Genomic DNA, 115,343 nt, shown 5'->3' on the forward strand with positions numbered 1-115,343 from the left:
CCGGTATGGAAGAAATGGAGAGAGCTTAACGCTGAGTTCTATGGTTTTATTGGAGAGCATCTGGAAGGAACGGAGGATACGAGAGCGAATGGTGCAGCAGGCTATGTGATGAACCGATTCTATGAGTTAACCAGACGTATGCTGCCTGTACGAGTTCGGGCTTTTATTGGTTTCTGTCTAATGTGGAGTACCTCGATCCTTGTATTTGCACTCGGAAACGCTGCAGCTTTTATCGTATGTGCAATCCTATGGGTAAATGGCCAGGGAGTGCTGACGATTGGCTCTGTCTATCTGGTGTTCTATTATACGGAACTTCTGGCAAAGCCTATTGAAAAGATTCGGACACAGCTGGAGGATTTACAGAAAGCGGATGCCAGCTTGACACGTGTCCGTGATTTACTCGCGACCAAGCCGCTGATACAAGACGGTCAAGGTGCACCGCTGCCAAGCGGCCCTTTATCTGTGGAGTTCAGTGATCTTAGCTTCTCATATGAAGAGGATGCAAAGACACTGGAAGATCTTCATTTCCGGCTTGAGCCAGGACAGACGCTTGGACTGCTGGGACGTACAGGCAGCGGTAAGACAACGATCGCACGTCTTTTGCTTCGCTTCTATGATCCAGAGTTCGGGAGCATAAAGCTTGCTGGTACCGACATCCGGGACTGTAAGCTTCATGAGCTTCGAAGGAAAGTAGCAATGGTCACGCAGAATATTGAGATTCTTGAAGGCACAGTCCGTGACAATCTGACCTTATTCGATGACAGCATTGCTGATCAGCGTATTGAAGAGGTATTGATGCAGCTGGGATTAGCAGATTGGCGCGCTTCGCTTCCGGAAGGACTAAATACGATGCTGTCTTCAGGAGGCGGAGGCTTGTCTGCCGGTGAGGCGCAGCTGCTAGCTTTCGCCAGAGTATTTCTGACTGAGCCGGGACTTGTTATTTTGGATGAAGCTTCATCCAGGCTGGACCCGTTGACAGAATACCGGATCGAAGCGGCGATTACCCGTCTTTTACGCGAAAAAACATGTATCATAATTGCTCATCGTCTAGCGACCGTACAGCGGGCAGATCGCATTCTTATTTTGGAGAATGGACGCACGATTGAAAGCGGGTACCGAGAGAAGCTAGCAGCTGATCCGAATTCGCGGTTTAGCCGAATGCTTTCGGTCGGAGCAGAGGAGGTGCTTGCATGAAGACAAGGCATTTTTTCTGGTCGCTTATCAAATATCGGCCTGGTCTATATTTACTAAACTTACTTGCATGGTCACTCATACATATGGCACCACTGGTTCCCGGGCTGCTGACGAAAGCTTATTTTGACTATTTGGAAGGGAATATATCGCTCTCCTATGGAGCATGGGGGATTGCAGCCTTACTGGTAGGCGCTGCTCTGGGAAGAATCGCAATTATCTTCGGTGGTTTCATGACCGATGTACATTTTCGTTTTCGAACCAGCATGTTAGTTAGGCGAAATATGTTGGCTCATATCCTGAAGGAACCTGGGGCACGAGCTATACCATGCTCACCAGGAGAGGCCATTAGCAACTTCCGGGATGATGTTGAACAAACGGAGGAAGCTGTAAGCTGGTCGGTTGACACCTTGGGCTTGATCGGCTTTGTCATTGTGGCAAGCTGGATCCTCGTCTCCATAGATCTTCAGCTAACGGTTCTCGTTTTTGTTCCGTTGATCCTCGTAGTGACTGCAGCTCAGATTGCTACCGCACGGATTCAGAAATACCGGGCAGCGAGCCGTGAATCAACCGCTAAAGTCACAGGGGCTATAAGCGAGATGTTTGCCAATGTTCAGGCTATTCAAGTCGCTGGAGCTGAGAAGCGGGTCGTGGAGCGCTTTGCGAGATTGAGCGAGAACAGACGGGAGTCTATGGTTAAAGATAAATTACTGACGGAAACCCTGTCATCGATATTTACGAATTCCGTCAATCTGGGTACCGGACTAATTCTTGTACTCGCAAGTTACAAAATGCGCAGCGGAAGCTTTACTGTTGGCGACTTGGCCTTATTCGTTTATTACCTGACTTTCGTTACACAGCTCATTTCTAACGCAGGTAATTTTATGACCTTTTATAAACAGATGGGAGTCAGCTTTCAACGTATAAAAATCATGCTGCAGGGCGCACCGGCATCCTTGCTCACCGCAGCAAATTATATTGGTATTGGACGAGGGAAGAGAACAAATGTTCGAGACGGCTCATTTTCGTCTTTAGATGGTGGTGCTGGGACCATGGGACAAGATCATGAGAACCCGTCACCCGGTGGGGTTCAATCGGAAATATCCGAAGCAGAAGGTGAACAACTCGATCCGGCAGTTCAAGCCCCTCCATTAGAGCTGCTTCAAGTGCAAGGGCTTAGTTATCGATATCCGGATACAGGGCGCGGAATTCAGAATATTAATCTTCAAATCAAGCGGGGTTCATTTACGGTTGTGACCGGAATGATCGGCAGTGGGAAAACAACACTGGTCCGCTCCATACTAGGCTTACTACCAGCACAGTCTGGGGAGATCCGGTGGAATAATGAAAAAATTGAGGAGCCGGCTGATTTTTTCATTCCGCCGCAAAGCGCTTATACCGCACAGATTCCACGATTATATAGTGACAAGCTTCGAAATAACATTTTGCTAGGGATAACAGAGAAGCCGGGAAGTTTACAGCGTGCGCTTCATGCCGCGGTGATGGAAGAGGATATCAAGCATCTTCAGCAAGGTTTGGATACGATGGTGGGTCCACGCGGTGTGAAGCTCTCTGGAGGGCAGGCTCAGCGGACAGCTGCGGCAAGAATGCTGGTAAGGGATGCTGAACTGTATGTATTTGATGACCTGTCCAGTGCGCTTGATGTGGAGACCGAACGGCAGCTATGGGAACGTCTGTTCCATGAGCGTGAAGATGTGACCTGTCTGGTCATTTCGCACCGCAAGTCAGCACTTTCTCATGCCGACCATATTGTCGTTTTGTCGGGTGGTCAGATCGAAGCAGAAGGGACCGCCGACGAGCTTCTGGTCAAGAGCGAAAGTTTCCGTCAGCTATGGCACGGTGAAGAAACAGGTTGAAGGAAATGAAACAATAACAATCAAGTGCCAGAATGACAACGAACCACTCCTCAAATTCGAAAAAAATGCGGTAACATCTGGTAATCCTATTAAAGATATATTTAAATCGGCTATAATGAAAGATAAAAGAGCAATAGAATATAACAGCTCTCTTGCTATAATAAGAGATATAAAAACTAACATGTTGGATAAGGAGAAGCTATGGGACATAAAGATTTTCTACCAATCATACTAGGAAGCGATGAAAACGCGTATGGCAACGCCAGACTCATTCATGAGACGTATCAAATTAAGCCACTACTATTGTGTACACGGCTGTTAATACCAACCATGCACAGTAATTTATTTAATCTCGTTCAAGTCGATCGATTTGACCATGATGATGTATTTCCCGGAGCGCTGCTTTCCATATTGGAAAAACATGCGGTTCCGAATAAGAAAATAGTGGTTATTCCGTGTTCGGATTACTATGCTAGTCTGTTGACCAGACACTATTCCAAGTTTAAAGGACTCATTGCGAATCACTTTATTTCCGAGGAATTGCTTAACACGTTTGACACGAAGGATAAATTCTATAAGCTATGTGATCAGCATGGACTGAATTATCCAAAGACGATTGTCTGCGAGCCGCAGGAGCGGGAAAATGCTCTGGAACAAATGGATTTTGACTTTCCTATTGTTGTAAAGCCGGAAAACAGTAATGCCTATGAATACCTGCATAGTGAATTTGAAGGTAAGAAGAAAGTGTTCTTCTTTGATACGAAGGAAGACTATTTAAAGATGGTTAGAAGTATGAATAAGTCCGATTATAGCGGGAAATTAATTATCCAAGAGTTTATTCCCGGCAGTGACAATTCCATGAGGGTCATCAACAGCTATTCCGATGAGAATGGAAAAGTTAAAATGATGTGCCTGGGACAGCCTGTTATTGAGGAATATGCACCGAAAACCCTTGGGAACTATGCTGCGATTATATCTCGTTCTGATATGGAGCTGTACCAGCAGGTAAAGACTTTTCTTGAAGATATCGGTTATGTCGGCTTTTCGAATATCGATATGAAATATGACAATAGAACAGGCAAGTATATGATGTTTGAAATTAATCCGCGATTAGGCAGAAGCAGCCTTTTTGTCAGAGCAGCAGGGCTTAACATGATCAAGGTGCTTATTGACAACGTGGTATACGGCAAAGATGAAGAATGTGTATACGGTGAGAAGAAAGGCCTTTGGACCAATGTTCCGAAAGCCGTATTACAAAAGTATGTCGCTGATCCGAATTTATCTAAAGAAGTAAATGAAATGTATAAACAAAAAAAGGTACTCAGATCACTTTGGTATAAAGAGGACTTAAACCTGAAGCGGATGCTAAGAATTGCTCGATATAACTACGGACATATCAAAAATTTCCGGAATTATTATTTTAAAAAGCAATAAGTGGACCTTAATCAAAATGAGTTCGGTGAATGTACCGGACTCATTTTTTTATTTTTGCAATGTTATTGACTGCGGCTAATAAAGATTGATTAGAGGCCAATTTCATTAAACTAACCGGCAGGTTTGTATGAATTAGTATGTAACTAATCCTTAGTTTTTTCCGTTATTTAAATAAGCGTATAAATGGATTTAGCTAACCGGTTTATTTGAAAAGTAATGGAGGTTGGGTGATTACGTATGCAAAAGATAAAAATGGAGTGTATGAGATTACTTGAATTTATAACTTTTTTTATATCTGGCTTTTTATTTACTTATTACATACTAAGCAGTATGTATAAAGATGTTGGTATTGACGTTTTGGGCAACATTTGGGTGAATTGGTTCGGAGTGTCCTATTTCTTATTTGCACTTTATACAATCATTGCTGGACTACTTATTAAGAAAAATACTATTTATTTTACTCAACGTCTTCAATCTAAAACCTTTTGGTTTCTTTTTGTGATTTCAATTTATACTATATTTATTCCTTTTATAATCGGGGAAAACCCTTTTTAAACCAGGTATCAGCATCCGGTAACGAATTAAAACAAGAAGTTATCGTCAAAAAGGGGGAACCGGATAAAAAAATTCATTTTTTTAATAGTTTGTGCTGCATTGGCTTTCACTGTTTATAGCAGCCTTGAACTATTGGTAGTGGCAGAAGGATCCTCTGTAACATCTCGATTTGTCGAAACTGACTAATAATAGATCCTAAAGATTTGAAAGAATTAGTTACACACTCGACATTAATTGTCAGAGGTAAGCTACACCATTACGGTGTGGAAGATGAAATAAGCTTCCGCTCAGAATTAAGCACGGGTCATGAACTAATCTTTCACTTGGTTTTCAACAAGACAACCGGTAAGTATACTGACGTACATCCTACCGCAAGTTATCTAAAAGTTAATGCGGATAATAAGGTGGAATCGATGTTCAACAGCACAAAAGAATTTTTGACCTTGAAAGATGAATCTTATGATGAAATAAAGAAAAAAATCCAGGTTATCAAATAAATATGAAAGAAGATAGAAAGACATCACGCTCAATTAAAATTTTTTTGGGGTTGATTGAACGAGTTAAACAATCATAGACATATGTACAAAATACGAGTTTTGTGTAAAAGTAATAAAGAAAACCACACAACAGCACGGTTTTAACGATCCATATTATTAACTGCCTTTCTCATTTCTTCATCCGTTAAGTGTGTATAAATCATTGTCGTTTGTATCGATGAATGCCCCAATTGATTCTTTAATCGTGGTACATCGTTATTCTCCTGATGGTATCGTGTTGCAAACGAGTGTCTTAAGGAATGCACCGTCAACGCCGGCTTACCAAAAGCTGCAGCGTATTTTTCAATCAACTTTTCAATCGATCTTGGTGTTAATCTCCGGTTTTTTCCTTTTCGGCCGATTGGCGCTGCTATAAATAAGTAATTTTCGGATTTTTCCGCTTTATAACGCGTTTCTCTGATCTTCAGGTAATTCTCCAGATCAACCGATGCTTGTTGACTAAAATACACATATTGCTCTTTATTGCCTTTACGCAGTACACGAACTAAACCTTTATTCATATCCAAATCCTCAACGTTGATTCCTGCCACTTCAGACAATCGGAGTCCGGACCCCAGGATCAAGGATACAATCGCTGTATCCCGCTCACGATTAAACTCATGGAAACGATATATTCTAGTATTGGATTTATTCTGCACACCGTAATCATAAGCGACAAATTGCCGGAATAACTCAAAATCGTCTTCACGGAGTATTTTGCCTTCAATGCGGTTAGCGATCGTTTCCTGGGTTTCTTTTACGGTATTGAATTCGATTTTGGCCATTACATTACGCTGGATATATGGCTTTAGATCTGAAGTTTCCGCTTTATTTTGCAAATAATCAAACAATGACTTCAACGCAGACAGCTTACGGTTAATCGTGTATTTGGTGTTGCCCAGCTGATACTCCAGAAACGATAAAAAGTTCTCAACCTCACGAACCGTTAAGCTTTCTAATGTGGCTAATGAAATATCTTTACGTGTTGCAGCTGCAAGCTTATCAGAAACAAGCCAATCAAAAAAGATTATGTAATCGTGACAATAATTCAGGAGCGTTGTATGCGACAATTTACGTTTGCGGCTATCTATGTATTCAGTTACGTACCATGGTAACTCGGTTAGTTTATCGTCAATTCGTTTCATGTAATGTGATTTCGTGCTTTTATCCATAACCAGTCGCCTCCTTATGTTACTATGATAATATATCCATTAATTATTCGTCAAATTATTATTTTACGTAATAATGAACTTGCGCAAGACTTCCCATCAGTCGGTGCTTCAACGCCAAAACTACCCTACTATATATATACTGTCATATTCCATAATCCGTGAGAAAACGAAACCTGCAAACCCGCATGGCTTCGTTACTGTTGTTCCACAATCCATTAGAAGACATTTCGTGTATCGACCTGAAAATAGTCTTTATTCCGGAATTCATTAGAAAAAATTCAATGCACTCGTTAATTAAGTATTCACCAGAAGTATATTTATGCACCTTCAGTATCCCTTAAGATTCAATTCAATCTTACAATAAAAAAGCATTTGACTTTGGAAAACAGACCCATTTCCATTGCGTATTCACTCTCTGATACTAAATCAGGGTTATACCCTCGAACTATCGCCAACTTTATCTCATTAGTATATTTAGTCATAAAAACTGCACCTCCAATTGTTAGAGTGTTTCTAACAATCGGGGTGCACTTCAAATCAGCGACTTCTAATGTTACTATCTTTTTTACACACAACAGGTTATGCTGCTGTACCTGTTCCAGTTCCCTTCAGATTCCGCCTTACGGTAGACACCATTGCTATTGGCTAATACTAGGCGCTTGTCAGCCACAACTTCCGGAGTTTTACCGTATAAATGACCCCCCTGCTGGGCGTACCGCAACAAAAACCCGTACTAATTAGTACGGGTTTTTAATTACCAATTAATTTAATGGGAGTGATAGATACATTATTGTAACTGCATATCTACCTGCACATAATCATATTTTTGCTCTTTTGGATAAGTTTAATATACGAATCACTCTTTAAATTTTTGGATGATATCTGCTTCAGTCAAATTCACTTCCTGAAATTCAGCTTTGATTTTCTCATTATTTGTAATAGCAACAACCATATTGTCTCTCAGTTGAAAAATAAATGGTTCAATCATACCAAAGTAACTTGAAGGACTTGATGGTGAAGGAGCTAATGTGAAGATATATTCTTCATTATTTGTTAATGAAGCTTGAAGAGGAGCAGATACCCCTTTGTAGTCTCCACCAGGAACAGCTACTTTAATCTTGCTATTCACTTCCACGTTACCCTTTAAAACCTGCACCACCTCCACATCGTAATCGGTTCCTGGGACACTAACGGTATTGTCTTCTTTTGTCGGATCTACCGAATCTCGTCTAAGGTTACGTGTCGTTCCAGAATCACTAATAATCTTGCCAATAACTACAACCGGTGAAGATTCAAATGCTAGATCTATGTTATTAGTCGTAGCTTCCTTTACCGCACCATGCGACGATTCGTTAATTTCCGTATAAAAAAAGAAAAGCAGAGTAGCAAAAGTAAAAGCGCCCAAAATCGTTATTAAGTAGCTTTTAACTTTATTAGCCATCACATTCCCTCCCTAGATATCGACTCAAGGATACATTGCATTAATACCATTTATGTCATCTTTTAGTGGGATAGTATCGGTGTAAAGACCATATGCGCTCATAACCGTTGGTGGAACTGTTGAGTGCCCGAGACCAATAAAGTGTCCAATTTCATGCAACGCCGTATTAATTTGAAGATTTGTTTTATTTTTAGATCCTGAATAATTATAAAACCAAAGATTATTTAAACCAGCATTACCGCTGCTGGCTTCGGAGGTAAAAGGCTTACAATACAAGAAAGCTCTTCCCATATTGCTTCCTTCCTCGTTATAAATCCCAAAAACATTTGCTGTGGTTAAAGTATAGTCATGTGACAGACCAATTTTGGTTGGTGTATCGTTCCATCCGACTACGGCACGGGCAAATATGTTTTTGTAATCACTTGGTGTATCCCCAATAAACTTGTATTCTATGTTACCAGGAGATTTCCATGTTCCACACATGTTGTTTTCGTTGTTGTAAGCAAGAGCATAAGAACTAAACGTAAAAGATAAAACGATCATAAAAACTAAGATATGCATTAATTTTGTTTTAGATTTCACAATAATTTCCTCCTATCTTTTTTCATTGTGTATCTTACTATACTCCTCCTATTCCTCCTTTCCTTGGGTAGTTACTTAAACATCTGCAAATTATTTATAGAAAATAGATGATGACCAAAACCTGTATGTTTTTCGATTTTTCCCATAATTAATCCGCTTACTTTAGAAACACTTTAATTCAGAAAAAGTTACAGGATAAAATAAAAAACAGGGATATTTTCTGGCCGCAATTACAACTTGCATGAAATTTTACATTGAAGTTTGTTAAAGTTTAGACACTAATTGAGCAACTTCTTCAAACGTTCATTTCTCTCCACTGCCGTCCAGAAATTCTCCTTGACTCGGGACACGAACTTGTACCGATAACATAAAAAGCCGCTAATAGCGACTTTCAATGTGACCATGTTCTTGTCCCCCGACACTTGTTTAATCCGCGTCGCAACTTCTCGCGATCAGCTAAGAAAAGTAGTTAATTTTTTGTCGGGTAAACGTCTTGAATTTTTTCATAAACATCTTTTTATAAATCATAAAAAACAAAACTCCAATCACACCACCAGTTGTATTCAATATGAGATCATCAATATCTACAGCATGTGGCCCTTCATACCCATACTCATAGCCCGAAACACTATAATTCACAAAAAATTGAAATATTTCTATGAACAGCGATGTTAGAAAAGTGACTAAAATCACTTTATACTTTTTACCTATAACCCCCAGTGAAAGTAAAGCGAATGCTAGTGGTGATAACAACAATAGATTTCCTAAAGTCTGCAAGATAGTTACAGGCACCGCTATTACGAATAAATCACTGAAAATGGTTTTAAAGGGAATTAAGTTAATTTGGTCTACATGCACAAAATGGTTTCCTAAATATTTTTGCGTAAAATAATAAGGAATATAGACAGAGGTTACTAACGAATGTAAAACGTATAAATAAAGCACTAAAAAAAATGAAATAAACTGCTCAATCCTATTGGTTACGGTCGATTTACTAATCAACCAAATCGATAATAACAAGATCAAGCCAAAATTCACAATCAAATTCACATAATCTAAGAACCTTACACCTTCAAATAAGACTGTTCTGCATGTATAAATAAAATAAAGAAGAGATGCTGCAAGCAAGCTGTACCATTTATTAATATTCAGCATGTTTTCTAACCCCTTTTCAAATTTGGACTCGTCATCTCATGTAAAAACGATTTGTTGACATTGAAAGTTTCGATTTTGTCTAATCGGTAATCGGAACATGTTCTTGTCCTTTTCGGCAATCGGTACAAGTTCTTGTCTTTGGCCTTGGACAAGAACTTGTACCGATAAAATAAAAAAAAGCCGCTAATAGCGACTTTCAATGGGACCATGTTCTTGTCCCTCGACAATTATTATTATCACCTACCCCAAAGTTGAAATAATTTGCGCAACTTAATCCCCCTTGATGTATCGAGGTTCCATCAAACGACTCAATGATTGATCGGGAAGAGCACGTTTTAATGAATCCAACAGAAGCACTATGGTCGAATTGATCTCCTGTTTCATATGTAGCTAAACTAGGATTAAATAGAGAAAAGTCAGATTTACGTCCAACAATATCAAAACCGCCTGCATATAGCTTGATTCGAACTGTCCCAGAAACAAAACGTTGGGTTGATTCAATATAAGCTAGTAAGTCTTGATGGTAAGCAGAAAACCACAGACCATTGTAAACCATATCTGAGTATTCCCGTGAAATAAAGGACTTTAATCGAGACTGTTCTTTTGACAGAGTTAAAGATTCCAAGGCTGCATGGAAGCATGTAGGAGTACTGCAGCCGGAGCCTCGTAAATTTCTCTCGTTTTTATTCCAACTAATCGATTTTCTACGTGATCAATGCGTCCGACCCCGTAACTTCCCCCAAGTTCGTTTAAATTCTCTATGAGCTGAACCAGATCAATGCGCTCATTATTTAGAGATACTGGCCTACCCGCCTCAAAAGAAATTTCTATGTATGTTGCTTTACTTGGACATTCTTCTGGTGATAAAGTCCATTCGAATGCTTCTCTTGGAGGCTCAACCCAAGGATCTTCAAGCGCACCAGCTTCAACACTTCTTCCCCATAAGTTCGGATCAACACTGAAAAGACTTTTACTATGAGTCACTTCTATAATTTTAAAAAGACCTGGAGTACAGCCAAAATGAGTGATCTTTTCACCAATTAATAAATCAACAAAGGTTTTAGGCTTCATTAGGGTTTGTGTTTGAATGATTAATGTTCCACCCGATAACAAGGTGTACATGATCTGGCATCATGTGACCTTCTATGATCTCCACTCCCTTGTATTTAACCGCTTGAATATTTCGATTAAGTCTTTCCTCACTTGATTATAGATCTCTTTCCGTCTATACTTCGGGGTGAACACGATGTGGTATTTGCACATCCATTTCGTGTGGGCTAGACTATAGCTCTTGTTTGCCATCATTATTGAGCCTGAACATCTCAATTTTATGGGAATGGTCTTGTTGGTCAAACCCTTCCTCCACCCGCATAGCGGGTGGTTTTTTGTTTCGCGCGTTTCACGCACTAACTGGCTGAAGCCGTAACAAAAACAGCCGATCCCGTTAATCGGCTGTTTCTCGTTTTTATTGAACTACCGTTTAGTTTTTTATGAAAAATTGGATAGTATCGTAATACTCCTAGGTACCGTACTCAATAATAAATCTTCTTTGGGTGCTCCTTTAAAAGATTTTCTCCACGTTTTCTTAGTTCGTCGTGTTGATTCCGAGTGAGGCGATTAAAGATATACGCATGTTCAAGCTTTCTTGGGTCATTCTAGCCATCCTACTCGTTGCTTATTTAGCCAGTGAATTTATTCAGGTACCGGTAGTAGTTTGTTATCAATAAAAGTGATATAAGAAGATATGCTCTGTTATTGAATAGTATCTTATAATGCTTATGTAAAGGACAAGAACTTGTACTGATTGCCGGAATGGACTCGGTATTAACAATCAGTAAGTCGCTTCCTCATTAATGCATTTTCTAATTCTATTCCTCTTATTAGCACTTTCTTACGTTCAACAATGTCAAAACCGAATTTTCTATAGAAATTCTGTGCAGTCAAACTGACGTGTGAGGTTAATTGTAAAAGTTTTTTTTCATTCGCTTCTTTTAGAATATGCTTCATCAGCAGCTTTCCAATGCCTTTACCGGAATGTCCACCACGCACAAAGAAATGATCTATATAACCAGTGTCTTGGAGGTCCGCATACCCCAATATTTTACTTCCATCGAGTAATACATATGGATTAATGCTTTTCATTCGATCTATCCATTCTTCTGAATTTATATGATCAGGAGCCCATGCTTCCAATTGCTGTGCACTATAATCATTTTTGGCATTCTCTCTGATTGATGAGACGAATATATCCATCAATTGAGACTCTTCTCCATACTGGTATTTTCTTATTTCCATTCTCACACCTCATTTATTTAGATATTTGTCCTAACCTACTGTGCAGGACTAATTTTTACTCCTTTTAATTTTATGATTCATCATTACTCAGTAGTGGGCTGGTTTCCCCCTCGTCAAACCGTACGAGCTGTTTTCCCGCATATGGCTTTCCGATGTTCATCACCTTGCGCAGTAGAGCTCCCCCAAGCACTCCCTCGGTTCAGTCCTAAATGACCGAGAACCATTGCGAACTTTCTTGGATGCAGATTTCTTGTTCATATCTTCGAGATCTTTCCGACTCGTAACAAGCAAATGTCTTATTGTCAGCAACGATACGGCAAGAACATCTGGTTCAATTTTTATCTTGGGACGCTTACCGATTGCAGTGACCAAAGCGATTTCTCCGTTAGGGGTGGTTAATTTTTTTAAGCCCGAGTAAGCTTATCCGGGTTTCGTACAATGTAGATTCCGGCAATCTTTCCGTGTCTGAGTTGTAAAAATATAGCCGCCACTGTTTCGTCCCCTGAGCGGAGCACTATACTGGTCTCGCCGTTGAGAGGAGCAATCTCGGAGAAAAGACTACCCCGATAGTAGGGTTTTATGCCTTCAAACGCACCTGCAAGGATTCGTGCCACTTGATCGCGCGTTTGTATCGGACGCGTAAAGGCGAGCACTTTTCCGCCTCCGTCAGAGACGAGCATGACGTCTTCAGTCAGCAGTGACAGAATCTGATCGACGTTTCCTTGTTCGAAGGATGTGAGGAAACGGCTAACCCAATCCATTTCGGCCGCTTCAGCCACGACCGGATCCCCCACGGATATTCCAATTTTGCTTCTTGCCCGGCTCATTAGCTTCCGGCAATTCGCCTCTTTCTTATCGAGCAGTTTGGCTATTTCGGGATAATCAAAGCCCAGTGCCTCACGCAGGACGAAAACCACTCTCTCTGTCGGCGTCAGCCTCTCGAGCAAAACGAGCATGGCGTAAGATAGCATATCGCGGCGGACAACCGTCGACTCGAGCGTTTCCTCCTCCGGCGTACGAAAAGGTTCGGGGAGCCACGGACCGACGTATATTTCCCTTTTCCTCCGCGCCGACTTCTGCAGATCGAGGCAGCGATTGGTTACCATTTTGCACAAATACGCCTTAGGCTCCTCCAATCGTTCGGGATGTACATCGTACGCCTTTATAAATACGTCCTGTTATAAATACGTCCTGTACCGCATCTTCCGCTTCCGCCGCAGAACCCGTTATCTGATAAGCCAGCGTGAATAGGAGCGATTTATATTGACAGTATAATTCTTCCAATCGCTGTCCCTCCTTTCATTTCTATCTAAGCATACTGGCAGTATCCTCTACCAGCTTTTTGATTCTCCCCGGAAGCTTTCCCGTCAAGATCACATCGAGTCCCCATGTACGTATCCAGAACACTCCATTTTGCGGAAGGTGTCAATCGTTTGTCACGATAATACATTCACGAACCCTCACTGCCTTAAGTGACCGAAGGGAACGGCCGCGAGTCGGTTAGGCAGTGCAGGGTTGTCCGTCTGACTTCACTTCTTTGAAAATCATCGGCGCGGACCAAGGGGTGGCAGCCCTGCAGCGTGAATCGAGTGTTATTTGATGACATTGCCATCTTCGAACTATCTTTCATACAATCTCTTTATCTCGGAAATTTCTTGACCGATTAGTTGAACCTTATAAATGTCTGGCATTGAAGTTGATTGCCAGAAACCAAAATCAAAGCGTTTATTTAAGGCATTCAACATCAAAGTCATAATGTCACCATGTGTTCCGACCACAACTCTCTGATTGTTGTGCTTATTTATTATCTCTAAAAGCACAGTAACAGCTCTCTCCTGGGCATTAAGACTACTCTCGCCTTGGGGAAAGAAAAAGCTAAAATCATTGTAAACTTGCTGCTTAGCTTCCCAAAAGCTTAAGGGATTGAAATCACCAATCATTCTCTCCCTAAGATCTTCTTCAACTAATACATCCATTCCGTAATGGTCCGCTGCAGGAAGTATAGTCCTTATTGCTCTTTCATATGGACTTGAATAGAACACATTTATTCCTTCAAGTGCTAATATATCTCTCACTTTCAATGCGTCCTTCGCACCTGCTTCAGAGAGGCCACGGGCTCTTTCTTGACCTTCAATATACGGAGAATCTGCATGCCTCACGAAGTAAATAATCGTTCCCATTACCTTGGTTCATCCTCCTGTTTAAGATTGCAATGGTTTCAGATAACGTTGGCGTGTTCACGATGTCCCACCGACTTAAGGCCACAACGTGGCCGGGCGCGATGCGCTTAGTCGGTGCGGATGTGTCTGGCTGCTTCTACTTCCCCGAAATCCCTCTGCCAGACCGAGGGGGCTTGCCCCCGCGATGCGTGAACATTATGTTATCGGTAGGTTAGACTTCTTGAATACTCTTCACGGATTGTGTTTTTCTAAAAAGTCTTTATAAGTTTTTTCGTTTTTTTTGAAATGATCTTCATAAACGGAAAACGTATCAGTATTACTAAGCGAAAGCATTAATTGCGTTGCATCTGAACTAATCAATTGTGAACTCGTAATATCACTAGTTTCATTAATGACTTGCTGCTGTTTCACTCCATTGAATAACAAAAGGTAAAAATAATATGAATTAATGGATATGACTCGATACTGAACATCCCGATAATCTAATGTCGGAAGTTCGAAGCGACCTGATCGCACTCCGGATGGATATACATTTCTAATAATTCCATTTTTTAATACTTTTGTTGGTTTCACTAGATTAACTAGTATCGAGAAATTATTGGGTCTCGAATTCTCAGTTCCAAGTATATATGGAATCATTGGAGAAAATAAGTCAATTGGCTGTTTTGAAGCCCTCGCAGTATTAAAAGATAGCTTTAAGAGTACTCTTGCTAGCAAATCGTAATCATATGCAAAATTCACTGTCTCATATTCGCGAACAAAATCTTTAAAAAAACTATCAAATAGATTACACAAATAGTCATCTAACTTAGACAAAGAACCATTATTACAAAATTGACAAACATCTTTAATGACCAGTTCCCCTGCTTGTACCTTATTTGCACGTTCAGAATATCTACCAATATAAGAAGGAACTCTGTTAATAATACCTTTGGGCCAAATATGTTCTTTAGTCAGTGGATTAGTAGTCCCACAGTAAGCACAGGTTTTCAAGAAATATGTCTCCTTATTTATCTTTTTGAGTAAATTTCCGATAACGTTGTTGTATTCACGACGTCCCACCACCTTAAGCCCCGAAAGGGGCGGCCGCGATGCGGTTAGGTGGTGGGATGTGTCCGGCTGAATCTGCTTCCTTGCTGCTGAGATACTTCCCCGATTCCACAACTGACTGCTGCCGGACCGAGGGCGAATGCCCAATGCGTGATTATGGTGTTATAGGTTGTGAGCGCCTCCTATGAGCTACTTACTTGGATTATTTCTTATCTTGCTATCATTTCTTCCAATTCGATATATTGCCTTTCTAAAATATTTGCCTACTTTCTCTAGCTCATTCATTACGTAATTAATTTTATTCTCATCTTGAAACCAGTTATCTTTTTCAACTCCTGTTTTATCAATTACTGGACTTACATGAAAAATCGTTTCAGGCGGAAAAGTAAATTGATAAGTTAATAGTGCTCTTCGTGCATGGTAGTTTTTACAGACAAGGATAACCCTACTAGGAGTTATCCCTTTTTGCTGTATGATGTCCAACGAGAATCGTGCATTCTCAAATGTATTCGTTGCCTGATCTTCCTTAAGGATTGCTTCTGGTGGGACTCCTAATAATATTCCAATATTCCTCAAGTATTGCCATTCGGTTTCTTCTACATGTGGCGTAGAACCGCCTGAAGGTAGGATAAATGGAGCAAATCCTTGATGATACAACATCGCGGCCCTCTCCATTAGTTGAGGATGGCTAGCACCTGGAACCAAAATAACATCGGAATGTTGTAACTCAGTTTCAAAAAACATGTAATCACTGATGCAGTCAAAGGGATATGGCAAACTGAATCCTCCCTAATCTTTTATTTTTGGTTTTAGTCTTGCACTGAATTCCTATAACGTGTTATTTACGAACTTCGTAAATAACTCTATATGTAGAATATTCGTGAAAATGATTGAACTACCCTGCTTGATAGCTAAATAAATGAGATTGATAAATGCAGTTGAATGCTTACTAATCGGTAATCGGCTCATGTTCTTGTCCTTTTCGGCAATCGGTACAAGTTCTTGTCCTTGGCTCGGGACAAGAACTTGTCCCGATAAAACAAATAAAGCCGCTAATAGCGACTTTCAATGGGACCATGTTCTTGTCCCCCGACATTGTTTATATAACTTTCGTTTTTGTACTTTGATTAACAAATCACTATTTTCCTCAAGTATTATTACATTTCTATACTGCATTAACCCCGTTATTTTATTAGTTGCATCGGTTATGTAACGTTCTTCATTTCTTCTGAATTCGTCTACCATATTCCCAAGTGTTTGACTCAGTGGTCTTATTTTTTCATTGTACTTCGTAATCTCTTCAACGTGATTAATCCAATAAACTTTATCTATTGATTTTCTTGCTTCCTGTACTAGAGTCCCGATATTCTGGACTTCACTTGTAATATGCCTTCTGATTTCTGTCTCAATGATTGCAGGGACTAAAATCTTTACTTGATCAAAATCCAATAACGTCTGTAACAACTCATAGGAATCAGCAGAGTGTGATGAGTTGCGAGAAACAATCATGTCGATATAGATGTTAGTGTCGAGAAACAAATACTTCATAGAGCTAGCTCCTTTTACTTTTCCAACTTGTCTCCTTGAGCGAAAAGTGTGGGTATAGAGAACTATTTCGACAAATACCAATAATATCTTTCTTGTCCAGATGTAATCACAAGTTGAATCAAGCGGGATGAAATACTTCCATTCCACCTTCTGACTGTTGATTAAACAAACCTAATTCCTCCATCAAGTTTTCTTTAGGAGCAGCAATCCGGTTGCTTTCACAAATATTACACTTGGTTGTCCACCAATTACCTTTTAGTTTAACAAAGGCAGCCGATCACAATGATCAGCTGCCTTCTTTTTTTTATTGAGCTATCGTGTCCCGTTAGTTCAATCGAACACTCTATTCTTATAATAATCTTCGTAGTTTGAGAAGTGAATACACTGATAAGACAAGCCCAATAATCAAAAACCATAGACCATCTTCTTCGACACTATAAGACTATTCTATCTGTGTATTAGATAACTCCCTCTTATTTAACACCATCAAATCTTATAGGGCTACAAGCTCCTGATGTAATTGGGCAAATGACATGTCTTCCTCAAAAAATTGATTGTTACGCTTAATGCTTTTACTGTCTCATCCACTCATCATTAAATTTCACTCTAAATTCTTCAAGAACTTCTTCAAAGCGAGCAAAACCCGCATCCTTCATTTGTTTTGAAAAACCTATGCTACGCTCAGTCCCATTACAGCTGACCAAAAATACTGAACCATCTTTTGGGCTTTAAGTTTATTCATTCTAGCTATTGTTAAATTAATACCACTTATCAATTTTTTCGATGCTATATTTGAATTTATAATTGGGTCGAAGACTTTCTCATGTAAATACCCCATAAAGCTCTTCTTCTTTTGTCATTAGTAACTCCTCCTCATACTGAGTTTTTCACCTTCGCTATTTAAGTAATAATTTAGTGATCCTTTCACTCGTTGCAAAAAAGAATTAAACCATTTATCTCCTCGCCGTTGGTTAATATCGCCATAATTATTCGGTATGATGCTTCAACTATCCTGCCCGTTAGCTTAATGAATTACGGGCGAAAACCGATTAGATTCATGCCTAATCGGTAATTGGACAATGTTCTTGTCCTTTACGGTAGTCGGTACAAGTTCTTATCTTTGGATCGGGACAAGAACTTGTACCGTTAAAACAAAAAAAGCCGCTAATAGCGACTTTCAAAGGGAGTATGTTCTTGTCCACCGACAATAAATTTTTTCTTTCTTCCGTTGATTTCATGTTCATCATTTGACCTATGCAATATTTTAGTAATATAAAGACGTTTTATATATCAACAACTCTTAACTAACACATGTCTAATGATCTTTGTAATTCATATACAGCCTGTCTTCGGATTACCTCATAAATAAAAAAACTCTTCTTAATTTGAATAGTTTTAAAATTCTTTTGTAGCAAAGTAAGCTACAGTATTTAAACTTGTACTTTTTAAATGCTATTATATTCATTTACTGATACTCTCCCCGAATATGTTCTGAGATACATGTATGACACTATGCCCCTCCTTTTCCAGATCATACGTATGCCATCGGACTTCATACTGAATATCACCCTTCTTCTTTAACGATATAAGATTGTATTCCTCTCTCATAACAGGAAACGCAAATAAATCCTTTAGTATATCAATAAGCTGCTTTGAGATTTTTCAGGGTTATTTTTCTTCATCATTTAATTACTCTTTTCTGAATAGCTATCTTTGATCATGTAACGATGTCTATCAGTGACTAGATTTTGGAATCAACTTTTATAATTGCTATTAAAAGATAATAAAAACAAGGCTCTCATTAGCAGAGCCTTGTTTTTTCGGATTATCGACGTTAAGGTATAAAGAATGTATGAAGATCGTTGAATTATTAATGGTATTCGAATTCGAAAACAACTTCTTTTTAAGTTTAGTCTCCACCTGACATATCTTTATCAGCGGGGCTGTTAATGACTGGAGCCTCATGTACAGTAAATTCTTAAAATTTGGTTTTAACAACTTGAAGAATTATTGAATAATTCTCTTTGAAAGAGAATTGTTGCTAAAACAAAAGGAATGTTTAGCGGAATTTGTAATATATCTAATGACTTGCAAATGTCTTCTCACTATACAGGCATATAGGTATCCAGATCTTCTACTTAATATGTGCCTTAATTTCATTCCATACTTCCGTGTATTGTTCTTTGTTAGCGCTGTTCGATAGTGCCTCCTGCATTGCGGAATCCATTTCTTCCAATGAATGATTTTCTACCCACGTACTTAGTTCATCAGCGACTTCCTTTTGGTAGATTGCAAGAGAGCCATAGACGTTATCATTGATTCCCTCGTGTGCAGGCAACTGTTTGCTATTGCCTAAATATCTATCCAATAACAAGAGCAACTTCTCTGGAACTAATTTTTCTGTATTTCTTAAGGTTTTATCCATCATATCCTGTAAGTATGGCATAGAATCATAACCGCCTGTTGTATTAGGTGCTACATGACTTCCTTTTGCGCTGATAGGTCCGTCATCAATTACATTGATGGTCAGTAACTTTTCGCTATAAGGCATTTCGCCCTCTACTACGTTGTTCTCAAATACATATTTACTAATGGACACTTCATTCTGGTTTGCTAATTCTTCTAGCGAAGAACTTAATATTCCCGGATAATTATCATCTAAGCTTGCATTAAAACCTTCCGGCAATGTTCCATCATTATCTTCATAGGTGTATTTTTTTGTTATTTGGTCGATAGGTACTAATATGTCGGCTGTGTTATGGTTTATTACAATCGGACTACTGAAGGCTTTCGCCATACTAACTGGAGATAACGCTTCCCATAAAGGGTCATTTTCATTTGTGAGAATGTCATTAATAGGCTGAAACGATTTTGATATCATGCCCTGAACCGGCATTATGAAATCAAATAATCCGGTGTTACGGTTAACCTCATCACTCTTCGGAAAATAAACATGAGCATTAAAGTAAATATTTGCGATTGGTGAATTTGCAATCGAAGCTACCGTTCCCATGTGAAGTTGGCTCAGCATTAAGGTCATGTATCCTCCTGCACTGCCTCCAACCATCGCTATTCTTTGTTTATCAATTCCATTCATATTTCTCAGCGTATATAGCGCAGCATTATTGAAAACCAAATCATCTGTAGCTAATGTACCGTTATATTCATTTTTCACATTATACGGTGAAGATGCTGCCCAGCCATTTTTTATATAAGCTACAAAATCAGCAGTATTTTCATTTACTGCATAATGCGGAACAAATATAACGGGAATATCTCCTTGTGCATTTGCCGGCTTGTATAAAACAATTTGCCTTGTATCTACTTCACCATCAGCTTTGATATATTTAACATCAATAATCTCTTTTTCAAATTCATCGGCTGATAAAGTTTCGGCTGCAGTTGCCCCCTGCAATGTGAACGATGCAACTAAATCTGGGCCTAATATATCTTTAAACTTTGAAACAACAGATGCTCCAAATACAAAACAAAAAACGAATACACAACAAATAACCCATAAGAACTTTTTCATAAAAATCTCCCTTTATAGAAATATGATTTTTAATAATGTTGGAACAGACAATTGACCTAATATCCAAGCTACCGCAATAATAACTGCCAATGTTATTATCGCTTTCTTTCTAGCTTTCAAAAATATTGCAACCTTATTCATCTCCATAATTGGCATCCTCCTTTTTGTGCTTTGTTGTCTTTTTAATTTGTCTGCATATTGGTATCTAGATATTTTTCTACGGTTTCTATAAACTTCGCATACAGATTATTGTCATTTTGAAGGGCTTGACAATCTGATATAGCAGATGTAATCTGACGATGTATCAAATGTACCATCCGTTATCTGCAAGTTCAATATACACAAGAAAAATGGCACAAATAAGGAAGGAATGTACCATCATGAATAACGAAGAAAAAAACACGTTTGTAAAAGAACAAATGACGGAAGCTATCATACAACTATTAATGGAATATGAACTTTCCGAAATATCTATAAGTCAAATAACTACGAAAGCGCAGGTGAGCAGAAATTCTTTCTATCGAAATTATGCCGATAAAGAGGATATCTTACTGAAACACATAAACAATTTAATTTCGAAGTGGGATACGGATTATCAACTAATAAATAATAATTCCAACGCAGAACTATTTGGCAGCTTGTTTAAACACTTAAAAGAACATAGCGATTTTTATCTATTGTTAAAAAAACGAAATTTATTTTATCTGTTTTTAAACAAGTTTATTGAGCTTTATGGTTCCAAAACCGAATATGACAATATAACAGCCTATGTTACATCTTTTATAGCCTATGGAACTTATGGCTGGATTGAGGAATGGATTGGCCGTGGCATGCAAGAATCAGCCGAGAGCATGTCGGCACTCCTTTCAACACACGGTATGAAGTAATCAAACGCTGCGGTCATAGCTTTGGCACGCGGAAATCGTACGCAAAGAAAAAATGATCAAACAAGCCGAAAACACACTACTTGTTTGATCATTTTAATATTTTTTATATATGCCCCTTATTTCTTAACAGGCATATATTTTCCCAAGTATGTCTCTATATTTTGCATATATTCCAAGTACTTTTTATTGTCATTTTGTAATCCATGCCCTGAATGCTCTAAAACCGTGTATTCATGGGGTACATTGTACTGATTGAGTGCAGCATTCAGACGAACGGATCCTTCATACGGCAGGAATTTATCGTGCGCTCCGTATGCCATAACTGTGGGTACCGTATTCTTATTTACCCATAAAAGTGGGGAGATATCCTTCATCGTTTCATCATATTCTGCTGTCCCGAACATGTCCGGTGTGATCTGCTTACCGGAAATAATACTAAACAATTTTGCAGCCCCTTCCTTGTTATGGTCAAAGCCATAGCTCTTCCAGTCTTCCGGATAAAAGCTCGACGGTCCTACAGCCTCAAATACCATACGTACAGGAACCGGCGAAGTATCCGCATCACGATACGCATAAAGCAGAGCCAGAGTACCTCCTGCCGAGCCACCGGAAATGGTCATTTCATCAATATTATATCCGAGCTTCTTCGCTTCTTCAATTACATACGGCATGCCGTCCTTGATCTCCATAGACTGTTTGTAGACGTTAGCATCCGGATTTTTTTCGCTAAATAATGTGTAATTGATACCGGCAGCTACATAGCCTTTTGAAGCAAGCCACTGTAACATCTCTGCATCATCTGCCTTATCGCCGCCGGTAAATCCGCCTGCATGAAGATAAACTACTAGACCATAGCTTTTCCTTGTATTATCTGCCGGTACATAGAGATCAAACTTCTGAGCCTCCCCTTCACCATAGGCTAGGTTCTTATGCACGCTTCCAATTTCTTCACTCCAGACAAACGATTATTTCTTAAAAGATGCTGGCTCATATGTCATCTTAAAAACTACAGATCCTGCGAAAGACACAAAGAACGCCAGCACACACAAAATTACAAACTTCACGGTCTTTTTTCCTCTCTTATCTATCTTATCACTCTTTTTCTTCATAAGAAATTACCTCCAAATAACGTTCCTCCAAGCATAAAGTTCAGTACAGCTCGTACAGACAGCCTTCCCAAAAATAAACCGACAATAATCATAATTGCCAGAATGATCCATCTCTGTTTTGTCATCATCTGTTGTTCCTCCTTGACTTCTCGTTGTAACTTTTGTACCATCCGATGCACTTTAATTCAAGTATTTGTGAAAAAGGGTACAAACAAGGAGGGATTGTTCCATCATGGGAAATAAGTTCAGAAACAGTTTTGTAAAACAACAGATCACAGATACCCTTCTTCAGTTACTGGAGGAAAGGGAATTAACAGAAATAGCGATTCACGAGAAAAAGAGGAATCTGTTATACCTCATTCGGGAAGCATACCTTGAACTCAACGCCCTCCGAGGGATGCAGATAACATAATTGCTTATATTAATCTGCGGAAGTCATGAGCAGTCTTCTAAGTACACATGGAATGAAATAACCGAATAGATGAGTGTACAGCCGAACGGGTTTTCTTTCTGGATTGACTGGCTGCTGAGAAACAACAGCCTGTTCTCGCTCAATTCGCTTTCCTTCAACTAGTGAACCTATAAGTAATGTAATCTTGTCCCTATAGCAAACATTGCGCTAAGCCACGTCTTCACTCTTCCCTTCATGAATCATCCCCTTTAACGGAACGTTATCAAGACGTCTTTCCTGTTGTCCAGTACGCATAGATGCCGAGCTGTGTTTTTGTAACCACTACAGTGCCAGTAAAAATCTTAGATAATTTCGAAGAGAAACCCACCGTAAAAGGCTCCAACCTATTTATACCATGGGTTCTCTCTTAGCTTGACTTCGATAATGCATCAAGTTCCTAGTAAAATATTTATTAAAGCTACACCTCCCTTGAGAAAGTTAACAACTATAGAAAAGTGGTCATTTAGATAACTACCTAATCCAAAATAACACAATGTTTTTGTCCTTAGCTCGGACAAGAACTTGTACCAATAAAACAAATAGCCGTTAAAATAGTGACTTCAATGGGAATATGTTCTTGGCCCTCGGTAGCAATCTACTTGCAATTCTTGCTTCCATTTAATCATTTCATACCATGTGATGATAGCAAGGTCACCATCGTTTCTACTGATTCTTGCATCCCTCTGGCAATCCATTCCTCGATCCAGCCGTAGGTACCCGTATGCGATAAAAGAAGTTGTATATGCCCACATATTCTCGTACTACTGAAAAGCAGATAGAAGTCGTTGTTCTTTTTCAGATGCTCGAATAATGTGCCATACATCAGTGCATTCGGTGAACTGCCTGAGTCTTCATAAAACTCCAACCACAAGTTTAGAAGAGAAGCTATATGCTTCTGAACAATTTCCTTTTATCAGCAAAATTTCTATAAAACGAGTTTCTGCTCACCTGTTCAGCCTTTGTTATCTCACTGATAGAAATATCAGCAAGACCTTTTTCCTCTAACAGTTTCTGTGCGGCTTCTGTAATTTTGTCAGCTACATAGGACGTATTTTCATCTTTTTTCTTTCATGGTACACTTACCCCCGTTTTGTTCCATTTTTGTAAAGTACATTGACTTCTTTTGTTCCCGTTGGTACATTTGTTTCACCACATGGTATATCTGTTGCAGTTAATCGTCAAGTATTGCTTATCGGAATGAGGAGAATGTTTATGAGAAAGGTGTTCAAAATGTTCAAAATTCTTGTTATTCTGCTGCTCGTCACTGTTGTAGGCGTTGTTGTCCTGTATTTCTACGCTGACAATGCTCCCGTCATACATCAGGGGTATAATCAAAAAATCGAGACAGGTGGAGATATTGAATACAAATATCTGCAAAACGGGAGCTATAAAGCGAAGAAGGCCACCGCTAAAGCAGAGAAACCAATCAAAAAATATACTATTTATTATCCAGAAGAATTGAAGTCTACTGGAAGAGTCTATCCGATGATTCTGGTCGTAAACGGAACAGGTTTCAAAGCCACCAAATACAAACCTGAGTTAGAACAAATGGCTTCCTGGGGATTCATTGTTGTCGGCACACAGGATAAAGGTACCGGGACAGGTGAAACGACTATTATGACATTAAATTATATGTTGGAACAGAACGAAGATCCAAATAGCGTTTTTTACCACAAGATTGATGTTGACAACATCGGCATTACCGGATTTTCACAAGGTGGTGCTGCCACAATTAGAGCTTTTACCATGTATGATGAAAGTCATTATTTCAAAACTGCAGTGCCGCTTTCCCCTTTAAACGAAAGAACGGCGGAACAGATGAACGTTTATCCTTATGATAGCGCGAAGATTACCCGCCCTATCTTAATGTTAGCAGGAACTATCGGAGAATTTGAAACAGAGATCGTCATTCCAATAGCCGAAATGAATAGGATGTATGAAAAAATCGATGCCCCTAAGCTCATGGCAAGAAGAATCGGAATGGATCACGATCAGATGATGTATTCGGCTGGTGGTTACGTTACTGCTTGGTTCATGTGGCAACTGCAGGGAGATGAAGAAGCTGCCAAAGCTTTTATCGGTAGTAATCCTGAATTACTGAGTAATCCTTTATATCAGGATCAGAAAATAAACTTAATTTCAGAGGAGTAAAATATATGAAGAAAGTATTTAATGTCTTAGGAATTATATTGGCTATTATCTTGGTTATAGCTTTAGTAATTTATAAGTTTGTTTTGCAATATCCAAATCTGAAGAGTGATCCAACGCTAGACAAATGGTATCGTGTTACCAACAGTGAAATGAAATCATCGGACGGAAGCCAGTATCGTGCTTTCTTCAAAAAAGGCAGCGAGAACAAAGTGCTTGTCTATTTTGCAGGCGGCGGGGTCAGTGTCAACGAAGAGACTGCCAAAGAAGATATGTATAATAAAAAGGTTATTGCCATCGATATGCTTGCAAATATAACCATGAATATGGGCGGTCTTGCTACAGCAGGTGATACAAATCCGTTTAAAGATTGGACCGTTATTGCATTCCCATATGCGACAGGAGATTTTCATACAGGAACGAACCAATTCAAATATGTTGATCAGAATGGCAAGAAAAAAACGCTTTATCATTACGGATACAAGAATTATAGCGCAGTAATGAAAAAGGTCTCGGAACTTGCCGATATAGACAACCCGGAAGCCGTAGTCGTTACAGGCTATAGTGCCGGTGGATTTGGGGCTGCTTTACTTGCTGATGATGTGTTTACCAATTACTTTCCAAATGCCGGAAGCAAAACAGTTCTGGCAGATTCCTCTCTGCTCCTGAATGATGACTGGCATAGCATTGCAACCGATGTGTGGAAAACGCCAACTGAAATATCTGACAGATTAACGACAAATAATATCACGCTTGATAGTTTAACTGCACTACATGAAAAGTTTGGTGATGATGTTCATATTCTCTTTGATTCCTCCACCCGAGATGGAGATCTGGCAAAAGTGCAAAACTACTTTGATACGGGAATTTTGGATGTAGATGAAAGTAAAGCGGACATCTATCAACAAATGTTGAAAGATGCTATTCCACAATTCAAAGAACAGGCAGGAGCATATCTGTTTGTGTGGGATGGGCTGCCGTGGTATGACGATCCACGAAATCTGACTATGCATACAATCATAGCAACGCCGCATTTTTTCGCCAAAATGGAAAATCAAGATGTGTCTATTGCAGATTGGCTAATGAATGCTATTAATGGCAAATTGCAAGATCATGGACTTGATCTAGTCGATAAACAATATTAAAAACAAAATCGGAATACTGATTAGCGGATAACTCCAAAAGATCAGAGAATATACAAACAGTATGCCTGTTGGTAACTGATAGACGGGGAAATGAATATGAAAAAGGTGTTGAAGATTTTTGGCATATTGCTGTTGGTATTGACTGTAATCGATACACTGCAGTCTTTAAGCATTACGTCTCTTGGGGATTCATTGTAGTTGGAAACGAACACGATACAGCCTTTGCTGGCGATTCCTCAAACGCGAGCCTTGAGTATCTTATAAAAGGAAACGATGATCCTAATTCTGCCTCTATCAGAAAGTGGATTTGGACAACGTGGGCATCGTTGGTCATTCTCAGGGCGGCGTAGGCGTTTTCAACGCCATCACAGTGCAGTAACACAGCAAATTGTATAAAGTGGCAGTCTCAATTTCGCCTATTCCGGAAGAATCTGCGGCAGCAATCGACTGGGGTTATGATGCAAGCAAGGTGGTTATTCCAATTCTGGTACTTGCCGGAACCGAAAACGACAGCATTTCGCTTGAACAGCTCTAATCGTGTATAAATTCTAATAAAATAATGGCAAGGAGAAGCAATACGAATCATGCTGAGATGCTATACAGCGCAGATGGCTATGTTTCTAATTCCAATTGGCAGGATATAAAAATAAACCTTTCATTTTCATCTGCATGATTCAGATGCACTCATGTGTATTATTGGACAGCGAAGAACTTTTTTAACTAACTCCAAAAAATTGAAAAAGATGCCGTGGTGTGGTGATTAAATCTCATCATGATACCTTTTCTTTTTCTGCGTTTATTCGTGCATCAATGAACGCAGCACATCAATCATATCTGTTCGTACGATGAGTGATTAAAAAGCGACGGCGTAAAAACTTGTGAATAATCCATTCACATTCACTTCTATTCGTGTCCCGTAACAATGTGAATATTTACATGTATTAAAGTAAATTAATCAGGTATTAAGTGTATTCGATCAATATTTAGATACACATCTAATCGTGAATCTGACTTTGTTCTTTCCATTCCGGAAATCGGTACAATTTTTTGTCCTTAGCTTAATGTTTTACAACATTCAAACTGTCTAGGAAGAATAAAAAAATAGCTTGCATTACTTATACAATCTTGGTTCAGAGATTATTACAGAGCATCTATCCACCCCGAAGTATCATATTGTCAAGGCCATAGGCCTTTTTTTATTCATTTCCAATAGGTGTCGCACTTCATATTACAATCCGTCTTTAGATATACATCTATTCGGTAATAGGAACATGTTCTTGTCAATTCCGGCAATCGGTACAAGTTCTTGTCTTTGGCACGGGACAAGAACTTGTACCGTTAAAACAAAAAAAGCCGCTAATAGCGACTTTCAAAGGGACCATGTTCTTATCCCCCGACAATTTGGTCGACTCCGATCCGTAATTTGTGACCAAATAAATATAACGAATCCAATAAGTAATGAGATTAGCTCGCCCATCCATGCTTCCCCTGTAATAAATACCGCGGATAAACTATTTAAAAATGCATGCGTGATAATACACATGAAAACACTTCTTGTGCGTTGATATACGACAGCCAAAATAAAGGAGAACGCAATTGTGCTTATCGAAAAATTAAAAAAGCTTAGATACAACTCCTGATAAGTCCCCACAATGAAAAACAACGGTAAATGCCACAAACTCCAAACTACTCCCACTATCATTGTGCTAATAAATGGAGACCATTTCTTTTCCAGTTCAGGCTGCATTAGACCGCGCCATCCTATTTCCTCCATCCCGCCAATCAGAATATAAAGTGGGAATTGTAGGACAATCAGGTAAAGTGGTCCGCTGCGTTCCCCTCCGAATAAGACGTAAGGCAGTAACTGAAAGACCACAGTGACCACTAGGATTAAAACATACCAGGTAAACTTTTTTGGAGGCATGAAGCAGTTTCTGCAGAAAGAATGGAAAGCTTCTTTAGAAACCAACTGTTTGTTAATCGTCATTGCAGAAATAGCAGGACTTAGCACGCCTAGAACGTAGAGCACGATTAACGGTATCGAAGATCCAAACGGGACGTTCTTCCACTGTGTATAGATTGCAACTATTCCCCATAAGGTGTAGGTAACCACAAATGTTAAAATACTATAACGGTTCACACTTTTCATCTTTCACCATCCCGCAACTAATTGGTCATCCTCGATGATAGTCACAATACTGTATTCAATTGCATAGTCAATAGCTGTATGTGAATTACCGTAGAGAACCTATCCTCTGTTAATCTTCGACAGCATCTCGTTTATATAATCCTGATTACGTCTCTCTAACCCATTTAAAGTGTCTTTGTGCTTTGTATAAATACACATATACCGTTAGTGCTATCTTATCCTTGTACTTTGACGACAGGTACTCCTGCAAGGTCATCTCTCCTTGTTCCTTCAAAAACCCTACTAGTCGCAAATCAGCAAGATAAGCATACTTAGTTAATACTCGCAACGAAATGTCATCACTGGATTTAAAAACTCTGTAATCCTCCCTATTGAGTCAGCTAAGGCTTGCTTTTGCGTTTGTCGATTCTCCTAAATGGATTTGGTAGATTTTAATTTCTTCTTTTGTTAGCGACTTCAACACATCAGAAACTTGTACGTCATCTCGTACGTTTATTATTTCTTTCCATTGGGCATCTACCAACGTTTGGGCGGCTAGCTCTAACTCAGGATCACTTCCCAGTTTTATATTCGGATTGTGGACGGGCTCTGACAGGTAACAATATTCAATTCCATGTTCACTTTCGCTTTTAAATAATAATCGTATTATTTTGATTTCTAGATTAACTTCTTCCTTCGCCTCCCTGACGGCTGCTTCTTCATAACTCTCTCCTTCCTCCACTCCTCCACCCGGTAATGTCCAAAAATCTCTTTTTTTATCTACTACATGGATCATCACGATCTTTCCATCGTGGATGATTGCTGTAAAAGCTCTTTTTCTTTTCTTCATCTTTAGTTACCACCGTTCATTATTTATTTGTTTTCAAGGTTTTCGTATAACGTTCCCGCATCTATGACGTGACCTGGCCTTAGATAGCTCTTATCTTAGGCCGGGTCGTGTGTTGTCTGAATATTCTTCTATGTGTATAACCCCTGACAACCAAGGGGCGAATGCCGCGCAGCATGGATGTTAAGTGATGTTACTACCTTCTCTGTATTTACATTCTCACATACGATTTAGATGTAAATATTGTTATCAATGTATTCTAGTTATTTATAGTATTTTTAATGGTATTTCATCATGTTTTATATGTTATAATTTTCTAGTACAATATACGGCTATAAGGGCGGTCGGCTAATCTCCCAGAAGGGAGGTGATGCCCATGGAGGTCAAAGATGCACTTTCCTTAATGTTCATGTTCGGCATGTTCATTTTGGCATTGCTTACCTACATGAAAAATAAATAGACCGCCCTCGCTAAGGAAACGGTCTATTTTCGACCTAACTAGTGTGGCCGACTGCTCTTTATGCAGTTATTGTACTTAGGAGTCGTGTTCGCAGCACGGCTCCTTACTTATTCTTACCTCAGTATAACTCATTTTATAACGCTTTTATAGGTTTTGTTGATTATTTTTATTTATATAAGATCTGTAATATTGTATGCAGTAATTTCACTTAACGTTTCCGTGTTCACGACGTCCCACCGACTTAAGGTCACGAAGTGACCGGGCGCGATGCGGTTAGGTGGTGCGGATGTGTCCAGCTGCTCTTACTTCTCCGAAATGCCTCTGCTAGACTGAGGGGGCTTGTCCCCCGATGCGTGAACACGGTGTTAGGCGGTGCCAGTGCCACCTTGAATTTTATATCAAATTTTGTTGTAGTTCTTATGATCCCATAGGCATTCTTTAAAGTAATTAATCGGTTCCTTATAATCTATTGGTTTATGAATCATTTTATTAAGCCACTTCAATCGTTCAATATTGTCCTGGAAATCATCTTCAATAAACCACGTAACTTCTTTCATTGTTCCTAGTACACTTCTATTGTTTGTCTTCGAAATAACTACTTCTTCGCCATTCACTAAATATCTATTGATCAAACTTTCATTTACTCCTTCTCGAAGTAAATATTCACGAAGAGTTTTCATAAATTTTTCTTTCAATCGCTCTAATTGCCCTGTTCTTATACCATCAATAATAATAGCTAATCTAGTTAAATCATTCACAAAGACAATATGCTTTCTTTTGTTCAAGTTATAAATATTTACATGCCAGCTTAAAAAGGGAGCTGCATTGATGTCTTCCGATGAAGTTACTTTCATATCTTTCAATAAGTCTTTAGTAAGTCTTAGTGTAATCATCTTGTTGTTCCTTTCTCGCACTGGTTTCGGATAACGTATCTTATATTCACGACGTCCGACATAGTCGGATGTGTCCGGCTGCATCAGCTACCTTGCTAATTGCATCTGTCCGGACCGAGGGGCGAATGCCCCGGAGCTTGAATATAGTGTTATCGGATGTTGCCATTTCTTTGAATAACTACATGGAATGAAATGATTTTAAGTTTCTATTGTCAGTTAATCTAATCAGTTTATAGTTATACAATTGTAATCTCTCTTCGAAACTTACCCGGTTTCTTTCAAAATCTCTTGTCCATTTATACATCATTTTTAGCATGTTAATATCTGGTTTGTAATGACTTTTTTCAATACCGAGTTTTTGTTTTATGAACCGAATAATAATTCTCAATTTCCTTTTCCATAACGGTGTATCAAGAAATATGATTGTATCGGCCATATCAAATAAGCATCGATAAGATTCTCGATCTGTTCCTTCAAATATCCAAGATCCTGTACAATCAATATTATTTATTATCATTACTTGTTCTTCTGGTGTTCGCTTAAACCTTTCCTTTTCTGTTTGATGGTGAACAATACAATCCAGTTCATACCATGGAATTCCTAATGTTATTGACAAGTTTTTGGCTAATGTCGTTTTACCACTTGCTACTATTCCTATTATTAAGATTTTTTTCGTTTTTTTCATTCGGGTTTAGCTCCTAATGAATTAATGCACTTTGGCAATTTCCGATAACGTTGTTGTATTCACGAACCCGAGAGGCTTAAGGCGCGTCAGCGCCGGGTCGATGACTTAGCCTCGCAGGGTTATTCGCCTGGTCCACTCCTTGGCACTTTACCCTTCGGGCGAATCAAGGAGCGTTAGCGACACAGCGTGAATACGGTGTTAGATGATGGTGACGGCTTCTTCGATAATTGCATTCAGAATTCTTTTGAGATCCTAATAGTATTTCAATAATTCTTTATCAATCTCATTTATATATCCAATCTCTTTATTTCCATCCCAAAAAATAATACTACTAGCTTCATTATTCTTTAGAAATGGTCTTTCGCCATCAATATCAGCACTGAATAATCCACCATATTCGGTTTTTCCATTCTTAAGTTTAAACTTCATAAGTCCTCTGAACTCTATTCGTCCTGGAATCTGGTTTGTTTCTTCCAGCATCTCACGAATTGCACATTCTCTAAGTGTTTCACCTGATTCAAGTATCCCACCTGTCACTTCCCACTGTTGTTTCCAGTCATTAAACAATAACAAATATCCGTCACTGTTTCTTGCAACTACTAACACATGTGTAATTGGATAATCCAACTTCACTTGATCTAACTGCTCCTCATCCATGTAGATAATCTCTTCAAATATGTCTCCATTTAAGTTAGTACAAATAGGCATCTTAGATATTCCCTTCAAAAAATATTTTCGTCACTTTCATCTAACGTATTATCTACGAACTTCGCAAATAACCCCAAAAGTAAAGTATTCGCGGAATCATTGTATTATCCTGTCTGTTACCTTAATGAAAAGCTGTGAAATTCAGTTAGATATTTATCTAATCGGTAATCGGAACATGTTCTTGTCCTCCGACAGACGGATACATCATCTATGAAACACTAACATTTCTATTGCGTAATTTGCGCATCCAGTCTGCGAGTGTACCTGAATGGCCCATATCACACAATGGCACCTTCGTGCAGAATATGTAGTGATACCACCCATTGCTTGATGTCTATAGGTCGTATCCGTAACTGCGGCAAAGAATATTGCTGTGGCGGACCACACCTTCCCCCACCGATTGCAAATATGTCAGATTGTTTTCTTCATTCGAAGTTTCTTTATGGCACCGTGATCATAGCTAATCATTGGTTGCATCGCTGCTTCGATACCAAAGTTTGTATCGGAGAAAAAAGAAAATATGCGTTGATTAATAATCTTCATGGGTACACGTTTCGTTTTTAGAATATCATTTATTGTCGTACGTGTTTGAACATGCGTTTTTGGGTTTATTTGGTTTTAGTGCGTAATAGACTGAGCTTAGGGAGGAGGGGAACCGGATGCAGCTGCGGCCTTACAAATGGCCAATCAAGATTGAACTGGACGCTATGAGCATGCCTGAAGCGGTTAATCGAATCAAACAATACGATAAAGCTTATTTGAGGAGTCACCAACTGAGGGTGAGAATAAAGGAGGATGGCAGCTTACGGGTAAATGGTATGGGGATAGGCCGTAACAATCCACCGATTCTCCAAGGAAGAATTACAGATGACCGCGGGATCGTTATGCTCGAAGGTGTTGTGAAGGAGTCCAAGACAGAAGCATTCTATATTTGGGTCTATCTGTTTTGTGCTGTCTTACTGGCTGTCATCCTGATCTTTCTCGTCCGGAATGAGCCTGTTTACTGGTTAGCGACTCTACTCTGCGGTGGAGGGGCTCTTCTGTTCGGGATCATTGCATTTGTGCTTAGTATACTGCGGCCCGTAAATTTCAAAATGGATAGCTATACACTTATTGACCGGTTTGATCAGGTGCTGATCCCCTTTGTCAATGAGGACGGCGACATTAAGCGTCAGCGAGAGGAAGGAAAAGCATGAGGGTGAGCTTCACATATAGAGACGAGGAATTCATACAAGGGGTTAGGCAATCTTTTGGCAGCAAAAAGCGCTTCCTCTTGGATGTGGTATTGTTTGGTGTTTTTCTGTTATATGGGATATTTCTTCTCGTTACTCGAACCAATCTTTTGGCGGGTGTTGTTATCATACTGGTCCCTGTTGTATATTTCAGTGTTATTGCTTGGAGACACCTTGTCATTCCAAAATTATTGTACGAACAAGACTCCGCATTAAGAGAACAGATTACGATTACTTTTTTAGAGGACGAGGTGATTTATCAGTCTGCAAACCAAGAATATTTGCTTACTTGGGACAACTATATAGCCTTCAAGGAAACAATCGATTACATATATCTTTTCATCTTTAATAGGACACTTACCGTTATTCCGAAAAGAATATTTAGCAATAAGGAGGATCAACTGCAGCTCATAGCGCTTTTGGAAAGTAAATTAGTGAAGAAGAAAAAATAAATTGAAAATTCAGTATCTTGGATAATTCATTTTTATAATGTCTATAAAAATTAGTTATATGTCTAATCGGTAATAGGAACATGTTCTATTCCATTTCGGTAATCGGTACAAGTTCTTGTCCTTGGCTCGGGACACGAACTTGTACCGATAAAATAAAAAAGCCGCTAAAATAGCGACTTTCAATGGGAATATGTTTCTGTCCCGCGACATCACACTACTACTAAAAAATCATTATTCGTGTCGTAATAAATCTGCTTCTTTCTTCTCTCCAAGATCTATAGTTCCTTTTAATTTGTATATTGTCTTTAATATCGCTTCCTTATTATTTTTCAGAAAGATCCTTCTTATAACCTAGTCGCTCATATATTCTTTGAGCCCTTACATTATATTGTTGCCTGTGTTACCAGCAAGGAATTATTCATGTTCTTCAGTTTTTTGTTGTTTTTAAAATTTGTCTTTCGGGGATTTATCTAACGTTTCCGTGTTCACGAACCCGAAAGGCTTAAAGTAGCGCAGCTACCGGGTGGTTTCACCACGTAGCCTTTCAGGGTTGATTGCCTGATTCGGCTTCCTTGCTTCTTCACTTCTGGCAATCCAAGGACCGTATGGTTCACTGCGTGAATGCAAAGTTATCGGAAGTATGTGTCTTCTTTGATATAACTCACATTTCTTCAAATATTTATTGGCTGTAATATCTCATTGATATAAGACTTGACCCGGATCGACTATTAAATGAAGATTCAACACTTCCCCATAAAAAGTTATAGGTTGTCCTATATAAAGGATCTCCAATGTGGTTATCAGGTTCTCTGTTAAAAACTTCGAATAGTAATTTGTCGTGTTTTCTCTTTAATTCGAGTTCATTTGCTTCATCCCAATCGTTCCAGTCTAATTCTTTATTAAAATCGTCTTGAATTCTAAAAGTAATTAGTGATAAGGCATCATTGTAAAAACATAATGAAAATTTAATCGGTAGCCCCTCAAATTTAATACTACTAGTGCGATACCATACATACCCGGTATTCATATCTTCAGCTGGAAATAAATGCTCTTTAAAATACATTGAATTTTCGAACTTTTCTTTTGTTAAATCTTTATTTATTACAAAATCTAAGTAAGAAATATTGATAGAACCTGTTATTAAATCTATCATCTTGAATTCACATCCAATAATAATATTGTACACAGATTTCCGATAACGTAATATCTACGAACTTCGCAAGTAACCCTAAAAGTAAAGTATTCGCGAAATCAATGAACTATCCTGCCCATTAGCTTAATGAATAATCGGTAATCGGAACTTGTTCTTGTCCGCCGACAGGCATCCTTTTGCACTCAGGAATATTCTGCAGATAATGAGAAAAGCTGTCCCACAGTTGGGAGCAGCTTTCTTGCTTTAAATACAAGTAGTTTTCTAAGAACTGCCGTACTTCACAAATTCGTCCACGGTAACAATCTGGCCGGGCCAACACAATGCGGACGCCAGTTGACTTACAGGCGGAGCCTGGATATGGCTCTTCTGCATCAGCGCAGGCTGCCAAAAGATTTCTTTCGCGGTACTGTCCGAAAGGACATGTCCATTCGCCATGACAATAACCCGTTCGAAATGATTCGCAACATAAGTCATATCATGTGTAATCGTAATGACGGTTTTGCCTTCCCCTGTAAGATAATCAATAATGCGGGTCAGCCGCTCTAACGAACGGCCATCCTGCCCTGCGGTCGGTTCGTCCAGAATAAGGACCTTACTCTGCATCGCAATAACCGCTGCAATGGTCACAAACTTCCGCATCGAATAAGGAAGACTGTAAGGATGCAGAGTCGCATACTCAGTGAGTCCAGTCAGCTCCAGTGCCGTGGCGATTATTTTCTTGGCCTCTGAAGGATTGACGTTGAGATGCCGCGTACTGAATGCAACCTCTTCGTAAATGGTCTCATGGAACAGCTGATCATCGGGATTTTGAAAAACATATCCGACCTTCTCAGATATTTGAGCCGTTGTGTGCTTTTTTGTATCCCATCCATCCACGGTGACGGTGCCTGAGGAGGGCTTCAAAAGTCCGTTCATCAGCTTCACGGCGGTTGTCTTGCCGGCTCCGTTTTGTCCAATAATGGCTGCCTTTTCCCCTACCTGGAAGGACATCGAAATATGATCTACCGCGTTTGTACCGTTAGGATAACGGTAAGAAACCTGATCCAAGGTTAATATAGCCATGATTCAGTCCTCCCTTTTTCTTAAATGTGAAAATACATGTTCTGCTTGCTTCCGGGTAATGGGAACCTGATTGATTCCCCCCTTCCCGAGCAGTCTCAGTCCCACCTCGGCATATTGAGGCAGTGAACCCCCGTGCTTCATGACTTCCGGATTGCTAAGGATCGACTGGGTGTCTCCCTGCATAACGACTTGTCCGTCTTCCATAACGATGATCTGATCTGCATATTCTGCAATCCATTCCATCTTATGCTCCACAAGAATGATGGTCTTTCCCCGCTGTTTCATAAGATCGATAATCCGGAAGATTTCCTCGGTACCCTGTGGGTCTAGCTGGGATGTCGGTTCATCGATAATGATCACCTCAGGGTCCATGACGATCACAGAAGCAAATGCCACCCGCTGCTTCTGTCCGCCGGATAGTTCTGATGGATTAGACTCCGCGATCTTCTCCAGCTTCAGCAATGCAATAACGTCTTCAACTTTCTTGCGGATTTCAGCAGGATCCACTCCTAGATTTTCCAACCCGTAGGCTATTTCCTCGAACACGGTTTCCTTGGCGCCACTAATCTGTGTAAATGGATTCTGAAACAGGTAGCCGATCCGGGAGGCAATGTCCGCCAACTCATATTGCAGCAGATTTTTCCCGAAAAGCTGCACTTCCCCTTCAAGCTCTCCATTATAGAAATGGGGAATAAAACCTCTGAACACGCTGCACAGCGTCGTTTTCCCTGCTCCACCTGCGCCGATGACGGCGTAGAAAACGCCAGCTTCAATGTTCAGCGTCACCTGCTTCAAGGATTTCCAATGGTTAATGGGATATCTGTACGATACATTTTTCATGGATAACAGACTCATCCTATAGCCCCCTTCCAGATGATCAATACAAGCAGCAGCAACAGCACGAGCCTTACAATCGTATCCAGCGGCCCTTTGGGCAATACCATCACATTCGTTTTCTTGCGCTGGGTCGTAAACGCACGGGATTCCAGGGTAATTACGCGTTCCTGTGTATTCTCAAAAGACGAGATGATCAAGGTGCCAAGCACGGGGACGATGGCTCTAGTCCGGATCTTCAGGCTGCCTTCCGTCTCCACCCCACGTGAACGCTGGGCATCCATAATGACATTCAGTTGTTTCCTCATCTGCGGAATGATTTGCAGCGTAGACATAATCACGTAAGTGACCTTCTTCGGTATTCCCATTTTTTCCAGGGCAATGATCAAATCTTTCGTCTTGGTGATTTGGAAGAACAAGATAATGGAAGCTGTAATGGCAACGATCTTGGATGTCAACAGCAGACTATAGTTTAAGCCTTCCTGTTTGAGACTAAATATCCAGCCTGACCAGAGGACGGTTTCGCCCGGGTAGAAGAACCCTTGAATAATAAAGATAAAGAGCACGATCAGTGTAACACCCTTAAAAAACAGACTGCTAAAGCTTCGGAAGACACCAGCCATTAAGGCGATGACCATACAGATCGGGAGAATGGCATATTGATATGCATACCCCGGAACGATCAGAATGGAGATGATGACAAAAAGCACACCCAGCAGCTTGGTTGTCGGATAGAGTTCAAGAATGGACTTTTTCACTTCACCTGACCTCCCATCCGGTTCATTTTTTTGGAATGCATATAAATGTCGCCGTAATGCATCTTAGACAGGAACTGTGGAGTCATTTTATATACAATCAAGGAGCTTGCCACGATGGCCAGCACTTTATCAACAACACCGAGCAGCAGCGTTTGTGAAAATACAGCGGTCCAAATCTGCTTGCCTGTGGCCAGCAATGTGGCCATCACGATATCACCACTTTGACCCGTTACTCCACCAAACAAAATGACTTGAATCGGACTGGACGTTGCCGAAGAGACGACGGCAATCAGAAGGCCGGAAATGATGATTCTCCAGGGCTTGACTAGCATCCCATACTTAGACAGGTAACCTGCGGTCAATCCGATCGCCATGGATGTAATGGCAAAAGGGATCGACACCGGATTGAGCATTCCATTCACAACATTACCAAGTCCGCCTGTAACCAATCCCACCCACGGCCCTGCGACCATAGCTACAATACAAGTCCCAATCACATCCAAATAAATAGGCATTTTCAAAATGGTCATCAACTGATAAGCCACAACATTAATCGCAACCCCAATAGGAATCATCGTAATCGCCAGCAAGGTAAAATCTTTTTTCAGACCCCGTTTCATAGTTACCCTTCTTTCTATCGTTTATTGGGATGAATGCGGTAATCGACATAAGCAGTTCGACTGCTGTCCATCGTAATGAATCCAACTTGACCGCTTGTATACGGGTTCTCATGATCGGTATAGTCTAGCAGAAGTTCTCCGTCTACAGAAATGGAATAATGATGGTCATCTGCAACGATCGAAATCCGATAATCGGCACCGTGCTGCCAAGTGAAAGGAGCCTCCTGCAACGTACGCCAATTCGTTCCTTCTTTTTTCATCAGTGTAAGCTGGCCTTGCTTGAGCACCGCTGCATAACTTCGAGCTGCCCCCTGAACCCGGAACAGTATCCCGTGGGACGAGCCGATGACCGGACGAATTGTAACCTCATACGTGTAATCCCTAAAATAATGGGCCCCTGTGTAGGCTTCCGCAGATTCTCCGGCCCCGCTTCCCGTTAGAAGCCCTTCTTCCAGTGTCCATAAGCCGCGGAGATGGGTCAGCTGTCTCACTTCCTGACGTAGTGTCGGCCATACCTCCAGCTCTTCGGAAGCAAAAGAAATATCGATCTCAGGCTCGCCCCATAATTGAACATCATCGATATAAGCCGTTAACGACTTCGGTTGCCCAAAAATTTCAGCCAGTGGAATCCATTCCACGCCAACCTCCGACAATACGGCTCCCGGGATCCGCGGAACCTTCCAGGTTAGCGTCGTCCATTTCTCAACTGACAACTCGGTCCGTTCCCCATATACACGGGTTCCATCCTGAAGGTTGTGCGCATATAGACGTGCAGCGACTTGCTCCTCATCTCCCTGCGAAATGTACACACTCATGGAAATACTTTGTCCCGGATAAAATACCGGTGTAAAGCTTGGGTCATAACGGCTGTCATTAAAATCCTCCGGTGTGTAATACGTCTTGAGATAGGTCCGGTAGCTCTCTCCCCCAGCTAACGAGCTAATCGTCACCTGAAGAGAGCGCTTTCCACTGGAGGCGATTCTGTCCGTATTTTTACATACCATCGTCACAGGCAATCCTTGCGGATAATGATTACGGAAGGCATGTGTGGAGCCAGGAAGTTCGAAATCAAAATCAGCGTGTACCCCCGGCTTGTCCTGCAGTTCCTCCCCTAGAAAATACCTTTTGGAAATCGCAGCCGTCCGTTCGGCAATAGAAGCAATGTCCTGAATGTTTTGGGATCCTATTACACTGGAAGCGCATACAAAGTCATTGATCGGTGCTATCCATCGCTCACCAATACCGGTTAATCCCGTTAAAATTCCCACGATGGCTCCGACATTGCCGACATTGCAATCGGTGTCCCATCCGCACATGTTGGTAATATTGATAGATTTGGAGAAATCTCCATCCCCATATAGAAGCCCCAGCACAACTACCGCTGTATTCGGAATGATGTGACATATGCCCGGATATCGATCATACCCGTAATGGCTTTGAATATAGCGGAAGCATGCCCGCCAGTCCTGAGGTTGTTCATTATGAAAACGTATAATACTCCTGACCACCTCACTGTAACTGCTGTCTTCAGGAATCGTTGTGAGTGCCCGCTGAATGACTTCTTTTATCGAGGAAGACTCAAATGCTGCAGCACAACAGGCTGCCACAAATCGCCCTCCATAAATCCCGTTGCGGTCATGGGACACCGATGACATCTTCTCGGCCAGGTCCGCTGCTGCCTCTGAGTCACCGGGAGCCAGAAAACCCCAGATATCACTAAAAATTTGACCGCCGATCTGCTCCGCCACCGCTAGCGAATTCTGCTCCTGCGAGCCCGATTGCGGGGCCGTCATTCCATGCTTCAAATTAAGGTAAGCGGTATGCTCTGTGGATATACCATAACCTCCCCACCAGAAAAAGCCGTGGCCATCCGCAATGTAGTTTAACCATACCTTGGCCATGTCCTCTGCGGCGACTTTTTGATGAAGAGGCAGATCTGCCAAAGCGTTCATAAAAAAAAGAGGACCATTAATGTCATCGTCAGCCGCGAAATTTTTAAAATTATATATATAATCTGTGATCTCTCCAAAAGCCCGTTCAATCCGTTCATATGTCCAGTTTTCAATATTAGCGCCATGTCGTACGCCAATTACTTTACCAAGCCAGCCTGCATACACCCGTTCTAGATAATCCGCATGGTAAGTAACCATCCCCAAGCCCCCCTTGATCATAAAAGTTTTATATCCAGCTGCTGTTTGGTGAATGGTGATTCCCATCACTATCATCCTGAGAATTGTGATAGTACAGCCTGTGCCCTTATTATAAGTAAGCGTTTTTATTTTGACTTCTCATTAGCGTCCCTTAAATTCTCAAAATCCTCACTTAAGCCGTTCATTTCACGATATTCTTTCGGAGATGTACCCGTATTCGCCTGAAAAGCACGATAAAACGAAGCCATACTCTGGAATCCGCAGTCAAAGCAAATATTCGCGATCAGATCATCGGTGGTGACCAGCCGTTTTTTCACTTCACTCAGCCGAAGCTGCGCGAGATAATCCCGCAAACCTTTTCCTGTGTACTCTCGAAATAAACGGGATGTCCGGGCCTGCGACCAACCTATTGTCTGGGCTACATCAGCAAGTTGAATGTTATTGCCAAAATTCCGGTGCACATATTCGAGCATCTGTCTCAGTTCCCGATACGAATGGTTCATTCGTCTCCACTGCTCGCCTGAAATGGAGCCGATGTAATTTCGAAGCAGCAGCACACTAACATCAATTAATATGCTGCGCGCCCTTGACAGGTAGCCTACATCCTGATGGGAAAGCTCTTCATGGATGGTCATGATGCGGGGCTGCAGCTGATGGGCAAGGCTCGTCTCCGCAGGAATATGATTCTGAAATTTCTCGGACTGATAGCTATAGGGAAGAAGCAGCTTTTCATCTTCAAGGAGCAGTATACTGGGGTCAAAATTAATGAATATAAACGTACTTGGATCCATTTCATCGGATTGCGCAATGTGCAGCTCGGTCTGGTTTACAATGAAAATATCTCCCGGGCGTACGTTATAGCATTTCTGTTCAAAACAAAAAACACCGCTGCCAGAAATGCAGCAGCCGATTTCCAGACTGGTATGCGTATGGAATGGCTCCAGTGTGGTTTCCGGTGTCCATTGGAACGCAACCATCGGAATTTCATGGGGATAATCAATATGTAATTTCAATTTAGTCACCCAAATCATTTAATATTCTATCTACCGAATTATAACGTAGTTCAGATCGTATTTAATAATTGATTATACTCTGAATTTTCTCCAACGTTTTCTTGAACATGTTTAACTCTGTCATATATTTTATTAGCCAATATTTCATTAAAAATAAACTGCCATCATATGAGATGGCCTTTGGCTCGGGACAAGAACTTGTACCGATAAAACAAAAAAAGCCGCTATTTTAGCGACTTTTAAAGGGACTATGTTCTTGTCCCTCGACAATTAACTTAGGAATGGGTGAAGTATTGGCTTGGCTTTTACATTTGGTCTAACAATTTACTCTGCAGCTTCTCCGATCATTTGCCGCTCGATTTGCTTCATTTCATAAAAATAGCCTTTGTGCTCCATCAATTCCGAATAAGAACCGGTTTCGATGATCTTGCCTTGGTCCATGACCACAATTCGATCCATTCCTTCCAATCCGGTAAGACGATGGCATATCAGGATGAGTGTATCTTGAGCCGCCTGTGCGTAGAGATGCTTAAGCACATGCTGCTCTGTCACATAATCCATCGATGAAGTGGGTTCATCCAAAAGCCACAGCCGTCCTTTGCGGAGCAGTGCTCGCGCCAGAGCCAGCCGCTGCTTCTCCCCATCCGACAGATTCTCCCCTTTTTCATACACCATATCGGTCAACGATTTATCTGGCAGCTGCACTTTAGCCAACACATCCAGCAATTGTTCGTCAGCATGTTGTTCCTCTCCCAGGAGCAAGTTATCACGGATCGTTCCCCGGAAGAAATGGCTTTGCTGCAGCACGACATTAGACGCTTCCCAAATGCTCTTCTCCTCCAGCTCCATTACCGAAACGTCATTTATTCGTATATCGCCAGCTGTTGGTGTACGCAGCTTGAGCAGCAATTCGATAATCGTAGACTTTCCCGAACCGCTCGGCCCGACAATCGCTGTTTTGGAGCCGGGTGATATATGCAGGGAGATGTCCTTAAGCGCCGGTCTCCACTCCCCTTCGTATTGAAACGTAACCCCGGATAGCTCTAACGAAACAGCTTGATCAAGAGACAACGCGAGCCCTGGCTGCGATGACTCCACCACGGCGGGTTTAACTGTTTCCGTCAGCCGTTTGGCTGCGTGTTCGCTATCCTCCTTATACGCGGGTAATGTAGCCATCGCCGCCGCTTCTTCAAACACGGTTAACGAGGCCATGACCAGCATAGCAAGAAATACCCCGGCGAGCGCTCCGTCCATAATTAAGTAGGCTCCGAGCGCGAGCACCCCCCAGGAAATAAGAAATGTAACCAACGTGTGCATCGCTTGCCCGCGGAGCAGATTCCTTGCTGCCCGCTGCTGCTCAACTGCAAGTGTAGCGGAAGCCTGCTGAAGCTGCTGATCCCGCTGAGCCAATTGCCCGTATACTTTCAAATCCCGGAAACCATACAGTACTTCGGTGACTTCCGTGGAAAGCTGCGCCCGCTGTTCGCGGACACGTCCATGTATTCTCCGCTGACCGAGCAAAACAATGCCCGGTACAAGGAATGCCGCTGCAAGCATGCCGATTACAAACAGAAGCGCGATCCAGAATGAGAAGGCAGACGTAAACAGCACCGTAGCTAAAAACACCATGACGACGATGATGGGCGGATAAGCCACTCGCAGGAAATAATTTTGCAAGCTCTCCACATCCCCAACGATCCGCGCTAGCAGATCCCCGCTTCGATTTCTATTCAATATACCAGGCGTTAAAGGAATAAGCTTGGAAAAAAAGGACGTCCGCAAACGACTAAGCATCGAGAACGTCGCCCGGTGAGAAAACAAGCGTTCTCCATAACGGCTTGCCGCCCGAAGCAGACCCAGCAGCTTGACCATCGAGGTGAGTACAATCAAGGTATACAGCGGTGGTGCGAATACGGTTTGCGAAATTAGATAACCGCTCGCGGAGAAGAGTGCCACACCCGATATGCCTGCGATGAATCCACCCAGAATCGAAAACAGGATATCTCTTCGCTCCTGAATCATCGCCTTTGACAGAACAGCCAGCTCATTCATGATGCTCCCCCCTTTTTCGCTCTATATCGATCATCTCGGCATACTGCGGCAGGCGCTCCAGTAGCTCATCATGCCGTCCGGCGTCAACTAATACGCCATTGTCCATGAACAAGATCTTGTCGGCTTGCTGAATGGTATATAATCGGTGAGCCACCGTAATCATCGTAGCCGTTTTTGCCAGTTTGGCAATGGAGTGCTGCAGTACCCGCTCGGTGTGCAAATCCAGTCCAACGGTAGGCTCATCAAACAGGATGATGGCCGGCCGCTTCAAAAAAGCTCGTGCCAAGGCAAGCCGCTGTCTTTCCCCGCCAGATAGTCCCCTGCCTCCTTCGCCAACAAAGGTACCCAGTCCATGCTCCAATTGGGCTGTAAGCGCAGCAAGCCCGGCTTCCTCAGCCGCCCGCTCTATTTCAGCATGGGTAACCTCCCCGCCAGCACCAATTGCAATATTTTCAGCTAATGTTCCTGCAAAAATATACGGGTGCTGTGTAATGTAGCTAACATGCTTAAACCATGCATTCTCATTGAATTGGGAGAGTGGGCTTCCATTCACCCGAACCGTTCCCGATGCCGGCTTCAGCAAACCTGCAATGAGATGCAGCAAAGTCGTTTTGCCGGAGCCGCTTTTGCCAACGATCGCGATGTGCGCTCCCGGAGCCATCGTGATCTCTCCCGTCTTAAGCTCGAAAGAATCCGGAGCATATTGAAAACGGAGATGATCCAGTTCCATGGATGGCGGCATACTGCCGATCTCGACGATATCACCGGATGCACCTGCACCGTCAGAGGTATTCGCTTCTTCGCTTTTCCCTGCCGTTTCCTCAAGCATCTGCTCCACCTTATGAATAGCACCCATACTTGTTCGACCGCTGTGAAAGGCGGTTCCCGTATTCTTTAACAAGTTGTAGAACTCGGGAACGAGCAGCAAAACAAAAAACGCGGTGTGGAACGTCATCGATTTGAATACAAGCAGCTGGATGGCCAGTTCGAGCGCGACAATTCCGATACTAAGCATCACAATCGACTCCAGCATAAAGGTATTCGTAAAAGCAATCTTCAAAATGCCCATTGTGGCATCCCGGTAACCCAGACTGCTGCGTTCAATCTCCTGCTGCTGACGGCTAGCCCGTCCAAATATTTTTAGCGTCACCAGTCCTTGAAGAGAATCCAGGAATGTACCTGAGAACTCGGCCAGCTGTGCATATTTTTCTTCGGATTTATTCTTCGTTTTAAGCCCTACCAAAATCATAAACAGCGGGATGAACGGGGCTGTAAACAGCATGATGAAGCCTGTGTTGGCATGCAGGGTAAATGTAACGATTAGAATCAAAATCGGGATGATTGCAGCTTCCACCATCCGCGGCATATATTGACTGAAATAACTGTCAGCCTCATCCACAGCATCTAGTAGAATACTGACCTTCCCTCCTGTCTGTCCACGCAGAGTTGAAGGCATGGAGGCATGAGTCAGGTTCTGCAGTACGGCTTCTCGCATACTCGTCTTGGCCGCAGCAGCCATACGCAGTCCAACCTTACCGTTTCCATATGACAACAGTGTGCGTACAACCATAATAGCCAGAAGCAGACCAAGCAGCACGATAACCGATGAAAAGGAAGCACGCTCCACAAAAATCCGCTGGACTGCTTCAGCAAGTAATCCAGCCTGACTCACAATAGCTGCGCCAAGCGCGAGTGAAATAACTGCGAGGAGAACTGTATTTTTCCTTTGTGAAGACATTTGCTGAGAAATCAGACTGGATTTCCTTTTCACAGTTTTCTCCTCCTTTATATGCAGGCATATAATGAAATCTCTTATACGCCGTAATGGACAATACCGCTTTATTTTTTTCCTTTTACATAATCCGCATCAAACAGGAATAGTTTGAAGACCAGCCATAGGGACGGGATTAAAAGGAACAGACCACCAATAAATGCAGCAACTAACGCAAAACCCATGGCTGGTGAAGTCGCGCTGCTCTGAACCGTGATGTATGGATCCAGAATATAAGGATAGTGCCCGATTCCATATGCGAAAAAAGCCGTGAAAAATTGCAGCATGACGCATATAAAAGCTAATCCGTATCGGCGTCCGTTGTATATCAGCCACATGGCGATCATGAAGAAAGCAACGGAAAGCCCGAGCAGCCACCATAAATCCATCATATTTTGAAAGTGCCGTTCATTGTGTTGACCCAAATAAATAAAAGCTGTCAGTGCAAGAATAATCGTCGGTGTGCTCCAGAACAGGGCATAGTTTCGCATCAGCTTCAGAGCAGCGTGATCCTCTGCCCGGGAAGCGTAAAATGTCAGGAATGTCCCGCTAATGAACAAGACGGATACAATTGCCAATCCAACGATGCTCCAGGATAACGGATTGGTAAACAGCTCCCAGTAATCCAGAGAAACCGTCTCACCCTGCTTCAGAATAAAGCCGCCTTCAGAAATCGTCAGCGCAACGGATAACGAAGCCGGAATGAGTAAGCCTGTAGCTCCGTATAAAAATAAAAACACAAGGCTTTTTTTGGAACCGTAATTTTCAAATGCATAGAACGAACCGCGAACGGCAAGCAGGATTACGGCTATGCTTGCTGGAACAAGCAGCGCGGCGCCATAATAATAGGCCGTGTCCGGAAAAAATCCGACAATGCCAATATAGAAGAATACAAAAAATACATTTGTGATCTCCCAAACGGGTGATAAATAACGGGAAATCAGACGGTTAATCAGATGATCCTGCTTCGTCAAACGTGCATAGAAAGCGAAGAAGCCTGCTCCAAAATCAATCGATGCGATAATTAAATAGCCATACAAGAACAGCCAGAGCACCGTGATGCCAATCAATTCGTAACTCATTGTGCAGGATCCCCCTTGTCTATCGTTTGATTATGCATTTCTTTCGCCCATTTCTCCATCTCAACTTCTGCCGGATTATTGTTGAACAACCGTCTTAACACGATGACACACACAATGCCCAGTACAATGTATAGCAGCAAGAAAACGAAGAATAAAGTTCTAATCGTCGGTGAAGTCGTGGCGGCTTCCTCTACCGTCATAATTCCACGGATAATCCATGGCTGTCGCCCAACTTCTGCATAGAACCAGCCGAGCTCTAGACCCAAAAAGGCGAGCGGTGCGCTGAGTGCGACGAGGCGAAGCATCCATTTGTTCAGCTCATTGCGCTTCTTCCAGAGCTTAAACAGGAAATAAAGCAGCGAAATCGCAACCAGAGCAAATCCGATTCCTACCATTAAATCAAACAAGTAATGCACGAGAAGCGGCGGCCATTCCTCCTGCGGGAACTCTTCCAGCCCTGTGACCTCTGCGTTAAAGTCGCCAAAGGCCAGGAAGCTAAGGAATTTCGGCAGATGCAGGGCACCTAGAATTTCATGCTCGGCATTCAGCCATCCCATTAGTATCAGGTCCGAACCACTTTCTGTCTCGAAATGCCACTCTGCCGCCGCAAGCTTCTCAGGCTGATGCTCAGCTAAAAACTTGGCGGACACATCCCCTGCCAGCGTGTTCAGCATGCCGAATAACAAAGCAACTGCCATCATGAGGTTCAGGGCTTTTTTGTGATAAGCGGAAACACCTTTTCTCAGCATCGCAAAGGCTGCAATACCAGCAAGTAGGATAGCCCCTGTCAAATAGGCAGAGCTTAATACATGGAATACCTTAGAGAACGTGGCCGTATTCAGCATCGCTTGCACCGGATCAACTGCTGTGAATTGACCTGCTTCCATGACAAAGCCTTCGGGCTGGTTCATAAATCCATTCACTGTCGTAATGAACACAGCAGACATACCTGCCCCAATCACAATCGGAATCGTCAACAGCCAGTGCGTATACGGGTTTTTGAATCGATCCCAGGTATACAAATAAATGCCCAGAAAGATAGCTTCAAAAAAGAATGCGAATACTTCCATGAATAACGGTAATGCAATGACGTTCCCGGCCATCTTCATGAAGTTCGGCCACACCAGGGCCAGCTGCAGGGAGATGACAGTACCGGTCACGACACCAACCGCAACCGAAATGACAAATCCTCGTGCCCACCTCTTCGCCATCAATGTATAATGAGGATCTTTCTTGCGGATCCCCATGAACTCTGCAATTGCGATCATTAATGGTATTCCGACACCAATTGTTGCAAAAATCACGTGGAACGCGAGTGTCAAACCTGTTACCAGCCTGCTCCACATTACCGTATCTATTGCCATTATGACTGCCTCCTTTCAAACTTCTGTTTCATTTTGGGGTAAATAAAAAGAGATTTTTTTCACAAAGTAAGGTGTTAAATTGACTACATCGATATCATTCTTGCGATATACTGCCCTTTTCTACGAACAGAGATCTGACAAACCTGTATAATCGGGTACGGAATGCAGACAAAAGCACGAGTATGAAACCTGATCGTACTGTTATTATATCTTTGTTCACCACGAATTCAATCATTGACACATGTTCGTCCTTAATTGTTCAATAAAAGGTCACCCTTTTCTGACAACTTAGTGAAAAACATCACAGTGAGCAATATCAAAATTACAAAAAAATGGACCAAGGAGTTTTGTACTCCTCTGGTCTACAGTATCCTCCGCACAAGAAACAGAATTAATTTTTCATATCCGCTTGATGGCTTGATAATCTACTCATAGTCGGTCGGAGGAAGTGCGTACGCCATCTCTATTGTATGGGAACATAGTAAGATACTTATCTAATCGGTAATCGGACCAAGTTCTCGTCCTGAACCCAAGACAAGAAACTTGGTCCAATAAATAAAAAAAGCCGCTTAAATAGCGACTTCCAATGGACTATGTTCTTGTCCCCCGACAATTCCCCAATTACCTTCTTTGAGATTACTTTATTTATAATAAAAACGGTAAATTCACATATGTCGAAGCATGAAATCTAAACTCGGCCTTGTTACAAAATACAAATAAGTTGAATCGGTTGTTTGAATATATGCAGCACCTTCCCATTCTTGCTCTATAGGAAAGAGAATGGATTTGAATTTTATTTTTTCTATTTTTTCATCTCCAACTACTATTTGCATGGATATGGGTTTATCATAGACATATTCTACAGCCCCCGATTTTTTCATCTCCTTAACATCTTCTGCTGATAATGGTTGATTTCCTCCTGACATCATATTCCCTTTTTCAAACACAATTAAAGATTGGATCAGATCAAATGCTTGTGGCTGCTCTAACTTGGTAATCTGACTCTGTTTTTCAGTATAGTAAAGATTAATCTTATCTGGAGTCCACTCCTCATTCTCACCATTCGGCATGAAGTACCATCCAAGTATGAAACCTAAAGCAAACGAAATGAGTAGCATAATGGGAAAGGTTTTATTGATTTTCATTCATTAAATCACCTTTCTCTAAATCTTTTAACGAACCGAACACAAAAAATGCTTTAAGCCAAAATTACTTCATCTTAATTACTTCATCAGGTTCATTTCCTTGTTGGACATTAAAATTTCCTATTTGCTTACCGTTAATATCATACAGAGGAATTGTTCGAACACTCTTAGAGGAAAAACTACGTTGTTTAGCTAATGCTTCTGCAGGAGTTTTAGGCATTTCTGTTTCCAAGTCTTTTGCGCGCACATATCCTTGAGTACCATCTTCACCAATTGCTTGAATTAAATCTGGTTCTTCATTTTGTGCTGCATTTTCAGCAGATCCATATGTCTCGCCATACTTGTTTACCGAAAAAATGGAAGTGTGTTTTTGTGAGTTGGTAGTAGCTATAGCAGAACCAAATTGCATACCTTCTAACGTCACACCAAGTACAAAGGTAAATCCGAGTACAAACGTTATTTTTACAGATTTCATTTCGCATTCCTCCAAACTTAGTTAGCAACAATAGGAGTGGTATTTATTGTGAAAGCATCATATCCATTACCATTTTACGCTTCAGTCGATACATAACTTGAGTAGTTACCTTTTCCACAGTTACCATTGGTATAGGTTGTCATTCCAGTAGTAGGCGAACTGTCATTATAAACCCAATCTTTTTAAAATAGTCTTACATTAATTACAACGTATTTCAGAAATAAAAGTTATGTTTTTTTGGAAATTATTATCTCCAACAGATGACCTAATCGGTGGTACGAAATGAATCACATTAACGCAATTCTATTTTCAAATATCAAAAAAAACGCAAGAATTCGTGTCTCTGCAGGATCCTTGTTCCCGGCTATAAGCGCCTTATATAGCTTATATTATTTTTATTCTGATAAGATACCAGTTCACCTCCCTTATCTTACTTAATTTACTCTACCCCTCACCCTCCTGTATTGAGCTAACCTGCCCGTTAGCTTAACGAAAATAAAGACGTTGCAAACTACTCTTGGTTTGATTCAACTATCTTTTCCCGATGGTTCAACGATTTGATCTGTAGTAAATACTCCAACAAAAAAAGGATCAAACCGATACTACGGTTTGATCCTTTTACCTATCTAGTCTTTTCAGTAGAATCCGGGTGACTAATCCTGGTTTATAGATTCCTTCTCTTACTTTCCTGTAATAAACAGCCCGAGTTGTGCCACCAGGGTGCTGCCAATATAGGTTCCGCTAAATACGAATATCGCAACAATGGCAATTTTCCAAGAGGTATTCTTTAATTCAACAAGACGATTTGCAACCGATATTCCTGCAAACGTAAGGATCGGTGTCGTAATTGAAAGGAAATCAACTGCTTGAATCGCCTCTACAAAAAAATCAGATAGCAGGCACATGACAAGGGAAGTGATAGATACCCACCCTAATACCGGAAATTCCCTCAATAGTTTAATGCGTGAAGAATTTAATTTCTCCGATATAAAGATTCCGATCATGGAGAAGGTCCAAAGAGAAAACAATCCTGCTATTGTCATCCCAGTGACCGGCGCTGAGCTAGGATCCTTCATATGTTTAATGAACTGCGTATACAGAATCATCGCTGTACTTAAGAGAACAATCAGACCGTATTTGATGTATTTATTACGCAGCAAGTTTTGCATGTTTTTCATTCTTGTCACCTCGTGTAAAGATTCGATATAGGAATTGCTGTAAAGGAGCCGCAAGGAACACCATAGTAAACGTTCCTAAAAAGCTGGTCAGCAGCTGGCTAGCGGATGCATAGGCTAGGATCGTGCTCTCCTGTTCAGGAACCTGTGCAACCAAGGATGCCGAAGATGCGCTCATCATACTTCCTGAGCCGACTCCGGATGCCATGGCCAGGGCTTCTATGCGGAAACCTAAACTAAGCAGAATCGGTGCAAATATGCTGAAAAATATGGTGCCGAACAAGGTTCCAATAATATATAACGACAGTACTCCTCTTCCCTCTTTCGAATCCAGCGTGTATTTTTCCGAAATGTATGCAAGCTCACCTTCACGTCCAATGCCCAGCGTAGCGCCAATCGCCTCTCGTCTTAAGCCGATCAGAAGCGCAACAGGAAGTCCAATAATCACGGTTCCCAGGTTACCCAGCTCCTGAACAAGGAATATCGCCCCAATTTGGAGAATTTCACCGATTTTTGGGGCAACGTCCGCACCGTATCTCGCCATAAGCGGAAGCATAATCAAGATTAGATACTTGCCGGCAAACTCTATATTTCCCTTGCTGTAGACCTTTTTCCAGAAGCCTTTACGCAGAAAATTGAGTCCAAGTACCATCGTAATCATAATCGCAAACACGAGAGGCAGCAGTCCGATGGATATCCCACCCAGTGAGATACTCTGAAAACCAATCATCTCTGAGATCGTTATAACAGCCAGTGCAAAGATAATAAGGTAAATAAAATTATTTTTCTTCATGATGACTTCCTTCCTCTTCCGAAATAATCTCGTTAATCAGTTGGGCATAATCTTCATAACTTCTTTTGTACAATCTGGATTTATCTATTTCCCCGTTCATCTTCTCGAACACCTGCGCCAGGAATCTTGGGAAAATCTCATATATAAATGCGGGATCGATATCGATGAAGTCATCACCATGAATCGTCCCGGTAAAGCCGCTGTAACCGATTTGAATACACGGAAGCATGTAGGACAGGTCCCCGATATCCCCCGCTGCACTGATCGGATCTGCATCCAAAAGCACTTCAATTTCCTGTGTATCTTCAAATGCCTCTTTTACAAAGGAGGACAAATAGCGATTTTGTCTAAAAGGCAGATACCCCATTTGAGTGGAGATCTCTACATCTCCCTGTAGAGCGAGAGCACTTCCCTTGGCCGCGTCATCCAGCTTCCCTGCAGCTTCCTTCATATAATCAACGGATAAAGTCCGCAAATCCGTTCCTACGGTAATCCGGTTTGGAATCACGTTAGTTGACATATCTGAATGCATGACAATCGGATTGATCCGTACCTTTTCTGAGTCTTTAAGCTGCTGACGACTCAAACCAACCGCTACATTAAACAGAGTAGACATGTTGTACGCATTTTTTGAGGAGAAAGGATCAAAGCCTGCGTGAGATGCTTGTCCGATAAAGGTATATCTTTTATACAGAAAACCAGCTAAATCGCAATTGATATTAACGGTGCGCTTTGCAAATTCCCCGCCAATAGCATGTACACAAATGCCCAAGTCAATATCATCAAAGACGCCGAGCTTCATGGCTTCCGGCTTGCCCCCGTAATGAGTTATTTTATGCTGCTTAATGAGCTCATCCCGGAAGGCCAGATCCAAATACTCCTCTGCCGGTACAAAAATAAAGGATAGTTTGTAATCAAAATGGTTGTAGGCCTTGCTAGTTACAAAATAGCTGTATAGAGCAAGCGCAATGGCAACCTGCGAGTAATGACCACAATTATGGGCAGCGCCTGTAACCTTGTCGGCATGCATATGAGAAGGAGCATATACCGCATCCAATTCTGCGATCAATGCAACAGTCAGCTCTTTATCAGGATCGCCTAACGTGGTCCGGATGCCGGTTGTACTGAATTCCTCCAGCTGAATATCCGGATTTAGCTGTTTTAAATAAGAGATTACTATTTGTTTGGTTCGTTCTTCTTTATATCCCAGCTCCGGATTATGATAAATATCTTCTGCAATTCTCTTAATATCCTCGTACAGGTTTTTGAAAATCAACTCAAGTTCCTCCATTCCATTCATCGAAAGCTTACCGGTGAGTCTATTACGGTTCATACAGAATAAACACAAAACACGAACGTTTTACATAATAATATGATTATTGTTCGTTTTCAAGTTTATTTATCTGTAAAATTTCTACTTTCACCACTAATAGTCCATTAATTAGGAATCGGGTATTAAAAAAGAACGATTTTCATTTACGCGCCGGTTATAAAGCTATAATTTAGAGCAGTATAAATAAATTTAAATCTGCACAAGTAATTAGCCTTAGCTCGGGACAGGAAATAGTACCTATAAAACAAAAAAGCCGCTAAATTAGCGGCTTTCTGTGGGACTATGTTCTTGTCCCCTTTAATTTAATTTTTATCTATTATGCACTTTCCTTTTGGTGTGCTTTTGAAGTATTATAGGAAAATGTAACCATCAACTAGATAGGAGAATAGTCATGAATAATGGTATGCTTGCGATGAAACCTCTTTACTCTCTTCGTATGAAAATGCTGTCCACTATGCTGTTGATCCTCGTTATCCCTGTAATTACGCTTGGGTTTCTCAGCTATCGTACAGCCGCTGACGAGACCAATGCCTTAATACGAAGCGGGTTAATGAACAATGTGAATTTAGCATCTGAAATCATGACAACCCTGAATCAAAGCGTATTGAATGGAAGCTTGTCCCTGGAAGAGTCCCAGGAGGAATTCAAACGATTAATTTTAGGGGAAATGAGAGCAGACGGAAGCCGTGCAATCAATCCCAACCTTGATTTGGGCGAACACGGTTACTTTTATGTATTGGATACCCAAGGTAATCTACTGGCGCACCCTTCTCAAGAAGGAGATTTTATTGGGGACAAACAAACAAGTGACGGGCAATTCTATATTAAGGATGTCATTTCTGCTGCAATGAACGGTGGAGGCTTCACCTATTATTATTGGCCACTTCCCAAAGGTGAGGATTCCTCGGACACGGCGCCTCCGAAAGAGGCTGAAAAAATCGTTTACGCCTTACAAAATCCTTCATGGGGCTGGGTTATTGCTGCGGGCTCCTATCTTCAGGATTACAATTCAGGTGAGCAAGCGATTCTACGAACGATTCTGTGGACATTGGGAATTTGTCTGGTGGCTGGTGCGGCCATCATTGTAATCTTTGCCAGGCATATCGTAAAGCCGACCATCGAGGTGGCCAATCGCGCAAACACAGCATCTATAGGCGACTTAACTGGAGAACCTCTGATTGTTAGGACACGAGATGAGAATAGTTTGATGGCGTCCTCTTTTAATCAGATGATTGGGAGTATGAAAGATCTGATTGGCAGCTTGAAATTAAGCTCAAGAACGATGAATAAGACCGCCGGGAAACTTCTTGAAGTAACCCAAGAAACCACAGCAACCGTAGGACAGACAACAGAGTCCATTCAGAAAGTTGCCGAGTCCAGCGACCTCCAGGCGATCAACATTCGCAGTGCTTCATCAGCTATGAAAGATATGGCTTCTAGCGTCCAACAGGTTGCAGATATAGCTTCAAAGGCTTATGAGACCTCTTCCCTCACCTTAGATAAAGCTCAGTCAGGCATCATAATGATCCAGTCGTCAGAGAAGCAGATGCAGATTATCGTGGAGACTGTTGGAGACATGAGCAATTCCATTAGCAGTCTTAATCAATACTCAGAACAAATTACCGGAATTGTCACATCAATGAAAGAAATCTCTTCACGAATCAATCTGCTGGCGTTAAACGCTTCTATCGAGGCAGCCAGAGCAGGAAACAACGGCAAAGGGTTTGCTGTCGTGGCTTCTGAGGTTCGTAAGCTGGCTACACAATCGAATGAATCTGCTATGGCCGTATCTGCTCTGATTGAGACTATTCAGAAGGAGATTGGCTCAGCTTCCACTTCCGTTTACAGTGTAGAGACTGAAGCGGCTGAAGGGGTACGTTTCATTGGTAAGACCGGTGAAGCCATTCAAGATATTCTAGCCTTTACGGGTCAAACTGTAGAAGGAATTCAGGAAGCTTCGGCTGCAGCCGAGCAGATGTCTGCTGAGGCAGAAAATATATCATCTTCCCTGGATGAGATGAAAGAAGAATCCGAAAAATCTTCAGCAGCAGCCAAGCATGTTTCTAAGGCTGCAGAGGAACAACTAGCCTCAATGGAACAAATCAATGCCACAGCTGAATCACTTAATGTTTTTTCTAAAGAACTGGAGTCCATGTCTAATCGATTTAGACTGAATTAACCTGATAGATTTTCAAACATATAATCCTTGGTAATGAGATAACGATTAAAAGTCAGCTAGTCTGGAAAATATTTCGGTAAAACGTTTTATGCTCCAACGGTCAAAGGTTAGATAGTCCGTTGGAGCAAATACGATTGTTTAATGCGATAAAATTGTTGTCCCCATCATTCTAACTTGAGATTTCTAAAACTCTCGTTAGATCTTCCGAAAAGTGAAAATCTATCTCAGTTCAGCCAGTGCTAGTTGAGCATAAACCTTTCCCCTCTCCAGAAGTCGCTCATGTGTGCCTTGCTCTTCCACACAGCCCCCATCCAAAACATAAATAATGTCGGCATTCATAACTGTCGTCAACCGGTGTGCAATAATAATCGTCGTTTTATTCTTGCGAAGAATATCTAGTTGTTGCTGTACAAGTCGTTCGGTCTCCAAGTCTAGCGCCGAAGTCGCTTCGTCCAAGATCAATATTTCACTATCCGACAATAGTGCGCGCGCGAGGGCAATACGCTGCCGCTGTCCGCCTGACAGTTGGATCCCCCGCTCTCCCACATTTGTATCATAACCATCTTGAAGAGAAGCAATAAATTCGTGAATTCCCATACTTCTACAGATATCCTCTAATTGATCCTTTTGAATGTTACGTCCCAATGTCAAATTATAATGGATAGTATTTGGAAACAAATAAGCATCTTGAAAAACAATATCGATGCGTTTCATCCAATCCTCCCGTATCATTTTCGCCAATGGTTCGCCGTTAACCGTTATCTGTCCTTGACTCGGCTCGTAGAAACGAATAAGCAGTTGCGCAATCGTTGATTTTCCACCGCCGCTCGAACCAACAAAAGCTATCTTTTTACCTAACGGTATGTCCATGTTGAGCCCTTGTATAACCGGCTGTCTATCTGAGGTATATTGAAATGAGACATTTTGAAAGGCAAGGCTTCGAAGCGGCTCTTTAATATGCAGTGTACCATTGTTGATCGTTTCTCCACTCATTACTTCGCGGACCCGCTCCACAGATGCCATACTGGCTGCCATCCCCATAAAGAAGGTGTATACCTTCTCATAGGCTTGCAGAAGTTGAGTAGAGAACTGAAAAACGATAACCAGCCAACCGATGGACATGCTTCCCTGGATGACCAGCACGCCTCCGTAGCCTAATACGAGCAATCGAATCCCCCATTGCATGATCATGGAAAACATCGACTGCCGATTGGAAATGTTCACTTGCTTCATTAGATTGGTAAAATGAACAGTCAGCTTAGACCTGAAACGCTGACTTTCCCATTCTTCACGATGAAAGGCAATGACTTCACGAGATGCAGCAATTCCTTCCTCAATAATAACAGTGACGTCAGTCTGACTTACGGCGCTGTCCTTTGCCGCTTTTTTCATCCGGGGCGCGAAATGCTTGCCCATCAAAATATAAACGATACTGGTTAGTATCACGGCCAAAAGCAATACCGGACTTGCCATTCCAATAATAACGGAAAGAATGATTGCGCCGCTTATTTCCATTATACCGTTAGGGATTGTACCCCCTACCAGTTTTCCGGATTGATTTACATCATCAGTCAGATGGGTGACATATTTACCGGTACGTTCCTCACGGAAAAGTCTTACCGGTATACGATGCATATAGTGCAACATATCGGTAAGCAGTAATTTCTGCAGTCTAAACGTTGCTTTGTTTCTCACCATAGCTGCATACAAATGCAACACATTGTAAGTGACTGCCAGGCCTGCAAGCCCTGCCATCAAAGGGACTAACAAGTCAAACTCACGGTTTACGAATAAATCATCGATAATAAATTTTTGGATGCCCACAACGCCAATATTGGCTATGATCTCCAATACTAACAGCAATATTGTGAACGCTAGCAAGCCCTTGACCTGCCGTGCATATGTCCAGATCCATGCCCAATTATTCACCAACCGCACGCTCCTCACCCGATGCCAATCGACGAAATACACCATGCTGCTGCATCAATTGCTCGTAATTACCTTTCTCGACAATGACGCCTTGATCCACCACAATGATTGTATCGAAGCCCTTCACAGTAGATAACCGGTGAGCTATAGCAATGATTGTCCTCCCTTCGAACAAGCGATTCAAGGCTTGCTGAACCTCCCATTCGCTGACATTATCCAGAGCCGCTGTTGCTTCATCAAGCAGCACTATTTTGGGATTTTTGATAAACATACGGGCTATTGCGATGCGCTGCTTCTGACCACCAGATAGTCTAACGCCGCGCTCCCCAACGAAAGTATCATAGCCTTGCGGAAACTGTTGAATAAAGTCATGGGCATAAGCCGCCTTGGCCGCAGCTTCAATCTGCTCATCGGTTGCATCCGGCGCACCGAAGCGTATATTTTCGCGGATACTGCTGCCGAACAAATAGGTTTCCTGAAACACAATTCCCATTGTTCCTCGAAGCTCTTTTAGTGATAACTGCGGAAGCGGGATGCCATCCAGCCGAATTTCCCCTTGAGTCGGATCGTAGAAACGTCCGATCAGCTTGAGCAAGGTAGACTTACCATTGCCACTGGTTCCAACAAAAGCGACCTTCTCCCCCGGCCGTATATGCAAGGAAAATCCCCTGATCAATTCAGAATGGTTATTATAACGAAAGGTCACATCACGAAAAACGATTTCTCCTTGCACATTCAAAAGATTGCTTGCAAATTGACTTTCACGGATATCCGGTTGTTGCTTCATAAAGCTGAATAGTCTATCGACCTGATTCATCAACACCTTTTGTTCTGAAGTCATTGTCACTAGGAAAGTAATGTCCTGAATCATACGGAAATAATAGAACATAAAGGCGACTAAAGCGCCCGTTGTAACAGCATCTTGGCTTAACAAATACACACCATAAGTGAATACGGCTACAGCTCCGAATTGAACGGATACTCGGCGAACAAGCCCTCTCGCGTAGCTCATAAAATGAAGCCGGTTGGTTTTCTCATTCATTTCATGCTGCTTGAACATTACTTGAGCTGTATCCCATTCCTCTCCTTGATAGGCTCTAAGCTCCAGCAGCCCGGAAACCGTGTCATAAATCTTCTTCTGAAAGGCCGTTCGTTTCACCTGCGTTTCATGACCAAGTCGTGCAGCCTGTTTTTCAAAATAGGGACCGATTAAATAGTATGACAAGAAGCAGGGGATCACAACGAGGCTTAATCCGATATGAATTGACAGCATCATTACCGAACAGATCAGAAAAGTCACCCCTGTTATTATCATCCCAGGGAAGTACCGGTAAAATATCTCTTGAACAGCTTTTACCTCCGTGTTAAACAGGGACAGCGTTTCCCCAACTGGGTTTTTCTCATAATATGAGAAGCCTAATTTTCGCAGATGAGCAAATAAAGCAAACTGCATATCCCGTGCAGCCTTTTCCTGTATGTAACGCTGTAATTTGTTGCGTGACAGAGTAAAAGCGATCACCAAAATAACCAAACCGGTCAAACTGGTAAGCGCAAGCAGAAAAACATCTAGTGAACCATCGGGAAGCATGTGATCTACAAAATATTGAATAAACTTTGGTACGAGCAGCTCCACTCCGATAATAAATAGGCTGATGAGAATATAACCTGCAACCTTCACCCGGTATGGTTTAAGAAAGCGAATGACCCATAGATAAGAATGAATAGACGACCTCTCACTAATCACGCGCATTCTCCTTGTTATCTGTCGTTTATCTTAATAATTTCGTTGTTTCTTTATGTAGTTCTATATTCATAGATATAATGGAGATAATTCTAAATCAATCTTATCTGCAATTAGAGTATAGAATTCTGGAAACCTTGGGTCTGTAGAGCTTGGTATTTCCTCAAACGTTCGGATAAATAACCCCTTTGTCCCAACTGCAGTTAAAATCTCACCAACTGTCCAGCTTCGCCCTAAAGTCTTACCTAATCCAGAACGTTCCTCCTCGGGCAACAGCTTGGCAAAAGCAACCTCCCCCTCCTTAATATTATCGTCAAAATAATTACCAGTTGGTTGCTTTAAATGGTATGTGTTCATCCATGTACGTGCGAACGGATGGAAGTCAGTCAAGATAAAGCGGCCATTTCCCCCTAGTCTGCGTTGAACCACAGAGAAAATAGAGCTGAGGTCTGTAAAATAATGCAAAACTCCAAACTCCATCAATACGATGTCAAATTCGCCTAGCGTCTCTTCGTTCGGGATATGTAAAACGTCAGAACAGATATAGTTGAGTTCTACACCTGCGGCTGATGCCGTCTGCATCGCGTACAACCGATTTTCTACAGATATATCGACAACCGTAACATCAGCACCTAGCAATGCTAACGAAATTGCTTTCCGGCCGTGCGATCCAAGGAGGTTAATAACTCGTTTGCCTTCTAGATCACCAATATACTTTAGCCAGTAACGCAAGTGATGCTTGTGTTCTAATCTCAGTTTTACAGCAAGTTCTTCTGGTGTACCGTAATTCTGAACCCAAGCTTGATACGCTTTCGTTTCCCACGCAATCTTGTTCGCAATTGCCAGTTTTTCTTGCACACACATGCCTCCCCAATTCATATTCCTTTATTAGATGTATAATAACATTGAGCTGTCGTGTCCCGTTAGACTAATGATTTTTCTCTACGTATGATTTCTTCTAATATTTTTTTGCCTGTAAAGTCTATCATAGTTCCTTGTGAAGGTTCTTTTTTAGTTATCCATTTTATTAATTGAGCAAAATAATAATCCATAAGAGCATTCGAGAAAAATTTTTGTGATCCGATAACATCGCCTTGTAATGCGTGAGCTCTTAAGAAAATGCTCTTTTGTTTTTATATTTAAGTTATTTCGGTTTGTTGGTATGTTTATTCTTTGATAAAATCATGGATAAAATGATATCTAACAACCAAAAAAAGCTATTGAGGTGTCGGATGGATAAGTTAAAAAACAATATACCGCATGTTATTATTTTTTTACTCTTTGGTATAGCCCTAGGTACTATATCCAAATATTTAGATACCGTCTCCGTTGTTGATAAGAATTGGTTGACGATTATTCTTCATTATTTTGCAGCGCTATTTACAAGGTTAGGAGTTTGGGTGTTCATTGCAACACTTATAGCTGCATATTGTAAAACCCCAATCAGAGCTGCGATACATACGTTCGTATTCTTTATTGGAATGCTAATAAGCTATTATGTATATTCAGCTTATTTATTTGGAGTATTTCCAACTAAATATTTTATAGCTTGGGGCAGTTTAGCACTAATCTCTCCTTTACTAGCAATCATTGCATGGAAGGCTAAAAACAATGTGCGGCTAGCTTATATTTTACCAGCGTTACCGATGGGATTAATGATGAGCCTTTCTTTCGGTATGGGTTTATTTTATATGTATTTAAATCATATTGAAGAATTAATGATGTATGTAGTTTTATGTGTAGTTTTTTACAAAAACCCTAAACAATTGGCGATACTAGTTGCTTTATCGATTTGCGTTGGGTTCATGGTTGAACTATTAAGTCCTTTTCATTTTTAATTATTGATTTTGAACTGCAATCATTACTCATATTGTTATTTGTACTACGTCCTGAGGTAAAGTACCTTCCTGTATCCACTTTTCTATCATCTAGTTAAAGAAATCAGGATTGAGTAACGATATTCCGTGACCAGCATTAGGAATAATGATCCCTGTGCAATTTGAATGATTTGAAACTAAATCTTTCGCTGATTTTTTCATGACTGCTTTTTCATTCTCGCCGACAGTCACTAATATCTTGGTCTTCGCTTTTTGAAAACCGTTCGGTATTTCAAATGACAAATTTTCTTCTAATACTCTGATAAGAGTATCTGATGTCATCCGTCTGCTTTCCTTGTAATATGTTTCAAAGTATTCTTCGTTAATATAGAGTGTTTTCGCTTGAATTTGGATTCCTATACTCTAGATTAGCTAATCCCAAATCATTCACCTCTTTGATGTCTCTTTTTAAATTTATTCCTAAAGCTTCCTAACATTTTCTGCTAAAAAGCCCTTGTACGTATAACACCATAAAAAGACACCATTCGTCTAGTAGATTTTATTACTCATCATCGTTTCAAAAATACTCTAATCCAAAACTTGTACCTATAAAACAAAAAACCAGCTAATAGCGACTTTCAATGGTTATCGGTCTTGACATAAATTTACAGTCAATTATATCATAAATCCAGTGACATACAATTATATGCTGAATAAGATAGAGGAACGGAGGATGATGATCATGAAGTTCAAAAAAGGTTCGTACAAGCTACCAGCTGCTGCAATTGTCTTGGCTGTTGCCTTTAGCGCCATCTTACTCACCAATGCGTCCGATAACGGAAAGCTTGCCGAGCTGGATACTCCTGCCCCAGCAGCCAGTCCTAATTTCGAATTTTCTCCTGTGTACAACGATTTGTTTAGATGGTTTAGTAGTCTCGACCGGGCACTAGATTTTCCGAAGTATAACTTTAAAGTACCTGACTATCTTCCTGAAAGTTATCAGTTAGAGAGGGTATTATATTCTAAGAATTTTTCTAAACCCAACGATACCGACCTAATTGATGTAGCGTCCATAACTTTTGCAGCTAACTTAGGCATGGAAAATGAACAAAGAATAGAAGTAATAGCTTCCAAGGGCAACGGCAATTTGTTGGAGCACAATCAATTGCTGGGGGCTAACTATCCCCAAAGTGCAAACGAAACTCCGAAATTCCGACAGGAAGCCGTTACAATTAGCAATGTCAAAGGCACTCTATTCACGGATAAGAGAATCTACAAGGACAGACCGGAAACGGGCAAAAGCTTCTACTGGCACGATGATAATGTACAGTACACACTCAACTATTATAGTGAGGATATATCACAAGAAGAGCTCACAAAAATGGTTCAGTCCTTTGTTCTTCCAAAGCAAGTTCAGAATGTCCGCTACGACGGAGATGGAAACTCATTTCCTCTTTATGATGAAAAGGATTTGCTTGCAGCGAAGAACATTCTTGGCTTTAAGGTGAAAATCCCATTCGAATTCCCCGAGCTTCATCTGAGTTATTCAATTCTGCTTAAAGCCGGTGATCAAAATACTAGCTATGCGTTCAGGCAAGCGACGGACGCTCTATGGACACAATATAATGCACCGCATGATTCCTCAATTTATGATGTAAGTGATTATTTCTCGCTTTATCAGAGCAAGGAGCCGCTATTCGATGCATCCAAGCTCTCGTTCAAACGGAAGCTGGAGATACACGGTGTGGAAATTTCGGCGTATGAAGACCAGGATCACGTCTACTTCTCACTTGGTAAAAGAGCCAAATTGCCAATTTACTTATGGAAGCAAGACGATATTTATTATACTGCCATTTTCTCTGGCATGGACAAGTATCAGGAAGACAATCTGAAAGCTATAATCGCGGCTCCCGTGCAATAGATTCGAGGAAAGAACAGGTTGATTTCGGGAATAACTTGAATAAGCAAGTCCCTCTCGATCATATTTCAGGAGGGGCTTCTTATTTATCTTCCGAAATATAGTTCGCCGTTACTTGTGGATGGTTCAAAGCGATTGATATTCAACTAAACTGCCTGTTAGCTTAATGAAATTGTATGGAAACCTAGTTAGATATTTATCTAAACGGCAATCGGTTCATGTTCTTGTCCCCCGACAGAATAAGTTGCTGATTGCCCCATTTATAAACCATGCAAAAGGCTGCCGAGTCAATCGGCAGCCTTTCATGAGAATTGATTGCTGTTGGGTCGATTTTATATATTTAATTCTTTAGATAAGATCCCCTCATAATTTAAACGAGTAAGAAAAACAGCCATATCATGTTTACTTATATCTGGGTATTGTGTAAGCCATTGATAAATAGTAGAAAGACATCCCTTCAGTACATAATATACAGCTAATTCTTGTTCATGTTTACGTTTATAGGTAAATTGATGTTTGTGCATTCTAAATGTCGTTTCTATAATCCGTTTTACAATCTTATTTACAAACATGGGATCTCCATTTGGGCCATACAAAATAATAAACAGCTCTTTATTATCAAGATAAACTTGACAAATATCTTCTAATAATTTTATCTGATCTGATCGAGTTTGTGGAAGTACAAAAGGTGAATTAGAGAGATGGATTTTTTCTATAAATTCATTTTCAATTTGTTCGAATAAATCATACATCTCCGTATAATGAAAATAAAAAGTAGAACGATTTATACCCGCTATTTTACATAGATGTGTAACAGTTATTTGATGTATAGGTTTTTCAGAAAGCAATTTGAGTAAAGCTTCTTTAAGAATATTTTTAGTATATTTAACTCTTAAATCTTCCGGCATAAATCCCCCTTGGTAGCGTCAACAATTATATGTAAATGAAAACATCCTTGTCTTGTAAAAGATGGAGCTAGTCCTTGGTGGAGAACTTAACTAGTAGTACGGAAAGAGCTTTGTCAAAGCCAATATGGTAGCGCGTTGCAAAGCGTTGGTTATAGCTTTTAATTAGAAATTGCTCTTTACGCTTGGTATATCGCTTGATTTGTTTGTTGAAAGATTCAATTAAATTCGTCGAATAAATGCTTCTCCATATGGACTCTGGAAAGCTATAGAACGTGAAGATATATGGATTATCTCGTAGAGATTTAACCACTTTAGGATAAGTAGATTTCCACTTATCACTGAAATATCATTGGAACGCTTTTACGGAGTTACAGTCTGATGTTTAAACATTCATAGGGAAGACCTCTCTTTGAATTGTTGTCTGATAACTTATTTTTACGAGAAAAGGTCTTCCTTTTTCTATTTTCTATTTACGCAAGATATTTACGCTCTCTCCCTCTTTTCCAACAGATATGAAAGTAATGTTGGATAAGAAACATTCTATTAGTTTATGTTGTGGTTCATAAAATGCCATCATTATATAATAGAAATGTACGTTTTTCAATATTATGTTGGATAAAAGGAGAAGATGAAATGAAAGGTTTATTTGTTGATGGTGTAAAAAAAATCTCATTAAGAGAATGTGAAGAACCAGCTGTAAAAGGTAGGGATGTTTTAGTTAAAATGAAAGCAAGAGGTATTTGTGGTACAGACCTTAACAGCTATCGTACAGGTAAAGCAATGGGGTTTGGACACGAAATGGCAGGCATAATAGAAAAAGTTGGGGAAGATAGCTCTTTTAAAGTAGGTACAAAAGTTTTTGTTTCCAATTTATCGCAAAAATTAGTAAGTTATAGTCCGGAAAATGGATATGCATATTTGGGTGGTTTTGCAGATAAAATTTTGGTTAAAGATGCAGTGGAAAATGTAGATATATATCCAGTGCCAGATACGATGACATTCAGTGAAATCGCTTTGATAGAACCATTTTCTGTAGGTATGTCTGGTGTTAAAAAATATCAGTTTAACCAAAACAGCAAAGTTGTCATTTTGGGCGCAGGGATCATCGGTATGTGCGCTTTTGAATATTTAAAAAGCCAAGGCGTTGCAAACATTGTTGTAATAGATATAAATCAACAAAGATTAGAGAAATCTGAAAAAGCAGGTGCCATTCCATACAACTCTAAAAATGAGAATATGGCAGAGTTTTTAACTGAAAAATTTGGTCAAAACTTCTCAATGATTGCTGGTGCAGTACCTGATGTGGATTTATTTATTGATGCAGCAGGCGTTGGTTCATTATTAAACCAAGCATTAAGTATGACAAAAATTGGAGCACATATTACGGTATTAGCTGCATATCACAATCAACCAGAACTTGATCTGACATCACTGATGTATAATAGTGTAAAAATAGCTGGTTCATGTATGTTTACACATGATAATATTTGTGAAGCCATTAAAATTTTGTCAGAGTCACATGAAATTGCTGATAATCTTGTTTCACACGAAATACCATTTGATCAAGCAGAAAAAGCATTTGAAATTGCAGATGATGCGACACAGTCATTAAAAGTAATGATGATAAGTTAACGGTTGATAGTAGAAACTCTCTTCTGTCGTGACAGCCCCTATCCCCCTCCTGCTTTTGCTTCCTTCCTGTCTCGATAGATCATTCAATTCATGCACTTTTGCAGAATCCTATTTAATTTCTTATGGAGGGGGATATCTAAGCTTACACACTGCGGACAATCTAAGTAACTACACCAGCTTTTTTCCGCAGGCGCTAATGAAACTCATCATGGCATACGCATTGGGTGAAGTGTACTCCTGTGATATATGTTAACTAGATAATTCCGGATCGTTAATCTTTTATTGATCAACGGTTTTAAAAATTTCAATTTTTTTATATAATCCTCAACAGCTGCGAACTGCTCCATGATATTTCCGATCAACGTTTCCCATAACAACGGTAAGATCCCTTAGCTGCAAGCTGTAAAGCGGTTATCCTTCCAAATCCTGTTCCTACTCTGTAACCATCACAGACACTAGCTCCTTTAGATTCGTCATTCTACACATCCCTTTGATGAATAGGTGACTTTTGTTATATAAAAAACTAAATTTATTGGTTTATAATTGCAACCACTTTTCCTTGAATGGAACCGCTTTTCAATTTTAATAAATACGCTGGGATCTCTTCCATTTTAATCGAAGTAATAGCTGGGGGCTTAATGTGTTGCCCAGAAATCAACTTGGCAAACTCATCCCCAATTACTGCTAAATTTGATTGGACTTGAGGGTCATTCACTGTATGTGCTGCACCAAGAGCTATCTCATGAAGTGATAATCCTTTCTCGTAGAAATGAAGTCGGCTAAAATCAGGGAAACCGGCAGTCACAACAATTTCTCCACCGAATCGAAGTATATCTATATCTTTGGTCGCCGTTTCTGGGTTTATCGTGCTTAGTACATAATCTACACCTAGATGGTTAGTTAATTTGTTGATTTCTGCGTATACATCTTGGTTTTCATAATCGATAGCCAGATCCGCACCGAGACTTAACACGTAAGGAATGTCGCTCGCTTGACAAGTAGTGTAGACGGTCAAATTATGAAGCTTGGCAAGTTGTATTGCAAAACCTCCAACACCACCTGCACCCCCATGAATTAATATGGTTCTTCCAGCTTGGAGTTTCAACTTTTGTACAATTGCTTGATAAGCTGTGAAACCTGCCCCAGGGGATACTCCAGCAAAAGCAAATGGGATGTCGTTTGGTAATTTGCTCACAGTATGTGCTGTAGTCACAGCGTACTCCGCAAACCCTCCATGTTCATTATTAATACTACGTAAGTAGTACACACGGTCCCCAACTACTAAATTGGTCACATCACTTCCCACAGCATCGACTATCCCGGCAATGTCAATACCTAATACCCTCTCCTCTTCAGCAAATCCTGTCCCTTTGTAACTTGCAATTTGATGGTCTGACGGATTTAAACCTGCAGCCACGACTCTTACTCGAATTTCGTTACTTTTGGGTATCGGTATTTTACGATTATGAACGATGGTTAAACTATTCAGATTCCCTTGTTCTCTCAAAACTAATGCTTTCATTAGATCCAATCCTTTCAAATATTTATTGACTTATGTTTTCTCTATAGATAGAATACAGCTGTAATGACGAAACAAACGTAACATCGTGAATACTATGAGTCAACCCATACTTGTACGGACTTAACAACTAAGGGAGAAATGTAATGCCAAATGAAACGGAAATTCAACGTTTGAAAGTATTGCGCTTATCCAATGAAGAGTCGAACCGAATTACAAGATTGTGTATAGAGTCGGCGCTTGTTTTGTTAATGAAAGAACGATCATTCAATGAAATAACCATTACTGAAATTGTAAAAAAGGCGGGAGTATCCCGTACAGCGTATTATCGTAATTACTCTTCGAAAGAGGACATTTTACGAAGTTTGATCGATGAAATGGCGATCAAAGTAATTGAAGCAATGAATTTGCATTTTCCAATTATGAATACCCACCAATACTGGTTAACTTTATTTGATTCTTTGTATGAACAATATAAGGAATTGCAAATTCTATTAAAAGCTAATTTTGGCGATTCTGTTCTTCAGCAAGTCCAGGATCTACTTATGCGGGGTTTCAGCGAAAGAGATACTACCGAATTATATAAATTTTATTTTTGGAGCGGAGCTATCTTCAATATTGTCACCAAATGGATTATGGATGATGCTACCCTGGACTCAAAAAAAATGGCACAAATATGCTTTAATATCGTCGATTCCATCGGAGAAGGTTGTACTTAATTCAGATAAATCCAGTATCCGTAAGCTCTTCTCCAGATTTCTTCTGGTTTGAATATTACTTCAGCTACCTGTAATGTGCCGTCCGCCCAGAGTCATTTCAAAATTCAACATAAACTATCCCTTAGCTTAACGAAAAAAGGAGCAGCTGCCACCGGCAAACTGCTCCATGCTATTTTAAATTAATGTTTCCCGTTAGCTTAAGGATTTTTCTCTACTTATGATTGCTTCAAATATTTTCTTGCCTGTAGAGTGGATTGTCAACAGTAAATCAAGTCAGTATGGAACCATTGAATCTGACGCAGGTCACCCTTGACATTCGTTGTCGTTGCATCGTTACATGCCGTTTTATGGGGCTTGTATTGTGCTACTGTGTATTTGGAAACGAGGCCACGCATTTTCATAATTCGGCCAATTCGTCGTTTGGACACAATGAGTCCTTCATGAAGTTTTACCTTGATCTTGCGTGTATCATAGGCTTTCCGATTCTTGTGGAAGATTTCCACTACAGCTTTGGTGACCTCGTCTTCATTTACTTGTTCTTTGGCTTCATAATAGAATGTACTTCTTGCGATTTGCAGGACGTCACACATTGCTGATACCGTGTATTTATCACGGTTGTTTTGAATGATATATATGAGCTCGTTTTCTTCTGTAGAGCGATTGTCCTTCTCCGATGTTGAAAACTCCCCGGTTTATTTTGTTCTGAAGTGCATAAGATATATTTGGAGGTTGAGTAAAATGCACATGATGAACATTTTTCTTTTATTAATCAGTATGTTAATAAGCGGATGGGAACAAGAAGCGAATTTCTCTCTCCAAACACAAACAGAGTTAAAACACGCTGCACCAGAGGCTCAACTGAGCACACCAGTCAACACAGAATCAATTCCGATCTTAATGTACCATTCGATTAGCATCAATCCATCCAATACTCTCTCTGTTCACCCAGAGGTATTTTATAAACAAATGGAACATTTGAAGAATGCCGGATATAACACGATTACGTTCAAGGAGTTAATGAATTGGAAGACAAATCAAGAGCTCCCGAATAAACCGATTTTGATTACTTTTGACGATGGATATTTAGATAATTTTACTGTCGCTTATCCCTATTTAAAAAAGCTTCAAATGAAAGCTACGATATTCGCCACCAGTGATTATATTGGTGTGTCCAATCATTTTGATTGGAATCAAGCCATGGAAATGGAAGAATCGGGACTCATTGAAATGGGTGTGCATACCAGGCATCATGTCGATTTGACAAAATGCAGCCCGTTACAGCTTGAGGACGAAATTTCGGGAGCTAAAAAAATAATGGAGAACAGATTGGGGCATCCCATCATTTCTTTTGCCTATCCTGCCGGAGAGTTTAATCCCAATGTGATAGAGGTCGTTAAGCGTGCTGGATTTGAATTTGCCGTTACGACAGAACCTGGTTATGCCGAGAAAAATCAAGGATATTTAACTCTTCATCGCGTTCGAATACCTGGCGATCAGTCCATTGCTGCTTTTACTCGAAAATTCCCTTGATATCTTACTCGTTAAGCTAATCCAATTTAATACTCACAATCTCACTATTTGTTCCGACCCGCATTGGCATCCCCCAAGTACCCACGCCCGATGTTACGATAACCTGTGGACTGGATGCATCCTTTTGATAATGCCCATAGTCTACCTCAAATATAGCATTTGTTATTAAGCTGCCCGGGAATATTTGTCCTTTGTGTGTATGACCGGAAACGACCAAATCAACCCTTCCATCATATTGCTCGAGCTTGGTAGGAGTATGATCCATAACAACAACAGGCATATTAGGATCTAGCGATGCGATACTTTCTGTTATATCTCTTCTTTTCATTTCACCAAAACCGCCAATTGGCGACGGGTCTACACGTCCAAATAGAGCCAGTCGCTCATCAATAATAACGTACTTATCGTTTAGAAGCTTTATATTGCTTCGCTCTAGGAAATCAACCATCTTATCGAATGTTTTTCCACTGTCATGATTTCCGAGACTGCCATAAACGCCATATGTAGATGTAATACTTTTAAGCAAATTCATTGCTCTTTCAGGATCTTTTAAAGCAAGATAATCGTCATTAAAAATATCTCCCGCTATACAAACCAAATCAGGCTGAAGTTGATTAATCTTCGATACTAAATTTTCAAGACGTTTTTCGGAATTTACAGCTCCTAAATGCAAATCACTGATTAGAATGATTTTCATGCCATTTGTCAAAGCCGGTTTTTTCGTTTGAATCTCGTAAGAAGCGTATTTAATCTGGTTTGCGTTATAGATGCCATAACTCACAAAACCGACAGTTAACATAACAGCGGCTAAGCCAGCATAAAAACGAATACGTTGAGGTACTGGTTTAGGAAAGACTTTTATGATTCTCCCGATGAAGATAACTAGGTCCATCAAGAGAATGAAGAGTAACAGATATGCATAAATGCCCATCCAGTAAGCGCCTATCCAACTGAATATTCCTTTAATAGTGCCGGGTAGTGGTAACATTGATAATATTAGTGATAAGGCGAAGAAGGCGTAGATACCTGCATAGATCTTTCCATTAAGAGTTGGAAAAATGATCTTTAACCACCGGAATATTTTCCTTCCGATATAAAAATTCGTACCCCCGTACAATGATAAAATAGATATAACACCCAAAATGATACCGATTTGGCTCATAGTCTCCCTTTCTTTCTATTGGTTTTATTCATTACAGACACTTTAATCCGACTTTATCTTCCTCAGTGATTGGTCTAATCACTCTGCATGGTACACCTGCCGCAATAACATTTGCAGGTATATCTTTCGTTACAACACTCCCTGCACCAATGATCGTATTATCACCAATAGTCACACCTGGAATAATTGTCACAGAACCACTAATCCAAACATTATCCCCTATGTTAATTGGCAGTGATCTTTCATAGCCTGCAATACGTTCATCTGCATCTTTTGCATGATTTGGGGTATACAAACTAACATTGGGACCCATCAACACATTGTTTCCAATCGTAACCTTGGCACAATCCAATATTGTACAGTTGGTGTTTGCGTAAAAATTATCTCCAACTGTTATGTTATAACCATAATCACAATTAAAAGGGGATTCAATCCACGCGTTTTCTCCCACGGAATGAAATAATTTTTGAATGATTTGGTTTCTTTCATCACGCGCCGATGGTTTCAGATTATTAAATTCAAATAACAGATCCTTCGCTCTTTCTCTTTCTTCGGTTAACTCTTTGTCCCAACATAGGTAATACTCTTGATTTAGCATTTTATCTTTTTCAGACACTTTTTTGATCTCCTTTTTGATTATAATCTGAGTGATGAATCATACCTAATCATATCCTATACCAGCATAAATTCTCAAATTAAACTCCGTCCTCTTTCCAGGTTGCCAAGCCTATTTATTCATGAGATAATATTAGTTTGTCTAATAAGAATCTGATAATGTTGGAGGCGTAAGCTTGGAGCGATATCCTTTCTCCTATGATCCGTCAGAACCGTTCGTCAAGCAGGTCGGCGATTGGGTTGCGGACGTTTTTTATGATGTGCTGCCTGAACATGGATTTGATATCCGTGATGAACAAATATTTATGGCTTACCAATTGGAAAGAGCCTATGCCAATAAGAAAACGATTTTTGCAGAAGCAGGAGTTGGAACGGGAAAAACACTTGTGTACCTGCTTTATGCAGTTAACTATGCAAGATATACACGGAAACCTGCAGTGATTGCCTGTGCAGATGAGTCGCTCATTGAGCAGCTTGTGAAGCAGGAAGGCGATATAGCTAAGCTTGCCCGATATTTGGATTTACAGATTGATGCGCGGCTCGGTAAATCCCCTGATCAATATCTATGTCTCAAAAAAATAGACGGCGCTCGTCTCCAGGATGAAGATGCGGCGGTTATTGAAGACGTATATGGAAATCTTCCTGATTTTGTTCATTCTCCAGGAACGATGCAAGCATTTTACCCTTATGGTGATCGTAAGGAATACCCGCATCTGAATGATGGACAGTGGAATAAGATCAACTGGGATTCCTTTCAGGATTGTTTTGTATGTGACAAAAGACATCGCTGCGGCATGAGCTTATCCCGTGATCATTATCGAAAATCTACAGACCTTATTATCTGTTCCCATGACTATTACATGGAGCATGTGTGGACCTATGAAGGAAGAAAAAGAGAGGGTCAGCTTCCCCTGCTCCCTGAACATAGTTCAGTCGTTTTTGATGAAGGGCATTTACTTGAATCGGCAGCACAGCAAGCCCTCAGTTATAAGCTGAAGCATAGTGCATACGAAGAGATTATTACTCGTCTTCTAGATGGAGAGATCAGGGAAACGCTAGCCGAACGAATTGAAGACGCCATTGATCAGAGCCAGCTTGTGTTTTCTCTGATAGCGGAGCAAAGTGAAGCGATACCCGGCTCTGATCGAAAGCGAATCCGAATGGATGAGAAGCTTCTAGAAGAAATGAATCGCTGGAAAAGTTCAATTGAAGCTATTGATGAAGAGCTGGTCTTTGAGAGTGGCTTGTATACGCTTGATGAATATAAGCTGCGTATCGTTGAAGAGCATCTGGAGATGATCCAAACTGCACTTCATCTGTTCCGTAAGCCAGGTACCTACATTTGCTGGGCGGAAGAAAATGAGGATGGTGCTGCAACACTTGCCATTATGCCGCGAACGGTCAAGGAAGTGCTGGAGGAGCGGGTATTCGGACTTCAGATGCCGATTGTATTCTCTTCAGCAACCTTGTCGGTAGATGGATCCTTTGATTACGTAGCAGGAAGTCTCGGAATCAGCGAGTATCTATCTTTTTCCGTGGACTCTCCATACGATTACGAGAAGCAGATGAAGCTGCTTGTACCAAGTGAACTTTTGCAAAATGCAGAAAATCAGAGTGAGACTGCTGGGGCGAAAAAGCTGACCCTTGCCGCCAAGCTGATCAAGCGTACCGAAGGACGAGCTCTATTGTTATTTAGAACGATGAACGAGCTTCACGATTTTAAGAAGGCCGCTGCACAGCATCCATCTTTTGCATCCTATACCATGCTGTATGAAGGTGACCGTGAGATTAGCACCCTCATAGCTGAGTTCCAAAATTCAGAGGAAAGCGTGCTCTGTGCGACAAGCCTATGGGAGGGTCTGGATGTACCGGGACCTTCATTGTCCAACGTAATTATCTGGTCTCTGCCTTATCCACCGGAAGATCCTGTATTTATAGCTAAACGGGAAGCTGCGGATTCAGCATATGAAGAAGTCGACCTGCCTTATATGCTGCTTCGCTTACGGCAAGGATTGGGAAGACTCATTCGTTCATCGACGGATCAAGGAATTGCAGCCATTTTGGATCCGGAAATTTTGTTTAATCAGCATGTTCGGGATCGAGTCGAGGCCGTATTACCGCCTGGAGCTAAACTTGAAGTGGAATCGTTGTAGTTCGTAATTCGAAAACGAACGCCAAATAATTTACTTTGCCATTTTATCATAAAATAAACAAAACACCCTTGATATCAAGGGTGTTTTGTTGTAGAAGCCAAGGAGGATCGAGCCCCTGACAATAATATGATCACTATTTTACAGAATCGAAGATATGAGAAAATATCATTAATTTGAGCGACAATATCCGCTGTACTCAGTTGCCCTGAATAATCAGATCTTTGTAAAAGATATTGGCATTTTTCTCTGTATTGGTTGCCGATTTAAAAGATCCGAATCCGAAGCATAGCCGAGCGGACGAACCGGCAATCTGGATGGACATGCCTTCCGGTTCTCTGAATAATAGCGAGCTTCCTGCGTCCGTTATCGTTCGAGCTACTTGAGAGTTCGTATTTAAATTGACCGTTGTCAAATAGGTGTTACCGGTTGGATTCGTTGTCGCGTCATAAGGGTTCCCGTCCAGCAAGTAAAGGTAATTTCCATATGAAGCAAATCCTTGGAAGGTGCCCATTCCTGATGGTTGATTAACGGTTGTAAGCGGTGTGAAATTGCCCGCTTTTACATCAGCAAGTCTGTAAGTATTGAATTTCATCACACGGCTGCCAGGCTCGCCGATTCTGTAGCGCATAGTCAACAGGCCGTGAGCCATATCGATGTTAACCGTAGTCCGATCTGCTCCTGCGACTGGCGCATACTTAACAAGCGAAGGATCCGTGTTTACCAAGACTTGGTCATTAATAAACGGAAATCTGGCTAATTTCGTACCGTAGCCGTTCAAGGTATCTGATGAATCTGTAGCTGCATCCACTTCCGTCCATAGATATGCTGTTGTGTTAACGGGTTCCACGCCAATGGAAACCCCGTGTCCAAAACCGATCAAATGCATTTTCCCTAATATTTCTCCGGTTAAACTCAGCTTCGTCAATGTCAAATCACCCTTAAGTGCTCTTTCCGCACTCGTATACGTACGGGGTTCACTTCCAACCTGCTGACCAGGAGCCATAATTTGAACCATATAAACATGCTCATTTATACTGTCAATGGCAAACGACTGCTGCAGTGTTCGATCTGTCAGAGGCTTCTCGGTAAATACTGAACCAGACTCATGCTCCAATTCGAACATGTCTGAATTTAACGCATCTTTGTAAAATATACTGGAGTGTTTATTCGTATTGTTCGGTGATACATTAGACGCAAAGCCGAAGCAAAGCCGGATGGCCGTTCCCGTATTATGGATTGACATGCCGTGCGGCTCTCTGAACAGCAGAGAAGTTCCCGCATTTGTCAACATTCGCTTCACTTGCGCACCCGTAAGGAAATTCACCACTGCGATATACGTATTTCCAGCAGGGTTCGTTGTTGCATTATAGGCGTTTCCATCCAACAAATAAAGATAGTCTCCATAAGAGGTAAAGCCACTAAATGTTCCTAAACTCGATGGTTGGTCAACAGTTGCAATCGGCGTAAAAGCTCCCGCTTTAAATTGCGATAAATGATAAGAACTGTAATGGTAAGAGTAATTTCCACCGCTCACTGTTCGGTATCGCATCGTTAATAGACCATTGTCCGCATCGATGTTAGCAGCAAGCCGGTCGGCATCGTTTATCGGTGAATATTTAGTAATCGATGAATCTGTGTTCACTAACACCTGATTATTAACAAATTCAAATCTTCCTATTTTTGTCCCGTATCCCTTCAAGCCACCGTCCGGTTCGGATGGATCAATGACTGCATCTACCTCGGTCCACAAATATGCTGATGTGCCGACGGGCTCCACACCAAGGGAAGTGCCTTGCCCAAACCCGATCAAGTACATTTTGCCTAGGATTTTCCCTTTTAGACTCATCTTCGTAACCGTTAAATCGCCTTTAATGGTTCTTTCTGCACTGGTGTAGGTGCGGGTTTCCTCTCCCACTCGCTGCCCCGACGCCATAATTTGAAGGGTATAAACATGCTCATTCTGACTATCAATGGCAAAGGATTGGTGCACAGTTCGGTCTGTCAGAGCCTTCTTGGTAAATAACTCATCCTCGCTGTCCGTTAGGTCAAAAGGTTGCGAAACTGCAGCGAATACGGCATTTTCTCCGACAAATAAGATCGGAACAGCCAGCATGACTAAAGTAAGAGAAATCATAGCGGCTTGCCGCAGCCTTTGGCGAATAGCGTTTGGAAATATCATTATCTTCCCCCTTTACTCAATCAATTCTTGCCCTCTGTCAAACTAGGGGCGCTTTAATTCCGGATGATTGCGATAAAATTCTGCCCAGCGCTCCAGTTCATTGGTTGTAATAAGCGTCGTCGGGTACTTCTTCGCGATAATTTCCATATCGGCCAACGAATCTACAGGCCAAGGACCGACCTCAATGCCACGCTCGATAATCATGTCCGCATATTCCTCTGTCATCATTTTCATTGGCACACCCAGCAGCTCACAATCGTATTCTTTCATCCACGGGAATACATACGGCAAGCTGTTACTTGTTGTGATTCCTAACCGAATATCTCGGCTTAACGCTCTTAGCCGCTGTATACAAAAATGGTCAAAGCTGATGATAATCGATTGTTCGAAGGTATCGGTTTGCCTTAGAATATCCAGTGTTTTCTGCTCAAGCCCCGGATAAAGATCACCCGCCTGCTTTAGCTCCACCATGACATTCAGTTTGCCCCGGAGCAGCTTCATTGTCTCTTCTAGCGTAGGGATGGTTTCATTGTCGCCAATCTTCATTCGCTTCAGTTCATCTAATGTATAATCCTTCACTTTTCCCAGCTGATCACTCATACGGTCCACCGTATAATCATGGATAACGACCGGTACACCATCCTTACTTAGTTGTACATCAAGCTCGACGTAGGTGTAGCCCAGATCGACAGCCGCTTGAAACGATGATAAGGTATTCTCCGGGTATTTTACCGGGTAGCCCCGATGGGCAATTCCTCTAATTTGCATGTGGCTTGCTCCTTTTCAGTTATGACCTAATTAATGGACTGTTTTTCCTTATTGTATCTGGGTTGATTGCTATTCCTTCATTAATTCCGCCGCTTCCTTCTTGAATGTCTCCAATGTTGACGGGATATCCGCGTTGTCGTACATAATAGCTTCCGTTGCTTTCAAGAAGATTTGGTCGACCGCTGCAAATGACGCATCGTTATTCGTATCGATCGCATATTCCAATTGCTCGTAGGCCACCTTGCGCGCCGGTACCTTCTCCCACTGCTCTTTCATTTCGGCCGACTCCGCCATTTTCTTGGTGAACGGTACATAGCCGGAATCCAGGATAAACTGCTGTCCACCCTTCGGATCATTGAAAACCCAGTGCAGGAAATCCCATGCGGCTTCTTTATTCTTCGAACTCTCGAACATGACTAAATTCGCTCCGCCTGTCGGTGTTGCCTGCTTATCCTTCATCGGTAAAAACGCCGTCATATAGTCGAATTCCACAACGCCTGCATGGCGGCCAATTACCCCCGTCGATTCCATCATCATCCCGATCTGACCGCTGGCAAACATGGAATTGACGATGTTTCCGCTATCTTGGGCTGGAGGGTAGTACAGTGCGCCTGTGCTTTGCATCTCCTTCAAAAACTCAAACGTCTTTACGCCCTCTTCACCAAAGCCCATTCCTGTTCCTTCTGCATTAAAGAACCCTCCGTTCAGCTGCTCAATCATCGCAATCGGATACCAGCTTGCATACGGCATTGAGTAGCCATAACGTTTGAATTCGCCGTTCTCTTTCACCACGAGGGCATTCGCTACTGTTGCCAGTTCATCCCAAGTCGTAGGCACTTTCAGGTTATTCTCATCCAGCATCGTCTTGTTGATATGGAGCAGCGGAGTGGAACGATTAAACGGCAGTGCATTGAGCTGATCATTGAATTTTACATTCTCCATCAGACCAGGCAAGAATTCATCCTCGCTCATCCCCGTGCTCTCAAGCAGCGGATAAAAATCTGCAAGCACCTCTGCTTCTGCAAGCAATGGGACAAACGCTCGCTCAAGCATGGAGATGTCTGGAGCTGTGTTGGCAGGTACCGCCTGCTGCAGCTTCGTCAGCGTCTCCTGATAGCCTCCTTGGAACGTACCGATGACCTCAACTTTGTCTTGTGAATCGTTGTAAGACTTGATCATTTTGTCAATATACTCGCCATTCTTGCCTCCCATGGAATGCCAGAACTGAATCTTCGTTTTGCCTGTTTTCCCTTCATTGCCATTTGTTTCAGCTGCAGGCTCGTTATTAGCAGGCTCGCTATTATTGTTTGAACAACCAACAACCAACGTGAGCAGCAACGCTAGCAACAGCATTGACCCTAACACACTCTTCTTCACACGGAACCCCTCCATTTTGTTTTTTATCATTCTAGGAATTCGTTATTTAATCCCTGAATAAACGAATGCTTTGACAATTTGCTTCGAGCTGAACAGATACACCACCAGGATCGGCAGGACAAGAACGACATTACCGGCCATAATGATGTTCCAATTGCTGATGCCCTCGGTCTCCCTCAGCTTTGCTATTCCGATTGTTAGCGGTCTTACACTCATTGAATCGGTCATGACCAGAGGCCAGAAGTAATCATTCCAGTGGCTGACGAAACTGAACAAGCCAATCGTCGCAAGTGCCGGTATCGACATCGGCACCATAATCTTCAGCATGATCTTAAACTCGCTTGCATTATCCAGCCGCGCTGACTCGATAATTTCTGTTGGTACCTGCATAAAATATTGGCGCAGCAGGAATATCCCAAAAGCATTAGCCGCAAACGGCAAGATCTGTGGTAAAAGCGTGTGAATCATTCCCCAGTCCGCCAGCATTAAATAAATCGGGATAAAGGTAACCTGCCCAGGAATCATGAAGGCAAGGAGAACCAACGCGAACAGGAGGTTTTGCCCCTTGAACCTATACTTCGCAAAAGCATAAGCGGCGGGTATCATAATGATCATCTGCAGGACGATTATGCTGGTCGTAACAATGACCGAGTTTTTGGTGTAGGTAAGGAAGGGACCCGACTGCATCGCAGTTACAAAATTCTCCCATTGCGGCACGGCCGGCAGCAGCTTCGGCGGAAAGACCATCGTTTCCGGGAAGGTCTTCAGCGCCGTCATCATCATCCATAGGAACGGGAATATAAAGATCAACAGCACAACGAGTTTAAGCCCATAACTAATTCCACTTTGAAGGAAACGCCATTTCGAATGCATCATTTCTCTCCTTTCTTTGCTTTTACTGATAATGAATCTTTTTCGAGAGCATACGGAAGTAGACGAGTGTCAAAATGGCGATAAAGGCCATCAGTACAATCCCAGTTGCCGAGGCGTAACCTAAATTATTGGAGCGATACTCATAGATGTGATAAACCAGGGTCGAGGTCGAGTTATTCGGCCCGCCTCCGGTCATAATGCGCACCGTATCGAACACCTTAAACGAACCAATCGTCATAATAATCAAAATAAAGAATAATTGCGGTGAGATCATCGGAAGCGTTATCTTAAAAAATGTTTTTAATCGGCTCGCGTTATCCAGAGCTGCAGCCTCATAAATCGTGACCGGCACGCTTTTTAGCGCAGCTAAAATAATCAGCGCGTAGTAGCCCACGCTATGCCAGATGGACACGATAATAACCGACATCATCGACGTACTGGAGCTTTGCAGCCATTTCGACGGTGGCAGGCCCGCTAGCTTTAAGAGATAGTTTAGGACTCCATGATTCGGCTCCATTAGCAGCATCCAGACCAGGGCAATCGAGACGATTGAAATAATATGGGGGGTGAAAATGCCCGCTTGCAACAAGGCGTTCATCTTCTTACCTTTCGTCTGGTGGATCCATAATGCCAATAGCAGTGCGATAAGCATCGTCAGTATCACCGTTGCAATCGTGTACACCACCGTATTCGTTAAGGCGGTGTAGAACTCTTCCTTGGCAAACAACTGCTCGTAATTGTCGACGCCTACAAACTTGCTCTTCGCCCTGTTCAATAAGTTGTACTTGTAGAAGCTCAGCCTCAGAAGCTGAAACACCGGATAGATCACAAAGCATAGGATCGCCAGCATCGCCGGCAGAATCATGACATAGGGACGCAGCATTTCCCAGGTTTTGCTTCTATTCATCACCTTGACTCCTTAACAAATCTAAATATTCCTGATAACCGGACACACTCTTTTCAATACGTTTCTCATCTGTCCCGAAAAAGGACAAATGTTCCGCCTCCACTCCGACATATACAGGCTCATCGACTTTGAAGAGGTCTTCATAACACTTAATCATGAATGTATAACGCTTGCCCTTTACCTGGTAAATCGTTTCCGATCCCAGCATTTCTCGGGTCATAATGACGCCCTTAAATTGGAACCAGGCATCAGTCCCCGACCGCGTGAGCACTGCAGCCTCTGGCCGGAAGCCGAAGGAAATGCCGTCGTTCCCAAGAGGCGCTGTGTTCATCGGTGGTACTCCTACAAACTGGGCGGTAAACAGATTGTTTGGCTCATGGTAGATCCTTTCAGGTGAAGCCTCCTGCTGAATTTCACCATTATTCATAAGGACGATCGTATCGGCCATCGACATGGCTTCCACCTGATCATGCGTGACGTAAACGAAGGTAGAGCCAAGCTTTTTGTGCAGCTCTATCAGTTCAATTCGCATATGCACCCGCAGTTTGGCATCGAGATTGGATAGAGGCTCATCCATCAGGAACACGGAGGGCTTTTTCACCATCGCTCTTGCTAGTGCGACACGCTGTCTTTGTCCGCCTGAGAGGGTCGAAGGCTTTCGTTCCAGATATTCGCTCAGTCCTACGGTTGCGCTGATACTTTCCACGAGTTTACTTCGTTCCTCCTTGCTGACCTTATTGTTCTTAAGCGCAAATTCGATATTCTCGCGCACTGACATCGTCGGATAGAGAGCATAGTTCTGAAACACAAGCGCAACGCCGCGCTGTCCGGGAGGGACCTGGGACATGTCCTTGCCGCCAATGAGTACTGCGCCGGAGGTTTGCGGATCCAGCCCGGCTATCATCCGTAGCAGCGTTGTCTTGCCGCAGCCTGACGGCCCCACCAGCACAGTGAACTTTCCATCCTCAATGGTTAAATCCAAATCTTTGATCACCGTACTATCCCCGAATGATTTCGTTACGTTCTTAAATTCAATGGATGCCATAAAATAGTCCCTCCTTCTACTGATCGCGAATCCCTAGGTAAGCGCTATCAAAACGACTAATACAAGCGCCACATCAGAATGACCCGCTATTATACGCATGCTGGTCAGTCAGTGGATAAAACCATACGTATACATAAAAATTTAATTCCATAAAAAACAAGCAGATATCTAGCTGGTTTTTACCATTCACTTACTATCACATCCTAGACTAACAGCGCTTTCACTTCTATCTTGTTCGGCTGTTTAAATGTACAGCATGGATGTATAATTAAGCTGGCACTGTCTGTACATAGCCGGCCTTAGTTCGCTAAGATAAAACCATTACATGGTTTGGAGGGATTTCTGAATGGCAGAACTAGAAAACCAGAGTCAATTTGCTGAGCTGCTCTATTCAGGAGTGGCTTCATTAAAATCTCACCCCGATTATAAAACAAAAAGAAAAAGAAGGGAGCTGCAATCTAGCGGTCAGCAATTTTCTGAGTCTTATATAGAGAAAATCGCTAACCAATTGGGAATATCACCGAATACGCTTAAGAGCTGGATTGGGCAAATGGGTCAAAAATATGTACCAAGCAGAATTGAGGATGGAAAGCTTTTCGCTATTCTCTGGCTCATTCTAAAGCACAGCGATATGCGGATCTCTTGGTTTATAGACATTTTAAAAACGACCTCCATTCCCGTACTCGACCCGCCTTCGCCGCCTTGGGTTAAAGCCTGCATGTCTAAAGCTAAGCTGCAGCTGGAAAACCAAACTTTTGGTTCACCGGATGAAGGAGATATAGAATGGCTCGTCCACCGGATGTTCGATCAACAAGCGCCTCCTGCTGTCGATTCCTTGCCCCTAGCTTCGAATATAGGAGTAAGCCTCTCTCCGCCTCTTGCAGTACATAATTTGCCTACTCGGTGGGCTAATATTTTCGTTGGGAGAAAAATGAAACTGGAGCTTTTAAACAAATGGATGCACTCTGCATCTCCCATGTGCTTAGTAACAGGCTGGGGAGGCATGGGCAAAAGCACGCTTGTTCTAGAATCTGCTTATGCTTGCCTTGGAGAGGCTAGAGGAGAAGCTGCTAAAATCGGCTATCATTGGCCTCGCTTCGCCAGCATCATTTGGGTCAGTGCTGATTTAAAGGGAATGAGCTTTGATTATTTCTTGGATACAATCGCCTATCAGCTGGGTCGCGTGGAGCTGCTTGGGCACGCAATCAATGAAAAGCAGTTTATCGTGAGAAATGCTTTAGCAACCACAGCGCTGACAGGACAAATCGTAATCATTGTCGATAATATCGATTCAAGCAACCTCGATATCCTGTCTTTCTTGTCTAATTTACCGCAAAAGGTGAAGGTCGTTTTAACTTCCCGCGAGCATGAGCAGCAGCTCTTTCAGCAAAACTCCCGAGATCTTTTTACCATTCAACTCGATGGTCTGGAGAAAGAGGACGCCCTGCGTTATCTCGCGCAAGAAACGCAGTATCATCTATCCACATCCCATATCGTATCCAAGAAAAAGCATCTTTCAGACATCCTTGAAAGCGATCGTAACACATTGATGGAATTGATAGAGGTCACCGCAGGAAATCCAAAAGCGCTTGCATTAAGTGTCGCTTATATCGCTGACGACGTTATACCTTTAGAAGCCTTCATCAAGGAGATTCGATCGGCGAGCTATTCACTAACGTCTATATTCGATTACTTGTTTGGTCATACATGGAACCGCTGCTTAGAGGATGTCCAAAAGTTATGGATGGTTCTTAACTTCTTTCATACACCGCCTGATGAACATAGTTGGGCGACAGCAGCCGGTTTAGATCCCCGCAGATTTCATCTCGCCGTCGATCAAATGAGAGCTTACACGCTGATCGCAACCGAACGATTCGAGAGCGGGCTTTATTATCGCGCCCACCAGACGGTCATCGCTTACGGGGAGCAGAAACTTCAGGAGAATCAACCATTTAGAATCGAGGCGGAGAACCGTTGGGGAAGCTATTACATTGCATTCGTAGATCAGCAGCTGCAGCATGAAGGGCTATCTCACCCTTATTGGAAGTGTCTTCCCGGTGCAGATATGACGCTTGTTAAAAAAGAATGGCCAAACTTATTCAAACTGCTTCAATGGACCATAGATCGGAAGCATTCGACCTTCTTGATAGAGTTGTTGCTTCGTTTATCACACTTTCTCAGTCGGGTCAGCCTCCCGCTGCGCATCGAATATGGAATGAAGGCGGCCACTGCAGCAAACGAAGAACAACTATGGCTGCTCGAAGCATTGTTTAGAATTGACATGATCGGATGGGCTTGCTTTGAGCTCGGCGATATGGAGCGTGGGCTTCAGCAAATTCATAAGAGTCTGGCGATTTTAGAAGAAAGGCAGCATGAATTGGATCCTTCACAGAAGACGGAATACAATGATCTGCTTTCACTAGCTCATCAATTCTTAGCCCGCTATTATGCTGCCAAGAACGATATAGATCAAGCGAAAGAATATATTCGGCGAACCTTGTCGATCGAGGCATCACCGGTCATTTTACACCGAACCTTATTAACTCAAGGTAACATTGCCATGCTTGAAGAGAAGTACGAGTTAGCGAGCGAAGTATTGGAGGAAGCTCATCGGGTAAGTTCCATATATGGTGGAGAGATGTCTATCGAGTCCTTCTATTTCCTTGGCGTTGCCTATTTGAACTGCCGGCAATTCGAGAAAGCTGAAAACGCATTCAATCAATTACTTTATTATGAGCATAACGCCAATCAAATCGAACTCATCTACTACCAATTTGCTCAAGCACAGCTGCTTTACAGCAAGGGAAAGTCCACCGAGGCCGTGCAGCAGCTTCAACAGACTCTGTCGCGCATTGATTCCTGGGAGCAGGAAATTCACATACGCCAAGAGGTTGAGAATCTTCATAACAAGCTGCTTAGTTCAGCTGCACTGGATCATTAATCGTAAAAGGATGTGCCGCATCAGTTGATGTATGCGGCACATCCTTTATTTTTGCTAACATTAATTCGAATTTATAAACGCGATAACCTCTTCCAATGATTTCTCTTCCATCGAATTTAAGCGCAGCTTATGCGGACCGAACGTTAATCCTTCTGTAATGATATTAGGTACAATAACGACATTCAAGCCTGCGGCATGTGCAGCTAGAGCTCCATTCGGCGAGTCTTCAAAACAGATCGTTTCCTCAGGTTTTAATCCCAACTCATCCAGCGCTTGATGATAAAGCTCTGGATGAGGTTTAACCTTTTGCACAAAGTCTGCTGTCCGGATACATGAGAAATAACCTGCAATTTCATGCATGTCAACAAATCGTTGTACCCAGACAAGATGCGAACTGGATGCAATTCCGATTTTTAATCCTAGTTGCTGCGCTGCGTTCAAATAGTCTAACACGCCAGGCCTCAATACTCGCTGCTGCATAATAGAATCATGATTAACTAAAGCAGCCTTTTTAATCTCATCAATATTCACCGGCCGATCAGCGATCTCCACCAGGTGCAAATACGGGTCAAACACATCATGACTCGTCCCTACGCATTTCGTCCAAGTCTCTAGAGGAAGATGTGCGCCATGCTCATTATATATGGCTCCAATCGCTTCAAACCAAGCACTTTCTGTATCAATAATTAATCCGTCAAAATCAAAAATAACACCTTTAATCAATGTCCTTCCCCCGTTTCCTTAACCTTCATTCGGATAAATCATAATTTTCATGCTGCTGTTTTTGTGATGAATTGACATATCCAGAGCCGCTTGGATATCGTCGAGTTTATATTTATGAGTAATCATATCTTCAATTCGTATCTCCGATGACCGCAGTGCCCGTATTGCAGCAGGATACGTATTAGCATATCGGAATACACCAAGTACATCAAGTTCTCCGTCAATCAGCTCATTCACATTCATTCCAATGTGATCGGCAGCAGGAAGTCCGACGAGTACGATTTTACCACCTCTTTTTATAAGAGTGGTTGAAGCCGATATGGCACCGGCATTTCCTGAAGTCTCAATCAGGACATCCACTCCCTTGCCATCTGACCAGGCATTAACTTTTTGTTGGGGAGAAGCCTTCACTGGATCGCATACATCTGTAATTCCCATGGCTTTTGCAAGATCTCTTCGAAATTCGACCACATCGCTTCCATAAACCTCAGCCACACCGAATAAACGAGCAGCCACTACCGCCAATTGGCCAATCGGACCCAGGCCGGTAACGAGGACACGATCATGCGGTTGAATTCCGGCACGACGCATCGCATGGAAACCAACGGAGAACGGCTCCAGGAGGGCTCCTTCTTCAAAGCTCATATCGTCAGGCAACGGAAACAGAAAATCCGACCGAATAGCCGCATATTCTGCCCATGCGCCATTTACCGGGGGAGTAGCCATAAACACAACATCGGGGCATAGATTGTAACGGCCGCCCTTACAGTACTCACAGCGCCCGCATGCTACCCCCGGCTCAACGGCTACACGGTCTCCAACACAAATATGTTCCACCGCTTCTCCTACCTCCGCAACAACACCAGCAAGCTCATGACCAAGAATTAATGGCTGCTTTACTTCATAACGTCCAATTTTTCCATGCTCGTAATAATGGACGTCTGAGCCGCAAATGCCAATACACATCACCTTTACCAATGCTTCGTCCGGCTTCAGGGAAGGCACCGGTACTTCCTTCACCTTCAGGCGGCCTTGGCTTTCTAAGACTGCGGCTTTCATCATGCACATATCGATTCTCACCTTCTCTATTTTTAATCTTTATAAGTTCGTTCTAGCCAGCGCTAGAGCGCCCTTCAACGCTGAAAAATCTCCAAGTCCAGGCGGAACAATCCAGTCCTCGGGAAGTTCAATATAATCTTGCATCAAATGCCCCACCTGCTGGCGAATATAAGGGAATAATTGCATTTGCTTCATAACACCGCCGCCCATAATGACTTTTTTCGGCGCTAGCACAAGAGCGATATTTACGAGAGCTTGTGCCAAATAGTAGGCTTCCAGTTCCCACAGTTTATCCTCCCTATCGACCAACACTCCCTTTCTTCCGCTTCTCGCTTCAATTGCAGGACCAGCCGCTAATCCTTCCAAGCAATCTCTGTGAAAAGGGCAATTCCCCATGAAGATGTCTTCCGAATGTTTTCGTATCAATAGATGACCCATTTCAGTATGGGAGAAGCCGTGTACTATCCTGCCCTTCATGATAGCTCCAGCCCCAATACCTGTTCCGACCGTCATATACAAACAGCTATCCAGGCCGACAGCAGCTCCCCAAGTAGTCTCGCCCAGAGCTGCCATATTCACATCTGTATCAATTACAATAGGCATTTGCAATTGCGTTTTGAGATAGGAAAGCATGGGAAAGCCGCTCCAATGAGGCTTGGGGGTGTTCAATATTTGACCGTATCTGGGTTTATTAGGATCTGTCTCAACAGGTCCGAAGCTGCCGAAGCCAATAGCTTGAATGTCAAATTGAGTAAAATACTGCATAGCATGTCCTAACGTTTGCTCAGGTGTTGTTGTCGGAATCGAAATGGAATCCAGCAAATGACCATCAGCACTTCCAATACCACAAACAAACTTCGTACCGCCGCCTTCAATGGCGCCTAACTTCATATTCCATCCTCCCATGGCTGTTTTCATCTTCATTCCTAGTATAGGTACTGTCCTTCAGACATTCTATCCATTCAAAACATTCAAAAGTACGGCGTCACTGTACTTTTATCTTCGATTTTTTCTTCTTATTCGAGCTAATTCCGATAAATGGCTTAGTCTAAAATGCTTACATTGGGTTCCTTGCCTGTTGTAAAGTTAATTTACAAACATCTCAAGTGAGGAGGTCAAAGCATTGAAACTAATGAAAGCCTTAGTTATTGAAGCACCTTTTCAAGCTTCCATCAAGGAGGTTCCATATCCCGCGCCTGGCAAGGGCGAAGTTACTATAGAGGTAGAGAGAGCCGGCATTTGCGGCACCGATATCCATATCTTTAAGGGAGAGTTTCTATCCAGTTACCCTATTATTCCCGGACATGAGTTTTCAGGGGTCATTCATGAGATTGGCGAAGGGGTTACAGGCTTTGCGGCGGGAGACCGGGTAACTGCTGAGCCAAATATCTTCTGCGGACAATGTCCGTTCTGTTTGACGAATCGCGGTAATCATTGTGACCAATGGCAAGCTACCGGCGTTACTCAAAATGGCGCAATGGCTGAATATGTCACTGTACCCGCGCAGAATGTATTTCGAATACATGACTCCATGAGCTTTGGGGTAGCCGCATTTATTGAGCCTATGGCGTGCGTCGTTTATGCCATGAACCGCCTGAAATTGAAGGTGGGAGATCGTACCCTACTATTTGGCGCAGGTGCAATGGGACAACAGCTTATTCAATCACTCGTGCACGCGGGAGCATCAGAACTCGTCGTTGTCGATTTATCCCCTGAAAAACTGCAAATTGCAAAGCAATGGGGTGCGACAAAGACCGTACTAAGTCATGAGATTGACGAGCATTTGAGCACCGTGCACTACCCCCGCGGCTTCGATGTTGTTATTGATGCTACAGGCATTCCTGCCGTAATTGAACAGGCGTTCCGCTATCTTGGTCCAACGGGAAAATATCTGCAATTTGGTGTAACCGCACAAGACAGCAAAATCTCCTTGAGCCCGTTCGATCTTTATCAGAAGGATTGGACCTTAATTGGATCGATGGCCATCAACCATACCTTTTATCCGGCTCTGAATTGGGTGAAGGAGAATCGGGTCCGGCTGGACCACTTAATCACCAGCGTACTTACGCTTGATGAGGTTCCTGCGTTCTTGGCAGAGGGGGCCAATTCCAATCAGCTCAAGATACAAGTACAAATAGCCTAGCTATTTTTTTACTGGAACATCAGATCCCGCTTCGATTCTCTCATAAGGGTATCGTAGCGGGATCTTTATTTTGGGGCAGTGGTGGTAACAAGAAGATGCTTGTAATGGTGGAGTAAGGATATACTTTTGAAGCGAACAATTACGAGGTTAATGGAACACAATTCCTGATTCTCCAGATCAATTTTTTCTTAGTGAATTATAGTTTTCCAACAATCATCCTTCAAACAGATACTCTTTCTCGTTTTTTTGTTATATAGCTTCCAGTACACATAGTTAGTATTGTTGAACTTGCTGCAACTTACGCATGTGCTCCTGTCGCCACACGGCCTAAAGTGAGTTGGGGCTGCCCACCAAAAAAGTGCCCGATTCGCTCTGTCTGCTCGTCGAGCTCGCGGCGCTGAATCGGAGTAAGGTTACCGAACGGCTCCACTGTAATCGACAATTTTCGATTGGATTTACGGAAATTCCAAATACCTGCGACAACGCCGTCCAAGAGCATGACCGGAAAATTGCCGGCTTGGCCTCCAGATAATGCACGTTCGGCAGCTACCTCGGGAAACAATTGATCGCGCGGATGACACCCAACTGTATAGGCATCGAAGTAGGGCAATAAACGAACGCCTTAGGGATCTGTTGATGCAAACAAGGTATCCCCAGCAAGTACCCATGCTATATTTCCGTCAACATCGAACTGTTGAAGCTCATCGGCCATTGCGGAGATAGCTCTGCCGCCCATTGCGGAGGTGCACTCAACCACTTTGCAAACTGTTGTGACGTGGCAGGACCGTAAGCATATAAATAGTGTTTTACGAACTGAATGAGCGCTGTGTGTCCATCCATCGTGCTGAATTCACCCAAATGACATTTGGTACTTATGTAAGTGACTTTGCGTCCCCGGTTAGGTCCATAACACAATGCTCCTCGAATACCAGCTATCGTCAAAGCATCCGGCCAATTACACCTGTAACACCAGCTACGAATATTTTCATATGACGGCCTTCCTTTCAGGGAATTACTCATTCATTGATCACTTCTCACATCATATCTGATATAGGTATTCTAGGATATGATTGATTCCACGACTTCTTATCCATACATGTTCTATTTAGTCTCTATTTACAGAGGTATCCCCAAGGTCAGCGGTTTCTTCAGGAATCTGCTTGGACATGCCTGGTACATGTCGCGGCTTATGTTCAACAAGCTCTGAGGAATAAACAGAAACGGTGATTTGTCCACCGCTGCTGTAAGCCCGAATCAGAATCGGCTGATTATAAGCATTCCTGAATACAAAATCCGGTCCTCCCCAGCTGACAGTTGCATCCCGCCCGCTCAATACGTATGGTACATTCCGGCTGTGAGAATACCGCTTCACGATCTGCAGCCCCGCTCTGTCAATCGCATTAAACAACGTGGAGGATACCTGGCATATGCCGCCTCCGATGCCCTCGGATAGTTCACCCCTAACGATGACTCCCGCTCGTTTATACCCTTTATCTACAGTTCTCATGCCCACAACCTCGTTAAAAGAAAATGATTCTCCGGGGAAAACCACTGCGCTGTCAATTGCCTTGGCGGCCAAAGCAATATTGTGAGCCCGGTTTTTATTATTCGAATTAAAATAAGTGACGTAATAACCGATCGGCTTCACTCGGATTGATGACAGCACTTCGGCATCTACTTTTGGATATAGCGTGTAGGTTGGTACCTCGATCGTCGCTGCTCCTTCCCCATAATAATAGTCGTAGAATGATATCAGCATTTTTTGCCGATCCAAGCGATATCCATTACGACCTTCAATAATCTGGCCATTAGGCGCGATTCGAGCGTTTTCGGCCTTTTTCAAACTTAAGCGATCTAGTTTATCTGCCCACTGGTTGTAGGTATCCATGTTCAGGAGCGGGAATACCCCCAGATTATGCTCGTCTCGATCAACCGTACTCAGGGAATTTCCGTCTTGAGTTACTGTCAGCAGATCTGCCGGGTTCGCCTGTGTCATGAGTAATCCAAACAGGCCCATGATGTATAACCATTTCAAATTGCATTTGCCTCCTTCCCCAATCGATTCCATATTTGTCCTTCTGGTATTATGGTAAACATTTATGAAAATCATGCATATGCAGTAGAGGCGGCTATTCTCGCGCACAAGCACAAGAACAGCCGCCTTCTAGACTCAGCCCCCGTAAAAACGGAGATTTGTCTCACATTACATGCCAAGTCGCTATCATTATTATTGAATGAGTTATACTATTTCGATAAATAATCCGTATAGAAGATGATCATGGCTGGGATTATTAAAAAAGGGGCTGTCTCAAAAGTAGATAATTCTATTGAAGGGATGGCCTCATCTCTAAAAAAAGAACATTTATACAGCAAAATATTCTAAGCGGATTTAATGACAGCAATTACTTTACGCGTCAGTTTACCAAAACCTTCGGTCTTTCCCCTAAAATATACCGCAAAATCAATAGATTTGATCGAATTGTGAATCAAGAAATTGCCACAAGCCAAAACCATGACGTGGAACTGGATGGTTAGGTTGCGTCTATGTTATACTCGTAACTAATATCTTTTAAAGGAGGTAGTACATTGGGAAGGCGCTACTGCAAATGGATCAAACTTCAAAATTAAACGGTAAATCATTAGACTGCACAGCACGTAAGAGTAAGATGACGAAGACTGCTATTCATTCTGTCTGGAGCTCTACCAGCTACCTCAACGTTTTGTATTAAGCTGATTAGACCTCCAAATCTTTTACTTATTTTCTAATATCTCTGGAGGTGAATCCCTCATATACGAGGGTAATCATTGGACATTATTACGTTAACAAATCTATTTATTATAGCTATTCTCCTCGTATTAACCGCCTTTTTTGTCGCATCAGAGTTTGCTGTTGTCAAAATCCGTATGTCTCGGATTGACCAGTTAATTTCGGAGGGTAACAAAAAAGCGATTACTGCAAAAAAGGTTGCCGGCGACCTTGACTATTACCTGTCTGCGTGTCAGCTCGGGATTACCGTTACGGCTCTTGGACTTGGTGCTATCGGTAAGCCAGCCATCGAACGCCTGCTGTACCCGTTGTTCGATCTGCTTAACGTATCGGAAGCCGCAGCATCCGTTTCCTCCTATGCTATTGCGTTTATTTTGGTCACCTTTCTTCACGTGGTTGTAGGTGAGATGGCGCCCAAGACACTTGCAATTCAATTTGCTGAGAAGCTGACACTTCTTCTCTCCCCTCCTCTGTATTGGTTTGGTAGAATTATGAACCCTTTCATTTGGGCGTTAAACGGAACTTCCCGCGTTCTATTGCGTTTGTTCGGCGTAAAACTTGCGGGACATGAAGAGCATTATTCTGAAGAAGAGCTCCGTATTATTATGACTCAAAGCGCTGAAGGTGGCGAACTCAACCAGACAAAACTTCAGTATATGGAAAATGTTTTCTCTTTTGATGAACGTGTAACAAAAGACATTATGGTTCCGAGAACCGAGCTGGTGACTTTGGATAAAGATATGCACTATGAAGAAATTATCCGGATCCTCGACGAAAACAACTATACTCGTTATCCGGTAGTTGAAGACGGTAACAAGGACCGGATTGTTGGTATCGTGAATGTAAAGAAGATGCTCCCTCATATTGTCGCCGGCCGGGAACGCAAACTGGAGGACTTTGTTCGCAGTATTCCTCTTGTTCTTGAGAGTACCCCGATTAAAGAAGCTATGCTGAAGATGCAGCAAGAGCAGGTCCATATGGCACTTGTTATTGATGAATATGGCGGCACAGCCGGCATTTTGACCATGGAAGACATTTTAGAGGAACTTGTCGGCGAAATCCGAGATGAATTCGATGAGGATGAAGTCGCGGATATCATAATGAGCGGAGACGACCAGTATCTGATTAACGGCCGTGTCCTTCTGGATGATCTGGAAAGACAATTCGGAATGCAGTTTGACGATGCAGGCGGAATGGATACGATCGCAGGCTGGATTCAATATCAGCATGGCACCACGGTTGAACCAGGTGATGTGATTAAACATGGTCAATATGAATGGATTGTAGCAGAAACCGATAACTTCCAAATTAAGAAGGTTATTCTGAAACAGCTTCAACCGACGCGCTAACAGTATCACATAAACCTGAAACATAACATGGAGGTGAATCCCTCGTTCGAGGGAAATCATTGGACGGAATAATTGCTATAAACTTAACTTTAGTAGCTGTTTTCATAGGCCTTACCGCATTTTTTGTCGGAGCGGAGTTTGCGATTCTTAAAGTACGGATGTCCAAAATCGACCAACTCATTGCCGAAGGAAATAAAAAAGCGGTCATCGCCAAAAAAGTAGCCCATGATCTGGATTACTATTTGTCTGCATGTCAGCTCGGAATTACCATTACGGCCCTCATACTGGGAGCCTTGGGTGAGCCGACAGTTGAAAAAATGCTCCATCCTGTATTTGAAAGATTCGATGTGCCGGGAGCGATGGCAACCGCACTATCTTACATCATTGCCCTGGCGATCATTACATTCTTGCATGTAGTCATCGGGGAGCTAGCACCCAAGACACTGGCCATTCAGTTTGCTGAAAAAATGACCTTGTCACTTGCCACACCGCTGTATTGGTTCGGCAAAATGATGTATCCCTTTATCTATGCGTTGAACTCATCCGCTCAGCTGCTTCTTCGTCTGTTTGGCGTAAAACCGGCAGGCCATGAAACAGTATACTCTGAGGAAGAATTGAAATGGATCGTCGATCAGAGCTACGAAAGCGGGGAAATCACGCAAACGGAACTCAAGTATCTGAACAATATTTTTGCTTTTGATGATCGACATCTCCGCGAAATCATGGTACCTAGGGAACAAGTCGTTACCGTAAATAAAGAGATGCCGCTGAATGAACTGATTCAAGTCATGGACGAGCATGATTATACACGCTATCCCGTCATTCAGGATGGAAACGCAGAACGGTTTATCGGGTTTATCAATACTAAAGAAATGCTCACGAATGTTGCAGCAGGAAGAAAATTCGATGTGCAGCACCTTATTCACGAAATGCCCCGTTTCTCTGAAACTTTATTGATCCGTGATGTGCTTAAGAAAATGCAGCAGACCCGCGTCCACATGGCCGCAGTCACTAACCCGTCGGGCGACACCGTCGTCGGCCTGGTGACGATGGAAGACATTCTGGAAGAGATCGTCGGAGACATTCGTGATGAATCCGTAGATTTTGAACTATCCGACATACAAGCAAGAAGAAGCTAACGGCGAGCTTCACCAGAACTATTCGTTAATCCGCCGATAGACCAAAATAAACCGAGACGACTTTAGACCCATCTAAGTCATCTCGGTTTTTGTTGTTATTCACCAATAAAATTTTTTATCTAGCTTAAATTGACAAATCAAATGAGAAAAAATCAGGCAGTTGTTGTTCACGCTTGTCGAGCATAATCTGTTCCGGCTTGATGCCCTGCTCACGCAATACTTCAATGTTCTGAACGAGGAATTCGTCGCTACCGACAACATAGAAAAGTCCATCCTTGTCGACAGCAAGTTTTTTCACTTCTTCATAGTAATCTTTACGATTGTCGACGAACAGCGCAGTGAACTTTTTGTCAGGAATAGATTTGAAAATATTAGTGAACAAGAAATCTTTTGATGAATCGATGTTCAGGGAATGAATTTGCTTGACGTTGTCAGCACGTTCGAAATAATCAAGAACAAGCGGTCTGAAAGTTGCCAGGCCGACACCTGATGATAGCAGGTAAACATTTTTATCTTCTCTTTTAAGCGGTACATTCGAATGAGTTTTAAATATTGCAACTTCATTGCCGACTTTAAGATTTCTTAAAATCGTTTTAAACTCTGAGCACTGCTCTCTGATTCGTGTTGTGATACCGATTGAATTTTCGTGCGGTAAAGTAGAGATTGACATGTGGCGAATCAGACCACGGTTTGGTTTATCTCCAGCATTAAAACCTTCCAGTGCGAAGTGGGTGTGGGAACCTTCTACCCATGTAAAGTCTTTCGGACAGTCGAGCAGGTACGTTTTAACCGCAGGTGTTTCTTCAATAATCTTATTTATTTTAGTCCAATATATTTGCATTATATATCCCCCTACTCAATTATATGTATCGTTTTTAATATACAATATATGATAATGATTCTCAATTAAAAGGATTGATTAATTCGGTATCTGCTAAATTCAGAAATCGAAAAGTGGAAATTGGTTTACGGTATTTCTTGGAGGGTAAAATTATGAATAAATGAAAGGTTAGACGACGTTTAATCAAAATACATCATACAAGGAGAGCGATCATGGAGAAACAGAGAACAAGAATAGATAACTCTGCCGCCATTCAATACTCTGCACGTAATCTATGGTCCGGCATATTATTCGGCATAGGGGTCATTGCCTTTATAGACGAGGTCGTATTTCACCAGCTCCTGCACTGGCATCACTTTTATGATAAATCCACTAGCGATGTTGGGCTTGTATCCGATGGCTTTTTCCACGCGTTTAGTTATTTTGCGACGATTGGCGCTTCATTCATGTTTGCAGATCTCAAACGACGGAACGCGTTCTGGCTGCGCAGATGGATTGGCGGTATTCTGCTGGGAGCCGGTGCTTTCCAGCTCTATGACGGTACGGTCCAGCATAAATTGATGCGGCTGCACCAAATTCGTTACAACGTAAATATTGCGCCCTACGACTGGACGTGGAATCTGATAGCTCTTGCACTTTTAATCGCAGGAATCGTGATAACCCTGCAAACAAACCCGAAAAGAATGTCTTAGAAGGGATCCGTTCAATATGACTAATCACGATATGAATCATATGCAAAGTGACAGTACCTTGCTATTTCCTTCTTTACTTGTTCCGATCCTTATTACGGCAGCAGCTTCGGCACTGTATGTTTATGCTGCCCAGTATTCCAATCAACGCTTTCGAAAGTGGCCATTTTATCGCTATGTCTGCTTCATTTTCGGCGTATTATGCTCCGTGTCAGCCATTTCAGGTCCGCTTGCCCACTGGTCGCATGCCGACTTTAGGGCGCATATGCTGGGTCATTTGCTGTTAGGCATGTTAGGGCCGCTTCTAATCGTATTATCCTCGCCTGTAACTCTCGCTCTCCGTACATTACCGGTACGCGGGGCTAGAGTAATAACCCGGTTGCTTAAATCCACTCCGGTACGATGGCTTTCTCATCCTGTAACAGCTTCTGTTTTAAACATAGGAGGATTATGGCTGATCTATCGCACAGACCTATATAGCGCCATGCAGCAAAGTCTGGTACTTCATACTTTGGTTCATTTTCATGTCTTTGCAGCAGGTTACCTGTTTACAGCCTCCATGATTTACACCGACCCTGCTCCGCATCGAACCAGCTACGCTTTGCGTGCGGTTACGATGATCTGTGCATTTGCAGGCCATGGAATATTATCCAAGCTGATTTATGCCGAGCCTCCCGAAGGAATATCTCAACCCCTCGGAGAAGCCGGAGCCCTGCTTATGTATTATGGCGGAGATTTGATCGATATGGTTCTGATCTTCATCTTCTGTCTTCAATGGTACCGGTCTACACGATATCGTACTTCAACCATGGCTTCGGCCCATTTCTGATAAATCGGTAATCGGAACATCTTTCTGTCCTTTACGGAAATTGGTACAAGTTCTCGTTCAACAACATATGCATCAAAAATCCCCTCTCGGTTTGCAGGAAGATTTCATTTTTACATGATCTCTTGTTGCCCTGTCCACCATGAGGGGATTTTCGCCTAATACGCAAGCTATGATTGATGCATCGCATAATCCATTTGATTATTTATTGAAAGTGACCTTCTCCGAACCGCCCTCAAGAACGATCGACGTGTCCCGCGGCTTCGTTTCCGCAATTTTGCGGCCGTCTCTGAACGAGTAAAGCACTGCGGCCTGTTTGCGTATGGCCTCATACTCGTTCTCTGCTTCAAGAACGATGAAGTTGGCAGGCTTACCTTCTTCAATACCGTACACATCCTCAATATGCAACGTTCTTGCGCTATTTTTCGTAATAAGATCGATCGAATTCACGATTTGATCATAACCGAGCAGCTGTGAAGCATGGATGCCCATGTGCAGCACCTGAAGCATGTTGCCTGTGCCGAGCGGATACCATGGATCAAAGATATCATCATGACCGAAGCAGACATTAAGACCGGCTTCACGTAGCTCTTTAACGCGAGTCAGTCCTCTTCTTTTCGGATACGTGTCAAAGCGTCCCTGCAGATGGATGTTAACCAGAGGATTCGAGACAAAATTGAGGTCCGCCATCTTCAGTAATCTAAACAATTTGTACGTATATGCGTCATTGTATGAGCCCATCGCTGTCGTGTGGCTTGCCGTGGTGCGGGAGCCCAGTCCTCGTTCGTAGGCTTCCTTGGCGACGACTTCCAAGAAACGGGATTGCTCGTCATCGATTTCATCACAATGAATGTCGATGAGACGGTCGTATTTTTCGGCGAGGTCAAACGCGACCTTCATCGAATCAACGCCATATTCCCTTGTGAATTCAAAATGTGGAATGCCGCCGACCACATCAACACCCATTTTCAGTGACTCTTCCAGCAGCTCTACGCCGTTCGGATAGGAGTGAATGCCCTCCTGCGGAAATGCGACAAGCTGAATATCAATGTACGGTGCCATTTCTTCTTTCACTTCAAGCATCGCTTTAACAGCGGTCAAGCTTGGATCGGTGACGTCCACATGCGTCCGTACATGTTGGATTCCCTGTGCCATCTGCCACTTCAGTGCCGTTTTGGAGCGCGTTTTGACGTCTTCATGCGTCAGGAATGCCTTGCGTTCTGACCAACGCTGAATGCCTTCGAACAGTGTTCCGCTTAAATTCCATTCCGGCTCACCTGCCGTTAACGTTGTATCCAGATGAATATGTGGTTCAATGAACGGCGGCAGCACAAGCGAGCCGCCTACGTCAATGATTTCCTCATTTTCAGTCGATACCAGTGACTGCGTAATTTGATCAAACCTCCCGTCTTTCACGATGATATTCCATAAACCTTCTTTACCCCGCAATTTTGTGTTCTGTATAATCATTTATTTTCCCCTTTTCTGTGAATTCTTTAGCTGGAACGATCAGCATTAAAAGGATGTAAGGCACCGCCGTACCAATCAATGCATTCAATGGCGTAATTCCCGGAGCCAGCTGGGCGAAAGCAACGCCGATGGCCCAAGCCACCATCGCTATCCAGTTTACTTTTTTGAAAATCATATCGGCATATGGTTTATAGGCTCTGCGTTTCACAAAGAAATAATCCGCGATGATGATAGCCCCGATGGAAGGTACTGCAGCGCCTAGGACGTTCAGGAAACCGACGAAATTGTTGTACATCCACATGGCAAATACAGTACCCACGATGCCGTTAACAATGACGAAAAACTTTTTAGAAACCTTCGTGATATTGGCGAAACCCAATCCGGAAGCGTATAGGGCGTTATCGTTGGTCGTCCAGATATTCAGCCCCAGAACGATGATCGCGGGAATGGTCAAGCCTTGCAGGAACATAACCTCCGAGATATCTGACAAGTTATAAGCCATAGCGCCTACTGCGCCGAACAGGAACATAAGTGAATTCCCTAGGAAAAACGAAATTACTGTTGCGGTAACCGCTTGTCGGGATGTCTGAGAATACCGCGCAAAATCGGGTGTCAACGTTCCTCCGCTAATAAATGATCCAATACAAATGGTTAAAGCTGCTGCCGCAGTTAGCGACTCTGCCGGCGTATAATCGAACAATCCTTGCAGACCGCCCATCGTGCCTACTCCTTCGAGCACGGAGTAACTTCCTAGAATGGCAATTGCGGGAACCGCGATATAGCCTAGAATGACGAGCGACTTGATTCCGAAGATGGCCGTTGCTGTCATGGCGAGACCAAATAAGAAGATCAACAGGTACACGTTCCAATCCATCACCCTAGCGACTGGTACTGCGAACATGGCTACACCAACACCAAACCATCCGACCTGCGTGAAGCCTAGCAGGAACGATGGCAGGTATGACCCTTTCTCACCAAATGAGTATTTGGCCAGCAAATGCGTAGAAAGACCCGTTTTGGCAGCGATATGTGCCAGTGCTCCTGTATAGATGCCAAGAATCAAATTACCCCCACAAACGATTCCAATAAACTCCATAAACGTCAAGCTAACTCCGAGCGTTCCCCCTGCCAGCATGCTTGCCGAAAAGAAAGTGAACGCCAGCATGACGGAAAACGTCTTTCTAAAATTGTTTCTCTGCGTTTTCGGCACTGCTTGCCATGAAAACTCTTGATCTTGTTTGCTCATCAGAATACCTCCAGCTTAAAGTGTTCTGATACCAAAAAAAGCAGAAAAAAGAGGCTACTCGTCAAGTTCAAACTGACAAGTAGCCTCTTTTTTTTTATCATAACCCGCGCGAAGACATAGAGCATCTCCTGACGGAATATGCACTTAATCACGCGTGATTATAAAATCCGCTGCCCTTGCCAGCCTCTCTGGACTGATTTAAAGGTACCAGTATTCAATTGCATTCTATTATTTTGTAAAAAGCCTGCAGTTGTCAACGTTATTATTATCCAACAATTATAATTTGAGTCGTTGATTCGTGAAGGCGTTGTTATAAGATGTTAGGAGCATCCTCAAATCACCCAACAAAAACGCTCTTAACTCCATGTATTGTAATTATAGTAACATTCTTGAGGTGATGTTCCACACGTGTTCAGCCAATAGCGCATCTATGCTTTCCGTTTTAAATAATCCATTCCGACTCTCTAAATAAAGTAAATTCAGTCCGTCTTCCTGCGCAACGATCGAGACAAAACCTCCTGGAGCATACTTGAACGGTTCTATGGCTACTTCCGATTTCATGGAAACGGATAGGTCGATTTACGGATGGCGGACAAATCCGGCATGTATAGAATCGTTGTCCCATTCCGTCAACATATTGATGGTAGGTGCTGCTCTATAAATATTTCTCTAAGATTCCCGTCATACCCAAGGCCTGCCCGCCCAGGTATGCTTCCAACACGGCCTTTACTTTATCCAGCCAAGGCATTTCAATCGGTCCGCCATTACAGAGTATAACAACAATATTGTCTTGTACCTCTGCAACTTCTTCAATTAAGGTTCTGTGACTTTCCGGTAAACGGAGATGTTACCGGTCGAACCCCTCGGATTCATAGCGTTCTGGGAGCCCGGCAAAAATAACCGCTACTCGCGCCTCCTTAGCGGCTTTCACGGCCTCCTGAATCAGTTCTTCGTCAACCACGTCTTGGTCCAATGAATATCCTGCCGCATACTGGATATTAGCTTTAGTGCCAGCGGTTTTCAGCATTTCTTCATAGATATTATCCAGTTTTGTCGGCAGGATATGGGAACTACCACCACCCTGATACCTCGGCTTCTGGGCAAATGCACCGATAACATCGATTGAATCTTCGTTCTTCAGAGGCAGAATGTCGTCTTCATTTTTAAGCAAAACCATACATTCTCTGGCAATCTCTTTGGCCAAAAGATGCTGCGCCTCCAGATCAACTGCTCGAGGTTTTTTACGGCTTTCTACAGCTTTAAATACAAGCGTTAGAATTCTCTCCACCGCCTGATCAAGAACATCCTCATTCATCCTGCCCGATTGAACGGCTTCCATGATTTTATTGCTCCCAATTCCGTTGCTGGAAGGCATCTCAAGATCCAGTCCAGCGGCAAGCCCCCTGTCACGTTCATGTACAGCTCCCCAGTCTGACACCACTGCTCCTTCATACTTCCATTCTTCTCGAAGAATTTCTGTTAATAATCGGCTGTTCTCAGAACAAAATTCTCCATTTACTTTGTTATATGCTGCCATAACGGTCCATGGCTTTCCCTCTTTGATGGCATATTCAAAGCTGGCTAGATAAATTTCCCGCAATGTTCTTTCGTCCACCACCGCATCAACCGACATCCGCTTGTATTCCTGATTGTTAACAGTAAAATGTTTTATTGATGTGCCTACACCTTGGCTTTGTACACCATGAATATAGCTGGCTGCCAAAGTCCCCGATAAATACGGGTCTTCCGAAAAATATTCAAAATTTCTGCCAAACAGCAGAGAACGCTTGATATTAACACCTGGACCTAAAACAATAGAAATATCCGCTGCTGATGCTTCCTGTCCGATTGCAGTTCCCATGGTGTTAGCGAGCTCACGATTCCAGGATGAGGCTAGGCCGCTTCATGAAGAGAAACAAGTAGCCGGCACACTCCTGTTCAATCCCAGGTGATCCACATCACCCTCTTGTTTTCTAAGCCCGTGCGGCCCGTCTGTCATCATAATAGAAGGAATACCAAGCCGCTCAATTGATTTAGTATTCCAGAAATCTTGGCCCGAGCAGTGCTCTGCTTTTTCTTCCAGGGTCATCTGACTGATAATTTCTTTCATATATCGATCCATTTGCACTCCTCCGATGGTATTTATTTAAAATGATACCCCTTACTTTTTAGAATACATTAATCTAATTTAAACTTATGGTAAAACAATTGTTTTTTTGGAAGTATATTATTGTATTTTCCGTCTCACCAAAATAAAGAAGAACGCATCTATGTATGTAAGTCGCTTGAGGATAGATATTAATTGTAAATGTATTGCCAGTGATGTAAAAGGCTCCTTCGGACCTTTATCAAAATTGGTTACTGGTTCTGCTTGTCTTCTTAAATGTTGTAACTGTACAAAAATCTTATAGATTCGGACTATATATTCAACTACTTGATGCAGTAATAAATTGTACTTCTCCACTTAAATGATCAACTCCAGCTTGCTATATCTTACCCGATGAAATGCTAAAAAGGAGACCGTCTTATGTAAACAGTCTCCTTCTCTATATAGTTATGGTATTATAACCGCTTCTCTTGCAAAAAGGACTCGACAGTAGGAAGATCTTTGACAACCTGATCGTCTTCTACAATTGAGGAGTGTCCTGTATTGCCGATACACTTAAAAAAAAGTACTGCTGAATCTCATTTGAAATAATTGACTTCAAACTTTGTCAGTCAAGGAGTCTGTTCATGTATTTTTCAGAATGCTACCGGAAAAGCCTTCAGGCCACGAATGATCATGCCAGTTCTCCATTCCAGGTGGCGCGGGTCGGTGTTTAACCGAATATTAGGCAGCATTCGAAGGAGATCGTTAATGGCAATCTCCCCTTCAAGTCTGGCAAGCGGTGCTCCAAGACAATAATGCACCCCTTTACCAAAGGCAATATGGTCATTGATTTTTCGAGTGATATCAAACGTTTCCGGCTCGTCAAATTGCCTTGAATCCCGATTTGCTGAAGACAAAGCAACCAGCATCATTTCACCTTGACGAATTAACTTCCCATCCAACTCGACGTCCTCGGTTGCCCAACGGATATTGCTCACTTCTGCAGGTCCGTTAAATCGCAACACCTCTTCCACGGCAGATTGAATCAAATCAGGGTTCTCCATCAATAGCCTCTTCTGTTCCGGATGGTCCAGAAGGGCAAGCATGCCGTTGCCGATCAGGTTTACCGTGGTCTCATGCCCTGCTATGATCAATACAAATACAAGCGAATACAGCTCTTGCTCGGTCAGCTTATCGCCTTGCTCCTCAACACTGATAAGATCACTAATGAGATCTTCCTTTAAGTCAATTCGGCGAGTTGCAATTAATTCTTGTAGGTATTCCACGAAGGATCTCATAACGTCATCCATCTCTTGATGCATATGAGGATTGCTAACGCCCTCCATAATCGTGTTGGACCACATTCTGAATTTGTCCTGATCCTCCAGAGGGACGCCTAGCATCTCACAGATGACGATAATAGGTAGTGGAAAGGCGTATTCCTCAATTAAATCGATGTCACGTTTCCCGGAAGCGAGCACCTTGTCTAACAATTCTTGGCTTATATCTTCAATTCTGCCACGCAGACGCTCAATCATTCGAGGTGTAAATGCCTTTTGGATCAATCGTCTAAGACGACGATGGTCTTCGGGGCCAACGCTAAGCAAATTGTGCGAAATAATCTCTATATGCGGTGGTTGCTCCTTCCCCGTCTGCCCAAGATAAGGATGAGATGTGACAAATCGATCGTCTTGTAAAATTTTCATTGCATCTTCATAACGGGATACCATCCAGGCGTATTGTCCGCCTGGCAGTAGGAAACGATGAACGGGCTCGTTCTCTCGCAAATTAGCATAAACCGGGAAGGGTTGTTGAATAAAGGAATGATCCAAAAAATCAACATCGGACTTGGAACGGCTCAAATTATCTTTAGTTGACACTGTGTTCCTCCTTAGTTTTGATAGTATTGATATCACCACGATATTAACACTATCATTTAAATGGTCCTAGTTTCAAATGTCTGAAGTACCTTTAAATTAATTTTCATCTTTATATCGTTAGTAGTCTTCGTTGACAGAAATCTTCGCAGTTTGGTAGCATGATTTGAGTTAAAGATACAAGGAGGTTTTTCCCATCCAACCCCGTGAACGACTTGAGCATGAACGAAGCGATTTGCGATTAAAGCGGCGCGCAAGCATTATTGAAGCTGCAAAATCTGTTTTTGCCCACAAAGGATTTGACCAGGCTACGATGCAACAAATAGGCCATGAAGCAAGCCTGGGGGTTGCTACCATATTTCGTTACTTTCCGAAGAAGGAGCAGCTGATTGTTGCCGTTGCCTCAGATATCGTTCAGGACGAGATCAAGGCATTTGAGGACATTATTCGCGGCGACGGTACGTGCTATGACAAACTGGGGCGTATTTTCGATGCACTCATTTTCTTCCAGCAAGCAGAGCATCAGCGCAGTTCCAAGCTGATCGAAGCCTTTGAATGTTACGTAGCGCTTTCCAAGGAACCGCTGGAGGACATCGAGTTGTACCAAGCCCAGTACGACAGATTGATCAACCTCTTTACCGAGTTGGCCGAACTAGGACAAAAGGATGGCTCAGTACGAACCGAGGGACATACGGTGAATATCCTGATTACCATGATGAACGTGTTTGGCAACTTCTCCAAAAAGATGGCGATGCTACACGGTATTAGCGCTTTTCAGACTCGGGTAGATGAGTACGAGCAATTTCAAATTTTGAAAAAGCTGTTTCTTGAACCGTTAAAAGTATGAACACAAGCTGCTAAAGCCCAATTTCTTTTCGCAACCATGCGTTAAAGTAAAACAACCAATTTTATCTAACGTAATTTCTTCATGTTCAAAGAGCATATCCGAGACGAATTCCTTGCAGGAGGACCTCACGGCACAATCATTCGAATAACGGATCTAAAAAAATCGTACATGAAGGGCGTTCCTTTCATGTACGATTGGAAAAAAACTATTATTCTTCGCTTCACAAGATAGAACAGGAATTCATTTGGTTTACTTTCCAAGCCAAGGACAAGTACTTATACCGATTAAAAAAAGCCGCTAAAATAGCGACTTTCAATGGGACCATTGCCTTACCTCCAAGCGCTGATCCGCTCGGATTTAGCAACAAACATCGATGTCAGGGATTTTACTCTGGCATCGAGCAGTTTGGTGCGGCCCTCTGGAGTTCGGGTGTACACAAGCTCGGTTGGTCCGATATTCTTTCTCCACAGTCCGGCAAAGCGCTCGGCATGTTCCTTGCGGCGCCCGATCTCTTCCGGAACAGCATGGTAATCCTGCGTCTGACCGAACCATCGCCGTGATGTGCGGTATATCAGATAACGGGGATTTTCAATTGGACCGAGCAGCTGCTGCATGGCATTCAAGAACAGCGTTTTTTCATGTGTGCTTCCATCCTTCAACCAGCATACAACCCTGCCTTCTTCCTCTTGAGTTCCGATTAGATGAATGCTTGGCGAGGGCTGGACCAGCTTCATTTCATGCAGAACGCTGTATACAATAAATCCGATCACGCCTATGCTTCGATCCAGTGTCTGATGCTTCAGCATCATTCTAACAGCCTTATAAATCCAGGGACTGGCGCAGACAGCCGCCAAGACGGCAGGAATAATGATTTTGATCCAACCGGGGGTATCCGAATACAGCAACTGAGGCGATGAAGCTATATCAAAAAAGATTTCTAAAGCCAGAACTAACGCGAAAATCAGAACCGCCTTGATCGTATAAGGATACACTACAGGTCTCGGAACACTCTTACGATCAATCTTCAACTCTTCGGTCATCGATCCCCCAATTGAAATGGCAGCGGTCCACTGCTCTTTGAGTAAATGTCTCTTCCTAGCCCTTTCTAACGTTTGAGCATTATACAATTCAATTCCTCTGTCCGACAACCGTCCCTGCGCTAAACCCATGCGCTCCATGCCGGATTCTATCGTTTCACTCGTAATAGACAAACCGACCAGGGACCTAAAACGTCTGGCAAGAGACGACATATCCTCCCCGCCGTCTGCAAGATCTGTATCGACACAGGCCAAATGCCATATCGCTCCCGTTTTGTCCGGATTATTGCGCTGTGAACGAATCGCCCGACCCCGCATCTGATTCGACAGCATAAAGGAGCCAACGTAGGAGGCCATAATCAGCGAATTGATGCTTGGCGCATCCCAGCCTTCGCCAAGCAGCGCAGCCGTACCGACGAGAACTCGGACACTGCCTTTGTTAAAAATCTCCGTGACCCATTCGACAATGGTTGATCGATTTGAATCTCGTACCTCTATCAACACATAATTGGGATCATGAGCGATCGGCCGCTCCGTAAGCGTGATTCCGCTTTGGCTGGCCATCTCTCTCATCGAGGCTGCTGCTTCTTGAGGCAAAATCACAAGAGATCCGGTCAGAACGCCAATGGGCAACTCCCGCTTGCTTGATTCTTCTTTCTTAAGCTGTCTGCGAATCGTCTCAAAAATCGGGACAACCCCTAGGCGCTGAAGCGGCTGCTCATCCCCCGCTTGCTTCGGCATATCTTCCTTTCGAATATAATCGGTCAGGATCACCATACGGAGCCCGTCTTCTAGCACCGACCTTTCAAAATCTAGAATCCGTTCGATTTGCTTCAGCTTTGACACACTATGTACCAGCATCTTGTCCAGTGTTGGTGTAGACCTCAAATATAGCTTCCGCCTCTCGATCATGCCGAGCTGGCTGAGGCGTCTGCGGAGCTCTACCAGCTCCGGGCTATCGGTATCCATATGTGCGTCTTTGAACAGTATCCCGCCCAGCAGCTCTTCAAGCCATTCTTCGCTAAGATGAGGCGTATCCGACTCCTTCACCCCCAGCAGCTTGACTGCATCCCGCCACACCGGCTGCCTTGCTGCACGCAAGTAAATGACCATGCTTGAGTAATATGCTGGAGAAGATAATATTTCTTCCATATGGGACTCTGCATTAGTTATCCAAGGATGACCCGTGATCAGCTTTGTCATGAACGGATCCTGGATGATTTCATCTATCAACCTTGCAACCTGCTTGCGGAACTCGCGGATCAGGGCCGCTTCATTCCTCTCGGGAGGTGTAAGCATGATGTAATCCTGATGTGGACATAATTCTCCGTGGCGGACAAGCTCCGGAACGCTTATCTCCTCATCAATCGGACCGCACAGCTCAATATAACGCTGCCACTCATTCGGGTTCACATCATAGGGTGGCGTTGCCGTCAGTGCAATTTTGGTCGGCTGTTCCAGCAGCGAACACAAATGAACAGCGCTTTTCCACCAGGACACGCGCAAATGATGAGCCTCATCAAAAATGACGGTGTGTATCCCCAGCTTCTTCAGCTTTTTGATGGTCTCCATCGCTTCCGATGACTCTGAATACTGCTCCAATTGGTCTTCCGATACTGCCTCATCTGTATCTTCTTGAAGCTCATCCTCTTCCTCGTTCTTTTTCTCTGATGCACTTAGAACGGCATGTACAGCCTGATAAGTTGTAATTGTAACCATGGCGGGTTTATGTATAGAAGTCGATAACCAATCCGGGGACTGGTCCGTATTCATAAATAGCTCCATAAAACGGTTTGCCCACTGCTCCTTGATTGTCAACGTTGGTGCTAATATGATCGTCGGCCGATTAATGCGAAGCATGACCTCCAGGCCCAGCACAGTTTTGCCTGAGCCCGGAGGCGCAACGAGGTGAAGATGACGGTTATGTAAATGCTCGTCCAATCGATCCAAGATCCGCTTCTGATAGGAACGCCACGGATAACAAAATTTAATATATTCGGGAAATGCTTTCAGCTGGGTCTCTATGGCAGTTCACCTCACTTCAATTCATTCTCATGATTAATTCTATTAACTTTATACTTTAGAGTTTACTATAGTTACCCTAAAAGTATACGGTTCAGGAGTTATTCTTACGGTTACTTCCACTTCTCTTCCATTCGCATCTCATCTCCAAGCATCCATCTTTGAGCCTGGCAGTCAATCGCCCATTCATCTTTAACAGAGACTATAAGCAATGGACAGCCCCAAGCCAGTCCTTCGACTGGATCTTGAACTATCCGCTGTATAGAAGCGATCAAACAGTTTGTCTATGTCTTGTTCGCTCAAGTTGTCTGCTTCATTCTTGAAGATAAGCACTATGTTCCCCTCATTCTCCTTCAAGCTAATCGTAACGGTGCCTGTCGAGTGACGGATCACATTGTTGATTAGATTTTCGAATACACGTTTGACTGCTGACGAATCTACGTCAGCAAACAGTAACTCATCCGTTATTTGTAGGTCAGGTTCTATTTGTTTCTCAATAAATTGATCATAGAAACCGGTCAGCACTTCCCACAATAATGCATTTATTTACGTTGGTTCAAGATTAAGGTGATACTCTGCAGACTGCACAAGAGACAACTCGAAGAATTCATGGATTAATGTATGTAATCGATCAGCAGTGACTCTGATAATAGACAAATACTCCTGTCGTTTCTCATCCGTGACAGAACTGACTTCTAATAATTTGGTATACCCGATTATAGCTGTTAGCGGAGTTCTCAAATCATGGGACATATTTGCGATCGCTTGTCTCAATTCGTGATCACTGCGTATTCGATCCCTGTCCGTCTGGACCACATCGGAACCGTTAACCGTCACCGCCTTCGTATCGCTATCCAACTGAATGTCCTTGTACGTCAATTGATGGATCAGATTTGGCGCTGCTGGACGTCTATATCTGCCGAGATGGATGTCGATTCTGGCTGCTACCTCTTCCACGTCAAAAGGCTTTGTAATGTAGTCGTCCGCTCCCATTCTCAGAACGGCGACTTTGGACTGCTGCTCGTTTATAGCTGATATAATGATAACCGGCATTTGCCGATCCGGTCCTAACTTCCGAAGGATTTCTTCCCCGCCAAGACCGGGAAGCATCAGATCGAGTAATAGCATGCTCTACTCCTGATCACTTGCCAAATACAACAAAGCTTCTGTACCGGAAAAAACCGGCTGAGGTACGTATCCGCTATTGGTTATGATTTCGCATAATAATTGATTGATTTCATTATCATCTTCGATAACCAATATCTTTATTGTTGCACCCATTGCATTCACTCCATTGTCCAAGGATCTTCCCTTTCGACATGCACGTTTCTCTGTGAACCTTCGTAAATCATGTCGTATGAAGAGTATTCGTGAAATGATTGAACGATCCTGCCCTTCCCTGGGTTTTTAGGACTTATCTCACATATACTCACTCATTCGCAGGACCTCGTTACCTTGGGAAACCGATATGTACCTGAAGAAAAAACGACGGTCCAAGACTAGATCTTAATGTCTTAGACTGCCGCTGTTCATACGAAACACGCGATTATTTCACTTGGAAACTGTGATATTATTCGTTCGCATCTAAATGATAAATGAGTTGTACAACGCCTGAGGAGAACGATTTAGAATCAGCCAGTTTTAAATTTATTCTTTGTTTTATATCCACAAACAGCGGTTTCCCTTCTCCCAATACTACAGGATGAACCGATAGTCTAAATTCATCAACAAGTCCTAAGTTAATAAAAGTTGTAATAAGACTCGCCCCACCATACAGCCAAATGTCTTTACCAGGCTTGTTCTTTAATTTATTAACTTCTTCAAGAATATGATCATTTATAAATGTTGCTTTATCGTTTGTCCCTTTTTGTGTCCTAGAAAACACATATTTCTCTTTACTATGAATCAATTCCCAAAACTCTTTTTCCGAATCCGGTTGTGCCATATCTGGCGTGTATTGTCCCCATGCATCATAGCTTTTTCTGCCATATAAAATCGTATCAATTTGATTAAGGAAATTAGTAAACCCCATCTCCGGGTCCATAATGCACCAATCCACTTCACCATTCTTCCCTTCAATATAACCGTCTAAAGTAACTGCTAAATCTAAAATTACACTTCGTTTCATGATTTATTTCCCCTTTCATTAATCTACTGCACCCATTATAGCTCTTAAATATGTCACCATATGTCATATTAATAAAAACAGGGTCATCCATTTAACACATGATCTAATTGTATAAAACAAAAAGGCCGTAAATTATACGGCACTTTCATATACCTACTATTCAATCAACCCTAACTCTTCATATACTTTTCTAGAAACAACACCATTAGGAATAAGGTGATGATCCCGCTGGTATCTCTTAAGTGAGTCGGTTGTATTAAAGCCGAACTTCCCGTCACATTTCCCTTTGTAATATCCTGCGCTTTTTAGCCGGGACTGAATAAGCTGCACATCTCCGCCAACATCCCCTTCAGCTAAATCCCTCGGGTTTTGATAAATTTCTCCAAGCACATGGCCGTAAATCGTTACTTTAGTTCCAACCGGAACTAATTTGTACAATTCGATGACATCCTTATTATGCATCCGAATACAACCATGGCTAAGATGTTGACCAATTGAAAAGGGTTTATTCGTACCATGGATTCCATAATTGCCCCATGGTACATTTAATCCTATCCAACGAGGTCCGAATGCGGGTCCCCAATTCGTTCCTTTATATTCAACTTTATAATCTCCGACCGGAGTTGGTGTTGATGGATTGCCAACGGATACGGAATAGCTCTTAATGACTTGCCCCTGTTCTCTTACAAGTAATTTGTGACGTTCAGGGTAAATTTCAATCTCAAGATTGCTATGATCTTGTATAATTGGCAAGGCAGGAGCGGTTAAATGAAACACACCTAGCATAGCCAAGAGAATTAGCAAAAAATTATGATTTGTTGGGATCATGTGTTTTCACCGTGTTTAGTTATTTTCATTTGACAAACATCTTTAATATTTAGTCAATTACAACTTTTTATACAGACTGTTGATTTGATTCCTCCTTTCTTACGTGATCACAAACAAAAAGATGACATCCAAGTCACCCCTTGGCGTCATCTTTGTTCTGCTGCTATATAGATAATTATTTGAACTTTGGAAGCCAGTCGCCGTGCGCTTCAATCAGATCGTCACAGAGAGCTGCGATATCATCCAAGGACAGCTCTGCAGACGTGTGCGGATCAAGCATGGCCGCATGATAGATATGTTCCTTCTTGCCCGTTACGGCAGCTTCGATAGTAAGCAGCTGGGTGTTGATATTGGTCCGGTTCAATGCAGCCAGCTGAGGAGGTAAATCTCCAACATAGGTCGGTGTGATTCCTGAACGATCGACGAGACAAGGCACCTCGACACACGCTTCCTTCGGCAAGTTCGTAATAAGGCCCGTATTCATCACATTACCGCCGATTTTGTAAGGAATGTTTGTTTCGATTGCTTCGATAATATAGGAGGCATACTCCTTGGAACGCTTATGCTCAATGTTCTCGCTTGCGAAGATTTTCTCGCGCATTTCCTTCCAGCCATTGATCTGATTAACACAACGGCGCGGATACTCATCCAGCGGGATATTATATTTCTCAATCAATTCCGGATAATTCTTCTTAATGAAATACGGATGATATTCTGCATTATGCTCAGAGGATTCGGTCACGTAATAACCAAAACGCAGCATCAGCTCGAACCGCACCATATCATGATGCTTTTCCTTTTGCTTCTCGGCCGCGCGGCGCTTGATTTCCGGATACAGGTCTTTCCCGTCCTTCTTCACTTCGAGCAGCCAGGCCATATGGTTGATACCAGCGATTTTTGATTCCACACCTGTAGGGTCCATATCCAGCGACTCGAACAGACGGGGCACACAAACTTGAACGCTGTGGCAAAGCCCCACTGTCTTAATCCCGCCAACCGTATTCATAACGTTCGTCAGAACGGCCATCGGATTCGTATAGTTGAGGAACAAAGCGTCCGGACAAACCTCCTGCATGTCTTTGGCAAAATCCAGCATTACGGGAATGGTGCGCAGATTGCGGAAAATACCGCCGATTCCCAGCGTGTCGGCTATCGTTTGGCGCAAGCCATACTTTTTCGGGATTTCAAAATCTGTAATCGTACACGGATCATAGCCGCCCACTTGAATCGCATTGATGACGTACCTGGATCCTCTCAACGCTTCTTTGCGATCGGTATATGCTTTAATGACACAAGTGCTGCCGAGGGTAGCTTTGATGCTGTTCAAAAGGCGTTCAGAATCCTGCAGCCGTTCGTGATCGATATCGAACAAGGCAAGCTCAAAGCCTTGCAAGGCCGGCGTTGTCATGATGTCACCCAATACATTTTTAACAAAGACCGTACTTCCCGCACCTATAAACGTAATTTTCGACATGAAAAACACCTCTTTCTTCTAAGTAATAGAATGGCTAGATCTTCTCCTTAACTATACTTCCCCCCCTGCTCAGAGGACATAGAAAAAAGCTGGTTTTGCATGTCATAATCCCATTTTATCTTTTCTGATATAATATAATGAATAATAGATAAAAACATAAGGGAGACCCGGTTTATGGAGATATTTAATACTACATTTTCTGCACTTCAGGGGCAGATCGATCTGAGCTTACTGTTTTTCGGCATGGAAAAATGCGAGCCCGGTCACAACTGGGGCCCTGGATTGCGGAATACATATATTCTGCATTACATCCATAGTGGGCGTGGTGTATTTCGTACCAAGGAATCGGTTTATGAGCTTGAAGCAGGACAGGGATTTGTCATCATGCCGGATACGCTTGTTCACTACACAGCAGACGAAACCGACCCTTGGGTTTATTCTTGGGTCGGTTTCAAGGGTGTAAATGTCAAGCCACTGCTTCAGCAGGCTCATATCGATATGAAGCGGCCTATATTTACAGTGTATCCTGCACACAGTTTGGATTACTTTTTTGAAGAGCTGGAATCTACATTTGGTACTCGTGGCAGTGATGTGCGCGGCTTGAGTATTCTCTATCGCATTATGGCCGATATCATCAGTTCCTCACCAGAGATTCATCCAGGACGAAAGACAACCCATTCCCATGAAGATTACATTCAAAAATCTATTCAATACATTGAAAGCAGCTACAGCCAAAAAATCACCGTGCTTGATATTGCCCGTTTCATCGGTCTGGATCGGAGCTATTTGTCCGGTTTGTTTAAGGAGCGGTTCGGGTTATCACTTCAAGCCTTTCTTCTGGAGTATCGGATGAGCCGTGCCTCGGAGCTGCTGCAGAACCCGGAGCTTTCGGTCAGTGATGTCTCCCGCTCTGTAGGCTATACCGACCCTTTCTTATTCTCAAAAATGTTCAAGAAAACCGTTGGCATGGCTCCAAATGTATTCAGAAGCAAGCTGTAGGTATTCACATGTGCTTTAGGCCGCTAATTTAGCGGCCCATTAAATTAGAGCTATGCCTTTCTTCTAACCGGGATCCCGTTTAACAGAGAACCTGCAGGTCTGCCTACAGCTTTGTTAATCCGATCATGTGTACCATTTCTCCAGATTTCTTCCACGAATTCCGGTATCTCCGTGAATGGGTCTTTCTTGATGATGGTTTCCCCTTTAATTTGAATTTGAAAAGAGATTCGAGAAAACGCTTTGAATCCTCTGAAAATGATACTTCGATGACATTGCTCCCTTTGCGATATCGTCGATTTCAATGTGCATTTGCAGATGCTCTTCCACGTAATCAATTGCTTTCTGAAGCAATCTAAGCGGCTCCACTAGCTCTCATCTCCTTTCATTTTCAGTTTAGAAGAAATGTTGAATCGATTCCTGTTCGTACGTGCATAGTTCTGTCTAAAAAACTTACCGCATAATAGCATCGTTACTGGTACAATTAACCCAATAGGATTAAAATGGTATCTCTGTATAAACGTCTGGGAGGAATAAGCTTGAATGATTTTGGGGAACTCCTGTATGCCGGTAAGACCGACACCAACAAGAATGGGATCGTATTTATTCTTTTGGGAATCCTGGCCATTGTCGGCGCAAATTTTATCTATGCAAAAACGATGTTAATGGTAATAGGAGGCGTGTTAATACTCGTCGGATTATACCTGCTTCTATTTAAACGAAGCGAAAAATTCTCAATCTATGAAAACACGATTGTTTTGACTTTAAAGGGGCAGGAATTTTCAATTCCAAAAGAACAGATTAGCCATATCGAATATGAGGAAATAAAAGTAAGAAGAAGTCCGGTCGTGAATTATTATCCCGTACTTATCTTAAATGATCAGAGAAGAGTGTTAATTAATAGGCCTTTCAATTCCATAATCAATCAAGATTTAAAGAAAGTAATCGAGTCATACCTTTAGCTTAATGAAAACATAGTTAGATACATATCTAATCTGTAAATCGGCTCATTTCTTTGCCCTTGATTCGGGACAAGACATGAGCCGATTCAGTGTTTTGTATTAATTATATCCTCAATTGATAATCCTTCAGGGGATTCTTTTGTGTATTCATTACTCGGATCATAATTTTCATTTTTCCATCGTTTAAGAATTTCGTCCTCAACAATTGTAATGGGCAGCAATCTTTTATGGCTCTATAATTTGTCTGCCCACATTCACATCGTCTACCTTCCATTGGTTATCAACAAATTTATAGAATATATAACGATCGACGAGCTCCAGATTGACAGGACCGCTTTCCAGGTAAGCAGATTGATGCATTCTGGCTGCTGTGGTACTGGTGTAGGTAATATTGGCCTTACTTGTTAATGCAGCGTTATTAGTAATGCCATTGTTCAGAATGATCTTGTTTATAAATGAGTCTGTGAAATAAGGTCTGAAGTGTGTTCGAATTTGCGAATAGCTTGTGAGATCGGTGGCTTCATTGATCCTTGCATTAAGTTCATCTAATCTATCTTGACCTATTCTCGTAGTCTTCGGCGGCTCTGTATAGATAAAGACCTGCTCCAGACCGATTGTAATGGTCGCCTTTCGTTCTTGTTTAGACCACAGTGCTGTTCCGCCAAAGGCTTTAGCAAAGACACGGGCTGGCACATAAGTTGTTCCGCCTTCCATCTTCACTGGGATATCGAGACTGATAGCAGCGCCATTTAAAAAGGCAGTGCGCGAATTAACACGCAGCTTTAGCTCTCGCTTGCCACAGGTAATCGTAATGCTCTTTGCTGCCTGGTTCCAGATCACTTCGGATTGTAAGCTTTCTGAAACAGCACGTAATGGAATCAGAACGCGTGAATTTTCAATTTTTCCGTTATCAATCGTATCGGGAAATTGCTTGGTAAAGCCTATAGCCGGATTACTGATCAAAGAGGTGCATACTAAAGAAAGTGTGAGTGCGATAATTGTTTTTTTCATATATGGCTCCTTCCACGCTCCAATTAGTAAGATAAACGCAATTTTAATAGATAATGTTGCGGAATATTACCAACGGATTACGAGAAAGTCAGTCTTTCCAACGATTACGAATACGTCAATAACAACCATCACTAGGCTCATCCATGGTAATTGGAACGAGAATGAGAAGGAATTCATTAATAAAAGATAGATCAGGAGCATAGCAGAAAGGCTAAGTGGTAATCCGTAAAGAAGCGATTTTATTCCATAGAAGATACTCTAATATTTGTAACGATTATAGCTAGGACACTCGTATTTTGTTTACATACATACAGTATGTATGTTAAAGTGTGATTATTAACAAAAAAAGGAGAATTGGCGATGAAGATATCCAGTTTTTATCCGGTTATTTTGACAAATCAGGTGGCATCAAGCGCTAAATTTTATCAAGATTATTTTGGGTTTGAGATTGTATTTGAAGCGGATTGGTATGTTAGTCTGCAATTGTCCCGGGATAATGAAACAGCATTCGAACTTGCTATCCTGGAGTCTGGACATCCTACCGTACCTGTAACTTTCCGAAATGCCGTGAACGGTCTCATTCTTAACTTTGAAGTGGATGATGTGGATGCGGAGTATAAAAGGCTTATAGAATATGAGCAACTGCCCTTGCATCTCGATATTCGAGATGAAGAGTTCGGACAACGACATTTTATTACAAGCGATCCAAACGGAGTATTGATTGATGTCATTAAAATCATCCCTCCTTCCGACGAATATAGCGAGCAGTACAATGAGAAGCTATGGCTGGATAAGGAAGACAGTAATCGATGACTGCTACTATGCCGCTTAAGCACTATTTTGGGGTAGAACTGGCAGAACGCCTCTCCAGTCTCATACAGCCGCATTATCCCGACTTCCCCGCAGATATTTTCATTAATGCTGTTGCCGTGAAGTCAGAACCTCTTGAACTGAAGGGGCGAGTTGCTGTCATTGCAGAACAACTTCAGATAACGCTGCCTTCGAGCTACCCGGAAGCTTTGCTTATCCTGCTCAAGATTCTGGGTCCCGAGAATGAAACCGAACAAGGGATGTTTACGAATGGCTATTTTTTGATGCCTGTCGCCTATTTCGTAGAAAAATACGGTCAAGAGTATTTCGATATATCCATGAACGCCTTGTATGAGATTACTAAGCGGCACACGTCCGAATATGCTTTACGTCCTTTCCTGGAGCGTTATCCGGATGATAGTATAAAGCTGTTGGAATTTTGGCAACACGACCCGAACCTTCATGTCCGCCGTTTGGTATCTGAAGGTCCACGACCTCGCCTTCCTTGGGCAAAACGAATTGGAGTACTTAAAGGTGACCCCGCGCATAATTTGACCCTGCTTGAATGTTTACTGAACGACCCTTCGCTTTATGTGAGAAAATCTGTGGCCAATCATCTGAATGATTTATCAAAGGATTACAAAGAGATAACGCTCGATTGGTTAAGGGATCGAATTGAACAAGATGATATACGTGTTGGCAGGGTTGCTCACCATGGTTTAAGGTCCCTGGTTAAGTCGGGTGATCGGAATGCAATTGATCTATTAAAGCTTGTTAAGAAATAACGAATACAGGAGATTATACTACTATGAAAAGAAGCAAAGATGATGCGTATGAAACCATTGTCACACTGGTATCCGTAGCCCGAAAGCACTTTACAGAGTACGGGTATGCGCAATCCTCATTGGAAGAAATCGCAGCTGAGGCAAAGTTAACACGAGGTGCGCTCTACCATCATTTTGGCAGCAAAAAGGGTTTATTTCAAGCCGTGTTAGAATCTGTTCAAGCGGAAATAGGACAACACGTTGAAGCGGAAGCATCCAAGAGCGATGATGTATGGGAACAACTGATTTTGGGTTGCCGTGCATTTGTCTCAGCGGCTGTTGAACCTCAGATCAGACAAATCTTGCTTATTGATGGTCCGGCTGTTTTGGGGTGGGAAGCTTGGCGAAGAATGGATGAAGAAAACTCGATGAGACACTTGCGCGAGCAGTTAGAGCTCATGCAGCGGCAAGAATATCTTAAACCGGTACCTTTAGACGCAGTGACTCATTTTCTCTCAGGTGCCCTGAATGAATCCGCATTATGGATCGCGCAAAGCCAAGATGTCGGCCAATCGTTAGAAGAAACGATGTCCGTTATTACTCTTTTTCTGAAAGGCTTCAACTAATAATTCGGTTTAACTTTTAAAGGATTACAAGAAGTGCATAATGCTGGTTAACAGAGTGGACAAAATAATTTTGTCCACTCTGTTTATTAAGGCTTACCTTTATTTATGATGCAGTTCACCGCACCGTTTGTAACGGCAAGTTTTGAACTACACCTTTGCGTGACGGCCCTTTCACTGCTCACTTTGTTCAACCATAATCTCCGTTTTTTCCGGCAAACTCAGTTCTTGCGCTCCACATGACAATATCCAGCTCACCGTACGGGTCGAAAAGTCTTCAGGCCCTTAGTCCCCTTGCTTGGCACCCTTCTCTCCTCTGATTATGATAAATTAATGCCATTAACTACATCTTTTGTTAATGCCATAAATCGTTATTAATTAATGAGATTAAACATTTTATTATTAATGCATTAAATACTTAATTATTTCTTGGGTAATCGCAAAATAGTTATCGTTTCGACAGTTAAATCGACTCATCCCCCCATCTCGGATGGTCTCAAACGACCTAGATATTCTCCTGCTTAATGGCTTCAATGATATTCTCTTTCCTCACCTTGGAGCTGGAATAGATCATCGCAGATCCAACGATAATAAATACCCCAATAACCACAATCACAAGGCTCATCCATGGTAATTGGAACGGAAATGAGAAGGAATTCATCAATGAAAGATAGATCAGGAACATAGCAGCAAGGCTAAGTGGTAATCCGTAAAGGAGCGATTTTAAGCCATAGAAAATACTCTCATAGTGAATCATCTTACTAAACCTCTTCGGTGTCATGCCAATGGACCTGAGCACGGCGAACTCACGCTTGCGCAGCGAGATGCTGGTTGAGATTGTGTTAAAAATATTGGCTACCGCTATAACTGTGATTAGCAGGATAAAACCATAAGTAAACACGGATACTAGCATGGACATTTGTTCTTCTCTCACCTGATCGCTGTAAAGGTTCCAGATGTAATAGTTACCCAATGCATTCAATTTTTCAATATCGCTTTCGGTTTTCATGGGATCCGCACTCTTAAGAAACAGCTTATCTTGTCCATATACACGACTGTAATCTCCAGCCAATAAGTGATCCATGACGGCTTCAGACACGATGATGTTCAATTGGCCTGGCCAGGAATGATCGATTCCGGTAGGCCGTTGATCCGTTAAAGCAGCTACCTCGATCGTTCTCTTCCTGATTCTCTTCTGAGGGTCCTCACCTTCAGGCAGTAGATCAAGTCTATCACCG

Annotated in this window: 102 protein-coding genes and 5 pseudogenes (2 of these 107 cut by a window edge); 31 read left to right on the top strand and 76 right to left on the bottom strand. The window is 42.2% G+C overall.

Going from position 1 to position 115,343, the window contains the following annotated elements:
* The 3 genes from BN1234_RS17260 to BN1234_RS17275 form a co-directional block, all read left to right on the top strand.
* Nucleotides 1-1,194: the 3' portion of an ABC transporter ATP-binding protein gene (locus BN1234_RS17260; RefSeq protein ID WP_170308079.1), read on the top strand. 528 nt of this gene lie to the left of the window's left edge; the window shows 1,194 of its 1,722 coding nt (coding positions 529-1,722); its start codon lies off the left edge, out of view; the stop codon is at nucleotides 1,192-1,194.
* Complete coding sequence (locus BN1234_RS17265) at nucleotides 1,191-3,068, top strand: ABC transporter ATP-binding protein (protein WP_054957890.1); 1,878 nt, start codon at nucleotides 1,191-1,193, stop codon at nucleotides 3,066-3,068. The genes BN1234_RS17260 and BN1234_RS17265 overlap by 4 nt, the downstream gene beginning before the upstream one ends.
* Nucleotides 3,069-3,269: 201 nt before the next feature.
* Complete coding sequence (locus BN1234_RS17275; protein WP_054957892.1) at nucleotides 3,270-4,502, top strand: carboxylate--amine ligase; 1,233 nt, start codon at nucleotides 3,270-3,272, stop codon at nucleotides 4,500-4,502.
* Between the two features lie 1,192 nt (nucleotides 4,503-5,694).
* On the opposite strand, the gene xerS is transcribed toward BN1234_RS17275, so the two are convergent.
* From xerS to tnpA, 8 genes and pseudogenes are all read right to left on the bottom strand, one after another.
* Nucleotides 5,695-6,765, bottom strand: coding sequence for a tyrosine recombinase XerS (gene xerS / locus BN1234_RS17290; protein ID WP_054957895.1), 1,071 nt, complete (start codon nucleotides 6,763-6,765; stop codon nucleotides 5,695-5,697).
* 856 nt (nucleotides 6,766-7,621) lie between these two features.
* The gene (locus BN1234_RS17295) at nucleotides 7,622-8,206 is read right to left on the bottom strand and encodes a hypothetical protein (RefSeq protein WP_054957896.1); all 585 of its coding nucleotides are present in this window, start codon (nucleotides 8,204-8,206) and stop codon (nucleotides 7,622-7,624) included.
* Nucleotides 8,207-8,230: 24 nt separating this feature from the next.
* A complete protein-coding gene (locus BN1234_RS17300) occupies nucleotides 8,231-8,788 on the bottom strand; it encodes a matrixin family metalloprotease (protein ID WP_054957897.1) in 558 nt (185 codons plus the stop codon).
* 278 nt (nucleotides 8,789-9,066) lie between these two features.
* Entirely contained in the window at nucleotides 9,067-9,192 is a 126-nt protein-coding gene (locus BN1234_RS22935) for a hypothetical protein (RefSeq protein ID WP_281177655.1), read from the bottom strand.
* Nucleotides 9,193-9,244: 52 nt separating this feature from the next.
* Nucleotides 9,245-9,943 (bottom strand): VanZ family protein, encoded by a 699-nt coding sequence (locus BN1234_RS17305; RefSeq protein WP_054957898.1) that lies wholly within the window; start codon nucleotides 9,941-9,943, stop codon nucleotides 9,245-9,247.
* A gap of 196 nt (nucleotides 9,944-10,139) precedes the next feature.
* Nucleotides 10,140-10,568, bottom strand: coding sequence for an adenine nucleotide alpha hydrolase family protein (locus BN1234_RS23140; RefSeq protein ID WP_170308073.1), 429 nt, complete (start codon nucleotides 10,566-10,568; stop codon nucleotides 10,140-10,142).
* Nucleotides 10,556-11,065, bottom strand: coding sequence for an argininosuccinate synthase domain-containing protein (locus tag BN1234_RS17310; protein WP_054957899.1), 510 nt, complete (start codon nucleotides 11,063-11,065; stop codon nucleotides 10,556-10,558). The genes BN1234_RS23140 and BN1234_RS17310 overlap by 13 nt, the downstream gene beginning before the upstream one ends.
* Nucleotides 11,049-11,245: pseudogene (gene tnpA / locus BN1234_RS22005) on the bottom strand (IS200/IS605 family transposase); the annotation flags it as partial. The pseudogene tnpA and the gene BN1234_RS17310, both read right to left, overlap by 17 nt.
* Before the next feature lie 302 nt (nucleotides 11,246-11,547).
* Between tnpA and BN1234_RS22010 the strand changes: the two are divergent.
* Nucleotides 11,548-11,658 (top strand): annotated as a pseudogene (locus BN1234_RS22010) (ArsB/NhaD family transporter); the annotation flags it as partial.
* 109 nt (nucleotides 11,659-11,767) lie between these two features.
* Here the strand turns inward: BN1234_RS22010 and BN1234_RS17315 are convergent.
* From BN1234_RS17315 to BN1234_RS22940, 8 genes and pseudogenes are all read right to left on the bottom strand, one after another.
* The gene (locus BN1234_RS17315; protein WP_054957900.1) at nucleotides 11,768-12,238 is read right to left on the bottom strand and encodes a GNAT family N-acetyltransferase; all 471 of its coding nucleotides are present in this window, start codon (nucleotides 12,236-12,238) and stop codon (nucleotides 11,768-11,770) included.
* A 404-nt stretch (nucleotides 12,239-12,642) separates the two neighbouring features.
* Nucleotides 12,643-13,522 (bottom strand): annotated as a pseudogene (gene sigJ / locus BN1234_RS17320) (RNA polymerase sigma factor SigJ).
* 335 nt (nucleotides 13,523-13,857) lie between these two features.
* Nucleotides 13,858-14,418, bottom strand: coding sequence for a histidine phosphatase family protein (locus BN1234_RS17325; protein WP_054957901.1), 561 nt, complete (start codon nucleotides 14,416-14,418; stop codon nucleotides 13,858-13,860).
* A 231-nt stretch (nucleotides 14,419-14,649) separates the two neighbouring features.
* Nucleotides 14,650-15,480, bottom strand: a complete 831-nt coding sequence (locus tag BN1234_RS17330; RefSeq protein ID WP_156337259.1) for a hypothetical protein — start codon at nucleotides 15,478-15,480, stop codon at nucleotides 14,650-14,652.
* Between the two features lie 177 nt (nucleotides 15,481-15,657).
* Nucleotides 15,658-16,245 carry a YdcF family protein gene (locus BN1234_RS17335; RefSeq protein WP_054957903.1) on the bottom strand — a complete coding sequence of 196 codons (588 nt, stop codon included), beginning with the start codon at nucleotides 16,243-16,245 and terminating at the stop codon, nucleotides 15,658-15,660.
* A 288-nt stretch (nucleotides 16,246-16,533) separates the two neighbouring features.
* Nucleotides 16,534-17,016, bottom strand: coding sequence for a PIN domain-containing protein (locus BN1234_RS17340; RefSeq protein ID WP_054957904.1), 483 nt, complete (start codon nucleotides 17,014-17,016; stop codon nucleotides 16,534-16,536).
* A 2,134-nt stretch (nucleotides 17,017-19,150) separates the two neighbouring features.
* Nucleotides 19,151-20,548 (bottom strand): alpha/beta hydrolase family protein, encoded by a 1,398-nt coding sequence (locus BN1234_RS17350; protein WP_054957905.1) that lies wholly within the window; start codon nucleotides 20,546-20,548, stop codon nucleotides 19,151-19,153.
* Between the two features lie 12 nt (nucleotides 20,549-20,560).
* Nucleotides 20,561-20,695 (bottom strand): hypothetical protein, encoded by a 135-nt coding sequence (locus BN1234_RS22940; protein WP_281177656.1) that lies wholly within the window; start codon nucleotides 20,693-20,695, stop codon nucleotides 20,561-20,563.
* Nucleotides 20,696-20,928: 233 nt separating this feature from the next.
* Here BN1234_RS22940 and BN1234_RS17355 point away from each other — a divergent pair, with 233 nt between their 5' ends.
* The gene (locus tag BN1234_RS17355; RefSeq protein ID WP_054957906.1) at nucleotides 20,929-21,435 is read left to right on the top strand and encodes a TetR/AcrR family transcriptional regulator; all 507 of its coding nucleotides are present in this window, start codon (nucleotides 20,929-20,931) and stop codon (nucleotides 21,433-21,435) included.
* A gap of 116 nt (nucleotides 21,436-21,551) precedes the next feature.
* Here the strand turns inward: BN1234_RS17355 and BN1234_RS17360 are convergent, their stop codons facing one another.
* Together BN1234_RS17360 and BN1234_RS22945 are read right to left on the bottom strand one after the other, a co-directional pair.
* A complete protein-coding gene (locus BN1234_RS17360) occupies nucleotides 21,552-22,370 on the bottom strand; it encodes an alpha/beta hydrolase (protein ID WP_245640205.1) in 819 nt (272 codons plus the stop codon).
* Between the two features lie 170 nt (nucleotides 22,371-22,540).
* Nucleotides 22,541-22,672, bottom strand: coding sequence for a hypothetical protein (locus BN1234_RS22945; protein WP_281177657.1), 132 nt, complete (start codon nucleotides 22,670-22,672; stop codon nucleotides 22,541-22,543).
* A 104-nt stretch (nucleotides 22,673-22,776) separates the two neighbouring features.
* On the opposite strand from BN1234_RS22945, the gene BN1234_RS17365 reads away from it, so the two are divergent.
* Nucleotides 22,777-22,956 carry a hypothetical protein gene (locus tag BN1234_RS17365; protein WP_054957907.1) on the top strand — a complete coding sequence of 60 codons (180 nt, stop codon included), beginning with the start codon at nucleotides 22,777-22,779 and terminating at the stop codon, nucleotides 22,954-22,956.
* A 924-nt stretch (nucleotides 22,957-23,880) separates the two neighbouring features.
* Here the strand turns inward: BN1234_RS17365 and BN1234_RS23145 are convergent.
* Nucleotides 23,881-24,024 carry a TetR/AcrR family transcriptional regulator gene (locus BN1234_RS23145; RefSeq protein WP_082423273.1) on the bottom strand — a complete coding sequence of 48 codons (144 nt, stop codon included), beginning with the start codon at nucleotides 24,022-24,024 and terminating at the stop codon, nucleotides 23,881-23,883.
* Between the two features lie 183 nt (nucleotides 24,025-24,207).
* Here BN1234_RS23145 and BN1234_RS17375 point away from each other — a divergent pair, with 183 nt between their 5' ends.
* From BN1234_RS17375 to BN1234_RS22315, 3 genes are all read left to right on the top strand, one after another.
* Nucleotides 24,208-25,146, top strand: a complete 939-nt coding sequence (locus BN1234_RS17375) for an alpha/beta hydrolase family protein (RefSeq protein ID WP_054957909.1) — start codon at nucleotides 24,208-24,210, stop codon at nucleotides 25,144-25,146.
* A gap of 5 nt (nucleotides 25,147-25,151) precedes the next feature.
* Nucleotides 25,152-26,288, top strand: coding sequence for a pectin acetylesterase-family hydrolase (locus BN1234_RS17380; protein WP_054957910.1), 1,137 nt, complete (start codon nucleotides 25,152-25,154; stop codon nucleotides 26,286-26,288).
* Between the two features lie 397 nt (nucleotides 26,289-26,685).
* Nucleotides 26,686-26,823: a hypothetical protein gene (locus tag BN1234_RS22315; RefSeq protein WP_156337260.1), complete on the top strand. Its 138-nt coding sequence runs from the start codon at nucleotides 26,686-26,688 to the stop codon at nucleotides 26,821-26,823.
* An 834-nt stretch (nucleotides 26,824-27,657) separates the two neighbouring features.
* Here the strand turns inward: BN1234_RS22315 and BN1234_RS17385 are convergent.
* Both BN1234_RS17385 and BN1234_RS17390 read right to left on the bottom strand, forming a co-directional pair.
* Nucleotides 27,658-28,437 carry a CPBP family intramembrane glutamic endopeptidase gene (locus BN1234_RS17385; RefSeq protein WP_054957911.1) on the bottom strand — a complete coding sequence of 260 codons (780 nt, stop codon included), beginning with the start codon at nucleotides 28,435-28,437 and terminating at the stop codon, nucleotides 27,658-27,660.
* 376 nt (nucleotides 28,438-28,813) lie between these two features.
* Complete coding sequence (locus BN1234_RS17390) at nucleotides 28,814-29,266, bottom strand: NUDIX domain-containing protein (protein WP_054957912.1); 453 nt, start codon at nucleotides 29,264-29,266, stop codon at nucleotides 28,814-28,816.
* Nucleotides 29,267-29,639: 373 nt separating this feature from the next.
* On the opposite strand from BN1234_RS17390, the gene BN1234_RS22835 reads away from it, so the two are divergent.
* Complete coding sequence (locus BN1234_RS22835) at nucleotides 29,640-29,723, top strand: putative holin-like toxin (RefSeq protein WP_245640217.1); 84 nt, start codon at nucleotides 29,640-29,642, stop codon at nucleotides 29,721-29,723.
* A gap of 398 nt (nucleotides 29,724-30,121) precedes the next feature.
* On the opposite strand, the gene BN1234_RS17395 is transcribed toward BN1234_RS22835, so the two are convergent.
* The 3 genes from BN1234_RS17395 to BN1234_RS17405 form a co-directional block, all read right to left on the bottom strand.
* Entirely contained in the window at nucleotides 30,122-30,700 is a 579-nt protein-coding gene (locus BN1234_RS17395) for a DUF6933 domain-containing protein (RefSeq protein ID WP_245640206.1), read from the bottom strand.
* Between the two features lie 94 nt (nucleotides 30,701-30,794).
* Nucleotides 30,795-31,301, bottom strand: coding sequence for a P-loop NTPase family protein (locus BN1234_RS17400; protein WP_054957913.1), 507 nt, complete (start codon nucleotides 31,299-31,301; stop codon nucleotides 30,795-30,797).
* 252 nt (nucleotides 31,302-31,553) lie between these two features.
* The gene (locus BN1234_RS17405; protein ID WP_054957914.1) at nucleotides 31,554-31,958 is read right to left on the bottom strand and encodes an NUDIX domain-containing protein; all 405 of its coding nucleotides are present in this window, start codon (nucleotides 31,956-31,958) and stop codon (nucleotides 31,554-31,556) included.
* 710 nt (nucleotides 31,959-32,668) lie between these two features.
* Between BN1234_RS17405 and BN1234_RS17410 the strand changes: the two genes are divergently transcribed.
* Together BN1234_RS17410 and BN1234_RS17415 are read left to right on the top strand one after the other, a co-directional pair.
* Entirely contained in the window at nucleotides 32,669-33,205 is a 537-nt protein-coding gene (locus tag BN1234_RS17410) for a hypothetical protein (RefSeq protein WP_054957915.1), read from the top strand.
* A complete protein-coding gene (locus BN1234_RS17415; protein WP_054957916.1) occupies nucleotides 33,202-33,693 on the top strand; it encodes a YcxB family protein in 492 nt (163 codons plus the stop codon). Before BN1234_RS17410 ends, BN1234_RS17415 begins: the two co-directional genes overlap by 4 nt.
* Nucleotides 33,694-34,372: 679 nt before the next feature.
* Here BN1234_RS17415 and BN1234_RS17420 read toward each other — a convergent pair.
* The 16 genes from BN1234_RS17420 to BN1234_RS17495 all read right to left on the bottom strand — a co-directional run bounded on the left by BN1234_RS17420 (nucleotide 34,373) and on the right by BN1234_RS17495 (nucleotide 52,416).
* A complete protein-coding gene (locus BN1234_RS17420; RefSeq protein WP_054957917.1) occupies nucleotides 34,373-34,846 on the bottom strand; it encodes a hypothetical protein in 474 nt (157 codons plus the stop codon).
* 261 nt (nucleotides 34,847-35,107) lie between these two features.
* A complete protein-coding gene (locus BN1234_RS17425) occupies nucleotides 35,108-35,908 on the bottom strand; it encodes an energy-coupling factor ABC transporter ATP-binding protein (protein WP_054957918.1) in 801 nt (266 codons plus the stop codon).
* A gap of 3 nt (nucleotides 35,909-35,911) precedes the next feature.
* Nucleotides 35,912-36,763, bottom strand: coding sequence for an energy-coupling factor ABC transporter ATP-binding protein (locus BN1234_RS17430; RefSeq protein ID WP_054957919.1), 852 nt, complete (start codon nucleotides 36,761-36,763; stop codon nucleotides 35,912-35,914).
* Nucleotides 36,760-37,500 (bottom strand): energy-coupling factor transporter transmembrane component T, encoded by a 741-nt coding sequence (locus BN1234_RS17435; protein WP_054957920.1) that lies wholly within the window; start codon nucleotides 37,498-37,500, stop codon nucleotides 36,760-36,762. The genes BN1234_RS17430 and BN1234_RS17435 overlap by 4 nt, the downstream gene beginning before the upstream one ends.
* Nucleotides 37,497-38,120: an ECF transporter S component gene (locus BN1234_RS17440; RefSeq protein WP_054957921.1), complete on the bottom strand. Its 624-nt coding sequence runs from the start codon at nucleotides 38,118-38,120 to the stop codon at nucleotides 37,497-37,499. The genes BN1234_RS17435 and BN1234_RS17440 overlap by 4 nt, the downstream gene beginning before the upstream one ends.
* Nucleotides 38,121-38,134: 14 nt before the next feature.
* Entirely contained in the window at nucleotides 38,135-40,336 is a 2,202-nt protein-coding gene (locus BN1234_RS17445; protein ID WP_245640207.1) for an ADP-ribosylglycohydrolase family protein, read from the bottom strand.
* Between the two features lie 59 nt (nucleotides 40,337-40,395).
* Nucleotides 40,396-41,283, bottom strand: a complete 888-nt coding sequence (locus BN1234_RS17450; RefSeq protein WP_054957922.1) for an AraC family transcriptional regulator — start codon at nucleotides 41,281-41,283, stop codon at nucleotides 40,396-40,398.
* 324 nt (nucleotides 41,284-41,607) lie between these two features.
* A complete protein-coding gene (gene cydC / locus BN1234_RS17455) occupies nucleotides 41,608-43,335 on the bottom strand; it encodes a thiol reductant ABC exporter subunit CydC (protein WP_054957923.1) in 1,728 nt (575 codons plus the stop codon).
* Nucleotides 43,328-45,106 carry a thiol reductant ABC exporter subunit CydD gene (gene cydD / locus BN1234_RS17460; RefSeq protein ID WP_054957924.1) on the bottom strand — a complete coding sequence of 593 codons (1,779 nt, stop codon included), beginning with the start codon at nucleotides 45,104-45,106 and terminating at the stop codon, nucleotides 43,328-43,330. The genes cydC and cydD overlap by 8 nt, the downstream gene beginning before the upstream one ends.
* A 68-nt stretch (nucleotides 45,107-45,174) precedes the next feature.
* A complete protein-coding gene (locus BN1234_RS17465; RefSeq protein ID WP_054957925.1) occupies nucleotides 45,175-46,188 on the bottom strand; it encodes a cytochrome d ubiquinol oxidase subunit II in 1,014 nt (337 codons plus the stop codon).
* Nucleotides 46,185-47,552, bottom strand: a complete 1,368-nt coding sequence (locus BN1234_RS17470; RefSeq protein ID WP_054957926.1) for a cytochrome ubiquinol oxidase subunit I — start codon at nucleotides 47,550-47,552, stop codon at nucleotides 46,185-46,187. The genes BN1234_RS17465 and BN1234_RS17470 overlap by 4 nt, the downstream gene beginning before the upstream one ends.
* Before the next feature lie 665 nt (nucleotides 47,553-48,217).
* Nucleotides 48,218-48,697: a hypothetical protein gene (locus BN1234_RS17475; RefSeq protein WP_054957927.1), complete on the bottom strand. Its 480-nt coding sequence runs from the start codon at nucleotides 48,695-48,697 to the stop codon at nucleotides 48,218-48,220.
* A 64-nt stretch (nucleotides 48,698-48,761) separates the two neighbouring features.
* Entirely contained in the window at nucleotides 48,762-49,172 is a 411-nt protein-coding gene (locus BN1234_RS17480) for a hypothetical protein (RefSeq protein WP_054957928.1), read from the bottom strand.
* 680 nt (nucleotides 49,173-49,852) lie between these two features.
* Entirely contained in the window at nucleotides 49,853-50,341 is a 489-nt protein-coding gene (locus BN1234_RS17485) for a hypothetical protein (RefSeq protein ID WP_054958039.1), read from the bottom strand.
* Nucleotides 50,322-51,140, bottom strand: a complete 819-nt coding sequence (locus BN1234_RS17490; RefSeq protein ID WP_054957929.1) for a DUF3100 domain-containing protein — start codon at nucleotides 51,138-51,140, stop codon at nucleotides 50,322-50,324. The genes BN1234_RS17485 and BN1234_RS17490 overlap by 20 nt, the downstream gene beginning before the upstream one ends.
* Complete coding sequence (locus tag BN1234_RS17495; RefSeq protein WP_054957930.1) at nucleotides 51,127-52,416, bottom strand: M20/M25/M40 family metallo-hydrolase; 1,290 nt, start codon at nucleotides 52,414-52,416, stop codon at nucleotides 51,127-51,129. Before BN1234_RS17495 ends, BN1234_RS17490 begins: the two co-directional genes overlap by 14 nt.
* Nucleotides 52,417-52,864: 448 nt before the next feature.
* On the opposite strand from BN1234_RS17495, the gene BN1234_RS17500 reads away from it, so the two are divergent.
* A complete protein-coding gene (locus tag BN1234_RS17500; RefSeq protein WP_054957931.1) occupies nucleotides 52,865-54,652 on the top strand; it encodes a methyl-accepting chemotaxis protein in 1,788 nt (595 codons plus the stop codon).
* Between the two features lie 219 nt (nucleotides 54,653-54,871).
* Here BN1234_RS17500 and BN1234_RS17505 read toward each other — a convergent pair whose 3' ends face one another.
* The 3 genes from BN1234_RS17505 to BN1234_RS17515 form a co-directional block, all read right to left on the bottom strand.
* Nucleotides 54,872-56,581: an ABC transporter ATP-binding protein gene (locus tag BN1234_RS17505; protein WP_054957932.1), complete on the bottom strand. Its 1,710-nt coding sequence runs from the start codon at nucleotides 56,579-56,581 to the stop codon at nucleotides 54,872-54,874.
* On the bottom strand, nucleotides 56,574-58,325 hold the full coding sequence (locus BN1234_RS17510) for an ABC transporter ATP-binding protein (RefSeq protein ID WP_054957933.1): 1,752 nt from the start codon (nucleotides 58,323-58,325) through the stop codon (nucleotides 56,574-56,576). Before BN1234_RS17510 ends, BN1234_RS17505 begins: the two co-directional genes overlap by 8 nt.
* A gap of 66 nt (nucleotides 58,326-58,391) precedes the next feature.
* Nucleotides 58,392-59,180 carry a class I SAM-dependent methyltransferase gene (locus tag BN1234_RS17515; protein ID WP_054957934.1) on the bottom strand — a complete coding sequence of 263 codons (789 nt, stop codon included), beginning with the start codon at nucleotides 59,178-59,180 and terminating at the stop codon, nucleotides 58,392-58,394.
* Between the two features lie 374 nt (nucleotides 59,181-59,554).
* Between BN1234_RS17515 and BN1234_RS17520 the strand changes: the two genes are divergently transcribed.
* A complete protein-coding gene (locus BN1234_RS17520; protein ID WP_054957935.1) occupies nucleotides 59,555-60,160 on the top strand; it encodes a hypothetical protein in 606 nt (201 codons plus the stop codon).
* Nucleotides 60,161-60,250: 90 nt separating this feature from the next.
* On the opposite strand, the gene BN1234_RS17525 is transcribed toward BN1234_RS17520, so the two are convergent.
* Nucleotides 60,251-60,481: an alpha/beta fold hydrolase gene (locus BN1234_RS17525; protein ID WP_245640208.1), complete on the bottom strand. Its 231-nt coding sequence runs from the start codon at nucleotides 60,479-60,481 to the stop codon at nucleotides 60,251-60,253.
* A gap of 400 nt (nucleotides 60,482-60,881) precedes the next feature.
* Between BN1234_RS17525 and BN1234_RS17530 the strand changes: the two genes are divergently transcribed.
* Nucleotides 60,882-62,060, top strand: coding sequence for a DUF4367 domain-containing protein (locus BN1234_RS17530; RefSeq protein WP_245640209.1), 1,179 nt, complete (start codon nucleotides 60,882-60,884; stop codon nucleotides 62,058-62,060).
* 329 nt (nucleotides 62,061-62,389) lie between these two features.
* Here BN1234_RS17530 and BN1234_RS17535 read toward each other — a convergent pair whose 3' ends face one another.
* A complete protein-coding gene (locus tag BN1234_RS17535) occupies nucleotides 62,390-62,965 on the bottom strand; it encodes a TetR/AcrR family transcriptional regulator (protein WP_054957936.1) in 576 nt (191 codons plus the stop codon).
* A 67-nt stretch (nucleotides 62,966-63,032) separates the two neighbouring features.
* A pseudogene (locus BN1234_RS22020) lies at nucleotides 63,033-63,308 on the bottom strand (transposase); the annotation flags it as partial.
* 290 nt (nucleotides 63,309-63,598) lie between these two features.
* On the opposite strand from BN1234_RS22020, the gene BN1234_RS17540 reads away from it, so the two are divergent.
* On the top strand, nucleotides 63,599-64,597 hold the full coding sequence (locus tag BN1234_RS17540; protein ID WP_054957937.1) for a zinc-dependent alcohol dehydrogenase: 999 nt from the start codon (nucleotides 63,599-63,601) through the stop codon (nucleotides 64,595-64,597).
* Nucleotides 64,598-65,126: 529 nt separating this feature from the next.
* On the opposite strand, the gene BN1234_RS17545 is transcribed toward BN1234_RS17540, so the two are convergent.
* Entirely contained in the window at nucleotides 65,127-66,119 is a 993-nt protein-coding gene (locus tag BN1234_RS17545) for a zinc-binding dehydrogenase (protein ID WP_054957938.1), read from the bottom strand.
* A 143-nt stretch (nucleotides 66,120-66,262) separates the two neighbouring features.
* Between BN1234_RS17545 and BN1234_RS17550 the strand changes: the two genes are divergently transcribed.
* Nucleotides 66,263-66,835, top strand: coding sequence for a TetR/AcrR family transcriptional regulator (locus tag BN1234_RS17550; protein ID WP_054957939.1), 573 nt, complete (start codon nucleotides 66,263-66,265; stop codon nucleotides 66,833-66,835).
* Nucleotides 66,836-67,092: 257 nt separating this feature from the next.
* Here BN1234_RS17550 and BN1234_RS17555 read toward each other — a convergent pair whose 3' ends face one another.
* Nucleotides 67,093-67,425, bottom strand: coding sequence for an IS3 family transposase (locus BN1234_RS17555; RefSeq protein ID WP_082423264.1), 333 nt, complete (start codon nucleotides 67,423-67,425; stop codon nucleotides 67,093-67,095).
* 148 nt (nucleotides 67,426-67,573) lie between these two features.
* Here BN1234_RS17555 and BN1234_RS17560 point away from each other — a divergent pair, with 148 nt between their 5' ends.
* Nucleotides 67,574-68,365, top strand: a complete 792-nt coding sequence (locus BN1234_RS17560; RefSeq protein ID WP_054957940.1) for a polysaccharide deacetylase family protein — start codon at nucleotides 67,574-67,576, stop codon at nucleotides 68,363-68,365.
* Nucleotides 68,366-68,381: 16 nt separating this feature from the next.
* Here the strand turns inward: BN1234_RS17560 and BN1234_RS17565 are convergent, their stop codons facing one another.
* Entirely contained in the window at nucleotides 68,382-69,527 is a 1,146-nt protein-coding gene (locus tag BN1234_RS17565) for a metallophosphoesterase (protein WP_054957941.1), read from the bottom strand.
* 31 nt (nucleotides 69,528-69,558) lie between these two features.
* A complete protein-coding gene (locus BN1234_RS17570) occupies nucleotides 69,559-70,143 on the bottom strand; it encodes a sugar O-acetyltransferase (RefSeq protein ID WP_245640210.1) in 585 nt (194 codons plus the stop codon).
* Nucleotides 70,144-70,318: 175 nt separating this feature from the next.
* Here BN1234_RS17570 and BN1234_RS17575 point away from each other — a divergent pair, with 175 nt between their 5' ends.
* Nucleotides 70,319-72,295 (top strand): ATP-dependent DNA helicase, encoded by a 1,977-nt coding sequence (locus BN1234_RS17575; protein ID WP_054957942.1) that lies wholly within the window; start codon nucleotides 70,319-70,321, stop codon nucleotides 72,293-72,295.
* Nucleotides 72,296-72,491: 196 nt separating this feature from the next.
* Here BN1234_RS17575 and BN1234_RS17580 read toward each other — a convergent pair whose 3' ends face one another.
* The 6 genes from BN1234_RS17580 to BN1234_RS17605 form a co-directional block, all read right to left on the bottom strand.
* Nucleotides 72,492-74,474 carry a phage baseplate protein gene (locus BN1234_RS17580; RefSeq protein WP_054957943.1) on the bottom strand — a complete coding sequence of 661 codons (1,983 nt, stop codon included), beginning with the start codon at nucleotides 74,472-74,474 and terminating at the stop codon, nucleotides 72,492-72,494.
* 42 nt (nucleotides 74,475-74,516) lie between these two features.
* Nucleotides 74,517-75,242: a glycerophosphodiester phosphodiesterase gene (locus tag BN1234_RS17585; RefSeq protein WP_054957944.1), complete on the bottom strand. Its 726-nt coding sequence runs from the start codon at nucleotides 75,240-75,242 to the stop codon at nucleotides 74,517-74,519.
* A gap of 69 nt (nucleotides 75,243-75,311) precedes the next feature.
* Nucleotides 75,312-76,619, bottom strand: a complete 1,308-nt coding sequence (locus BN1234_RS17590) for an ABC transporter substrate-binding protein (RefSeq protein ID WP_054957945.1) — start codon at nucleotides 76,617-76,619, stop codon at nucleotides 75,312-75,314.
* 42 nt (nucleotides 76,620-76,661) lie between these two features.
* The gene (locus tag BN1234_RS17595; RefSeq protein WP_156337262.1) at nucleotides 76,662-77,492 is read right to left on the bottom strand and encodes a carbohydrate ABC transporter permease; all 831 of its coding nucleotides are present in this window, start codon (nucleotides 77,490-77,492) and stop codon (nucleotides 76,662-76,664) included.
* Between the two features lie 22 nt (nucleotides 77,493-77,514).
* A complete protein-coding gene (locus BN1234_RS17600; protein ID WP_054957947.1) occupies nucleotides 77,515-78,399 on the bottom strand; it encodes a carbohydrate ABC transporter permease in 885 nt (294 codons plus the stop codon).
* Nucleotides 78,392-79,444 (bottom strand): ABC transporter ATP-binding protein, encoded by a 1,053-nt coding sequence (locus BN1234_RS17605; RefSeq protein ID WP_054957948.1) that lies wholly within the window; start codon nucleotides 79,442-79,444, stop codon nucleotides 78,392-78,394. Before BN1234_RS17605 ends, BN1234_RS17600 begins: the two co-directional genes overlap by 8 nt.
* 346 nt (nucleotides 79,445-79,790) lie before the next feature.
* Between BN1234_RS17605 and BN1234_RS17610 the strand changes: the two genes are divergently transcribed.
* A complete protein-coding gene (locus tag BN1234_RS17610; protein WP_054957949.1) occupies nucleotides 79,791-82,385 on the top strand; it encodes an ATP-binding protein in 2,595 nt (864 codons plus the stop codon).
* A 60-nt stretch (nucleotides 82,386-82,445) separates the two neighbouring features.
* Here the strand turns inward: BN1234_RS17610 and BN1234_RS17615 are convergent, their stop codons facing one another.
* Genes BN1234_RS17615 through BN1234_RS17625 form a run of 3 tightly spaced genes read right to left on the bottom strand, consistent with a single transcriptional unit; the run spans nucleotide 82,446 to nucleotide 85,058 of the window.
* Complete coding sequence (locus BN1234_RS17615; protein WP_054957950.1) at nucleotides 82,446-83,108, bottom strand: HAD family hydrolase; 663 nt, start codon at nucleotides 83,106-83,108, stop codon at nucleotides 82,446-82,448.
* An 18-nt stretch (nucleotides 83,109-83,126) separates the two neighbouring features.
* A complete protein-coding gene (locus tag BN1234_RS17620) occupies nucleotides 83,127-84,176 on the bottom strand; it encodes an NAD(P)-dependent alcohol dehydrogenase (RefSeq protein WP_054957951.1) in 1,050 nt (349 codons plus the stop codon).
* 30 nt (nucleotides 84,177-84,206) lie between these two features.
* Nucleotides 84,207-85,058, bottom strand: coding sequence for an ROK family protein (locus BN1234_RS17625; RefSeq protein WP_054957952.1), 852 nt, complete (start codon nucleotides 85,056-85,058; stop codon nucleotides 84,207-84,209).
* Between the two features lie 241 nt (nucleotides 85,059-85,299).
* On the opposite strand from BN1234_RS17625, the gene BN1234_RS17630 reads away from it, so the two are divergent.
* Nucleotides 85,300-86,310 carry a zinc-dependent alcohol dehydrogenase family protein gene (locus BN1234_RS17630; protein ID WP_170308080.1) on the top strand — a complete coding sequence of 337 codons (1,011 nt, stop codon included), beginning with the start codon at nucleotides 85,300-85,302 and terminating at the stop codon, nucleotides 86,308-86,310.
* Between the two features lie 298 nt (nucleotides 86,311-86,608).
* Here BN1234_RS17630 and BN1234_RS22950 read toward each other — a convergent pair whose 3' ends face one another.
* From BN1234_RS22950 to BN1234_RS17640, 3 genes are all read right to left on the bottom strand, one after another.
* Nucleotides 86,609-86,920 (bottom strand): DNA glycosylase AlkZ-like family protein, encoded by a 312-nt coding sequence (locus BN1234_RS22950; protein ID WP_054957954.1) that lies wholly within the window; start codon nucleotides 86,918-86,920, stop codon nucleotides 86,609-86,611.
* Between the two features lie 59 nt (nucleotides 86,921-86,979).
* A complete protein-coding gene (locus BN1234_RS23150) occupies nucleotides 86,980-87,330 on the bottom strand; it encodes a DNA glycosylase AlkZ-like family protein (RefSeq protein ID WP_156337263.1) in 351 nt (116 codons plus the stop codon).
* Between the two features lie 85 nt (nucleotides 87,331-87,415).
* Nucleotides 87,416-88,327, bottom strand: a complete 912-nt coding sequence (locus tag BN1234_RS17640; protein WP_370734174.1) for a VanW family protein — start codon at nucleotides 88,325-88,327, stop codon at nucleotides 87,416-87,418.
* Nucleotides 88,328-89,115: 788 nt separating this feature from the next.
* Here BN1234_RS17640 and BN1234_RS17645 point away from each other — a divergent pair.
* Nucleotides 89,116-90,426 (top strand): hemolysin family protein, encoded by a 1,311-nt coding sequence (locus BN1234_RS17645; protein WP_054957956.1) that lies wholly within the window; start codon nucleotides 89,116-89,118, stop codon nucleotides 90,424-90,426.
* Nucleotides 90,427-90,485: 59 nt separating this feature from the next.
* Nucleotides 90,486-91,565: a hemolysin family protein gene (locus tag BN1234_RS17650; protein WP_054957957.1), complete on the top strand. Its 1,080-nt coding sequence runs from the start codon at nucleotides 90,486-90,488 to the stop codon at nucleotides 91,563-91,565.
* 124 nt (nucleotides 91,566-91,689) lie between these two features.
* Here the strand turns inward: BN1234_RS17650 and BN1234_RS17655 are convergent, their stop codons facing one another.
* Nucleotides 91,690-92,406, bottom strand: coding sequence for a ferredoxin reductase domain-containing protein (locus BN1234_RS17655; protein WP_054957958.1), 717 nt, complete (start codon nucleotides 92,404-92,406; stop codon nucleotides 91,690-91,692).
* 212 nt (nucleotides 92,407-92,618) lie between these two features.
* On the opposite strand from BN1234_RS17655, the gene BN1234_RS17660 reads away from it, so the two are divergent.
* A complete protein-coding gene (locus tag BN1234_RS17660) occupies nucleotides 92,619-93,098 on the top strand; it encodes a DUF2243 domain-containing protein (protein ID WP_054957959.1) in 480 nt (159 codons plus the stop codon).
* A 16-nt stretch (nucleotides 93,099-93,114) separates the two neighbouring features.
* A complete protein-coding gene (locus BN1234_RS17665; RefSeq protein ID WP_054957960.1) occupies nucleotides 93,115-93,924 on the top strand; it encodes a cytochrome c oxidase assembly protein in 810 nt (269 codons plus the stop codon).
* Nucleotides 93,925-94,122: 198 nt separating this feature from the next.
* Here BN1234_RS17665 and BN1234_RS17670 read toward each other — a convergent pair whose 3' ends face one another.
* The 4 genes and pseudogenes from BN1234_RS17670 to BN1234_RS17695 all read right to left on the bottom strand — a co-directional run bounded on the left by BN1234_RS17670 (nucleotide 94,123) and on the right by BN1234_RS17695 (nucleotide 100,606).
* Nucleotides 94,123-95,391 carry a cytosine deaminase gene (locus BN1234_RS17670; RefSeq protein ID WP_054957961.1) on the bottom strand — a complete coding sequence of 423 codons (1,269 nt, stop codon included), beginning with the start codon at nucleotides 95,389-95,391 and terminating at the stop codon, nucleotides 94,123-94,125.
* Nucleotides 95,360-96,637 carry a cytosine permease gene (gene codB / locus BN1234_RS17675; RefSeq protein ID WP_054957962.1) on the bottom strand — a complete coding sequence of 426 codons (1,278 nt, stop codon included), beginning with the start codon at nucleotides 96,635-96,637 and terminating at the stop codon, nucleotides 95,360-95,362. The genes BN1234_RS17670 and codB overlap by 32 nt, the downstream gene beginning before the upstream one ends.
* A 685-nt stretch (nucleotides 96,638-97,322) precedes the next feature.
* Nucleotides 97,323-98,759 (bottom strand): annotated as a pseudogene (locus BN1234_RS17680) (glycoside hydrolase family 3 N-terminal domain-containing protein); the annotation flags it as partial.
* Nucleotides 98,760-99,379: 620 nt separating this feature from the next.
* On the bottom strand, nucleotides 99,380-100,606 hold the full coding sequence (locus tag BN1234_RS17695; RefSeq protein ID WP_245640211.1) for a cytochrome P450 family protein: 1,227 nt from the start codon (nucleotides 100,604-100,606) through the stop codon (nucleotides 99,380-99,382).
* Between the two features lie 232 nt (nucleotides 100,607-100,838).
* Between BN1234_RS17695 and BN1234_RS17700 the strand changes: the two genes are divergently transcribed.
* A complete protein-coding gene (locus BN1234_RS17700; protein WP_054957966.1) occupies nucleotides 100,839-101,450 on the top strand; it encodes a TetR/AcrR family transcriptional regulator in 612 nt (203 codons plus the stop codon).
* A 329-nt stretch (nucleotides 101,451-101,779) separates the two neighbouring features.
* Here the strand turns inward: BN1234_RS17700 and BN1234_RS17705 are convergent, their stop codons facing one another.
* The 7 genes from BN1234_RS17705 to BN1234_RS17730 form a co-directional block, all read right to left on the bottom strand.
* The gene (locus BN1234_RS17705) at nucleotides 101,780-104,512 is read right to left on the bottom strand and encodes a DEAD/DEAH box helicase family protein (protein WP_306455090.1); all 2,733 of its coding nucleotides are present in this window, start codon (nucleotides 104,510-104,512) and stop codon (nucleotides 101,780-101,782) included.
* A gap of 189 nt (nucleotides 104,513-104,701) precedes the next feature.
* A complete protein-coding gene (locus BN1234_RS22845; protein WP_245640213.1) occupies nucleotides 104,702-105,034 on the bottom strand; it encodes a sensor histidine kinase in 333 nt (110 codons plus the stop codon).
* 21 nt (nucleotides 105,035-105,055) lie between these two features.
* Nucleotides 105,056-105,637 carry a sensor histidine kinase gene (locus BN1234_RS22850; RefSeq protein WP_245640214.1) on the bottom strand — a complete coding sequence of 194 codons (582 nt, stop codon included), beginning with the start codon at nucleotides 105,635-105,637 and terminating at the stop codon, nucleotides 105,056-105,058.
* Nucleotides 105,638-105,640: 3 nt separating this feature from the next.
* Nucleotides 105,641-105,790: a response regulator transcription factor gene (locus BN1234_RS22855; RefSeq protein ID WP_170308070.1), complete on the bottom strand. Its 150-nt coding sequence runs from the start codon at nucleotides 105,788-105,790 to the stop codon at nucleotides 105,641-105,643.
* Between the two features lie 289 nt (nucleotides 105,791-106,079).
* Nucleotides 106,080-106,637 (bottom strand): dihydrofolate reductase family protein, encoded by a 558-nt coding sequence (locus BN1234_RS17720; RefSeq protein ID WP_054957968.1) that lies wholly within the window; start codon nucleotides 106,635-106,637, stop codon nucleotides 106,080-106,082.
* 156 nt (nucleotides 106,638-106,793) lie between these two features.
* Complete coding sequence (locus BN1234_RS17725; protein ID WP_245640218.1) at nucleotides 106,794-107,423, bottom strand: L,D-transpeptidase family protein; 630 nt, start codon at nucleotides 107,421-107,423, stop codon at nucleotides 106,794-106,796.
* A 217-nt stretch (nucleotides 107,424-107,640) separates the two neighbouring features.
* Complete coding sequence (locus tag BN1234_RS17730; RefSeq protein WP_054957970.1) at nucleotides 107,641-108,939, bottom strand: alpha-glucosidase/alpha-galactosidase; 1,299 nt, start codon at nucleotides 108,937-108,939, stop codon at nucleotides 107,641-107,643.
* 174 nt (nucleotides 108,940-109,113) lie between these two features.
* Between BN1234_RS17730 and BN1234_RS17735 the strand changes: the two genes are divergently transcribed.
* Both BN1234_RS17735 and BN1234_RS17740 read left to right on the top strand, forming a co-directional pair.
* Nucleotides 109,114-109,938: an AraC family transcriptional regulator gene (locus BN1234_RS17735; protein WP_054957971.1), complete on the top strand. Its 825-nt coding sequence runs from the start codon at nucleotides 109,114-109,116 to the stop codon at nucleotides 109,936-109,938.
* Between the two features lie 536 nt (nucleotides 109,939-110,474).
* Nucleotides 110,475-110,897: a hypothetical protein gene (locus tag BN1234_RS17740; protein WP_054957972.1), complete on the top strand. Its 423-nt coding sequence runs from the start codon at nucleotides 110,475-110,477 to the stop codon at nucleotides 110,895-110,897.
* Nucleotides 110,898-111,122: 225 nt separating this feature from the next.
* On the opposite strand, the gene BN1234_RS17745 is transcribed toward BN1234_RS17740, so the two are convergent.
* Nucleotides 111,123-111,908, bottom strand: a complete 786-nt coding sequence (locus tag BN1234_RS17745; protein WP_054957973.1) for a copper amine oxidase N-terminal domain-containing protein — start codon at nucleotides 111,906-111,908, stop codon at nucleotides 111,123-111,125.
* 360 nt (nucleotides 111,909-112,268) lie between these two features.
* Here BN1234_RS17745 and BN1234_RS17750 point away from each other — a divergent pair, with 360 nt between their 5' ends.
* Genes BN1234_RS17750 through BN1234_RS17760 form a run of 3 tightly spaced genes read left to right on the top strand, consistent with a single transcriptional unit; the run spans nucleotide 112,269 to nucleotide 114,108 of the window.
* Nucleotides 112,269-112,721, top strand: a complete 453-nt coding sequence (locus BN1234_RS17750) for a VOC family protein (protein WP_054957974.1) — start codon at nucleotides 112,269-112,271, stop codon at nucleotides 112,719-112,721.
* The gene (locus tag BN1234_RS17755; protein WP_054957975.1) at nucleotides 112,718-113,503 is read left to right on the top strand and encodes a hypothetical protein; all 786 of its coding nucleotides are present in this window, start codon (nucleotides 112,718-112,720) and stop codon (nucleotides 113,501-113,503) included. Before BN1234_RS17750 ends, BN1234_RS17755 begins: the two co-directional genes overlap by 4 nt.
* 23 nt (nucleotides 113,504-113,526) lie before the next feature.
* Nucleotides 113,527-114,108 carry a TetR/AcrR family transcriptional regulator gene (locus BN1234_RS17760; RefSeq protein ID WP_054957976.1) on the top strand — a complete coding sequence of 194 codons (582 nt, stop codon included), beginning with the start codon at nucleotides 113,527-113,529 and terminating at the stop codon, nucleotides 114,106-114,108.
* Nucleotides 114,109-114,610: 502 nt separating this feature from the next.
* On the opposite strand, the gene BN1234_RS17765 is transcribed toward BN1234_RS17760, so the two are convergent.
* On the bottom strand, nucleotides 114,611-115,343 hold the end of the coding sequence (locus tag BN1234_RS17765; protein WP_054957977.1) for an ABC transporter permease. The gene runs 1,823 nt beyond the window's last position; 733 of the gene's 2,556 nt are visible here — the last part of the coding sequence; its start codon lies beyond the right edge, outside the window — the gene reads right to left on this strand; its stop codon occupies nucleotides 114,611-114,613.

The organism is Paenibacillus dakarensis (assembly GCF_001373415.1).
Classification (GTDB): Bacteria; Bacillota; Bacilli; order Paenibacillales; family Paenibacillaceae; genus Paenibacillus_AQ; species Paenibacillus_AQ dakarensis.

What these genes read in the sequence shown, in the direction of transcription:
- BN1234_RS17385 (WP_054957911.1), bottom strand. Translation starts at nt 28,437, where the DNA reads ATGAAAAGTGTGAACCGTTATAGTATTTTAACATTTGTGGTTACCTAC.
- BN1234_RS17405 (WP_054957914.1), bottom strand. Translation starts at nt 31,958, where the DNA reads ATGGATGAGGAGCAGTTAGATCAAGTGAAGTTGGATTATCCAATTACA.
- BN1234_RS17305 (WP_054957898.1), bottom strand. Translation starts at nt 9,943, where the DNA reads ATGCTGAATATTAATAAATGGTACAGCTTGCTTGCAGCATCTCTTCTT.
- BN1234_RS17465 (WP_054957925.1), bottom strand. Translation starts at nt 46,188, where the DNA reads ATGAGTTACGAATTGATTGGCATCACGGTGCTCTGGCTGTTCTTGTAT.
- BN1234_RS17415 (WP_054957916.1), top strand. Translation starts at nt 33,202, where the DNA reads ATGAGGGTGAGCTTCACATATAGAGACGAGGAATTCATACAAGGGGTT.
- BN1234_RS17480 (WP_054957928.1), bottom strand. Translation starts at nt 49,172, where the DNA reads ATGAAATCTGTAAAAATAACGTTTGTACTCGGATTTACCTTTGTACTT.
- BN1234_RS17310 (WP_054957899.1), bottom strand. Translation starts at nt 11,065, where the DNA reads ATGTACACCTTGTTATCGGGTGGAACATTAATCATTCAAACACAAACC.
- BN1234_RS17665 (WP_054957960.1), top strand. Translation starts at nt 93,115, where the DNA reads ATGACTAATCACGATATGAATCATATGCAAAGTGACAGTACCTTGCTA.
- BN1234_RS17725 (WP_245640218.1), bottom strand. Translation starts at nt 107,423, where the DNA reads ATGCTAGGTGTGTTTCATTTAACCGCTCCTGCCTTGCCAATTATACAA.
- BN1234_RS17625 (WP_054957952.1), bottom strand. Translation starts at nt 85,058, where the DNA reads ATGAAGTTAGGCGCCATTGAAGGCGGCGGTACGAAGTTTGTTTGTGGT.
- BN1234_RS17490 (WP_054957929.1), bottom strand. Translation starts at nt 51,140, where the DNA reads ATGAAGAAAAATAATTTTATTTACCTTATTATCTTTGCACTGGCTGTT.
- BN1234_RS17350 (WP_054957905.1), bottom strand. Translation starts at nt 20,548, where the DNA reads ATGAAAAAGTTCTTATGGGTTATTTGTTGTGTATTCGTTTTTTGTTTT.
- BN1234_RS17620 (WP_054957951.1), bottom strand. Translation starts at nt 84,176, where the DNA reads ATGTGCATGATGAAAGCCGCAGTCTTAGAAAGCCAAGGCCGCCTGAAG.
- BN1234_RS17500 (WP_054957931.1), top strand. Translation starts at nt 52,865, where the DNA reads ATGAATAATGGTATGCTTGCGATGAAACCTCTTTACTCTCTTCGTATG.
- BN1234_RS17470 (WP_054957926.1), bottom strand. Translation starts at nt 47,552, where the DNA reads ATGGCAATAGATACGGTAATGTGGAGCAGGCTGGTAACAGGTTTGACA.
- BN1234_RS17565 (WP_054957941.1), bottom strand. Translation starts at nt 69,527, where the DNA reads ATGAGCCAAATCGGTATCATTTTGGGTGTTATATCTATTTTATCATTG.
- BN1234_RS22850 (WP_245640214.1), bottom strand. Translation starts at nt 105,637, where the DNA reads ATGCTATTACTCGATCTGATGCTTCCCGGTCTTGGCGGGGAAGAAATC.
- BN1234_RS17485 (WP_054958039.1), bottom strand. Translation starts at nt 50,341, where the DNA reads ATGCAAAACTTGCTGCGTAATAAATACATCAAATACGGTCTGATTGTT.
- BN1234_RS17525 (WP_245640208.1), bottom strand. Translation starts at nt 60,481, where the DNA reads ATGACATCAGATACTCTTATCAGAGTATTAGAAGAAAATTTGTCATTT.
- xerS (WP_054957895.1), bottom strand. Translation starts at nt 6,765, where the DNA reads ATGGATAAAAGCACGAAATCACATTACATGAAACGAATTGACGATAAA.
- BN1234_RS22940 (WP_281177656.1), bottom strand. Translation starts at nt 20,695, where the DNA reads ATGGAGATGAATAAGGTTGCAATATTTTTGAAAGCTAGAAAGAAAGCG.
- BN1234_RS17655 (WP_054957958.1), bottom strand. Translation starts at nt 92,406, where the DNA reads ATGCAAATATATTGGACTAAAATAAATAAGATTATTGAAGAAACACCT.
- BN1234_RS23150 (WP_156337263.1), bottom strand. Translation starts at nt 87,330, where the DNA reads ATGAGTAATTCCCTGAAAGGAAGGCCGTCATATGAAAATATTCGTAGC.
- BN1234_RS22855 (WP_170308070.1), bottom strand. Translation starts at nt 105,790, where the DNA reads ATGGGTGCAACAATAAAGATATTGGTTATCGAAGATGATAATGAAATC.
- BN1234_RS22835 (WP_245640217.1), top strand. Translation starts at nt 29,640, where the DNA reads ATGGAGGTCAAAGATGCACTTTCCTTAATGTTCATGTTCGGCATGTTC.
- BN1234_RS17600 (WP_054957947.1), bottom strand. Translation starts at nt 78,399, where the DNA reads ATGAATAGAAGCAAAACCTGGGAAATGCTGCGTCCCTATGTCATGATT.
- BN1234_RS17660 (WP_054957959.1), top strand. Translation starts at nt 92,619, where the DNA reads ATGGAGAAACAGAGAACAAGAATAGATAACTCTGCCGCCATTCAATAC.
- BN1234_RS17400 (WP_054957913.1), bottom strand. Translation starts at nt 31,301, where the DNA reads ATGAAAAAAACGAAAAAAATCTTAATAATAGGAATAGTAGCAAGTGGT.
- BN1234_RS17550 (WP_054957939.1), top strand. Translation starts at nt 66,263, where the DNA reads ATGCCAAATGAAACGGAAATTCAACGTTTGAAAGTATTGCGCTTATCC.
- BN1234_RS17445 (WP_245640207.1), bottom strand. Translation starts at nt 40,336, where the DNA reads ATGGGAATCACCATTCACCAAACAGCAGCTGGATATAAAACTTTTATG.
- BN1234_RS17760 (WP_054957976.1), top strand. Translation starts at nt 113,527, where the DNA reads ATGAAAAGAAGCAAAGATGATGCGTATGAAACCATTGTCACACTGGTA.
- cydC (WP_054957923.1), bottom strand. Translation starts at nt 43,335, where the DNA reads ATGAATGAGCTGGCTGTTCTGTCAAAGGCGATGATTCAGGAGCGAAGA.
- BN1234_RS17730 (WP_054957970.1), bottom strand. Translation starts at nt 108,939, where the DNA reads ATGTCGAAAATTACGTTTATAGGTGCGGGAAGTACGGTCTTTGTTAAA.
- BN1234_RS17555 (WP_082423264.1), bottom strand. Translation starts at nt 67,425, where the DNA reads ATGTGTGACGTCCTGCAAATCGCAAGAAGTACATTCTATTATGAAGCC.
- BN1234_RS17275 (WP_054957892.1), top strand. Translation starts at nt 3,270, where the DNA reads ATGGGACATAAAGATTTTCTACCAATCATACTAGGAAGCGATGAAAAC.
- BN1234_RS17375 (WP_054957909.1), top strand. Translation starts at nt 24,208, where the DNA reads ATGAGAAAGGTGTTCAAAATGTTCAAAATTCTTGTTATTCTGCTGCTC.
- BN1234_RS17365 (WP_054957907.1), top strand. Translation starts at nt 22,777, where the DNA reads ATGGGAAATAAGTTCAGAAACAGTTTTGTAAAACAACAGATCACAGAT.
- BN1234_RS17425 (WP_054957918.1), bottom strand. Translation starts at nt 35,908, where the DNA reads ATGGCTATATTAACCTTGGATCAGGTTTCTTACCGTTATCCTAACGGT.
- BN1234_RS17340 (WP_054957904.1), bottom strand. Translation starts at nt 17,016, where the DNA reads ATGAAGTATTTGTTTCTCGACACTAACATCTATATCGACATGATTGTT.
- BN1234_RS17720 (WP_054957968.1), bottom strand. Translation starts at nt 106,637, where the DNA reads ATGAAACGAAGTGTAATTTTAGATTTAGCAGTTACTTTAGACGGTTAT.
- BN1234_RS17580 (WP_054957943.1), bottom strand. Translation starts at nt 74,474, where the DNA reads ATGATATTTCCAAACGCTATTCGCCAAAGGCTGCGGCAAGCCGCTATG.
- BN1234_RS17410 (WP_054957915.1), top strand. Translation starts at nt 32,669, where the DNA reads ATGCAGCTGCGGCCTTACAAATGGCCAATCAAGATTGAACTGGACGCT.
- BN1234_RS17430 (WP_054957919.1), bottom strand. Translation starts at nt 36,763, where the DNA reads ATGAGTCTGTTATCCATGAAAAATGTATCGTACAGATATCCCATTAAC.
- BN1234_RS17560 (WP_054957940.1), top strand. Translation starts at nt 67,574, where the DNA reads ATGCACATGATGAACATTTTTCTTTTATTAATCAGTATGTTAATAAGC.
- BN1234_RS17735 (WP_054957971.1), top strand. Translation starts at nt 109,114, where the DNA reads ATGGAGATATTTAATACTACATTTTCTGCACTTCAGGGGCAGATCGAT.
- BN1234_RS17380 (WP_054957910.1), top strand. Translation starts at nt 25,152, where the DNA reads ATGAAGAAAGTATTTAATGTCTTAGGAATTATATTGGCTATTATCTTG.
- BN1234_RS17545 (WP_054957938.1), bottom strand. Translation starts at nt 66,119, where the DNA reads ATGAAAGCATTAGTTTTGAGAGAACAAGGGAATCTGAATAGTTTAACC.
- BN1234_RS22935 (WP_281177655.1), bottom strand. Translation starts at nt 9,192, where the DNA reads ATGGTCACATTGAAAGTCGCTATTAGCGGCTTTTTATGTTATCGGTAC.
- BN1234_RS17265 (WP_054957890.1), top strand. Translation starts at nt 1,191, where the DNA reads ATGAAGACAAGGCATTTTTTCTGGTCGCTTATCAAATATCGGCCTGGT.
- BN1234_RS17440 (WP_054957921.1), bottom strand. Translation starts at nt 38,120, where the DNA reads ATGAAACGGGGTCTGAAAAAAGATTTTACCTTGCTGGCGATTACGATG.
- BN1234_RS17535 (WP_054957936.1), bottom strand. Translation starts at nt 62,965, where the DNA reads ATGCCGGAAGATTTAAGAGTTAAATATACTAAAAATATTCTTAAAGAA.
- BN1234_RS17325 (WP_054957901.1), bottom strand. Translation starts at nt 14,418, where the DNA reads ATGGGAACGATTATTTACTTCGTGAGGCATGCAGATTCTCCGTATATT.
- BN1234_RS17670 (WP_054957961.1), bottom strand. Translation starts at nt 95,391, where the DNA reads ATGATTATACAGAACACAAAATTGCGGGGTAAAGAAGGTTTATGGAAT.
- BN1234_RS17605 (WP_054957948.1), bottom strand. Translation starts at nt 79,444, where the DNA reads ATGGCATCCATTGAATTTAAGAACGTAACGAAATCATTCGGGGATAGT.
- BN1234_RS17755 (WP_054957975.1), top strand. Translation starts at nt 112,718, where the DNA reads ATGACTGCTACTATGCCGCTTAAGCACTATTTTGGGGTAGAACTGGCA.
- BN1234_RS17745 (WP_054957973.1), bottom strand. Translation starts at nt 111,908, where the DNA reads ATGAAAAAAACAATTATCGCACTCACACTTTCTTTAGTATGCACCTCT.
- BN1234_RS17475 (WP_054957927.1), bottom strand. Translation starts at nt 48,697, where the DNA reads ATGAAAATCAATAAAACCTTTCCCATTATGCTACTCATTTCGTTTGCT.
- BN1234_RS22945 (WP_281177657.1), bottom strand. Translation starts at nt 22,672, where the DNA reads ATGATGACAAAACAGAGATGGATCATTCTGGCAATTATGATTATTGTC.
- BN1234_RS17540 (WP_054957937.1), top strand. Translation starts at nt 63,599, where the DNA reads ATGAAAGGTTTATTTGTTGATGGTGTAAAAAAAATCTCATTAAGAGAA.
- BN1234_RS17610 (WP_054957949.1), top strand. Translation starts at nt 79,791, where the DNA reads ATGGCAGAACTAGAAAACCAGAGTCAATTTGCTGAGCTGCTCTATTCA.
- BN1234_RS17355 (WP_054957906.1), top strand. Translation starts at nt 20,929, where the DNA reads ATGAATAACGAAGAAAAAAACACGTTTGTAAAAGAACAAATGACGGAA.
- BN1234_RS17585 (WP_054957944.1), bottom strand. Translation starts at nt 75,242, where the DNA reads ATGCAAATTAGAGGAATTGCCCATCGGGGCTACCCGGTAAAATACCCG.
- BN1234_RS17420 (WP_054957917.1), bottom strand. Translation starts at nt 34,846, where the DNA reads ATGATAGATTTAATAACAGGTTCTATCAATATTTCTTACTTAGATTTT.
- BN1234_RS17315 (WP_054957900.1), bottom strand. Translation starts at nt 12,238, where the DNA reads ATGGAAATAAGAAAATACCAGTATGGAGAAGAGTCTCAATTGATGGAT.
- BN1234_RS17530 (WP_245640209.1), top strand. Translation starts at nt 60,882, where the DNA reads ATGAAGTTCAAAAAAGGTTCGTACAAGCTACCAGCTGCTGCAATTGTC.
- BN1234_RS17630 (WP_170308080.1), top strand. Translation starts at nt 85,300, where the DNA reads ATGAAAGCCTTAGTTATTGAAGCACCTTTTCAAGCTTCCATCAAGGAG.
- BN1234_RS17520 (WP_054957935.1), top strand. Translation starts at nt 59,555, where the DNA reads ATGGATAAGTTAAAAAACAATATACCGCATGTTATTATTTTTTTACTC.
- BN1234_RS17395 (WP_245640206.1), bottom strand. Translation starts at nt 30,700, where the DNA reads ATGCAGCCGGACACATCCGACTATGTCGGACGTCGTGAATATAAGATA.
- BN1234_RS17390 (WP_054957912.1), bottom strand. Translation starts at nt 29,266, where the DNA reads ATGAAGAAAAGAAAAAGAGCTTTTACAGCAATCATCCACGATGGAAAG.
- codB (WP_054957962.1), bottom strand. Translation starts at nt 96,637, where the DNA reads ATGAGCAAACAAGATCAAGAGTTTTCATGGCAAGCAGTGCCGAAAACG.
- BN1234_RS17750 (WP_054957974.1), top strand. Translation starts at nt 112,269, where the DNA reads ATGAAGATATCCAGTTTTTATCCGGTTATTTTGACAAATCAGGTGGCA.
- BN1234_RS17595 (WP_156337262.1), bottom strand. Translation starts at nt 77,492, where the DNA reads ATGCATTCGAAATGGCGTTTCCTTCAAAGTGGAATTAGTTATGGGCTT.
- BN1234_RS17640 (WP_370734174.1), bottom strand. Translation starts at nt 88,327, where the DNA reads ATGGGCCTGTTTGGATTACTCATGACACAGGCGAACCCGGCAGATCTG.
- BN1234_RS17295 (WP_054957896.1), bottom strand. Translation starts at nt 8,206, where the DNA reads ATGGCTAATAAAGTTAAAAGCTACTTAATAACGATTTTGGGCGCTTTT.